At 61.4% G+C, this 115343-nt stretch carries 108 protein-coding genes, 1 tRNA gene, 1 other RNA gene and 2 pseudogenes (1 of these 112 running past the window's edge); 61 read left to right on the top strand and 51 right to left on the bottom strand.

Translation table 11 applies throughout. The annotated features are described in order from the left end of the window. Positions 1-880, top strand: partial view of an adenine deaminase C-terminal domain-containing protein gene (locus ABIT12_RS08375; RefSeq protein ID WP_348042356.1) — the final stretch only. 989 nt of this gene lie to the left of the window's left edge; only the last 880 of its 1869 coding nucleotides appear in the window; its start codon lies beyond the left edge, outside the window; it ends in the stop codon at positions 878-880. Positions 881-1080: 200 nt separating this feature from the next. On the opposite strand, the gene ABIT12_RS08370 is transcribed toward ABIT12_RS08375, so the two are convergent. The 8 genes from ABIT12_RS08370 to ABIT12_RS08335 form a co-directional block, all read right to left on the bottom strand. Continuing rightward, complete coding sequence (locus ABIT12_RS08370; RefSeq protein WP_407065604.1) at positions 1081-2934, bottom strand: DUF2264 domain-containing protein; 1854 nt, start codon at positions 2932-2934, stop codon at positions 1081-1083. Between the two features lie 6 nt (positions 2935-2940). Further along, positions 2941-4200 carry an extracellular solute-binding protein gene (locus tag ABIT12_RS08365; RefSeq protein WP_348042354.1) on the bottom strand — a complete coding sequence of 420 codons (1260 nt, stop codon included), beginning with the start codon at positions 4198-4200 and terminating at the stop codon, positions 2941-2943. Positions 4201-4227: 27 nt separating this feature from the next. After that, positions 4228-4956: a YesL family protein gene (locus ABIT12_RS08360; protein ID WP_348042353.1), complete on the bottom strand. Its 729-nt coding sequence runs from the start codon at positions 4954-4956 to the stop codon at positions 4228-4230. A gap of 25 nt (positions 4957-4981) precedes the next feature. Next, positions 4982-6088, bottom strand: coding sequence for a sn-glycerol-3-phosphate ABC transporter ATP-binding protein UgpC (locus ABIT12_RS08355; RefSeq protein ID WP_348042352.1), 1107 nt, complete (start codon positions 6086-6088; stop codon positions 4982-4984). A gap of 34 nt (positions 6089-6122) precedes the next feature. Further along, positions 6123-7295 carry a glycoside hydrolase family 88 protein gene (locus ABIT12_RS08350; RefSeq protein ID WP_348042351.1) on the bottom strand — a complete coding sequence of 391 codons (1173 nt, stop codon included), beginning with the start codon at positions 7293-7295 and terminating at the stop codon, positions 6123-6125. Between the two features lie 2 nt (positions 7296-7297). Continuing rightward, on the bottom strand, positions 7298-8059 hold the full coding sequence (locus tag ABIT12_RS08345) for a carbohydrate ABC transporter permease (RefSeq protein ID WP_348042395.1): 762 nt from the start codon (positions 8057-8059) through the stop codon (positions 7298-7300). Between the two features lie 107 nt (positions 8060-8166). Continuing rightward, positions 8167-9114 carry a sugar ABC transporter permease gene (locus tag ABIT12_RS08340; protein ID WP_348042350.1) on the bottom strand — a complete coding sequence of 316 codons (948 nt, stop codon included), beginning with the start codon at positions 9112-9114 and terminating at the stop codon, positions 8167-8169. A 7-nt stretch (positions 9115-9121) separates the two neighbouring features. Then, positions 9122-10948 (bottom strand): heparinase II/III family protein, encoded by a 1827-nt coding sequence (locus ABIT12_RS08335; protein ID WP_348063324.1) that lies wholly within the window; start codon positions 10946-10948, stop codon positions 9122-9124. 212 nt (positions 10949-11160) lie between these two features. On the opposite strand from ABIT12_RS08335, the gene ABIT12_RS08330 reads away from it, so the two are divergent. From ABIT12_RS08330 to ABIT12_RS18325, 4 genes and pseudogenes are all read left to right on the top strand, one after another. Then, on the top strand, positions 11161-12204 hold the full coding sequence (locus ABIT12_RS08330) for a LacI family DNA-binding transcriptional regulator (protein WP_348042348.1): 1044 nt from the start codon (positions 11161-11163) through the stop codon (positions 12202-12204). Between the two features lie 33 nt (positions 12205-12237). Then, the gene (locus ABIT12_RS08325; protein ID WP_348042347.1) at positions 12238-13032 is read left to right on the top strand and encodes a carbohydrate-binding protein; all 795 of its coding nucleotides are present in this window, start codon (positions 12238-12240) and stop codon (positions 13030-13032) included. A 334-nt stretch (positions 13033-13366) separates the two neighbouring features. Then, complete coding sequence (locus ABIT12_RS08320) at positions 13367-13720, top strand: hypothetical protein (RefSeq protein WP_348042345.1); 354 nt, start codon at positions 13367-13369, stop codon at positions 13718-13720. Further along, positions 13710-14723, top strand: a pseudogene (locus ABIT12_RS18325) (recombinase family protein); the annotation flags it as partial. The gene ABIT12_RS08320 and the pseudogene ABIT12_RS18325, both read left to right, overlap by 11 nt. Positions 14724-15219: 496 nt before the next feature. On the opposite strand, the gene ABIT12_RS08315 reads toward ABIT12_RS18325, so the two are convergent. From ABIT12_RS08315 to ABIT12_RS08305, 3 genes are all read right to left on the bottom strand, one after another. Continuing rightward, a tRNA-Arg gene (locus ABIT12_RS08315) sits at positions 15220-15296 on the bottom strand. A 143-nt stretch (positions 15297-15439) separates the two neighbouring features. Then, positions 15440-16867 carry a HAMP domain-containing sensor histidine kinase gene (locus ABIT12_RS08310; protein WP_348042344.1) on the bottom strand — a complete coding sequence of 476 codons (1428 nt, stop codon included), beginning with the start codon at positions 16865-16867 and terminating at the stop codon, positions 15440-15442. 55 nt (positions 16868-16922) lie between these two features. Next, complete coding sequence (locus ABIT12_RS08305; protein ID WP_348042343.1) at positions 16923-18356, bottom strand: NAD(P)/FAD-dependent oxidoreductase; 1434 nt, start codon at positions 18354-18356, stop codon at positions 16923-16925. A gap of 257 nt (positions 18357-18613) precedes the next feature. Between ABIT12_RS08305 and rpmH the strand changes: the two genes are divergently transcribed. The 4 genes from rpmH to yihA all read left to right on the top strand — a co-directional run bounded on the left by rpmH (position 18614) and on the right by yihA (position 21722). Continuing rightward, positions 18614-18748, top strand: a complete 135-nt coding sequence (rpmH, locus tag ABIT12_RS08300) for a 50S ribosomal protein L34 (protein WP_299731626.1) — start codon at positions 18614-18616, stop codon at positions 18746-18748. A gap of 23 nt (positions 18749-18771) precedes the next feature. Then, positions 18772-19173 carry a ribonuclease P protein component gene (gene rnpA, locus ABIT12_RS08295; protein ID WP_348042342.1) on the top strand — a complete coding sequence of 134 codons (402 nt, stop codon included), beginning with the start codon at positions 18772-18774 and terminating at the stop codon, positions 19171-19173. After that, positions 19170-21002: a membrane protein insertase YidC gene (gene yidC, locus ABIT12_RS08290; RefSeq protein ID WP_348042341.1), complete on the top strand. Its 1833-nt coding sequence runs from the start codon at positions 19170-19172 to the stop codon at positions 21000-21002. The genes rnpA and yidC overlap by 4 nt, the downstream gene beginning before the upstream one ends. A 72-nt stretch (positions 21003-21074) precedes the next feature. Continuing rightward, the gene (gene yihA, locus ABIT12_RS08285) at positions 21075-21722 is read left to right on the top strand and encodes a ribosome biogenesis GTP-binding protein YihA/YsxC (protein WP_348042340.1); all 648 of its coding nucleotides are present in this window, start codon (positions 21075-21077) and stop codon (positions 21720-21722) included. 93 nt (positions 21723-21815) lie between these two features. On the opposite strand, the gene ABIT12_RS08280 is transcribed toward yihA, so the two are convergent. The 5 genes from ABIT12_RS08280 to ABIT12_RS08260 are packed head-to-tail and all read right to left on the bottom strand — an operon-like array spanning position 21816 to position 27717. Continuing rightward, positions 21816-22970 (bottom strand): glycosyltransferase family 2 protein, encoded by a 1155-nt coding sequence (locus ABIT12_RS08280; protein WP_348042339.1) that lies wholly within the window; start codon positions 22968-22970, stop codon positions 21816-21818. 13 nt (positions 22971-22983) lie between these two features. Further along, on the bottom strand, positions 22984-24177 hold the full coding sequence (locus ABIT12_RS08275; protein ID WP_348063322.1) for an OpgC domain-containing protein: 1194 nt from the start codon (positions 24175-24177) through the stop codon (positions 22984-22986). 2 nt (positions 24178-24179) lie between these two features. Further along, positions 24180-25943, bottom strand: coding sequence for a glucans biosynthesis glucosyltransferase MdoH (mdoH, locus tag ABIT12_RS08270; protein WP_348042338.1), 1764 nt, complete (start codon positions 25941-25943; stop codon positions 24180-24182). Positions 25944-25978: 35 nt separating this feature from the next. Continuing rightward, a complete protein-coding gene (locus ABIT12_RS08265; protein ID WP_348042337.1) occupies positions 25979-26116 on the bottom strand; it encodes a hypothetical protein in 138 nt (45 codons plus the stop codon). Beyond that, on the bottom strand, positions 26113-27717 hold the full coding sequence (locus tag ABIT12_RS08260; protein WP_348042335.1) for a glucan biosynthesis protein: 1605 nt from the start codon (positions 27715-27717) through the stop codon (positions 26113-26115). The genes ABIT12_RS08265 and ABIT12_RS08260 overlap by 4 nt, the downstream gene beginning before the upstream one ends. 157 nt (positions 27718-27874) lie before the next feature. On the opposite strand from ABIT12_RS08260, the gene ABIT12_RS08255 reads away from it, so the two are divergent. The 3 genes from ABIT12_RS08255 to recQ all read left to right on the top strand — a co-directional run bounded on the left by ABIT12_RS08255 (position 27875) and on the right by recQ (position 31552). Then, on the top strand, positions 27875-29044 hold the full coding sequence (locus ABIT12_RS08255) for a hypothetical protein (RefSeq protein WP_348042334.1): 1170 nt from the start codon (positions 27875-27877) through the stop codon (positions 29042-29044). Continuing rightward, complete coding sequence (locus ABIT12_RS08250) at positions 29037-29633, top strand: hypothetical protein (RefSeq protein WP_348042333.1); 597 nt, start codon at positions 29037-29039, stop codon at positions 29631-29633. The genes ABIT12_RS08255 and ABIT12_RS08250 overlap by 8 nt, the downstream gene beginning before the upstream one ends. A gap of 86 nt (positions 29634-29719) precedes the next feature. Beyond that, positions 29720-31552, top strand: coding sequence for a DNA helicase RecQ (recQ, locus tag ABIT12_RS08245; RefSeq protein ID WP_348042332.1), 1833 nt, complete (start codon positions 29720-29722; stop codon positions 31550-31552). Between the two features lie 161 nt (positions 31553-31713). On the opposite strand, the gene ABIT12_RS08240 is transcribed toward recQ, so the two are convergent. From ABIT12_RS08240 to putA, 4 genes are all read right to left on the bottom strand, one after another. Continuing rightward, a complete protein-coding gene (locus tag ABIT12_RS08240; protein WP_348042331.1) occupies positions 31714-33612 on the bottom strand; it encodes an ABC transporter ATP-binding protein in 1899 nt (632 codons plus the stop codon). Continuing rightward, the gene (locus ABIT12_RS08235; RefSeq protein ID WP_348042330.1) at positions 33612-35471 is read right to left on the bottom strand and encodes an ABC transporter ATP-binding protein; all 1860 of its coding nucleotides are present in this window, start codon (positions 35469-35471) and stop codon (positions 33612-33614) included. Before ABIT12_RS08235 ends, ABIT12_RS08240 begins: the two co-directional genes overlap by 1 nt. A gap of 182 nt (positions 35472-35653) precedes the next feature. Then, on the bottom strand, positions 35654-36649 hold the full coding sequence (locus tag ABIT12_RS08230) for a heparan-alpha-glucosaminide N-acetyltransferase (protein WP_348042329.1): 996 nt from the start codon (positions 36647-36649) through the stop codon (positions 35654-35656). A gap of 56 nt (positions 36650-36705) precedes the next feature. After that, a complete protein-coding gene (gene putA / locus ABIT12_RS08225; RefSeq protein ID WP_348042328.1) occupies positions 36706-40257 on the bottom strand; it encodes a bifunctional proline dehydrogenase/L-glutamate gamma-semialdehyde dehydrogenase PutA in 3552 nt (1183 codons plus the stop codon). Between the two features lie 128 nt (positions 40258-40385). On the opposite strand from putA, the gene ABIT12_RS08220 reads away from it, so the two are divergent. The 8 genes from ABIT12_RS08220 (at position 40386) to ABIT12_RS08185 (ending at position 46328) form a co-directional block, all read left to right on the top strand. Further along, on the top strand, positions 40386-40841 hold the full coding sequence (locus ABIT12_RS08220; RefSeq protein ID WP_348042327.1) for an Lrp/AsnC ligand binding domain-containing protein: 456 nt from the start codon (positions 40386-40388) through the stop codon (positions 40839-40841). Between the two features lie 96 nt (positions 40842-40937). Further along, entirely contained in the window at positions 40938-42224 is a 1287-nt protein-coding gene (locus ABIT12_RS08215; RefSeq protein ID WP_348042326.1) for a hypothetical protein, read from the top strand. A 302-nt stretch (positions 42225-42526) separates the two neighbouring features. Beyond that, positions 42527-43264 carry a sulfite exporter TauE/SafE family protein gene (locus ABIT12_RS08210; RefSeq protein ID WP_348042325.1) on the top strand — a complete coding sequence of 246 codons (738 nt, stop codon included), beginning with the start codon at positions 42527-42529 and terminating at the stop codon, positions 43262-43264. Between the two features lie 38 nt (positions 43265-43302). After that, complete coding sequence (locus tag ABIT12_RS08205) at positions 43303-44214, top strand: LysR family transcriptional regulator (RefSeq protein WP_348042324.1); 912 nt, start codon at positions 43303-43305, stop codon at positions 44212-44214. Between the two features lie 67 nt (positions 44215-44281). Further along, the gene (locus ABIT12_RS08200) at positions 44282-44662 is read left to right on the top strand and encodes a hypothetical protein (RefSeq protein WP_348042323.1); all 381 of its coding nucleotides are present in this window, start codon (positions 44282-44284) and stop codon (positions 44660-44662) included. A 46-nt stretch (positions 44663-44708) separates the two neighbouring features. Then, entirely contained in the window at positions 44709-45185 is a 477-nt protein-coding gene (locus ABIT12_RS08195) for a copper chaperone PCu(A)C (RefSeq protein ID WP_348042322.1), read from the top strand. Positions 45186-45196: 11 nt separating this feature from the next. Continuing rightward, positions 45197-45793, top strand: coding sequence for an SCO family protein (locus ABIT12_RS08190; protein WP_348042321.1), 597 nt, complete (start codon positions 45197-45199; stop codon positions 45791-45793). Positions 45794-45929: 136 nt separating this feature from the next. After that, a complete protein-coding gene (locus ABIT12_RS08185; protein ID WP_348042320.1) occupies positions 45930-46328 on the top strand; it encodes a VOC family protein in 399 nt (132 codons plus the stop codon). 15 nt (positions 46329-46343) lie between these two features. Here ABIT12_RS08185 and ABIT12_RS08180 read toward each other — a convergent pair whose 3' ends face one another. Genes ABIT12_RS08180 through ABIT12_RS08170 form a run of 3 tightly spaced genes read right to left on the bottom strand, consistent with a single transcriptional unit; the run spans position 46344 to position 50072 of the window. After that, positions 46344-47879 (bottom strand): hypothetical protein, encoded by a 1536-nt coding sequence (locus ABIT12_RS08180; protein WP_348042319.1) that lies wholly within the window; start codon positions 47877-47879, stop codon positions 46344-46346. A 4-nt stretch (positions 47880-47883) separates the two neighbouring features. Further along, positions 47884-48822, bottom strand: a complete 939-nt coding sequence (locus tag ABIT12_RS08175; protein ID WP_348042318.1) for a DUF6384 family protein — start codon at positions 48820-48822, stop codon at positions 47884-47886. 29 nt (positions 48823-48851) lie between these two features. Then, positions 48852-50072, bottom strand: a complete 1221-nt coding sequence (locus ABIT12_RS08170) for a cell surface protein (protein ID WP_348042317.1) — start codon at positions 50070-50072, stop codon at positions 48852-48854. A 193-nt stretch (positions 50073-50265) separates the two neighbouring features. On the opposite strand from ABIT12_RS08170, the gene ABIT12_RS08165 reads away from it, so the two are divergent. The 13 genes and pseudogenes from ABIT12_RS08165 to upp all read left to right on the top strand — a co-directional run bounded on the left by ABIT12_RS08165 (position 50266) and on the right by upp (position 64858). Then, a complete protein-coding gene (locus tag ABIT12_RS08165) occupies positions 50266-50730 on the top strand; it encodes an SRPBCC domain-containing protein (protein ID WP_348042316.1) in 465 nt (154 codons plus the stop codon). A gap of 346 nt (positions 50731-51076) precedes the next feature. Beyond that, entirely contained in the window at positions 51077-52078 is a 1002-nt protein-coding gene (locus ABIT12_RS08160; protein ID WP_348042315.1) for a BMP family ABC transporter substrate-binding protein, read from the top strand. Between the two features lie 22 nt (positions 52079-52100). After that, positions 52101-53654: pseudogene (locus ABIT12_RS08155) on the top strand (ABC transporter ATP-binding protein); the annotation flags it as partial. Positions 53655-53761: 107 nt separating this feature from the next. Further along, positions 53762-54721: a GIY-YIG nuclease family protein gene (locus ABIT12_RS08150; RefSeq protein ID WP_348042314.1), complete on the top strand. Its 960-nt coding sequence runs from the start codon at positions 53762-53764 to the stop codon at positions 54719-54721. Further along, positions 54718-55815 carry an ABC transporter permease gene (locus ABIT12_RS08145; protein ID WP_348042313.1) on the top strand — a complete coding sequence of 366 codons (1098 nt, stop codon included), beginning with the start codon at positions 54718-54720 and terminating at the stop codon, positions 55813-55815. The genes ABIT12_RS08150 and ABIT12_RS08145 overlap by 4 nt, the downstream gene beginning before the upstream one ends. Then, positions 55815-56786: an ABC transporter permease gene (locus ABIT12_RS08140; RefSeq protein ID WP_348042312.1), complete on the top strand. Its 972-nt coding sequence runs from the start codon at positions 55815-55817 to the stop codon at positions 56784-56786. The genes ABIT12_RS08145 and ABIT12_RS08140 overlap by 1 nt, the downstream gene beginning before the upstream one ends. A gap of 10 nt (positions 56787-56796) precedes the next feature. Further along, the gene (locus ABIT12_RS08135) at positions 56797-57198 is read left to right on the top strand and encodes a cytidine deaminase (RefSeq protein WP_407065605.1); all 402 of its coding nucleotides are present in this window, start codon (positions 56797-56799) and stop codon (positions 57196-57198) included. After that, a complete protein-coding gene (locus tag ABIT12_RS08130) occupies positions 57195-57989 on the top strand; it encodes a purine-nucleoside phosphorylase (RefSeq protein ID WP_348042310.1) in 795 nt (264 codons plus the stop codon). The genes ABIT12_RS08135 and ABIT12_RS08130 overlap by 4 nt, the downstream gene beginning before the upstream one ends. Continuing rightward, on the top strand, positions 57986-58975 hold the full coding sequence (gene deoC / locus ABIT12_RS08125; RefSeq protein WP_348042309.1) for a deoxyribose-phosphate aldolase: 990 nt from the start codon (positions 57986-57988) through the stop codon (positions 58973-58975). Before ABIT12_RS08130 ends, deoC begins: the two co-directional genes overlap by 4 nt. 169 nt (positions 58976-59144) lie before the next feature. Further along, entirely contained in the window at positions 59145-61511 is a 2367-nt protein-coding gene (locus ABIT12_RS08120; RefSeq protein ID WP_348042307.1) for an aldehyde dehydrogenase family protein, read from the top strand. A 162-nt stretch (positions 61512-61673) separates the two neighbouring features. Then, positions 61674-62990, top strand: coding sequence for a thymidine phosphorylase (gene deoA / locus ABIT12_RS08115; RefSeq protein ID WP_348042306.1), 1317 nt, complete (start codon positions 61674-61676; stop codon positions 62988-62990). A 2-nt stretch (positions 62991-62992) separates the two neighbouring features. Next, the gene (locus ABIT12_RS08110; RefSeq protein WP_348042305.1) at positions 62993-64210 is read left to right on the top strand and encodes a phosphopentomutase; all 1218 of its coding nucleotides are present in this window, start codon (positions 62993-62995) and stop codon (positions 64208-64210) included. An 18-nt stretch (positions 64211-64228) separates the two neighbouring features. Next, positions 64229-64858: a uracil phosphoribosyltransferase gene (gene upp / locus ABIT12_RS08105; protein WP_348042304.1), complete on the top strand. Its 630-nt coding sequence runs from the start codon at positions 64229-64231 to the stop codon at positions 64856-64858. Positions 64859-65070: 212 nt separating this feature from the next. Here upp and ABIT12_RS08100 read toward each other — a convergent pair whose 3' ends face one another. From ABIT12_RS08100 to ABIT12_RS08075, 6 genes are all read right to left on the bottom strand, one after another. Continuing rightward, complete coding sequence (locus tag ABIT12_RS08100) at positions 65071-65856, bottom strand: hypothetical protein (protein WP_348042303.1); 786 nt, start codon at positions 65854-65856, stop codon at positions 65071-65073. 39 nt (positions 65857-65895) lie between these two features. Continuing rightward, on the bottom strand, positions 65896-66495 hold the full coding sequence (locus tag ABIT12_RS08095) for a hypothetical protein (RefSeq protein ID WP_348042301.1): 600 nt from the start codon (positions 66493-66495) through the stop codon (positions 65896-65898). Positions 66496-66529: 34 nt separating this feature from the next. Continuing rightward, a complete protein-coding gene (locus tag ABIT12_RS08090; RefSeq protein WP_348042300.1) occupies positions 66530-67147 on the bottom strand; it encodes an HAD family phosphatase in 618 nt (205 codons plus the stop codon). Between the two features lie 65 nt (positions 67148-67212). Then, entirely contained in the window at positions 67213-67797 is a 585-nt protein-coding gene (locus ABIT12_RS08085; RefSeq protein WP_348042299.1) for a TadE/TadG family type IV pilus assembly protein, read from the bottom strand. Then, positions 67797-68363, bottom strand: coding sequence for a TadE/TadG family type IV pilus assembly protein (locus ABIT12_RS08080; RefSeq protein ID WP_348042298.1), 567 nt, complete (start codon positions 68361-68363; stop codon positions 67797-67799). Before ABIT12_RS08080 ends, ABIT12_RS08085 begins: the two co-directional genes overlap by 1 nt. A gap of 116 nt (positions 68364-68479) precedes the next feature. Further along, a complete protein-coding gene (locus ABIT12_RS08075) occupies positions 68480-68926 on the bottom strand; it encodes a pilus assembly protein N-terminal domain-containing protein (RefSeq protein ID WP_348042297.1) in 447 nt (148 codons plus the stop codon). Between the two features lie 389 nt (positions 68927-69315). Here ABIT12_RS08075 and ABIT12_RS08070 point away from each other — a divergent pair, with 389 nt between their 5' ends. From ABIT12_RS08070 to ABIT12_RS08035, 8 genes are all read left to right on the top strand, one after another. Beyond that, a complete protein-coding gene (locus tag ABIT12_RS08070) occupies positions 69316-69495 on the top strand; it encodes a Flp family type IVb pilin (RefSeq protein ID WP_348042296.1) in 180 nt (59 codons plus the stop codon). Positions 69496-69626: 131 nt separating this feature from the next. Then, positions 69627-70127 (top strand): prepilin peptidase, encoded by a 501-nt coding sequence (locus ABIT12_RS08065; protein ID WP_348042295.1) that lies wholly within the window; start codon positions 69627-69629, stop codon positions 70125-70127. A 272-nt stretch (positions 70128-70399) separates the two neighbouring features. Continuing rightward, complete coding sequence (cpaB, locus tag ABIT12_RS08060; RefSeq protein ID WP_348042293.1) at positions 70400-71323, top strand: Flp pilus assembly protein CpaB; 924 nt, start codon at positions 70400-70402, stop codon at positions 71321-71323. A gap of 17 nt (positions 71324-71340) precedes the next feature. Then, positions 71341-72792, top strand: a complete 1452-nt coding sequence (locus ABIT12_RS08055; protein ID WP_348042291.1) for a type II and III secretion system protein family protein — start codon at positions 71341-71343, stop codon at positions 72790-72792. 76 nt (positions 72793-72868) lie between these two features. Further along, positions 72869-74137: an AAA family ATPase gene (locus tag ABIT12_RS08050; protein ID WP_348042290.1), complete on the top strand. Its 1269-nt coding sequence runs from the start codon at positions 72869-72871 to the stop codon at positions 74135-74137. Between the two features lie 47 nt (positions 74138-74184). Next, positions 74185-75675: a CpaF family protein gene (locus tag ABIT12_RS08045; protein WP_348042289.1), complete on the top strand. Its 1491-nt coding sequence runs from the start codon at positions 74185-74187 to the stop codon at positions 75673-75675. Between the two features lie 4 nt (positions 75676-75679). Next, positions 75680-76657: a type II secretion system F family protein gene (locus ABIT12_RS08040; protein ID WP_348042288.1), complete on the top strand. Its 978-nt coding sequence runs from the start codon at positions 75680-75682 to the stop codon at positions 76655-76657. Positions 76658-76667: 10 nt separating this feature from the next. Beyond that, positions 76668-77666, top strand: coding sequence for a type II secretion system F family protein (locus ABIT12_RS08035; RefSeq protein WP_348042287.1), 999 nt, complete (start codon positions 76668-76670; stop codon positions 77664-77666). Here the strand turns inward: ABIT12_RS08035 and ABIT12_RS08030 are convergent. The 3 genes from ABIT12_RS08030 to ABIT12_RS08020 form a co-directional block, all read right to left on the bottom strand. Further along, a complete protein-coding gene (locus tag ABIT12_RS08030) occupies positions 77663-78616 on the bottom strand; it encodes a hypothetical protein (RefSeq protein ID WP_348042286.1) in 954 nt (317 codons plus the stop codon). The genes ABIT12_RS08035 and ABIT12_RS08030 overlap by 4 nt on opposite strands. Continuing rightward, positions 78604-79899 (bottom strand): ankyrin repeat domain-containing protein, encoded by a 1296-nt coding sequence (locus tag ABIT12_RS08025; protein WP_348042285.1) that lies wholly within the window; start codon positions 79897-79899, stop codon positions 78604-78606. Before ABIT12_RS08025 ends, ABIT12_RS08030 begins: the two co-directional genes overlap by 13 nt. Positions 79900-80006: 107 nt before the next feature. Further along, complete coding sequence (locus ABIT12_RS08020) at positions 80007-80825, bottom strand: tetratricopeptide repeat protein (protein WP_348042284.1); 819 nt, start codon at positions 80823-80825, stop codon at positions 80007-80009. Positions 80826-80932: 107 nt separating this feature from the next. Between ABIT12_RS08020 and ABIT12_RS08015 the strand changes: the two genes are divergently transcribed. Further along, entirely contained in the window at positions 80933-82288 is a 1356-nt protein-coding gene (locus tag ABIT12_RS08015; RefSeq protein ID WP_348042283.1) for a leucyl aminopeptidase family protein, read from the top strand. A gap of 169 nt (positions 82289-82457) precedes the next feature. On the opposite strand, the gene ABIT12_RS08010 is transcribed toward ABIT12_RS08015, so the two are convergent. Both ABIT12_RS08010 and ABIT12_RS08005 read right to left on the bottom strand, forming a co-directional pair. Then, positions 82458-83396 (bottom strand): glyoxylate/hydroxypyruvate reductase A, encoded by a 939-nt coding sequence (locus tag ABIT12_RS08010; RefSeq protein ID WP_348042282.1) that lies wholly within the window; start codon positions 83394-83396, stop codon positions 82458-82460. Positions 83397-83470: 74 nt separating this feature from the next. Next, entirely contained in the window at positions 83471-84196 is a 726-nt protein-coding gene (locus ABIT12_RS08005; protein ID WP_348042281.1) for a cytochrome c family protein, read from the bottom strand. Positions 84197-84452: 256 nt separating this feature from the next. Between ABIT12_RS08005 and ABIT12_RS08000 the strand changes: the two genes are divergently transcribed. Genes ABIT12_RS08000 through ABIT12_RS07990 form a run of 3 tightly spaced genes read left to right on the top strand, consistent with a single transcriptional unit; the run spans position 84453 to position 86401 of the window. Continuing rightward, a complete protein-coding gene (locus tag ABIT12_RS08000) occupies positions 84453-85280 on the top strand; it encodes a prephenate dehydratase (protein WP_348042279.1) in 828 nt (275 codons plus the stop codon). A gap of 10 nt (positions 85281-85290) precedes the next feature. Beyond that, positions 85291-85965 carry a dienelactone hydrolase family protein gene (locus ABIT12_RS07995; protein WP_348042278.1) on the top strand — a complete coding sequence of 225 codons (675 nt, stop codon included), beginning with the start codon at positions 85291-85293 and terminating at the stop codon, positions 85963-85965. Beyond that, on the top strand, positions 85958-86401 hold the full coding sequence (locus ABIT12_RS07990; RefSeq protein WP_348042277.1) for a hypothetical protein: 444 nt from the start codon (positions 85958-85960) through the stop codon (positions 86399-86401). The genes ABIT12_RS07995 and ABIT12_RS07990 overlap by 8 nt, the downstream gene beginning before the upstream one ends. On the opposite strand, the gene ABIT12_RS07985 is transcribed toward ABIT12_RS07990, so the two are convergent. Then, positions 86398-86883, bottom strand: coding sequence for a DUF2165 family protein (locus ABIT12_RS07985; RefSeq protein ID WP_348042276.1), 486 nt, complete (start codon positions 86881-86883; stop codon positions 86398-86400). The genes ABIT12_RS07990 and ABIT12_RS07985 overlap by 4 nt on opposite strands. Positions 86884-87058: 175 nt before the next feature. Between ABIT12_RS07985 and ABIT12_RS07980 the strand changes: the two genes are divergently transcribed. The 6 genes from ABIT12_RS07980 to recR all read left to right on the top strand — a co-directional run bounded on the left by ABIT12_RS07980 (position 87059) and on the right by recR (position 90602). Then, the gene (locus ABIT12_RS07980) at positions 87059-87316 is read left to right on the top strand and encodes an AbrB/MazE/SpoVT family DNA-binding domain-containing protein (RefSeq protein ID WP_348042275.1); all 258 of its coding nucleotides are present in this window, start codon (positions 87059-87061) and stop codon (positions 87314-87316) included. Beyond that, entirely contained in the window at positions 87313-87630 is a 318-nt protein-coding gene (locus tag ABIT12_RS07975; protein ID WP_348042274.1) for a type II toxin-antitoxin system PemK/MazF family toxin, read from the top strand. Before ABIT12_RS07980 ends, ABIT12_RS07975 begins: the two co-directional genes overlap by 4 nt. 44 nt (positions 87631-87674) lie before the next feature. Then, positions 87675-87770, top strand: an RNA gene (gene ffs / locus ABIT12_RS07970) — signal recognition particle sRNA small type. Between the two features lie 17 nt (positions 87771-87787). Further along, positions 87788-89551 carry a DNA polymerase III subunit gamma/tau gene (locus tag ABIT12_RS07965; protein ID WP_348063321.1) on the top strand — a complete coding sequence of 588 codons (1764 nt, stop codon included), beginning with the start codon at positions 87788-87790 and terminating at the stop codon, positions 89549-89551. Further along, on the top strand, positions 89548-89871 hold the full coding sequence (locus ABIT12_RS07960; protein ID WP_348042272.1) for a YbaB/EbfC family nucleoid-associated protein: 324 nt from the start codon (positions 89548-89550) through the stop codon (positions 89869-89871). The genes ABIT12_RS07965 and ABIT12_RS07960 overlap by 4 nt, the downstream gene beginning before the upstream one ends. Positions 89872-90005: 134 nt before the next feature. Next, the gene (gene recR / locus ABIT12_RS07955) at positions 90006-90602 is read left to right on the top strand and encodes a recombination mediator RecR (protein ID WP_348042271.1); all 597 of its coding nucleotides are present in this window, start codon (positions 90006-90008) and stop codon (positions 90600-90602) included. On the opposite strand, the gene ABIT12_RS07950 is transcribed toward recR, so the two are convergent. The 3 genes from ABIT12_RS07950 to ABIT12_RS07940 form a co-directional block, all read right to left on the bottom strand. Then, on the bottom strand, positions 90599-91075 hold the full coding sequence (locus tag ABIT12_RS07950) for a hypothetical protein (RefSeq protein ID WP_348042270.1): 477 nt from the start codon (positions 91073-91075) through the stop codon (positions 90599-90601). The genes recR and ABIT12_RS07950 overlap by 4 nt on opposite strands. An 87-nt stretch (positions 91076-91162) precedes the next feature. After that, on the bottom strand, positions 91163-91504 hold the full coding sequence (locus ABIT12_RS07945; protein ID WP_348042269.1) for an ATPase inhibitor subunit zeta: 342 nt from the start codon (positions 91502-91504) through the stop codon (positions 91163-91165). Between the two features lie 245 nt (positions 91505-91749). Continuing rightward, positions 91750-93168 (bottom strand): DNA recombination protein RmuC, encoded by a 1419-nt coding sequence (locus tag ABIT12_RS07940; protein ID WP_348042268.1) that lies wholly within the window; start codon positions 93166-93168, stop codon positions 91750-91752. 114 nt (positions 93169-93282) lie between these two features. Here ABIT12_RS07940 and def point away from each other — a divergent pair, with 114 nt between their 5' ends. The 3 genes from def to truA all read left to right on the top strand — a co-directional run bounded on the left by def (position 93283) and on the right by truA (position 95846). Next, complete coding sequence (gene def / locus ABIT12_RS07935; protein WP_348042267.1) at positions 93283-93798, top strand: peptide deformylase; 516 nt, start codon at positions 93283-93285, stop codon at positions 93796-93798. A 196-nt stretch (positions 93799-93994) separates the two neighbouring features. Beyond that, positions 93995-94915 carry a methionyl-tRNA formyltransferase gene (fmt, locus tag ABIT12_RS07930; protein ID WP_348042266.1) on the top strand — a complete coding sequence of 307 codons (921 nt, stop codon included), beginning with the start codon at positions 93995-93997 and terminating at the stop codon, positions 94913-94915. Between the two features lie 193 nt (positions 94916-95108). After that, on the top strand, positions 95109-95846 hold the full coding sequence (truA, locus tag ABIT12_RS07925; protein ID WP_348042265.1) for a tRNA pseudouridine(38-40) synthase TruA: 738 nt from the start codon (positions 95109-95111) through the stop codon (positions 95844-95846). On the opposite strand, the gene ABIT12_RS07920 is transcribed toward truA, so the two are convergent. The 5 genes from ABIT12_RS07920 to dapD all read right to left on the bottom strand — a co-directional run bounded on the left by ABIT12_RS07920 (position 95843) and on the right by dapD (position 99453). Next, positions 95843-96412: a hypothetical protein gene (locus tag ABIT12_RS07920; RefSeq protein ID WP_348042264.1), complete on the bottom strand. Its 570-nt coding sequence runs from the start codon at positions 96410-96412 to the stop codon at positions 95843-95845. The genes truA and ABIT12_RS07920 overlap by 4 nt on opposite strands. Before the next feature lie 12 nt (positions 96413-96424). Beyond that, a complete protein-coding gene (locus ABIT12_RS07915) occupies positions 96425-96964 on the bottom strand; it encodes a hypothetical protein (RefSeq protein WP_348042263.1) in 540 nt (179 codons plus the stop codon). Then, positions 96961-98124, bottom strand: coding sequence for a succinyl-diaminopimelate desuccinylase (dapE, locus tag ABIT12_RS07910; protein ID WP_348042262.1), 1164 nt, complete (start codon positions 98122-98124; stop codon positions 96961-96963). The genes ABIT12_RS07915 and dapE overlap by 4 nt, the downstream gene beginning before the upstream one ends. Positions 98125-98147: 23 nt before the next feature. Next, the gene (locus ABIT12_RS07905) at positions 98148-98495 is read right to left on the bottom strand and encodes a DUF805 domain-containing protein (RefSeq protein ID WP_348042261.1); all 348 of its coding nucleotides are present in this window, start codon (positions 98493-98495) and stop codon (positions 98148-98150) included. A gap of 115 nt (positions 98496-98610) precedes the next feature. Next, the gene (gene dapD / locus ABIT12_RS07900) at positions 98611-99453 is read right to left on the bottom strand and encodes a 2,3,4,5-tetrahydropyridine-2,6-dicarboxylate N-succinyltransferase (RefSeq protein WP_348042260.1); all 843 of its coding nucleotides are present in this window, start codon (positions 99451-99453) and stop codon (positions 98611-98613) included. A 333-nt stretch (positions 99454-99786) separates the two neighbouring features. Here dapD and ABIT12_RS07895 point away from each other — a divergent pair, with 333 nt between their 5' ends. After that, positions 99787-100653 (top strand): LOG family protein, encoded by an 867-nt coding sequence (locus ABIT12_RS07895; RefSeq protein ID WP_348042259.1) that lies wholly within the window; start codon positions 99787-99789, stop codon positions 100651-100653. 381 nt (positions 100654-101034) lie between these two features. Further along, positions 101035-102483 (top strand): Si-specific NAD(P)(+) transhydrogenase, encoded by a 1449-nt coding sequence (gene sthA, locus ABIT12_RS07890; protein WP_348042258.1) that lies wholly within the window; start codon positions 101035-101037, stop codon positions 102481-102483. Positions 102484-102558: 75 nt separating this feature from the next. Here sthA and ABIT12_RS07885 read toward each other — a convergent pair whose 3' ends face one another. Together ABIT12_RS07885 and ABIT12_RS07880 are read right to left on the bottom strand one after the other, a co-directional pair. Then, positions 102559-102942, bottom strand: coding sequence for a hypothetical protein (locus tag ABIT12_RS07885; protein ID WP_348042257.1), 384 nt, complete (start codon positions 102940-102942; stop codon positions 102559-102561). Then, positions 102939-103382, bottom strand: coding sequence for an Lrp/AsnC family transcriptional regulator (locus ABIT12_RS07880; RefSeq protein ID WP_348042393.1), 444 nt, complete (start codon positions 103380-103382; stop codon positions 102939-102941). The genes ABIT12_RS07885 and ABIT12_RS07880 overlap by 4 nt, the downstream gene beginning before the upstream one ends. An 81-nt stretch (positions 103383-103463) precedes the next feature. Here ABIT12_RS07880 and ABIT12_RS07875 point away from each other — a divergent pair, with 81 nt between their 5' ends. Both ABIT12_RS07875 and ABIT12_RS07870 read left to right on the top strand, forming a co-directional pair. Then, complete coding sequence (locus tag ABIT12_RS07875) at positions 103464-104057, top strand: LysE family translocator (protein WP_348042256.1); 594 nt, start codon at positions 103464-103466, stop codon at positions 104055-104057. 95 nt (positions 104058-104152) lie between these two features. Then, positions 104153-105529, top strand: a complete 1377-nt coding sequence (locus ABIT12_RS07870; RefSeq protein ID WP_348042255.1) for an FAD-containing oxidoreductase — start codon at positions 104153-104155, stop codon at positions 105527-105529. A gap of 176 nt (positions 105530-105705) precedes the next feature. On the opposite strand, the gene ABIT12_RS07865 is transcribed toward ABIT12_RS07870, so the two are convergent. The 3 genes from ABIT12_RS07865 to ABIT12_RS07855 form a co-directional block, all read right to left on the bottom strand. After that, entirely contained in the window at positions 105706-106536 is an 831-nt protein-coding gene (locus tag ABIT12_RS07865; RefSeq protein ID WP_348042254.1) for a TIM barrel protein, read from the bottom strand. A gap of 248 nt (positions 106537-106784) precedes the next feature. Continuing rightward, on the bottom strand, positions 106785-107606 hold the full coding sequence (locus ABIT12_RS07860) for an amidohydrolase (protein WP_348042253.1): 822 nt from the start codon (positions 107604-107606) through the stop codon (positions 106785-106787). 2 nt (positions 107607-107608) lie between these two features. Then, positions 107609-108397: an IclR family transcriptional regulator gene (locus ABIT12_RS07855; protein WP_348042252.1), complete on the bottom strand. Its 789-nt coding sequence runs from the start codon at positions 108395-108397 to the stop codon at positions 107609-107611. A 279-nt stretch (positions 108398-108676) separates the two neighbouring features. Between ABIT12_RS07855 and ABIT12_RS07850 the strand changes: the two genes are divergently transcribed. Continuing rightward, positions 108677-109408, top strand: a complete 732-nt coding sequence (locus ABIT12_RS07850; RefSeq protein WP_348042251.1) for an SDR family oxidoreductase — start codon at positions 108677-108679, stop codon at positions 109406-109408. Here ABIT12_RS07850 and ABIT12_RS07845 read toward each other — a convergent pair whose 3' ends face one another. The 3 genes from ABIT12_RS07845 to ABIT12_RS07835 are packed head-to-tail and all read right to left on the bottom strand — an operon-like array spanning position 109409 to position 111819. Beyond that, a complete protein-coding gene (locus ABIT12_RS07845; protein ID WP_348042250.1) occupies positions 109409-109879 on the bottom strand; it encodes a hypothetical protein in 471 nt (156 codons plus the stop codon). It lies immediately after the preceding gene. Positions 109880-109902: 23 nt separating this feature from the next. Beyond that, the gene (locus tag ABIT12_RS07840) at positions 109903-111144 is read right to left on the bottom strand and encodes an aminopeptidase (RefSeq protein WP_348042249.1); all 1242 of its coding nucleotides are present in this window, start codon (positions 111142-111144) and stop codon (positions 109903-109905) included. Positions 111145-111186: 42 nt separating this feature from the next. Then, complete coding sequence (locus ABIT12_RS07835; protein ID WP_348042248.1) at positions 111187-111819, bottom strand: arylesterase; 633 nt, start codon at positions 111817-111819, stop codon at positions 111187-111189. Between the two features lie 204 nt (positions 111820-112023). Here ABIT12_RS07835 and ABIT12_RS07830 point away from each other — a divergent pair, with 204 nt between their 5' ends. Further along, positions 112024-112707, top strand: coding sequence for an ABC transporter ATP-binding protein (locus ABIT12_RS07830; RefSeq protein ID WP_348042247.1), 684 nt, complete (start codon positions 112024-112026; stop codon positions 112705-112707). Beyond that, entirely contained in the window at positions 112704-115247 is a 2544-nt protein-coding gene (locus ABIT12_RS07825; RefSeq protein WP_348042246.1) for an FtsX-like permease family protein, read from the top strand. Before ABIT12_RS07830 ends, ABIT12_RS07825 begins: the two co-directional genes overlap by 4 nt. The last annotated feature ends 96 nt before the right edge of the window (positions 115248-115343 follow it).

Here is a 115343-nt window from a genome sequence, read left to right as displayed (position 1 = left end):
GACCATCAATCCAGCCCGCCACATGCGGCTGACGCCATGGGTCGGCTCGATCGCGCCGGGACGCTTTGCCGATCTGGTCCTGCTCGATGACGTGCAAAAACTCGCCATCGCCGAAGTGTGGGCCGACGGCGTGCAAGTCTCCGCTGGCCCAAAATTCCTGCCGCCCATCCCTCGCATCGACTGGCCGGTCTGGGCGACACAAACCGTCAACATCGCCGAACTCATTGCCGCCGACGCCTTCGCCATCCCCGCCGCGCCCGGTCGCCAAACCATGCAAGCCGCTGTGCTGCGGCCGTTCCATTGGTCCGATGACTTCATCACCATGGACCTGCCGGTCCGCGATGGCCTTGTGCAGCGTGATGATACCCGTAACGTGACCAAGTTCGCTATCGTTGATCGCTTTTCCGGCGAGGGTAAAACCTCAAAGATGTTCTGGCTCGGTACCGGTCCGAAAACCCCCGACACGGCGCTTGCCTGCACCATGGGTCACGACAAGCACAATATCTGGGTCGTGGGCTCGTCTGACGCCGCCATGGCCCAGGCCGTCAATGCCTTGCGCCAGACTCAGGGCGGCTGGGCGCTGGTGCGCCAGGGCGAGCTGGTTTCCACAGTTGTCTACGAAGTCGGTGGACTGATGAGCTGTCGCCCCGCTGAAGCAGTGGATGCCGAAATGCAGGCGCTTTACGCCGAGGGCGCCAAGATCGACTGGATGTACGAACCCACCTTCTCGCCGCGCTGGTGGCCTGGCTTCCCCGAGCGGCTGGCCTTCGCCACCCTGACCTGCGCCCCGTGGCGCTGGGTGCTGGTCGCGCCTTCGCCACTGGCGCCAGAGGGCTTCGTCAATGTCTCAACTGGTAACACCCACCCGATCGTCTGGTAGCAGGCTGGGGCCAAGTTCGGTCGGAAGATCGGTGGCGACTTCACGGTTTTTTGGGATTATGGCAATGTCATCAGCGGCAGGTGCCGACCCCGTCTCGGTCGTTGAGGGGACCGCTGGCGTGGCCCAGGAGCGGACCCCTCCAGACTGGACTGCAGTGTCCTACCTACACCCGCGTCCTGCGGGTCGTGTTCAGGCAGGCATCAAGTGTCAAACACCTGCACGAGCCTTCCCTGGGTAGTGAACAACCGACGCAAGTCGTTGATGTCGGGGAGGCTGGGAACGGGAGGAAAATCGCTGTGCTGTTGGAGTGGCTCCGCCAAAATGGCTGCGGATAGTAGCGTCGTGCCGGCGGCGATCGTCCCGCGTAACTGAGGAAGCAGGGTTCGCGCAGCCATCACATTTGTATTGCTCATTGGACTGAGAACCATCGGGATGCGGGCGTCGAACCCAACGATAATGCTGACGTCGCGCGCGGTTCTCACCTTGGCGCGCGTTCCGTTAAGCTGCTCGCTAAAGGCCCGCAGGTCCGGCTTGGCGATAGCGAAGCCGCCCTCGGCGACCATGAGCGGATGCGGCGTCGTGATTTCATGGAGTCGAAGATGCCAGCGCCCCGCCGGGAGCACCCAGCTTTCAACCACGACGTCGTCCAGCGGGCGCCACTTTGAATACAGCACGTCGCCCGAAATCATCGCCGTCTCGCACCCCTCGCGCACACGGAAATGCAAGCCGTCGATGGAGACGCTGAGCATGTTGTCGGTGGCGGCGCTGGGAAAATGCCGTTCATTGGCTTCGATGGAAAAGCCATAGCGGGTCGAATAGGCGAACTTGGCGTACTTTTCTGGCGTCCCACGCCAGCGGGCGTAGTATTGACCCGAGGTCAGCGCCACCGAATGGCCGGGCAGGTGTTGCATCACCATTCCGGGTTCAGGCAAAGCGGTGGGGGATGGCAAGGTCTCCGGCACTTCCTCTAATGCGGTCCAGAACGGATGATCTTCTGGCAACGCCAGTGGCAGAAACGCTTTCATCGCCCAATAGGGTGAGCCAGCCGAATTGTAGCCTTCGCTCACCAGCAAATTGGGGGTGCAATAGCCAATCGATAATACGCCATCGCGCTCGAAGATCGGCTGCTTGGCCCACCAACGCAAATTGCGCAGGTAATATCCCTTGATCTGCCCCCATGGGAGCGCCTCCAGGCCGGCAAAGGCCAGCGCCCCCCAAAAACCGGCATGGGCAAAGCGGTAGGTGAGGCTGCGACCGAACGGCAGCGCCGAGCCGTCCTCTGCGTACCAATGGCGGATGGATTGGGCAAACTCTGCGGCGCGCGAACGGTACCGGTCGGCCCGCATTGGATCGTCAGCCAGCTGGGCATAGATCAGCCCGTAGTAGTGAAAGGCGAACGGAATGTAGTGATCGGCGCTGCGGATCGGCCCGTCGCGATACCAGCCGTTGTCCATGGCGAAGCCATCAATGTCATCCAGATAGGCGTTGCGCCCGGCATCGTCGACCGCAACGCCGCAATGGGTCAGCCCCAGATCGATCATAACCCGGAAGAACTTCCAGTTGCTGTCGACAAACTCATGGTCGCGCCCGGAGCGCAAATAGGCTGCAACGCGCAGTTTTGCGGCCGCGTCCAGCGGATCCCAGATCTGTGGCCGCGCCAGGCGGAGTGCCAGCCCGATGGCGGCAAGTTCAACCTGGCGTTGATCCTTATCGAAGATGTCGCCCCAATAGTGGGGATGGGATGGGTCGGTCCCGTTGCTCAGGCCCTCGCGATAGAGCCCCCAATGATCGAAGTCCCCACCGCCAGCAACGAGCGGCACAATGCCCCAGAGCGGCCTGGCAAAACCTTCAAGCTCGGCAGCGGCCTGATCGAAATGGGCTGACACGGGGCTCAAGGCCACGCGCGCGCCCGAGCTCGAAAAGTGCGGGAGGAGCGGCGCAAACAATTGACCAACCGCTCGCTGCACGTCTGAGCGGTCGATAAACGGATTGCTGGAAAAGCTGTTGGACAAGTTGGATGTTCCGGATCGTGGGGCCGGTGATGCCGGCCCCACAAAATGCTATTTGATGTCGGCGACGCCGGCATTCATTTCCTTGATGCCATCATCGATCGAGATATTTTCGGTCATGATCTCGTCGTGCACGCGGTTCAGCACCAGCTCATATTCCGGGGCTTTTAGGTCCACCGGCATTTCGAGGTAGGTGGCGGTGGTGATCAGGGCCTCAGCGCTGGCCGGGTCTGATGGGAATCCCGGAGTTGCGGTGATGGTCTTGATGACGTTTTCATCGCGCAGGGCCGGCAGCGTACCGGTTGCTGCAACGATCGCAGCGCCTTCCGGACCCGATACGAAGGCGATGAAGTCCTTGGCAGCATCGGCTTTCTTGGAGTTGACGTTGATGCCGAGCGAGGTCACCTGGGCCGCAGTCGCACCAGAGGCCACACCATCGGGGTGCGGATAGCGCACGATGCCCCAATTCTTGACGGTGGATTCACCGGTCGCCTGCTTGGCGATCTGACCGCCAATAAACCACGTGCCCATTGGCAGCATGGCGGTTTTGCCGGCAAACCACGGGCCGGAATAATGCGTCTGCGATGTCTTCAAGGATGCATAAGAGGGCGCTATGCCATCGGTTTGCAGCGCCAGGGCGCGTTCATACCAGGGCTTGAGGAAACTGTAGTCCTTGGCAATCAAGGTGTGTTCCCCGCTCTGGATCGCGGGGAGTTCCACCGCAGAACGCCACACGTGGAAGTGGGTGCCATAGACCTTGTCGGGGCCAAAGCCGGTGGTGACGGCACGGGCGGTTTCGTCAAATTGCGCCCAGGTCATGTCGTTGGTCGGATAGGCGATGCCGGCAGTGTCAAACGCGTCCTTGTTGTAGTAGACAATCCAGAAATCGGCACGGAACGGCAGGCCGAAAACGCCGCCGTTGACGTTGAGAGCTTCGATCAGGCCGCCATAGCCCTTGGTGTCCGTCGGTACCACGCCGAGGTCGGACAGATTGAGCAGGCGCCCAGTATTGACCATCTGGGCGTAGCCCGGGACGTCCTTGATCGAAATGATGTCGAGATCGTCACCACCGCCGGTCAGCTGGGTCATCACCATCTGATTGTAGTCAGCCGAGCCCAGATCGGTGTGTTCGATCTTTACATCGGGGTGGGCCGCTTCATAGGCGGTGATCAGGGGCTGGTAGAATGGTGTCTTGTCCCAGTCCCACAGGGCCCAGTTCAGGGTCACCTGCTCGGCCATGACCGGGCCCTGCATCAGGGTCAATCCAGCCGCCGCGATGGCTACCGATTTGAGAAATGTGCGCTTTTTCATTTTCTTCCTCCTTGTTAAAAACTTAGGCTAACTGCGAATTGGTCTTGCTGCCGCTCCGTCCTCCGGTTCGGTTGTGCAGAAAGCAAGGCTCAGGCGAACACCCTTGAGCGTGGCAAAACTGGTGACCAGCGCACCGAGAGAAAAATTGACCAGCACCGGCAACAGCACTGAAACGGGGTAAAACCAGATGTGCGCCAGCCACAGCAGCGCCACCACGGCCAGCGCTGCGAGCCCAGGCAAGGGCCGAGTCAGCACCCCGATTGCCGAGGCCCTCAGCACATCGCGTAAAGGCCGGTCGCGGCCCAGGCCCAAAGCTGCAAACAGATGCGCACCGAACAGCGGCAGCGCCACAGCCACCAGCAGGGCGATGGCCAGTGGCGGGGCAAAAGCCAGGCTAGCTTTGGCGGCCGTGGCATAGGTTGAGATGGCCTGTGCGCAGAGTAGTCCGCCGCCGCAGAGCAGCGCGCCCAGCACACTGGTGCGCACAAAGCCGGTGCGGAATGCCGCCCAGAAATCGCGCCATAGATAGACGGTGCGATCCTCGATCATCTCCACGCTGATCCGCACCATGGCGCCATAGGCAGCCGGCAGGGTGATCAGCGGCAAGCTAAAGGCGATGAACAGCAGGTTGAGCTTGATCAGTTCCCACCACTCGCGGCCCAGCACATGGGCCAGTAGCCGAAGCCCTGTCGGCTTGGGTGCATTCTTGTCGATGCCCTTGCCTTCCCCAAAATAGTAGTTGGTCAACCAGTTCATGACCGCAGGCTTTCCACGCTGTTGGTCATGCCAGCGCCATTTCGCTTTGTGGGTCGAACAGATGCGCAGTGGACAGGTCGGCGATCAGGGTCAGTTGGTCGCCGATCCGCGCTCCGCAGCGCGGCGACACCCGCGCCACGATCTGATGGCCACCGAGCATGGCATTGAGGTGAACTTCCGGGCCCATCGGCTCAACCAGCTCAACATCGACCTGCATCGACACCGTCAATGCCGGGTCAACATCGAGCGGCATCCGCTCATGGAAATTCTCGGGCCGCAGCCCCAACACGCAGGCCTTGTTCTCATAGCGCCCGGAGACGCTTTCAATCAGCCGTGCCGGCAGGGGCAGGTTCTCGCCGTTGAAGCTGGCGGTCAGGGTGGCGCCCTCAGGCGTGATGGTGACGGGCAGGAAATTCATCTGCGGCGCGCCGATGAACCCGGCGACGAACATGTTGACCGGGCGATCATACAAGACCTGTGGCGTATCGACCTGCTGGATATGTCCATCCTTCATCACCACAATGCGGTCGGCCATGGTCATCGCCTCCACCTGGTCGTGGGTGACGTAGATAAACGTCGCATCCAGCCGTCGATGTAGCTTGGTGATTTCGGCGCGCATAGCCGAGCGCAACTTGGCGTCGAGATTGGACAGCGGTTCGTCGAGCAGAAACACTTCGGGTGATCGCACCATCGCCCGGCCCAGTGCCACGCGCTGCCGCTGCCCGCCAGACAGAGCCTTGGGCTTGCGATTGAGCAGGTGGGTGATGTCGAGGATTTCGGCGGCGTCCTTGACCTTCTGCTCGATTTCCTCCTTGGGCGCCCGGCGCAATTCCAGCCCGAACGCCATGTTCTTGTAAACTGTCATATGCGGATAGAGCGCATAGTTCTGGAACACCATGGCGATATCGCGGTCCTTGGAAGGAACGTCGTTGACGATGGTGTTGCCGATTACCAGGTCGCCGCTCGTCACCTCTTCCAGCCCCGCGATCATGCGCAAGGTCGTCGACTTGCCGCAGCCCGAGGGCCCGACCAGAATGATGAATTCCTTGTCGGCGATTTCGAGGTCGATATCGTGCACGACGGTCAGTGCGCCAAAGGATTTGCGGATCTTTCGCAGTGAAATGCCGGCCATTAGAGTTCCAGTGTTGTTTGCGTGCCTGGATTGGTCACCAATAGGGCGCCCAATGGCGCGACAGCCGCGTCAGGCCTTCGAAGTAATAATAGTCCCCCCAGGCCACACATTCGTCGACGCCTTCGCCGCGGCAGGTGTTGAAGGGTGATTTCTTGGAATAGGTGGCGTGCAGCACCAGCCCATTGGAAACGGCCGGATCGCGAACCGCATAATTGCGCCACAGGCTTCCAAGCATCTGCGCTGCCAGCCGCCGCAGTTCTGCGGCCCGTGTTCCCCCGATCTGATCGGCCATTTCAAGGAGGCCTGATGCAACGATCGACGCTGAGGATGAATCGCGCGGCTCATCGCCATCGATAAAGGTCAGGTCCCAATAGGGGATCAGATCGTCAGGCAGGCGATTGAGATAATAGGCCAGCAGGTTCTCGAACGCTTCGAGATAGGCCGCGTCGGGTTCATAGCGGTAACAAGCTGCCATCCCCGCGATCGCCCAGGCCTGTCCCCGCGCCCAGGCGCTGTCGTCGCGGTAACCCTGCTTGGTGGCGCCGCGCACCGGCGCGCCCGTTTCCGGGTCCATGTAGAACGTGTGATAGGTGGAATGATCCGGGCGGATGGAATTGGCCAGCGTCGTCCGCGCATGGGCCAACGCCTTGATGCGATATTTGGCGTCGCCGCTTTCCGAACTGGCCCAATAGAGCAGCGGCAGGTTCAGCAGGCAGTCGATGATGTAGCGGTAATTGCCGGGCTCGCCCATCGGCCCCCAGGCCTGGATAAACTGGCCCCGCTCCTGAAATCGGTCTAGCAGTTGATCGGCGGCCAGCAGCGCAGCGCGGCGACCATCCGCATCGCCAACCAGTTTCCACGCAGCCACGCAACTGGGCGAATACAGGAACCCCATGTCGTGATGGTCGGTTTCGATGCGCTTCTCGATCCGGTGCAGAAAGCTCTGCACCTGGATCTGTGCAGCGTTGCGAAAGATCGCCTCGCCTGAAGCTTCATAGGCCAGCCAGATTTCCCCCGGCCAAAAGCCCGACGTCCACTGGTCGTTATCGACGGCCGGATAAAAGTTGTTCACGCTCGAGTGGTTTTGCGAAGCGTTGGTGAACTTGAGGAGGTTGCGGCGCACCTGGGCAATGGCGATGCCCATGGCATCGTCAACTTCCGAAGTGGAAATTGGCGCGATTTCGAATTGGATTAGCGTTTCAGGCATGCTCATCCCTTAAGCCCCGTGGAGGCGATGCCTTCGACAAAGAACCGCTGCAACGCCAGGAACACCACCAGCACCGGGATCAGGGACACCACCGAGGCAGCCATGATCAGCCCGTATTCCTGGGTGTACTGGGTCAGAAACATCCGGATACCGATCTGCAGCGTCTTGAGGTCGGTTTTGGTCAGGTAGATCAGTGGCCCGAGGAAATCGTTCCAGGTATTGACGAAGGTAAAGATCGTCAGCGTGGACAGTGCCGGCATCGACAGCGGCAACATGATCCGCCACCAGATGCCGTACTCGCTCATCCCGTCGATGCGCGCGGCCTCACACAATTCGTCGGGGATCGACATGTAAAACTGGCGCATCAGGAACACACCGAAGGCAGTAAATGCCTGCAGACAGATCAGCGCGAGATGGGTGTTGCTCAGCCCAAATTCCCGCATCAGCAGAAATTGCGGCACCATGTAGACCTGCCAAGGCATGGCGATGGTGGCGATATAGGCCAGGAACAGCACGTTCCGGTAGGGAAAGCGCAATTTGGCGAAGGCGTAGGCGGCAAAGCTGGACGTGAGCAATTGCAGCACGGTGACGATCACCGTCAGCTTGGTGGTGTTCCAGACAAACAGCGCCAGCGGGATCTTGGTCCAGATCTCGATATAGTTCTGCCAGCGCGGATCGGTGGGGATCCACTGGATCGGGAAGGCGAAAACATCCCGGTCCAATTTCAACGAAGCCGAGACCATCCAGACGAATGGCGCCAGCATGGTGAAGGTGACTACAGCCAGGATGGCGTAGGTTAGGATTATTCCCCACTTGATCCGTTTTTTGGGACGCTTGGGCGCGTCGGTATCTGCTGCGATCATTGTCGAGCTCATGCCGCGTCTCCATCGCTTTCACGGGTCAACCGGAATTGAACCACGGTGATGACCAGGACCAGCATGAACAGCACCAGCGCCACCATGCTGGAATAGCCAAGATCCCAGGAAATGAAGGCCTCGTTATAGATGTGATAGACCAGCACCAGCGTTGAGGTGCCCGGGCCGCCTTGGGTGATCATGAAAATCTGATCGAACACCTTGAACGACTGGATGGTCAGCATCACCGATACAAAGAAGGTGGTGGGGGCGAGTTGGGGAAGGGTGATCCGCCAGAATTTCTGCCAACCCGTGGCGCCATCCATATCGGCGGCCTCGTAGAGCTCGGTGCTGATGCCTTGCAGCCCAGCGAGGTAAATCACCATGAAATACCCCATGTTCTTCCACACCGAGAACATGATGACCGTGACCATGGCCCAATGCCGGTCGGCCGCCCAGCGCGGCAGGTTCTTCGGATCGACCCCCAAGGCATAAAGCGCCATGTTGACTGGCCCGAACTCGGGGTTGAAAATCATGTTCCAGACCACCGCCACGGCCACCAGCGAGGCGACATAGGGAAAGAAAGCGATGGTGCGGAAGAAATTGCGGCCAAAGATCTTCTGGTTGAGCAGAATGGCCAGACCCAGCGCGCAGACCAGCGTCAGCGGCACGGTGAACCCGGTAAAGATAATCGTGTTCCAGAACGCCACCTGAAACACCTTGTCCGTAAACAGCCGCCAGAAATTGTCGAGGCCGGCGAATTGAATGGGGTTGTTGCCATCCCAATGCATGAAGGCCAGCGCAAAGGCGAAAAAGATCGGCCCCAGCGTGAACACCGCAAAGCCGATGAAATTGGGCGCGATGAACGAATAGGCCGTCAGGATGTTGACCACCTTGCGCCGCCGCCGGGACACTGCCGCCTTGGCCACCTGGGGCGCCGTCACCGGTTCGGTTACGCTGGTCATGTCGCCCTCACTGAATTTTGAGGCGCAACTGGCGCCCCTCGATTGGCACCAGGACGCGATAGAGCCGCTCCGGCCAGGCCCGACGCAACCGCGGGTCGGTAATGGTGATTTCCTCGACGCGGATAGGTCCGGCTCCTGCCACCACCAGGTCTGCGAGATCGCCGATCACCATCCGGCCGCCCGAAATCCTTGGCACTTCACTCAACATCAGGGAAAGCTCGGCTTGGCGCTCCCCAACAAAATCGTCCCAAATCTCAACACCGCCCCCCTTGATCAGCCGGACAATCCGGCGGTAATGCGCCACGCCGGCAGCTTTGGGGTAAGCGCCCACGATGTTCATCGAAATGGACGAAACAGCCTCTCCAAGTTCCACGGCAACCTCGTCGGCAGCAAAGTCAGGGCCGGCCTGTTGCTGGATTCCCTCGAAAGTGGGCAGATTGTGAAACCCGGACTGCATGGTCCAGATCTCGTAGCGCCGGGCCGAAAACGTCTTGGCCGTGTAGGTTTCAACGCCCACGTCGATCAGCAGGGGACGGCCATTCTTGAACACCGTCACGCTGCCCACGTCGTTGTGATTATGCCCGTCGCCATTGTCGCCCGCCTTGGCCGCCACGACGAAATGCTCGTCCCGGGCAATGAACAGGCCGCAACTGGGATAATAGATGTCCCGCTTGGGCGCTTGCTTTGGCCTGAAGCTGGCCATCTCCACCGCTGTCGAAATGGCCAGCAGACGGTAAAAAAGATTGATTTCTTCTGGCAGGTCCGGTGCTGGATCTGTTGCCGCGTCCGCTGCTGCAAGCGCGCACAGCGGTTCGGACCCAACCGCTTTGCCGAACAGAAATTCCCGCACGCCGCACGGCTCTAGAACGACGGAGGCGTCGGCAAAATTGATGTAGTGGGAACCCTGGACGTGCGTTTCCAGGATGAACTCAGCCATGTTGCGGAGCTTTTGCGCCTGCCAAACGAACGAAAAGGCCTGCGGCGCGACGGCGTCCATCACCCGGAGCGCGCCGAACAGGCAGAGCGCGGCATGCCGATAGTAGGCCGCGCCCTCGTCGCACGCGCCGTCGTCGCCGTAATCCTTGAGGAACGCGTCCAGGCTATGGGCGGCCTTGGCCATGACGTCGCGCCGCGTCTGTTGATTGGTTGGCCGGGTAAATGTACTGAGCAGGACGTTTTGCGTGCACCAGGCCGTCCAGTTGTTCATCGGCTCGTCGCCATTGCCCATCCACCAGAAGTGACGGTTTAGGTACGGCCGGGTAATTCTGGTTTCGATTTCGTGGTCGATGCGCTGGACGATAGCGGCAGACACAGCATCCAGCGCGTTGCCCAAAACGGCCGCTACCACGGCCAACAGGGCGCCCGTTTCTGCCGCGAACAGATCGATCACCGGGCGTGTTGGATCAGGCAGTGGCTGATGCACGCCACCGCGCTCCTGCGTATTGTGCGCCGGCAATTGCCAGCCGCTTTCCTCGCAGATCAGGTAAATTCCGTCGATCACCGCATCCAGAAACCGGCCCTGCGCTTCAACCGCCTCGGCGATTACCAGGGCATTGAGTTTTCGGCGCCGGGCAAAGTAGGGAGTTTCGTAGCCTATTCTGTCGCCGGTGTGGGTAAAGCCGCGATAGGCCTTGGCCGATAAGGCTGGCCACTCGGTGGTCAACGCGGCTTCCCCAGCCGCGATGAGCCGTTGCTGTGATGCCTCGGCAATATGGTCCCAAAACGCCCGATCCGTGGAGGGTGGAGCCGGCCTGAACGTGGCCAGGTCATCACCGAGCGCCAAGAGGCCATCGGCAATCCGAAACTCGAATTCAGCGCTGTTCTTGGCTTTCACCACGCTTGCCACATTCGCTCCCCGCCGGACTGGCGCCAGCTTATGGCCGCAAATCAGCCAGCTCGGTCTCGCAAAGTCAAGTCACTTTGCAATTTCAAGCAAGTTTGCGTAGTTTGCATGAAATTTGCGAAATACGGCAACTTGTGAAACTCTTGCAAAAAATCTAACTCAGTAGAGCGCGACGCAATGACCTCACGGGCGGGAATGATTTGATGGCGGCTTACAATGGGCCCTCCGGCAGCGATGTCGAGACGGACACGCCTACCGGCCGGGTGACTTTGCGCGACATCGCTCAAGCGGTGGGCGTGTCGATCAGCACGGCATCACGCGCGTTGAGCGGTGCGCCGGGGATATCGCTCGACGTGCGCTCGAAAATCCAGCTTGCAGCGGAACGGCTCAGCTATGCCGGGGCACTGCCCGGCATTGCCCAGATCACGGTGCTGACCGATCTGCATCGGGCCGACAGTTCGGCGGGCGAATTCATGCATGCGGTTCAACGCGGGGTGGAGCAGCGCGCCCGTGACCTTGGCCTCAGCCTCTCCATGAAGCTGGTCGGTGCCTCCGGCATGGCGCGGCTGGAGCCGGACAAGGACACTTCAGGCTATCTGCTGTTTTCCATGCAGCATGAAGATATGGTTCAACTGTTGTCCGAGCGGGGCATCCCCGCCGTCATCGTCAATGGCCGCGAACCGCTGATGCGCCTCGATGCGGTTGCCCCGGCCAATCACACCGGCGGCTATCTTGGCGCCCATCATCTGCTCGCGCTTGGGCATACGCGCATTCTCAGCCTGTCCCATTCGCCGCGTCCAACCATACGCGACCGGATGGCCGGCAGTCGCGAGGCGATGCAGGAGGCCGGTGTTGATACCATCGAAGGCAACACAATCGAGCTGGAAGCAATGCGCACCAATCTGGCTTATCAGGCGGTCAAGCAGCGCATCGACACCAAGGGCGGACGCGATTTTACCGCCATCCTGTGCTGCAATGATGCCTGCGCCTTTGGCGCCATCGCCGCGCTGACGGAAGCCGGCCTCAGCGTTCCCGGCGACGTTTCGGTCGTCGGTTTTGACGACATTCCCACCGCTGCGCTGAACTCGGTGCCCCTCACGACGATCCACGTCGAAGCAGGGGATATTGGCGCCAGAAGCGTCAATCGCCTGATCGAGCGCATCCGCGCCCAGGACCATTTGGCCACCTATACCGAGACGGCGGTGCGACTGGTGGTGCGTGACTCGACCGGCCCAGTACGCCACTAGGATTTGCGAAAACAGCCGGGCCAGGAGACGACAATGCGGTTGGTTTTAAGGGTGCTCGATGCCAATCGGACCGTCCGGCTGGAAACCTCGGGCACCGACGAGATCGTCATGGTTTTTCGGCAATCCTATGCCGAAGGCGACAGCATCGAAGTTCAGGTGGAAGCGCCGGGTGTGCGTTTGGTCCTTGCGATCGATGACGCTTTGCCGCCGATTCTTGTCTTCTTGGCCGGCAAAAGCTTTGCCCTGCCCATTCCCTTTGGACCCGAACGGAAGGCCTATTCTCCCAAGCCGTTTTCTGGTGACATGCACCGGCTGGCGGTTCGTTGTGCGCGCCCACAGGAGATCGGCGCGTTCAGGAATTTGGCGCTGAACCCCTATGACCATTACTCCAACACCACCCTGTTTCCACAGGCTCAGGCTACCGCCCAAACCCGCGGCGAAGCGGTATTCGCGCCGCGTTCCGCAATCGATGGCGAAAAGGCGGCGGCGGGCCACGGACATTGGCCCTATACCAGTTGGGGCATCAACCGCGACCCGAGCGCGGCGCTAACCCTCACCTTTGGCCGTCCCGTTAAGATTGACCACGTAACTCTGTATTTGCGGGCCGACTTTCCGCACGATGCATGGTGGCGACAGGCTAGCCTGACCCTATCAAACGGCGCCTCGAAGGTGCTTAATCTCATCAAATCAGGGTGCGGACAGACGTTCGATTTGCGGGCGGACAATATCGAGTGGGTCCGGCTGCACGCTATGTTGAAGGCGGACGACACGTCTCCCTTCCCAGCCCTGACCCAACTGGAAGTCTGGGGTTACGACGAGTTGTTGTAGGCTTTCACCCCCGGTCAAGAGGTCGTACCACCTGTCCAGACTGAAGATGCTTCGGATAGGGCGTGGGCATGTGACAGTTTATTGCTTGAAATAGGACCCATGTGAATCGGGGTCGGAGGATTCCCCTATGGCCCGTCCACGGTTTTCAGAATTAACCCATCTTACCACTTCCTCACACAGCGGCCTGCCGATGTGCCACCATTCCTGCATGGTTAAGATTTCCATAAGGGTGGGCAGCCAGGAATAAAGTTGCGCTTGCCGTGCGTAAATGGGACTATGTTCCTGTTTTGTTCTATTAACAAACAGGAGGCAACGCGGAGAGGAAGAGATGAAAATGACCATTAAAGAACCCGAGGAAGACGCAGTAAACCCTCAGAATATTCTGGCTCTCACCCCTTCGCTAGCTGCCATGCGACGCGCTGCGGGCAGTTCGGGCACTGACTTCGACATCGAGCCCTATCTACCTGAACTGGAAGAGTTCGACCTGACCGATGACCAGGCGCGCGAACTACTGGGCACCTTGGTCTGGATACTGGGCTTTTTTGTCGAGCATGCCTTTTCTGCTGAAACCTGTGAGCAGATTTTTGGTTCGATTCTATTGGGAGATTCGACGGGTCAAGAGGCTGGTATGGTGCGGAATTCAATCTCTCAGATCGAAGCGACGGAAGGGGGCGACGATGATGAATGAAGTAAAATTGGCGGTGGTGTACGCACGGGTCTCTGACCGCAAACAGGTCACCGAAGGACACGGGCTCTTTTCGCAGGAAACTCGATGCCGTGAGTACGCTGCGCATCGGGGCTATCAGGTTGTTGAGGCGTTCCGAGACGACATCACCGGGGCATCGCTTGAGCGTCGCGGCATGGCGGCGATGCTAAAGTTCTTGCGTGAGCAGCCGACCCCTGGACTTAGGGTAATCATCGACGATATTTCGCGATTGGCCCGCGAGCGGGAGCCATATTACAAACTGCGCACAGCGATTGCGGCGGCGGGTGGCGTCCTTGAGTCCCCGTCCATCAAATTCGGTCAGGATGCAGATTCCCGATTCTTTGAGGGAATCATGGTCGAAGTGGCGAGTCATCATCGCCACAAGAACGCCGAGCAGACCAAGAACCGTATGAAGGGGCGCGTGTCCGGTGGGTACTGGGTCTTTCAGGCACCTGTCGGATATAAGTATGAGCGCGTGAGCGGCCGAGGCAAAATGCTGAAGCGTCACGAGCCTGCTGCTACCGTCGTAACGGCAGCTTTGGAAGGCTACGCGTCCGGGCATCTTAATACGCAGGCGGACGTCATGAAATTCCTTCAGGACAACCCGCTGTTTCCAAAGGACGGCACAGGCATCGTTAGGCACTCCCGTGTTGGAGCCATGCTGTCGAACTGCCTCTATGCTGGATACATCCAGGAGCCGCGCTGGGATATCTCGATGCGTCCGGCACAGCATGAGGGCCTAATCAGCTTTGAAACCTTCAGGCGCATTCAGGATCGCATGAACGGGGCGGTCTACTCGCCGCGCCAGACGAACCTGAATGACGACTTTCCATTGCGCGGCTACGTAGTTTGCGCTGACTGCAACTCACCGCTTACTGGGTACTGGGCGCGCACCAAATATAACAACCACCCGTATTACCAGTGCTTCAAAAAGGGCTGCGTCAGCTATGCCAAGTCCATTCGTCGTGCGGACATTGAAGGGGAGTTCGAACGCCTTTTGCAAAAGGTAACGCCTGATGACCGCCTCATGAGAATCGCGACATCAATGTTCCGGGGCCTCTGGGACAAGCGTATTGAAATGGCGCAGGCTCAACAGACATTGCTGTCCGGGCAATTGGCGCAGGTAGAGAAGCAGGTCGGCCAGTTGCTCGACCGTGTGCTGGACGCGACAGTGCCTAGCGTCATTGGGGCCTACGAAAACAAGATCAAAAAGTTGGAAGAGGAAAAGCTCTTAATCCGGGAGAAGTTGTCGTCGGCGGGTCAGCCGGTCGTCAGCTTTGACCGGGCACTTAGAACGTCGCTGGCGTTTCTGGGAAGCCCTTGGAATCTATGGACTTCGGGTCACCTGGATGCCCAGAAACTGGTCCTTAAACTGACCTTTGCAGAGCGGCTGCAATACAAGCGAAAAGTGGGATTTAGAACGACAAATCTGTCCTTACCTTTCAAGGTGTTAGACAGTCTTTTTGGTCGTGAAAAAGAGATGGTGCGCCCTAAGAGATTCGAACTCCTGACCCCCAGATTCGTAGTCTGGTGCTCTATCCAGCTGAGCTAAGGGCGCGCACGGCTGGGATGGTCCCAGCGAAGTTCACTTGAAGTGGCGAGTGTTTCGGCCAGCAACGTCGTGAAGCGGCGCAACCCATACATGGGCCTTGCAGCCATTGCAAGCAGGTGCGTCATCAGAAATGCACATTCGCACACGGCTCAGGAAATACGCATCGAAGCTGGCAGCGACAGCTCGAAGCGGGCGCCCAGTGGCCGGTCGACAAAGCGCAGTTTACCGCCATGGGCCTCGGTCAGCTCGCGAGCGATGGCAAGGCCCAGGCCGGTGCCCCCCGCGCGAGCCGAGCCATCAAAGGCTACGAAAAGATTGTCGCGGGCACGCGGCGGCAGGCCGGGGCCATTGTCGCTCACTGCCACGGTAACGCCCTCGGCAGTACTGGTTACGTTGACTGCGACCGCCGGGGCCGCAATCTTGCTCCCGGCGGCCTCCATGGCCTCGCGCGCGTTTTTGAGCAGGTTGAGGAACACCCGCCCGAACTGTCCGGCGTCGATATTGAGCATCAGATCGGCCGATGCATCATTGCTGAAGGCGATGCTGGGGTGGCCCGCCAACCCCGCATCAAACGCGGCGTCGTCGAGCAACGCTTTCAGGTTGACCGGCTCGGGCTGCGGCAGTGCCGCGCTTTCGCGGCCATAGTCGAGCACCGATTGCGCAAAGCCGATGGCCTTGTCCAATGTCGTTACCAGCCGTGGCGCTAGCCGCTGCACCTTCGGATCATCCAGTGTTGCCACCTGGTCCGACAACAATTGCGCCGAAGTCAGCGTATTGCGCAGGTCGTGGTTGATCTTGGCCACAGCGAGGCCGAGATCGGCCAGGTGCCGGCGTTGCCGCAGCATCGAGAACAGGTCGGTCTCCATCGCCGCCAGTTCGCGCTCGGCGATGCCGATTTCGTCGCGCCGCTGCGATGGGGCAATGATCAGTGTGGCGTTTTCTGGCGCCTGTCGGTAGCCGATCATGTTCTCGGTCAATCGCCGGATCGGGTTGATGAACAGCACGCTGAACAGTACATAGAGCACTACGGCGGTCAACGAGGCGATGATCAGCGAAATGATAAAGAAGTCGCGCGAATAGTCGAACAGGTCGCGCTTCAGCGGCCCTTCCGGCATCAGCAGTTCGACCATGCTCTGGTCGGCATCGCCTTGCCCAACGATCCGCAGCGTGCGGTCGCCCGCCCCCAGCAGCGTATTGCCCGCGCCCATAATCAGGGTCAGCATGTCGCGCTGCCGCATGTCGGCGGTGACGACGTTGGCGGGGGTCTTGGCGTCGGCCAGTTCGATCAACTGGCTTTGGCCCTCGCGACGATAGACGATGGCGTCGGCTCCGGCCGAATTGAGCAGCCGGTCGGTCAGGTTGCGCGGCAGCGCCATCACATCGGGTACCGCGTCGAGCACCCGCGCCGCCACCACGCCAACGCGCAGGCGATCATCGAGCCAGCTGGCGCGAAAATTGGCTATCGAGGGCAGGAACACCACCACTTCGACAAGCAGGATCACCCCGATGATCGTGGCGATCAGCTTGCTGGAAAGCCCGGAGAAAACACTGGGCATGGGGCGGGGTTCGGCGGTCATTTCAAGCCACTATAGGGGGTGATCGCCGGTTTGCGTACCCCCGCCAGACGTCGGATCAGCCAAACCGCCGCGTCAGTTCCAGCATTGGCTTGACCCACCAGGCCGGCGGCGCATCGCGGTAATATTCGGCGCCCAGCCGCTGGGCGACATCCGACAGCGTTGGGTAGGGGGCCGCAAACCGTTGCAGGTGCCGTGCCGAAAGGCCGTTGGCAATCGCCAGGGCAAACAGCCCGATCAGCTCGCCCGCCTCGGGGCCGACAATCCCCGCGCCGACAATGCGGCCATCCCCCCGGCAGATCAGCTTGGCCACGCCATAGGTCTGCCGCATCGTGCGCGCCCGGTCATTTTCGGCGAACGGCACGCGGATCACCTGATAGCGCGTCTTGAACTTTCGCCGCGCTTGCACCTCGGTCATTCCGGCTTCCGCCAGTTCCGGATCGGTATACGCCGCCCGCAGCGGCAGCGGCGCCTTGCCACCGGCAAAACTCAGCAGCGCCTGGTGCACCGCAACCTCAGCCTGATGCCGCGCTTCGAGCACCTGCTGGGTCCCGCCGGAAGCATCGCCAATGGCATAGACCCGCCGATTGCCGGTGCGGAAATGCGCATTGAGCGCCAGCCGCGTCGGATCGGCCTTGGTGCCACCGATTCTGGCCTTGATCAGGTCAAGCGCGCCCAGATTGGCGCGGCGCCCGGTCGCCACCAGAATGTGGGACACGTCGAGATTATCGCTGGACCCATCCGGGGCGGTCACGCGCACGCCAATTCCCTGGCTGCGGGCAATGATTTCGCTGACCACGGTTTGCGTCCGAATGTCGATGCCCTCGTCGCGCAACACCCGCAGCGCGATCTCGACCAGTTCCGGATCGCAGTCGGCCAGCACCGCGCCTGGCTCGATCACCGTCACCATCGATCCCAGCCGGCGAAACGCCTGCGCCAGCTCGATCCCCAGTGGACCGCCGCCGATCACCAGCAGATGCGTCAGCTTCTTGGCATTGGCAAAAATTGTGTCGCTGGTAAAATACGGCACCTCCGCCAGCCCGGGAATCGCCGGAATGCTCGGTTTGGATCCCGTGGCGATGATGAACCGTCGCGCCCGGATCAGCGTTTCGCCCGCCTGCACCGTCTTGCGGTCGATGAATCGGGCCTCTGCCACCAACACCTGAATGCCCCGCGCCACCAGTTGTTCAGCCGATTCTGCGATCGTCATGGCGTCAATGATCTGCTGCACCTGTCCCTGCACCGCGCGAAAGTTCGGCTTGGGTTCATCATTGCTCATGCCGAACTGGCTGGCGGTGCGCAGGTAATGGGCGCGGCGCGCCGAAGCGATCAGCGCCTTGGATGGAATACTGCCCAGATTGAGATCGCCGCCGATCCGGCCGCGCTCGATCAGCACCACGCTGGCACCCAGGGCGCGCGCCGCCCGCGCAGCAGCGAGTCCAGCAGCGCCTGCGCCGATGACACAAAGGTCGGGTTTGAGGTATTCTGCCATCTGTGCCCGCATTGAACAAAGGCCGTCAACGCCGGTTCTTATGGGGCCGGGCAGCGCTTATGACAACGCCCTGCATTGATTTTGCGGCACAATGTGCAAAGCACCGGTAAAGCGGTCATTCCAAGCGTTGACTTGCCCCGGTGTTTTTCATATACAGCCGCCAACCGCGACCTGCCGCAGACTTTAGGCAGCGTTTTGCCAATTTCTTGCGCAAGCAGAGCAAATAGAGGAACCGGGCGCAAGCGCGGTCTGATGTTATGAAACGTACATACCAGCCCAGCCAGCTCGTGCGTGCCCGCCGTCACGGTTTCCGTGCCCGCATGGCCACCAAGGACGGTCGCGCAATTCTGAACAAGCGTCGCCGGGACGGTCGCAAGAAGCTTTCGGCCTAAGGTTTCCTGGCCGGATGACGGCCATGGTTCAGTCGCAAGGGGCTTTGCGCCGCCTTAAGCAGCGATCCCAGTTTTTGAAGGCTGCCCGGGGCAATCGCGCCGGGCGTCCTGCATTTGGGCTGCAGGCGATTGCGGCTGATGAAGCCATTCCGGGCGTCGGCTTCACCGTCACCAAGAAAATCGGCAATTCTCCCGAACGCAATCGCATAAAACGGCGATTGCGCGCAGCCGTGACCATGTGTGCCAGTGACTTTGTGTCCGGGCATGACTATGTGCTTGTCGGACGCCGCGAGGCGCTGAGCGAACCCTTTGCCCGTCTGGTCAAGGATGTGTCGCACGCTATCGCTAAGGTCCACACCGCCAAACCCTCTTCAGCCAGACCCGGCGCCACCAGCGCCAGCGGCGACCGGAACAGCAGACCATGACAGAGAACCGCAACATTATCCTCGCCATCGTCCTCAGCGTGGCGGTGCTCTTTGGATGGCAGTTTTTCATTTCCGGCCCGCAAATGCAGCGTGCTCAGGAACAGGCAAGGATCGCAGCCGCTCAGCAGGCGGCGACAGCGGCTGCCCCCGCCGTCGTCGCGCCGACCGAGCCCGCCGCTGTCGCCGCCGCAGCCGCGACCAGCAATAAGACCTACCCCGATCGTGGCACCGCCATTGCCGCCACGCAGCGCGTTGTCATCGATACGCCAGACCTGCATGGCTCGATCAACCTGACTGGCGCGCGTCTCGATGATCTCGAACTCAAGCGCTATACTGAAACCGTCGATCCGAAATCCCCGATCATTACGCTGCTGACCCCGGCTGGCGTGCCCAATGCCTATTTCATTGAAGAAGGCTGGGCGCCCGCCAATGGTGCAACCATTGCTGTGCCGGGCAATGCTTCGGTCTGGACCGTCGATGGCGCCAATACCACGCTGAGCGCGGCGAGCCCGGTGACGCTGAAGTTCGACAATGGCGCTGGCCTGATCTTCCGTCGCACTTTCGCTGTCGATGAGCATTACCTGTTCACCGTCACCCAGAGCATCCAGAATACCAGCGCTGCTGCCGTCTCGCTGTTCCCCTACGCGCGTGCCGTGCGCCACGATACGCCCAAGGTGCAGAACTTCTTCGTCCAGCACGAAGGCCCCACCGGTGTGCTCGGCTCGAACAATCTGGTCGCCAAGAAATATACCGACGTCCAGAAGGACCAGCAGATCACCCTGGACAATACCAGCGGCTGGGTTGGCTTCAGCGACAAATACTGGGCCACCGCCGTGCTGGCCAAGCCCGGCGCGCCGCTCAATGCACGCTTCTCGTGGTCCAATCCATCCGGCGCCATGGATATCTACCAGTCGAGCTGGGTCGAAACTGCCGCCGTCACCGTTGCTCCGGGTGCTACCGCCACTCATGAGAGCTATGTCTTTGCCGGCGCCAAGGAAGAATCGGTCCTTCAGGCCTACAAGGACACCTACGGCTTTGACCGCCTCGATCTGATGATCGACTGGGGTTGGCTGCATTTCCTGACCTGGCCGATGTTCAAGGTTTTGACTTTCCTCAACGGCATCATCGGCAATTTCGGTGTCGCGGTGCTCTGCCTGACGGTTATCGTCAAGGCGATCTTCTTCCCGCTCGCCAATCGCTCTTACGCCTCGATGGCTGCCATGCGCCGCGTACAGCCGGAATTGAAAGCGCTGCAGGAGCGCTTCAAGGATGATCGCCCCGGCCAGCAAAAAGAGATGATGGAGCTCTACAAGCGCGAAAAGATCAATCCGCTCAGCGGCTGCTGGCCGCTGCTGATCCAGATCCCGGTGTTCTTCTCGCTCTATACGGTCATCTTTATCTCGCTGGCCATGCGCCACGCGCCGTTCTTTGGCTGGATTCAGGATCTGGCGGCGCCCGATCCCACTAATATCTTCACCCTGTTCGGCCTGATCCCCTGGGATCCGACGCTGCTGCCCTTCGTTGGAGGTTTCCTGCACCTGGGCATCTGGCCCGTCATCATGGGCTTCACCATGTGGGTGCAAATGAAGCTCAACCCGCCACCACCCGATCCGACCCAGGCGATGATCTTTTCGGTCATGCCGATCATTTTCACCTTCATGCTGGGCACCTTCCCGGCCGGTCTGGTGATCTATTGGGCGTGGAACAATACGCTTTCGGTCACCCAGCAGTATTTCATCATGAAGCGCCACGGCGCCGAGGTGAACCTGTTCGGCAATATCCTCGACAGCTTCCGGCGCAAGCCCAAGGCCGTCGAACCCAAGGCCTGATCGCCTTCCAAAGCCAAGTGTGGTACTGCCCGCCGGAATGCTTCGGCGGGCAGAGTTTTTTCAAGCGGACTGATGATGACAGAGATCGACTATCCACCCGACGCTATCGAACTGGGCCGGCTGCTGTTCGCGCGCCCGTTCCTGTTCGTCAAAGGCTGCGTCAAGATTGCCGACCTGCCCGAGCCCGATCGTGTCGAGATCGCCTTTGCCGGCCGTTCCAATGTCGGCAAGTCCTCGCTGATCAACGCGCTGTGCGGCACCACATCGCTGGCGCGTACGTCCAACACGCCCGGCCGCACCCAGGAACTCAACATCTTTGAGAGCCAGAGCGAACCGCTCCGCATCGTCGACATGCCTGGCTATGGCTTTGCCAAGGCCCCCGAAGACAAGGTCCGCGCCTGGACCAAGCTGATCCATCAATACCTCACTGGCCGCGCCATCCTGCGCCGCGTCTATGTGCTGGTCGACGGTCGCCATGGCCCCAAGGACAATGACCTGACGGTGATGAACGAGCTCGACAAGGCCGCCGTCAGTTATCAGATCGTGCTCACCAAGGCCGACAAGCTGCTACCCAAGGACCTCGACAAGATCATCGCCGCAACCAGGGCTGTGATCGCCAAGCGCACCGCCGCCCACCCGCACCTGATCATCACCTCCAGTCACAAGGGCGATGGCTTGAGCAACCTGCGCACCGAGATAGCAATGCTGCTGCAGAGCTGATCGCGTAAGTCCCTGTGAAAGAATGGCTGCCTACAGCCAAAACAAAGGGCCACTCCATGGAGTGGCCCTTCCAGTAACTCAACCCGGAACCGTTTACTTCCAGGTGAAAATCCGGGTCACTGCATAGTTGAACAACGAGCTCATCAGTGCCCCGGTGATGCCGGCCAGCAGCGTGGCGTCGCGCATTTCGTAGATCCACGAGGCCACTGACACATTGGCCAGTCCGCCGATAGAACACACAGCATAAAATCCAAGCAAGCCGAGCCACAGCTTGGCCCCGCGCAGTTTCTTGTCAGAATAGGTCAGCACGTTGTTGATGAAGAAGTTCCAGGTCATTGCCACCAGCGTGGCTACGATCTGTGCCACGAGGAAACTTTCGCCCATAGTGAACTTGAATAGATAAAGCGTGGCCAAGTGTACTGCAACGCCGCTGACGCCCACCATCGAGAACAGCAGGAAGCTGGTCGGCAGCACGCCGCGGGTCAGGCTTGAGAGCCAGAGGCCTAGGAACTGGACGACGATCAGCGGGTTCATCTTGCTTTCGCCGGCATGGCGTGAGCGGAAAGTGTATGGAACTTCAGCCACTTCGAAGGGTTTGCCGGTCCGGCCCGCCGTTACAATGATGTCGAGCAGGATCTTGAAACCATCTGCCGAGAGCTTGGGTGCGATGGTTTCGAACAGGTCGCGGCGCAGCATGAAGAAACCGCTCATCGGGTCGGAGATGGTGCGTCCTGTTACCAAAGCGGACATTTTCGTTGCCAATTGGCTACCCTTGAGACGCGCAGATGATAACCCGTCGCCGCTTGATCCGTTATCGGCAAACCGCGAACCGATGACAATATCGGCGCCCGCTTTTGCCTTGGCCAGCATTGCCGGCAGGATGGCTTCGTCGTGCTGATGGTCGGCATCCATCACCGCAACGAATGGCGCGTTGGTCGACAGGATGCCTTCGCTGCAAGCGGAGGAGAGGCCGCGGCGACCGATGCGCTTGATGCAGCGGATATTGGGATAGCGACGGCCCAGCTGGCGCATCAGGCCGGCACTGTCGTCCGGGCTGTTATCGTCCACCACGATCAGTTCCCAGGAAATCCCGGCCAGCGTCAGCGACAGATTTTCACAGAGCAGTTCGAGATTGTCGCGCTCGTTGAAGGTTGGCACCACCACCGCCAGTTCGGGCGGCAGGAACCGCGTCAGCGCGGGCGCGGCTTCAGCCGTTGGCAGGTTATGATCGACGTCGATGCTGTCCATGACGGCTCCGGGGTTAGGGGGTTACAACAGGTTTTGCGGATTTGAGTTTGCCGGTGCGATCCAGTGCCCAGGCCAAAGCCACCATCAGCCCGAGGCCAATGGCAAACATCAGCCCGTCAAACAGCGGATCGGCATGGCGCGGCGTCTTGATCGCCTGGCCCAGCATCGACAGCACGGTGCCGCTGGCAAAGATCGGCAGGCCCTGGCGGCCCATCAATTTCAGCGGCTCGGCATATTTGCTGTCGGCGAAGGTGCGCACAAAGCCCAGCGAGGCCATGAAATAAAACAGCACCAGCGCGTGCGACAGCCGTGGCAGCGTCAGGTAGGTCTTGTCGAACGCGGTAAAGTAGAACGGCACGCCGTGGCGCTGCAGCCAGCTCAATGCATCCCGCCCGACCGAGGCCAGCGCATCGACCTTGACCCAGGCCAGGATGAACGCCGTAAACGCTGCCGCAGCCCAGAACAGCACCCGGTTATAGGGCACAAAGGTGCGGCCCTGCTTCATGGCGCTGCCGCACAGCAGCCCGACCACGAACAGGATTTGCCAGGAGAACGGATCAAAGAACCAGCCGCCCCGCGTCGGGAAATTCGGCAGGTTGAGCCGGAACTGGCCGGCTGCCATCCACAACAGGATCGAGCCGATCAGCAGCAGCATTGGCCGCCGCAACCCGATGATCAGGAACAGCGGTGTCGCCAGCAGCAAGGTGATGTAAAGCGGCAGGATATTGAGATAGCCCAATTGGTGGGTGAGCAACGGCAGACCGATCAAGCCGCTCAGCGGCTTCTGGAACAGGATCGGGATATTGTTGCGCGCCAGAACTTGCGGCAGGTCGAACCACAATGCTGCCCCGGCAAAGATCGCCAGCGACAGCATGGTGATGGTGAGATGCACGAAATACAGCTGCCGTGCCCGCGCCCACACCTTGGCGGTGGCCAGCCAGATCGAGCCGCTGATGAAGCGCGACGAATAGGCCAGCCCCGCCGCCATGCCCGACATGAAAACGAAGGCTTCGGCTGCATCGGAAAAACCGAAATTGCGGTTGGTGAAGTTCTCGTAGACCGTGCCAGGCACGTGGTTGATGAAGATCATCACCAGCGCCAGGCCCCGGAACATGTCGAGCCGCTGGTCCCGGCCTGTCGGGGCCGGGCCGCGTGGTGATGGTGCGGTCAGCACACTCAACCAACTGCTGCTTGCGCGCTCCAGCATGGTCAGGCCTCAACCGCGATCGGGCTGCCGACGACGTCGACAACGTAATGGGGTTCGAGCGTCTCGGCGCGCCAGCGGGCCAGAATGCGCTCGCGCTCCAGCATCACCGGGGCAGGGGCCTGCTCGGTGGGCGTATCGAACAGGATCGTGCGGCGGCCGTGCCGCGCCGTGCGCGACCCAGCGCCGATCAGCAAAGGCGCCGCCACCATCGGCAACATCGCCGGCAGGATCCACAGCATGATCGACGGGGCAAATACCGCCGCCGCCAGCAAGGTGCCCAGCCCGAACAGCATGATCCACCAGCTATGGGCAAAGGCGTCGGCCAGCGTGATGTGGTTCTGCTCGCGCTTGGTCGCCGGCCAGCCGCCATCGAGTCCCAGCAGCACCTGCCCGACCGAGCGGCTTTGCAGCATCAGCATGATCGGGGCCGATAGCGTCGAAAACACGACCTCGGCTATCACCGAGGCAATCGCGCGCAACGTGCCGCCGAACTTGCGGTTCTCGCCATCGAACACACCGCGCCAGAAAATCAGGAATTTCGGCAGGATCAGCAGCACGGTCACCCCGATGACCAGGCTCCACACCGCATTCTCAGCCTGTTCGCTGGGCATGATCCAAGGCGTCCGGTTCGGCATGGCGGCGGCGCCGATACTGGCGGCCAGCAACAGCAGCCAAAGTGGCGATGCCATATAGGCCATGATGCCCTGCACGAACGCAAAACGGTTCCACCAGCGCAGGCCTGGCGCGCCGATCAGCCGGCGATGCTGCAGATTGCCCTGGCACCAGCGCCGGTCGCGCTTGGCATACTCGATCAGGTTCTCCGGACCTTCCTCGAACGAGCCGGTCAGCGTTGGATCGAGCAGGACCTTCCAGCCAGCCCGGGCCAACAGCGCGGCCTCGACATAGTCGTGGCTAAGGATATGGCCGCCGAAGGGCGGCTTGCCCGACAGGATCGGCAGCCCGCAATTGGCGGCAAACGCGGTAATCCGCACAATGGCATTATGGCCCCAGAACGGACCCTCGCTGCCCTGCATCAATGCCGAGCCGCGCGCAAAGGCGGGCGACAGATAGGCAGATGAAAACTGCATGCTGCGCCCGAAGAACGAACGTGCATTGATGATTTTGGGCAGGGTCTGCAACAGCCCCAGATGCGGATCGGCCTGCATCCGGCGGGCCATCTCCACCATGGTGGAGCCTTCCATCAGGCTATCGGCATCCAGGATCAGCGCATAGTCGTAAGCTGCGCCCGAGTGGATGATGAAGTCTTCGACATTGCCGGCCTTCTTGCCGATGTTCTGGCTGCGGCGGCGATAAAATATCCGGCCAATGGCGCGGGATTCGCGCAGCAGGTGCTCGAACCATACCGCCTCCTGCGCCGCGATCTCCAGATTGGTGGTGTCGGACAGAATGGCGAAATGGAACCAGTCGGAAAAGCCCAGGTCGGCGATGGAGCGGTTCATCGCCGCGACGCGCGAGAAGGTGGCTACCGGGTCTTCATTATAAATCGGTACCAGAATGGCCGTCATGCCCAGCGGTGTCGCGCTGGGGGCGGCGATCGTACGCCGTGACACGAACAGGCCCAGCAGGCCCGCAGCACTGCCCCAGCACAGCCAGAAGCTGCTGATCACGATCAGCACGGCGCGCAACAGATCAAGCCAGTTCAGGCCGCCCGGCGCCGAAAAATCGATGAACAGCCACCCCGCCACCATGCTGAGCATGAGAGCGACGCACAACGCGCTTGCCCGTATCAGAACCGGGCTGGTCATCGGTGTTACCTGCAAGAAACGGGGGACTCGAAAAACTAGAACCAAGCGAGGGCGGCAAACATCGAACGCAGCGTGCGAGCGAAGGTTCTTGGACGCTCCAGCTTTTGCTTCGGCATCGCCATCGGCGCCTCGGGCAGGGCGTTGGCAAAGGAGATATCGCTGTCGTATTTCACGCTGCAGTCCTCCACTGGTAGAGCCAGGTTTCCGTCAGCTGCCGCCCCAAACCGACCAGGTAGGCCTTGAGTTCCATGGGCGCGGGTCCCGGTACGGTTTCGACATCGAGCACCAGCCGCCACACATTGTTGACGTCGATCTTGGACACGGTCGAAACCTTCAGCTCGCCGCCGGTGACGGTGGCGACGATGTCTGGCGGCGTGGCCGGGTCCCAGCCATCCAGAACTGCGCCCTTGAAGTCGATGACGAATTTGCGCAGCGTCGTGGCATTTTCCACGCCCGACACGCCACCCTGGCCGGCGCGCGTTTCCGCTACATAGGCCAATGTCTTGCCGTCTGGGTTCAGGTCGCCCCAGCGCTGCAGATAGCGGAACTCCAGCGCGTCGCCGGCCTTGACGGGGGTCGCCGGCACCCAGAAGGCGCCGATATTGTCCTCAGCTTCCAGCTTGGAAGGGATTTCGATCAGCCGTACCGAGCCGGTGCCCCAATCGCCGATCGGCTCGATCCGTACCGACGGTCGCTTTTCGTAATGAGCGCCCGCATCCTGGTATTGTTCGAAATCGCGGTCTCGCTGATAGAGACCAAACGCCCGTGGATTGTTGTCCCAAAGGTATGAATTGCCCAGCGTGCTCGAATTGTTGAGCGCCCGCCAGAACACTTCCCCGCTCGCGTGTTCCTGCAACAGCCCATTGCTGTCGTGAACTTGCGGCCGGAAGTCGTCGAACGCGGCCCGGTTGCTTTCGGCAAACAGGAACATCGAGGTCAGCGGCGCAATGCCCACTTCCTTGATATCGGCGCGGAAAAACAGTCGCGCCGTTACATCCATCGTGGTTTCCTGCACGTCGTCATGGGCAGCGGTAATCTCGAAGCGATAGGCGCCAGCAACACTGGGGCCTTCCAGCACCGCATAAACCACCAGCGAAGCGCCCCCGGTCGGGCGCTCCAGGTAGAATTCGGAGAACACCGGAAATTCCTCGGGCCCTTCGACCCAGGAATTGATCACGAGGCCACGTGCGCTCAGCCCATAGGCATTGCCGCGGCCCAGCGCGCGGAAATAGCTGGCGCCCAGAAATGACACCAGTTCGTCGCTGAGCTGCCGGCTATTGAGCGGGTAGTTGAGACGGAACCCGGCAACCCCGGGAAACGGCTCGTCCTTCACAGCGGCGGCAACCGCATCGTCGTGATAGGCAAAGTCTTCGGCTGTGAACGTCATCGGCGACGCCGAACCGTCCTTGAGCTCAAACAGCTTGACTGGCTCCTTGAACAGCCAGCCCGGATGGAACGCCTGCACCTGGAAGCCCTTGCCCAGACCAGCCCAGAAACCCCGATCAGGCCGGAACTGGATGCGCCGGTAGGCGTCATAGTCGAGCGCCGCATAGGCCTCTGGCAACACGAAGGTCGGCGCCACATAAGGCGCCGCTGCCATGGTTTTCATGCGCGCGGTCAGGTCATCGAAACTGAAGGGAAAACTCGGTTCCGCATTGCCCTCCGCAAAAGCCTGGGAGGAGAGCGAGGTGCTACCCATCAGAATGGCAGTGACGCCAAGCAACTGCAGAAAGTTGCGTCGGTTGGGCAGGTTCGCGGATGAGGCTTTGATCAAGGAATATCTCAAGAGTTTAAGTTCGCTCCTACATTTCGCCAAACGGCCAATGCGGCAATCGTCTAAAAGCTGCAGCATGGGTGCCATGCGATTTGTGAATGGCGCCGGACCCGCGCCAATGCATTAGTGAAACAGCCTTCCGGAGCCTGCCATACCCATGACAACCGCCATCCCAGCCCCGATTTCTGCAACCCGCTCCATGCCGGTGGGGCTTGCCGTCGTGTCGATCCCGTTGCTGTTCGTGGTCCTGGGGCTGGCGATCCGCTACGCCGCTTTTTACACTGGCCATCCCGGCGCCACGGCGGCCGAGTTCGCTCAGGGTCTGTGCCGCTGGGATTGCGGCTGGTATGTTCGCATTGCCGAAACCGGCTACGATCCGTTCCCGGTTCCCACCATGATCAATGCCGGCAATTGGGCCTTCTTTCCGTTCTATCCAACGGTTATTGGCGTTTTGAGGCTAATTTTTGTCGGTGCGCCGACGATGGTCATCGCCACCGTTGCGTCCATCATCTTCACCTGGATCGCCGTGGTCGTCGCCTGGCCGCTGTTCGAGCGCAACTGGCGGGCCTACACGCTCTACGCCGCCTTCCTGCTCAGTGGTCCGTTCTCGATCTATTTTACAACCTTCTATACCGAGGTGATGTTCCTGCTGCTCATCACCTGCGTCTTTGCGGCGCTCAAGCGGCAGAACTATCTGCTAGCCGGATGCTTTGCCGCGCTGCTCTCCGCCACGCGTATCGTCGGCGTCTTCATCGTCTTTGCCATCGTGCTGCAGGCCTATCTCGATCACCGCGCCCAGGGCGGCACGTTCAAGTCGTTCCTCACCACTATCTGGACCCGCACCGATCTGCTGCTGGGCATTTTCATCGCCCCGCTCGGCCTGTTCATTTACATGGCATTTCTGCACTACAAGATCGGCGATGCCTTGGCCTTCCAGCACGATCAGCGCGCCTGGGGCCGGGTCACTGGCAGCCCGTTTGGCTATCTGTGGAAGGCGCTGACCAACTTTCCCGGCAGCGGTTTTATCCCCTCCGCCTCCCAGCAGCTGGCGGTCGGCTCGATTGCCGGCATCGCGCTCAGCATTTGGCTGGGCTTTCGCAAGCAGCTCCCTGCTGCGGTGTTCTGCGGCATCTGCCTCGTGCTGCCGCTATTTGCCGGCATGGCCTCGATGATGCGCTTCGTCGCCGGCCTGCCGCCGCTGTCGATTGAACTGATGAAACTGCTGTCGCGCAACAAGGTCAGCACCGTGCTGTTCCTCCTGTTGTTTCTGGTGCTGGATTTCGAGTTCACGCTCGGCTGGCTTGGTGGAGCGCTGGCCCTTGTTTAAACGTCTCCCCGCCTATGGCCTGATCGCTGTTTTCGCTGCCTTCGAAATCGCTGTGCTCTGGCTGGCACTGCACCCGGATGTGCCCGAAGATTACCGCGCCTATTACATCGACCAGTCGACCACCTGCCTCAACCAGCCGGTCACTGGCGAGTATAGGCTGGGTCAGGTCATCGATTTCACCGCATCCGAAGGCGACCTCTCCAAGCCCTTCAAGGCTTGCGGTTGGAAGGGCCCCTCCAAGGAAGGCACCGACGCGGTCGGCGAAACCTCGCGCCTGCGCTTCATCTTCCCCCAGACCGCGCCGAGCCTGACCCTGCAGTTCGAAGCGATCGCAGTCGATCATCCCGAAACCCCGACCCAGACCGTCAAGGTACTGGCCAACGGAGTGCCGGTCGGTGAGGTCACCATCGATCAGTCCGCGCCGCAGAATTTCAAGCTGGCCATCCCAGCCGAAGCGATAGCCGCCATGCCCGGGCGGATCGAACTGCGCTTTGATTATCCTGAGGCCTTTGCACCGCCGGGCATCGCCAATACCTACAAGCGTTCGATCAAATTGCTCTGGATTACTCTGCAACCCAATCCTGCCTGAGCGGATCGGGTTGCGCGACGCAGCCCGCTATGGTCCAAGACAGACCTGCGCGGCTGAGTGAATCGCCGCCGCGCCGGGATTGATTGATGGCTTATTCCGGCTCTGCCGCGCCGCTCCTGACGGCCAAAGACCCCGCCGATGTACTGCGCGACGTGTTCGGTCACGCCGCCTTTCGTGGCGAACAGGAACAGGTCATCCGCCATGTCACCAGCGGCGGCGACGCTGTGGTGCTGTTTCCCACCGGCGCCGGCAAATCCGCCTGCTACCAGATCCCCGCTATCTGCCGCCCCGGCGTCGGTATCGTCGTCTCGCCGCTGATCGCTTTGATGCGCGATCAGGTCGAGGCCCTGCGCCAGGCCGGCGTCAGCGCCGCCGCACTCAATTCCTCGCTGACCAGCGAAGAGTCCGCGGAAGTGCGCCGCCAACTCCGGCGCGGTGAACTCGATCTGCTCTACGTCGCTCCTGAACGCGTCGCCACGCCCGGCTTCCGGCAAATGCTCGAAGGGCTCGACATCGCCCTGTTCGCCATCGACGAAGCCCACTGTGTGAGCCAGTGGGGCCACGATTTCCGCCCCGAATATCGCGATCTGGCGCAACTGACAGAACTGTTCCCGGGCGTGCCGCGCATTGCCTTGACCGCCACCGCCGATCCGGTGACCCGCGCCGACATCATCGAGCGGCTGGGTCTGGCCGAAGCCGCGGTGTTCGCCACCAGTTTCGATCGCCCCAATATCGCCTACGCCATCATCGAGCGGGACAATGCGCGCCAGCAATTGCTGAGCTTTCTCGCTGGCCACAAGGACGATAGCGGCATCGTCTATTGCCTGAGCCGGGCCAAGGTCGAAGACACCGCCGATTGGCTCAACCGCCAGGGCATCCGCGCGCTGCCCTATCACGCCGGCATGCCGTCCGACGTCCGCTCCGCCAATCAGGACGCCTTCCTGCGCGAAGAAAACCTCTGCCTCGTTGCCACCGTCGCCTTCGGCATGGGCATCGACAAGCCCGACGTGCGCTATGTCGCCCATATGGACCTGCCCGCTTCCATCGAAGCCTACTACCAGGAAACCGGCCGCGCTGGCCGCGATGGCCAGCCCGCCGACGCCTGGATGAGCTATGGCATGGCCGACGTGGTGCAGCGCCGCCGCATGATCGACGAAGGCAACGCGCCCGATGAGATCAAGCGCGTTGAACACGGCAAGCTCAATGCCCTGCTCGGCGTCTGTGAAACCACCCAATGCCGCCGCAAGGCGATCCTGGCCCATTTTGGCGAAGCCTATCCCGGCGATTGCGGCAATTGCGATACCTGCCGCTCGCCGGTCGAAAGCTGGGACGGCACCGAGGCGGCAATCAAGGCCTTGGCCTGCGCCTACCGCACCGGCCAGCGCTTTGGCGCCGCGCACCTGATCGACGTGCTGATGGGCAAGGAGACCGAAAAGGTCGAACGCTTCGGCCACGACAAGCAGGCCGTGTTTGGCGCCGGCAAGGACATGGATGCCCGCGCCTGGCAATCGGTCTATCGCCAGTTGACCGCCATCGGCCTGATGCTGGTCGATCACGAAGCCCACGGCGCCCTTAAGCTTGCCGCCGGTGCGCAAGCGGTGTTCAAGCGCGAACAACCAGTGATCCTGCGCAAGGACCGTCCGCGCAAGGCCGCGGAAGTGCGCCGCTCACTCTCCAAATCCATCGAGCTGCCGCCCGAAATCGCTGGTGTCTTCGATGCCTTGCGCGCCGAACGCCTGCGCCTCGCCAAACAACAGGGTGTGCCGCCCTACGTCATCTTCCACGACACGACCCTGCGCTCCATGGCCCAGATGCGCCCGCGCCACCTCGCCGACCTGATGCTGGTCCCGGGCGTCGGCCAGGCCAAGCTGGAACGCTACGGCGAGGCTTTTCTCGCTGTGCTGGCCGCTCAGGCCTGACCCGGCGCCTTTGCCGCAAAATCACCTAAGTAGTACTGCTGCTGACGCGCATCAGCACCAGACACGCCGAAATTACGGATGCCGCCCAGCGCGGCGACATCTATGTCGGCGGCCTGATGGCTTGGAGCCGCCTGATCTCGGACTTCCGGGATTAGCCGATCTCAGGTTGAGGCCGCCTTTGGCCCGCCGGCATTGACCAGTTCATCGGGAATATCGTCGAACGAGGCATAGTTCATGTTGTACAGCCGGGCATAAAGCCCCTTTTGCGCCATCAACTGGTCGTGGTTGCCGTTCTCGATCATCTCGCCGTTTTGCAGCACGATGATGCGATCGGCCCCGCGAATGGTCGCCAGCCGGTGGGCGATGACAAGGCCAGTGCGGCCCTCAAGCAGTTTGACCAAGGCCTTCTGGATCAGCATTTCGGTGTAGCTGTCGATCGACGCCGTCGCCTCGTCGAGCACGAGGATTTTCGCATCGGCGACCAGGGCGCGCGCAAAGCTGATCAACTGGCGCTGGCCCAGCGATAGGTTGCCGCCACGCTGCTGCAATTGCGCGTCGTAGCCGCCATCAAGCCGCATGATGAACTCATGCGCTCCGACGGCCTTGGCCGCATCGACGATCTGCTCACGGGTGGCCTCAGCCTTGGCATAGCGGATGTTCTCCGCCACCGTGCCGGAAAACAGGAACGGCTCCTGCAGCACCATGGCGACCTGATTGCCCAGCGACTCCTGGGTGATGTCGCGCACGTCATGGCCACCGACGAGCACCGCGCCGCCACCCACTTCGTAAAACCGGTGCACCAGTGCCATGGCGCTGGTCTTGCCCGAGCCGGTCGGGCCGACCAAGGCGACGGTTTCGCCCGGCTTCACCTTGAAGCTGACGTTTTTCAACACTGGCTGGTTCTGGCGATAGGCGAACTCGACATTGCGGAATTCGACCGAGCCGTCCATGTCGCCGGTCAGTGTGATGGCGTTCGGCCGGTCTTTCACCGCCACCTCGACGTCAAGCACTTCCATGATACGCGCGCCCGACGACATGGCGCGCTGCATCACCGAATACTGCATGGTCAGCGACCGGATAGGATCGAAAAAGCGCTGGATATAGAACAGGAAGGCGACGATGACGCCGATATCCAGCTCCTTGCCCAGCACCATATTGCCGCCGACCACGATCACCACCGCCATGGCGAGGCCGGTGAGCGTATCAACGATCGGCACCATCACCTGGGCAAACTTCGAGCCGGTCAGCTGGCTGCGCAGGTTGATATGGGCCTTGTCGTCGAACAGGTCGAAATTGACCTTCTGGCGCTCCAGGTTCTGCACCGTGCGCACGCCGTTGATACCTTCGGCCAGTGCCCCATTGGTGGTGGAATTGGTGATGTGGGCATTCATGAAGGCGTTGCGCGCTGGCTCCAGCCAGAACAGCCGGACGATGAACAGCACCGGCATCACCGAAAGCGTCAGCAGCCCAAGCCGGAAATCCAGCGTCAGCAACACCCCCACAATACCGAACAGCAGCACGATATCGCCCACCGACAGCACCGAAGTTTCCAGAAACTCCTGCATCGAATTGACGTCGCCCTGCAACCGGCTCATCAACCGCCCGACTTCGGTCTTGTCCATGAAGCTCAGCGACACGCGCTGCAAATGGCTGAACATGGCGCGGCGCATGTCGAACAGCACGTGTTCGGCCGCCTTGCCGACCACGGTTTCCTGCACATAGCTGGCGCCAAAATTGATCAGGATCATCGCCCCGAACGCCACCAGCGCCCAAGCCAAATTGGCCTTTCCATCGACGCCCAGCCGCATGCCCTTGTCCACGGCAAAGCCGATGATCAGCGGGATCGCCAGCTGCGTCAGGGTGAACACCAGGACCGCCGCTACCGACATGCCCATCAGCTTCCGATAGGGCTTCACGAACGCCCAGATCCGCCGCACCACGCGCGGGTCATAGGCCTTGCCGAAAATCTCTTCTTCGTCGCGATGCGAGCCGACAACAGCGCGCGGCGGGCGCTGGCCGCGATCTTCGCTGTCGTCTTCGTTCTCAACCATGGTGGTCATCAGCTGGCCTTTCCCATCTGCATGGCGAGTTCGTCGCCGGGGCGGACCTGCAAATCATACAACTCTCGATAGCGGCCTTTGAGCGCCAGCAATTGCTCATGCGTGCCGCGTTCGATAATGCGGCCGTCTTCCATGAACAGGATGAGATCGGCATGCATCAGCGAGCTGAGCCGATGCGAGATCACCAGCGTCACCCGGTCCCTGGCAAACCGCTTCATTGCGGAACGGATACGGTGCTCGGTGCCGGCATCAATGGCGGCAGTGGAATCGTCGAAGACCATCACGGCGGGCTTGAGCACCAGCGAACGGGCGATCGACAGCCGCTGCCGTTGCCCCCCGGAGAGCGACACCCCGCGTTCGCCCACCACGGTATTGTATCCGGCGGGCAGGCCCATGATGTAATTGTGCAGTTGCGCGCTTTCGGCGGCGCGCTCGATGCGCGGCTCCTTGGCCCACGGATCGCCATAGGCGATGTTGTTTTCAATGGTGGTGGTGAACAGGAAATTGTCCTGCTGCACCAAGCCCACGGCGCGGCGCAGCGAGCGCAGCGTCACCTTGCTCACGTCCTGGCCATCGAGCGTAATCGAGCCGCTATCGGCATCGTAAAAGCGCGGGATCAGATGCACCAGCGTTGACTTGCCACTACCCGGCGCCCCGACAAAGCCGATGGTCTGGCCGGCATGGGCCTCAAAGCTGATGCCGTCGAGCGTCTTGTGCGGACCGGTGCCGGGATAGGTGAAGCTGACATTGTCGAACTTCAGCACGCCCTTGTTGATCACCAGATCCTTGGCTTCTTTCTCGTCCTCGATGCCAAGCTCAAGGTCGAGCAGGGCGAACAGGCGCGAGCCACAGGTGGAGGCGCGGGCGAACGAATTGACCATCAGGCCGAGCTGGCGTACCGGCATCTGCAGGATGGTCATGAAGGTCAAAAACGAGGTCAGCGTGCCGATGGTCATGGTCCCGTCGATGACGCGATTACCGCCGAACCACAGCACCAGACCCATGGCGAAGAAGAACGAAAAGGTCATCGAGCTGGTATTGCGCACGCGGATTTCAACGCGATCGTGGCTGAGCTCGAGCGCTTCGGCCGAGCGGGCGTCATACTTGCCCAGCTCATGGTCCTGCGCCGCAAAGGCGCGAACCACGCGGATGCCACCGAGATTTTCTTCCATCACCCGGCTCAGCGCTGAGAGTTTGTCCTGCAAGGTCAGCCAGGTGGCCCGCAGCTTGAGCTGCGCCACCGAGGATCGCCACGCTACGAACGGCACAAAGCTCAGGCTCAGCAAGCCCAGCACCACATCGGTGCTGATCAACAGATACGCGCCCACACCGATCAGCGCGCTCAGCAGCACCATGCGCACGAAGCCGGTGGCAAAGAACATCCGCACACCGTCGAGGTCGAGCAGGCCGACCGTGATCAGATCGCCGGTATGCACGCTGTCGTGGAAGGCAAAACTCAGCCGCTGGATCTTTTCGTAAAACGCCAGCCGCAATTCATAGCCGATCGTGTGCCCGACGCTCTCGCTGAAATAGTTCTGAGTCAGCGTGAACAGCCCGCGCAGCACCGAAACCAGCAGCAACAGCATGGCGCTCATCCACAATGCGTTCTGCGCAGCCTGTCCGCCGTCGACCAGACCCTGCGCCTGATCGACCGCGCGGCCAAGCAGCCGTGGAATGATCAGCTGAAACACTGAAGCGACCACGGTTGAAACCAGCGCAATGGCCACCTGCCAGGGGTGCCGCAGGCACATATGGGTGATACGCATAAGCGCACTGAAACCCTGTCCCCATTGCGCTGCCGCAAGCTGCCCAGGAGCTTTGACGCGCGCCCGTGCGCGCCCAACACTATCGGTGTTCACGAAACGATCCAGACGTAAAAATTGGCGCCCCGGCCGAAGAAAATCGGTCAGACTCGGCTCTGGGCAAATCAGGTTACGCTTACATACAAGACCCTTTTTCAGGGTCGTTCAAGCAAAACTAAGGCACCGTGCCGAGATAATGAGCATCCAACGCAATTCGTCGATGCAACGTTGCAGACAGGTCACGGTGCGGGCTTCAGCACCGGCTCCGGACCGACCGGGTAGATCAGCGCCGAACAGGCCTTGGTGACCACGTCAAGCTGCATCTGTTCGTTGGCATTGGGCGCCCCGCTATTGACCGCATTCCACAGATCGTTGTCGATCACTCCGGACAATCCGCATTGGCAATAGCGCATGCACAGCTTTTCCGAAGTGCCGCCGGCAATACAGGTGGATTGGCAATTGTTGAGGAACGCCACGTTCTGTTCGGCCAGCCCCGGATGCACCGCCAGTGATAGCGGATAGATCACCCCAAGCAGGATCGGCTGATGGATCAGGTAAAACAGCAGGCTCCAGCGACCAAGAAATGCCAATCCCCGCAGCGGCCAGCTGGTCGCCTTGAACGCCGCCAGTCGCGGCCCCAGCGATGAGTTCAGCACCAGCCGCGCCACTGCGATGCCGGCCAGCACCAGCCCGAACCACGGCAGCAATGGCACCAGGTCATTGGCTGGCGGCGGCACCGTCCATAGCCCCAGCACCGAGGGAATTCGCTCGTTGTAGAACGGGTTGGAATAGCCCCAACCCACCACCAAGATGACGAGCGCCAGCACCGCCACCAGCCATACCGGCATGCGCAAAAACGCCAGCGCCAGCAGGCTGAACAGCGCGATAGCGTGCAGGATACCGAAATATACAAAGGTCTGCGGAAACAGGATCAGCGTGGCAATGGTGACGATGATCGCCGCGCCTGTCACCATGGCAAAACGCTTCCAGAACGCATTCCAGCGGATCGCCCTGCCATGGCCCAGCACCAGCCCGACCCCGACCAGGAACAGGAACGTCCCCAGGATCGACCGGGCATAGATCACCCAGCCCAGATCGGCGCTGACATCGACCGGATAGAACCGGAAATACGCCAGGTCCCAGAAGCAGTGGTAGATCATCATCGCCATCAGCGCGATGCCGCGCACGATATCAACGACCGCATAGCGGGGGCGGTGCGAGGTGATTTGAGCCATGAGCGGGCTTCCGGGGAATCAGACCCGTTCAATTAGCCCGCAACCGGTATGCGGCGCTAGGCGGCCCCGTCCATGCTGGCCAGCAAGGATGCGTTACCGCCCGCCGCCGTAGTGTCGATGGTCAACGCCCGCTCATGCGCATAGGCACTAGGATCAAGGCCGGTGATCAGCGCAATGATCTTGCCGGTGCGGGCGGCGAGCGCCGGGCGAATGGCGGCGGCGTCACTCTCACAAGCCACGGCATCAAGCTCCAGCGTGCGCAGCGCCGCAGGGTCGAGCGACCCGTCGTAAGCGACCAGCGGCACGTCCCCACCCAGCAGCGGCCGCAGGGCCTCGCTGGCGTCGGGCACAACAGCAACCACACCGTTTCCTGCGGCCAGCGCCTGCACAACTTGCGCCAGCAGCGTCTCGCGATCTGGTCCAAGGCAGATGATTGTGCCCCTGGCCACCAGCCGCAGGCTATTGGCTTCGCCCGTCGGGCCAGGCAGGTCGATCGGCCCAAAGTCGAGCGCAGCGGCAGCGGCCATAGCCCGGTCGGCTTTGCCGCGCAGCAGGCCGCGTAGAGTGGCAATGCGGTCGGTGCGCTGGCTCCATTGTCTGGCGTCCGGGGTGCGGATCATCGCCGGGTCGACCGGTAGGCCAGTCACTGGCATGCCGGGCAATGGTTGCGGCTGGCCAAAGCGGCTCAGATAAAGCGGACCACCGGCCTTTGGCCCGGTTCCCGAAAGGCCCTCGCCACCAAACGGCTGTGAGCCGACCACCGCGCCGATCTGGTTGCGATTGACGTAGAAATTCCCGACCTGTAGCCGATCGACCATCTGCTGCACCCGCGCATCGATGCGGGTATGCAACGCAAACGTCAGCCCATAGCCCCGCGCATTGATGGCGTCGATGACACCGTCAATCTCGCTGGCCTTGAATGTCGCCACATGCAGCACCGGCCCGAAGATTTCCCGGTCGAGGTCATCAATCCCACCGACGTGGATAATTTGCGGCGCAACAAAATTGGCACCGCGCGGCGCCGAAAGACTGGCAATCGCCTGCCCCGCCTGGGCGGCAGTGTAGGCCGCGATCCCGTCCCGCGCTTCGGCGTCGATCACCGGGCCAATGTCGGTCGCCAGCTCCCACGGATTGCCCACTACCAGCATCTGCAGGGCGCCCTTCAGCATATGCAGCACCTTGTCGGCCACGTCCTCCTGCACATAAAGCAGCCGCAAGGCCGAACAGCGCTGCCCGGCGCTTTGAAATGCCGAGGCAATAATGTCGCGCACCGCCTGTTCAGGCAGCGCGGTGGAATCGACCAGCATCGCATTGAGCCCGCCGGTCTCGGCGATCAGCATGGCCTGCGGCGCTGTCTTGGCCAGTTGGGCCTCGATCAGCTTGGCAACAATAGTCGAACCGGTGAAGCAGACGCCGGCAATCCGCGGATCGGCGGTCAGCGCTGCACCAACGGTTTCACCGGGGCCGCAAAGCAATTGCAGCACATCCTGCGGCACGCCGGCCTGGTGCATCATGTCGACCGCCCGCCGGGCGATCAGATTGGTCTGCTCTGCCGGTTTGGCGACCACTGCATTGCCGGTGACCAGCGCCGCCGCGATCTGTCCGGTAAAGATCGCCAGCGGGAAATTCCACGGCGAAATGCAACCAATAACGCCACGCGCCGGGCGCTGCGGCCCTGACACGGCTTCAGCAGCATAATAGCGCAAAAAGTCTACGGCCTCGCGCACTTCCCCCACCGCATCAGCCAGCGTTTTGCCGGCCTCACGGGCGCAAAGCGCATAGAACTCGGCAGCATTGGCCTCGTAGCGATCGGCAATGTTTAGCAGCATCCCGGCCCGATCATGAGCACTGCGCGCCGCCCAACCCGGCTGTGCGGCAACGGCCCGGCGCATGGCGGCATCAACATCAGTGGCTTGGTGAAAGTTGATCCTGCCGACGACATCATCCGGATCAGCAGGATTGCGCACGATCATCTCGCCCTGTCCCCACTGATACGGCGCGGCGAACGGAGCGCGGCGCGCTTCAATGTCCGCCAGCGTCAGCGGATCGGTCAGGTCAAAGCCCGTAGAATTGGCCCGAACGCCGAACAGGTCTTTCGGCAGTGTCAGCCTCGCCTCGCGCGGTGACCGCAGCGCAAGGGCAATCGGGTCTTGCACAATGGCTTCCGGCGCAATCGCGCTATCGACGATCTGGTTGACGAACGACGAATTGGCGCCGTTTTCCAGCAGCCGGCGCACCAGATAGGCCAGCAGGTCCTCATGCGCCCCCACCGGCGCATAGATGCGGCAGCGCGTCTGCTCGGCTTCGTGGACGATTTCGTGCAGCGCTTCGCCCATGCCGTGCAGACGCTGGAACTCAAAGCTGCCGCGGTTCGGTGCCATCGCCAGAATCGCCGCCATGGTGTGGGCATTATGCGTGGCGAATTGTGGAAAAATCCGTTGCCCCACCGCCAGCAGTTTTCGCGCGCACGCCATATAGCTGACATCGGTTTCCGCCTTTGCCGCATAGACCGGAAACCCCGCCAGCCCCAGCGTCTGCGCCCGCTTGATTTCGGTGTCCCAATAGGCGCCCTTGACCAGCCGCACCGAAATGCGCCGGTCCAACCGCTCGGTCAGCGCGTCAAGCCACTCGATGACATCGGGTGCGCGCCCACCATAGGCCTGCACCACGACACCAAAACCATGCCACCCGGCCAGTTGCGGATCGGCCAAAACGCTCTCGATGATATCGAGGCTCAGATCAAGCCGGTCGGCCTCTTCGGCATCGATGTTGAGCGCAATGCGCCCGGCCTTGGCCGCGAGGCAAAGCTCCAGCAGCCGCTGGCGCAGTACCGGCAACATGCTCGGCTTTTGCGCGACTTCGTAGCGCGGATGCAGCGCCGAGAGCTTGACCGAGATGCCGTGGTTCTTCAGCACATCGTCATTGCTGGCGACCTTGCCCAGAGCCGCGATCGCATCGGCATAGGCGCGATGATAGCGCAACCCATCGGCATCGGTACGGGCGCCTTCGCCCAGCATGTCGAAGGAATACAGATAGCCCTGCGCGGTCTTGTCCGCACCATTGCGCAGCGCCTCGCCAATGCTTTGGCCCAGCACGAACTGCCCTCCCATCCGGCGCATTGCGGCTGAAACCGCACCGCGAATAGCCGGCTCGCCCAGTCGCCGCACCATCGAGCCCAGCGTACGGCCGATCTGGAGTTGCCCGTCGCTCAACACGCGCCCGGTCAACATCAGCGCCCAGGCGGAAGCATTCAGCAGCAGCGGCCCCGAGTGATCGGCATGCGACGCCCAGTCCTGCCCGACAATTTTGTCGGCGATCAGATCATCCATCGTCGTGGCGTCCGGCACGCGCAACAGCGCCTCCGCCAGACACATCAATGCAATACCCTCGTCGGTGGATAGCGAATATTCGGCTAGCAGCGTTTCCATCAGGCGCGGCTTGGCCGAAGCCCGCACGTCACGCACCAGTCGCGCCGCGTCCGCCGAGATCGCTGCGCGCTGACCTTCGCTCAGGTCCGCCAGGCTCAACAACCGCGGAATGGCCTCATCACGTTCGACCATGGCGTGGTCGCGCATGGCGGCACGAGCTTGGGCGAGACGATCGGACATGGCTGGCTCCATCGCGGGACAAAGCGATGATAGCGCAGTCCCGAGAGATGCAGCGGACCATAGATATCGCGCCAGCGAAGCATTCGATGCATAGTATGAAAGCAAGAATGTTCATTCGGGCTGCAAAAATGTCAGAAACAGATCATCTGGACCGCATCGACCGCAATATCCTCAAGGCGCTGGAGGCCGATGGACGGCTATCGATGGCCGCGTTGGGCGAGCAGGTTGGCCTCTCCAAGACCCCGGTGCAGGCCCGCGTGCGGCGGCTGGAGTCCCTCGGCCTGATCAAGGGTTACCGCGCCGTCATCGACCGCCTGCGGCTGGGCGAAGGCCATGTCGCCTTCGTGCAGGTCAAGATGTCCGATACTCGCTCGCAGGCACTGGCCGAATTCAACGCCGCCGCCCAGGCCATTCCCCAGATCGAGGAATGCCACATGATGGCGGCCAATTTCGATTATCTGCTCAAGGTCCGCTCCACCGACATCGCCGCCTATCGCCGCGTCCTGGGCGAAGCGATTTCCGCGCTGCCCCACGTCGCCCAGACCTCGACCTTCGTGGTCATGGAAGCGGTAAAGGAAACCTGACCGCACCCTGCCTTCTTTGAGGGGATGGGAGCCACAAACCCTCTGCCCGCCCACGGCCGGCTCTGCTAGAATTCCTGCAATGTTCGGGGAGCCTGCATGCGCCATCTCAATCTCGTTCTCGGCGCCACCGCGCTCCTGTTCACCACCCCCGCCTTCGCCGATGCGGTGACTTACAAGGGCACGCTGGGCACCATCCCAATCGTTGCCGAAATCACCGAGGCTGCGAACGGCCCGATCGTCGGGCGGTATTTCTATACCAGCAAGGGCGGCGATATTCCGCTGCAGGCCCAGCCCGGTGCCGGCAACAAGATCATCCTCGCCGAAGAGGCCACCTGCACCGAACAGCTCTGCGATGCCTCGCAGGATTATCCGCGCACCAAATTCCCCATAGGCGCCATATGGACGCTCGAACGCTCAGCCGATGGTGCAACGGTCTCGGGCCAGTGGCGCCTGCTCGGCAAGGAAAAACCCCTGGCTGTAACACTCACTCGCGTCGGCTCCCGGGTTCTGGCGGAAGGTGCGATCACGCCGTCCGACCTCAAGGATTTCAGCGATAGCCTGAGCTATGACCACGCCATTTCCCTGAGCATGGCCGACGCGCCCTATGAGTTCCTCAAGGTGCAAGGCCCGCTCAAGCCAGGTGCAAAAACCAGCATCAATGGCTCGACCTACCAGATGGTCTCCGATCCGCGCTCGGGCTTTGAATTTCCCCGCATCGTCAAACTGGCCGATGGCAGCGATCCCGCCGCCGCCAATGCGTGGCTGCAGGACCGGCACTGGCACGAAAGCCTCGAAGCCATGAGTTGCCTGTCCACCGCCTATTTGGGCATGGGCTGGATGTATGGCGAAGGCGGCGGCCTGGGAGAATATGATTACGTCAGCCATGACGTGACCTATCTCTCCAGCAAGATCATGAGCTGGACCGAAGGCGGCAGCGTCTACTGCTTCGGAGCCCATCCCGACAATTTCTACGACAGCTACAATCTCGATATCGCCGCCGGCAAAATTCTGGCGCTTGAAGCCATCTTCAAGGACTGGGTCGCCAAATCCTATGGCGCCGACGAGGGCGATGCCCCGATCGGTCCGGCCACCGCCCATGCTGACCCGGACCAATATTACTTCGGTCCCGGCAAGGACATGGTCGCGTATGTCATAGCGCATCGCGAAACCGACGCCGAGCGGGACGAGGAATGCGGTATCCTTGACCTCATCCCCACCAATCTGGCGATCCATTTCGTCGACGACAACCGCGTCAGCTTCGGCCTCGAAGGCCTCCCCTACGCCATCCAGGCCTGCGGCGACGAACAGCTCAACGTTCCGATCAAGGACCTCAAGCCGCTGCTGGCGCCCGGCGCTAAGGACTATTTTGCGTCGTTGAAATAGCACCCCCACCGGGCCACCCTCGCCCTTGAGGGACTTGGAGGTGGTGGCGCAGCCGCAAACCGCTCCGGTGGAGCGGTTTGAACCGAACAAGGACAGACTTTCTGCGTTCAGCATAAATCAGGGTGAGGGGTTGTCGCCGCAAACACAGTTTCGAGAAAGCCACCCCTCATCCTGCCTTCGGGCACCTTCTCCCTCAAGGGGAGAAGGACGAGGACGGTACGGCACCGGCACGCCCCCATGCCAGTTCAGCGCTACCCCGCAACCCAAATCGCGCTAGACCTCACCGCAACGGGAGCCAAACTATGAGCATCTGGATCGGTGTCGGCATGCTCGTCGCGGTGTTTTGCACCTCGATGCTGTCGGGCATTTTTGGCATGGCGGGCGGGCTGATCCTGCTCTGGCTACTGTTTCTGCTGTTGCCGGTCGGCACTGCCATCGCGGTCCACGGCGTTATCCAGATCGTCTCCAATGGCTCGCGCGCCTGGTTCTCGCGCCAGTATATCGATTGGAAAATCCTCGGCATCATCAGCATCGGCCTGTTCGTCTCCGCCGGTGCGCTGTCGCTGGTCAACTATCGGCCCGATCTGTTCGTGGCCTCCATCACCATCGGCCTGATGCCGATCCTGGTCTGGATTCCAACCGAGTACCTGGCGCTCGACGCCTCCAAACCCCACCATGCCTTCATTGCTGGCATTGTCTCGGGCACGTTCAATATCGGGGCAGGGGTTTCCGGCCCCACCGTCGATATCTTCTTCATCCGCACGATGATGGATCGCCGCAAGATTATCGCCACCAAAGCGGCGACGCAGGTGGTGTCCCACGGCATCAAGGTGCTGTTCTATTGGCAGGCCGCGCAAACCCTCAACACCGGCGATTGGACCGCGATCCTGATCGCCGCCCCCTTCGCCATTGTCGGCACCAGCGCTGGTAATTGGGTGCTGCAAAAGCTCTCTGATGCCAATTTCCGCAAATATACCCGCTTTGTGGTCACGGTTATCGGCCTGTTCTACCTCGGTCGCGCACTATTGGTTTTGCTCTGAGGCCTCTGGTTGGCTAAGCTGCCTGCAAGGGGCAGTGCATGCAGCAATTCGATAGCGTTACAGCCAGATTGATTCTGGTATTGGCGGAAACCGGCTCGATCGGCCGGGCAGCCGAGCGCGAAGGCATCGCCTCATCCGCCGTCAGCCGCCGCGTTAGCGATCTGGAAGGGCGGCTCGATGTCGTGTTGTTCGATCGCTCGGCCCAGGGCGTCAAGCTGACGCCGGCTGGGCAGATTTATGCCGAGCGCTGTCGTGGGGTGCTGCGCGAAATCGCCGATCTCGATACCGTCATGGCCGATTTTGCCACTGGTAATCGCGGCAGCCTGCGCCTTGCCTGCACCAGTTCGGCGCTCTCCGGTCGCCTGCCGGAATTGTTGGCGGTCTATACCCAAAAACAGCCCACTATCGCGCTGGAAATTCAGGAGCTGGGGGCCGCCAAGGGCCTCACCGCGCTCGAAGACGGACGCTGCGATATCGCCATCGTCTCCGACAATTACGATTTCTCTCGCTTCGAAACCAGGCCCTTCGAAGATGATCGCGTCTGGGTCATCGCCTCGCCCGATCACGCCGCTGCCGAAGCAATGGCTGGCAAGCGCGAGATCCCGTTTCACGGCGTGCTGGCCCACGAAACTGTCCGCATGCACCTCAACGGCGCACTCGACCGGCTCCTGCTCGACGCCGCGCACAAGGCAGGCCAATCGCTGAGCGAACGGGTTAGCGTCGAAAGTTTCCCGGCGCTGGTGCGCATGGTCGAGGCTGGCTTCGGCATCGGCTTTTTGCGCAGCACCAGCCTGCATCTGTTGGCCGGTACCGATCTGCTCTCGGTGCCGCTGTCCGAACCCTGGGCCCGCCGCCAGTTGCTGGTCGCCCGCCGCACCCATAGCCCGCAATCGGCGGCAATGAAGTCGTTCCTGGCACTTTGCGAAAAGACTTACCGGCCAACTGCCTGACCGCTTGCGACATCGCGGCGCTTGAGCCTGCGGTCCCGGCGCGCTACGACCGATGTGGGGACAGCTCATGGCATCATCGCGCACTATCGGCAGGGAGATCGGCACCGCTTTTGCGGCGCTTGCCATCTATCTGCTGACCATCCTGACCCCGCTGCATCAGGCCCGCGCCAGCCAGCTCGACTTTGCCAGGCTCGGCTATGCCACCATCGATGCCAATTGGGCGTTGTGCGGCGCGCCGGATGCCAGCGACACTTCCAAAACCGTCGCCACCAAATGCCCGGTCACCAGCACCGGCAAGCAGCACGTCGCGCCAGTCCTGCCGGTCGCCTTCGTGTTCAATCCGCAGCGCGCACAAGTCCAACTCGATGCACCATCGGCAAAATCACCGACGCCCGCCGGCGTGCTCCAGATCGCCGCGCCGCCGCGTGCGCCTCCCGCCCAGGCCTGATCGTCCGGCCTTCCGGCCACCATCAGTTTCAGTTCTGGAGATCATCATGATCCGCTCTATATTCGTCGCCGCCGTTGCGGCCCTTTTGCTCGTCGTCACCCCCGCCTTTGCCGATAATGGCAACATTCACCTCGGCGACCTCGACATTTCAATGCCCTTCGCCCGCGCCACGCTGCCCAATGCCCCGGTCGCCGGTGGCTTCATGACCATTACCAATCATGGCGCTGCCGCCGACACCTTGTTGTCGGTCACCTCCTCGGTCGCAGCCACAGCCCAGGTTCATGAGATGAAAATGGATGGCGATGTGATGAAGATGCGGGCGCTTCCGGATGGCCTGGAAATCCCCGCTGGTGGAGCGGTCACGTTGTCGCCGGGCGGCTATCACATCATGTTCATGGGCCTCAAGCAGCCCTTCGTTGAAGGCACCAAGGTCACCATCACCCTGACCTTTAAAGCCGCCGGAGCCGTCGATATCGACCTGCCGGTGCTCGGGGCGGCGGCTGCCGCCGCAATGGCGCATTGATCGGACCGGCAATGGCAAATCTTAAAACCGTTCGCATCTGGCTCTGGGTCGCCGTGGTGGCGCTGGCGCTCACCGCCGGCACCGCATTCCTGTTGCTCCGCAACGCCCCGGGCACTCAGGCCGGCTTCGGCGGCGGCCAATATGCCTTGCTGGATGGCAACAACCAGCCCGTTAATCAGACAGTGTTCAACGGCCATCCCTCGATGCTGTTCTTCGGCTTCACCCATTGTCCCGATGTTTGCCCAACCACCATGGCCGAAATGGCCTCCTGGTTCGAGCAGTTGGGCGATGCGGGCAAGCCACTGCGCGGCTATTTCGTCTCGGTCGATCCCGAACGCGATACGCCTGCCGTGCTGGGCGACTACGTCGGCGCCGTCTCGGATCGTATCACCGGCCTGACCGGCAAACCCGAGGAAGTCGCCAAGATCATCAAGGCCTGGCACATTTACGCCCAAAAGGTTCCCGGCGAAAATGGCGACTACAGCATGGACCACACCGCGACGGTGTTCCTGCTCAACTCAAAAGGCGAGTTCGAAGGCACCATCGCCTATCAGGAAGACTCCAGGACCGCGCTCGAAAAGCTGCGCAATCTGCTCGCCAAGACCTGATGCCTTCACCTCTCCCCTCGGGGAGAGGTCGACCCGCCGAGGTCAGCTGCGGGGCTGTCCATCATGATTTTTGTTGAGCGGCCGGTACCGTCCCGCGCGCTTGTGCGTTACACACGGCACAACAGCGGAGCGCCCCATGAAACCCCGGATCAATATCATCACCATCGGCGTCGATGACCTCGAACGTGCTTTCAGCTTTTATCGGGCGCTGTTTGATGTCAGCGACGAACAGATCGGGGCAGGGGAGGATCACGTTGCCTTCTTCCTCGATGCCGACCTGTCCTTCGTGCTGTTTCCGCGCGACCAGATCGCCGCCAATGCAGGCAAGCCCGAAGTCATCGCCGGCACGCCGCAATTCGTGCTCAGCCATTCGGCCGGCAGCGCCACCGAAATTGATGCCATCCTTGATCGCGTGCTGATCGCCGGCGGCACCATCACCGCCGCCGCCCAGCAATCGGAATGGGGCTATTCCGCCTATTTCGAGGATAGCGAAGGCAATCTGTGGGAAATTCTGGCCGCCACTGCAGCGAACTGAGGCGTGGCGGGGGGCCTAAAACCCGCCGCCGGTCTTGAACCCGGTATCGCTCCCGCGACCGCCCTGCGAGCCGGTGCGCGGGCGTGAAAAACCGCCCGAATTGCCGCCGCTGCTGCGACCCCAGCCGCCCGGCATGCCAGTGGGCAGACCTGGCGAATTGCCACCACCACCGCCAAAACTGTCCTTGGGCCAGTTGACGGTACTGCCGCCGCGTTCGGCCCATGGGCTGGTGCTGGACGGCACTCCGCCATTGCCCCAACTGGTGCCCTGGTTGAAATTCTGGCTGCGCCGCCACTGCTCCCAATAGCTGGCCGCCGTAATCCCGCCGCGCAGGAAATCATTGAGCAGATCGCCCACCAGCTTGTCTTCACCGAAGCTGGAGCGTGGATCGTCAAATCGCGATTTCTTGAATTCCCACTGGATGTCTTCCAGTTCGCGCCGCCGTGCCGCAAGGGTCTTTAGCCGTTCGCGCTGATCTTTGGTCTCGGTGTCCTCGTCGCGTGCCCTTGTGCGGGCGTCGTCGATCTGGGCCACCAGCGTGTCGTCCCGACCGGTGCTGGTCAGGCGCGCTTCGTTGAGCAGCGTGGTGATGTCTTCCCGCTGCAGGCTTTCGGCCAGCGTGGTCAGTGCCTGCTCGAACGCCGGGTCGGCCCCTTGCGCCAGAACGCTCAGGCTCTTGGCCGCCGCGTCGCGCTTGTCTTCGGCTTCGGTGATCTGCGCGTCGATGGCGTCGATCCTGCCCTGTACGGCAGTGAGCTTGTCGCGCACCGGTTTGCCGCCCGCCGCATCGACGGCTGCGGTCTGCATCGCCTCGGCCTTGGCCCGCGCCTCCGCAGCAATGGCCATCTGCCGCTCCGCGTGTTCGCGCAGCCGCAATGGAATTTCGTTGAGCATGGCAAAGTTCGGTCTTGCCTTGGCAAAATCCACCAGCCCCGCCACCAGTCCGTCCAGATAGCGGATCAGATTGTTGGAGCGGTAATTCTTGGTGCCATAGCCGCTTTCCCACAGATACATGAACAGCGGATCGTCCCGGTAGGGTCGCCCCTTCTGCTCCCGATCGGCTTCCGCCTGCTCGGTCTTTTGCATCGATTGGGCCGCAGTCTCGTTGAGTTGGCGCGCTTCCCCGGCCAGCGCGGCATAAGCGCTGTCGGTGGCCAGTGTCGCCTGTACCGAAGTGGCCAGGGCTTTCAGCGCTTCCTGATGCCCCGCCAGCGTCGTCAACGCTTCGGCGCGATCGCTGGTCAGTTTCCCCAGGCTCGCGTCGATCGCCGCCAGCTCCTTTTCAGCGCCGCCCATCTCGCTGGCATGGGCCTTGAGCATGTCGCGGGCCTTGGCTTCCGCACTCGAAATATGGTCCGCCAGTTCGGCCTGAATCGCAGGGTCGAGCCGCAGCTTGGCCAGTTGCCGCACCAGATCGGCTTCGGTCTCATGGATCTTGGTGATGCGTTCGCCAGAGCGGGCCAGCCGCTTGGCAATCTCGTCCTCTTCGCGACGGATGTCGCGCAGCGCCTCGTCGAGCGAGGCCATGGCTTCGGGTCCGCGCAGGCTCATGAGATCACCACCGCGTCACCGCCCCGCCTAGAACCGGCACGCCATAGTCGACATCGAGAAAACCATCGACCTTGCTGCCCACTTCGTCGCGGTCGATGATGCCATTGTCCTGCTTGTCCGCCGCCACCGAATTATACACTGCCTCGGGCACCCGCACGCCCCAGATATTGACCGTTTCGGTCTTGCCGGTCTCCTCGTTGAGGATTGGCAGAGACAGCGCCTGTCCATCCGGGTCCAGCGCTTCCACCACGATGTAATAGTTGGTGGCTTCAGTATTGATTTTGGGGAACGTCCAGAACCCCGACTGCACGCCCGGGCGGTTCACCACATGCAGCGTATAGCTCAGCCGCAACTGATCGCGCAGCGCCGTCAGCCGAGTCACGATGTCTTCGGCCTTCGCCCGGTTGCCTTCAGCCGCGTAAGCCTTGCCACGGCTCACCAGTTCCTTGGCCTCGACCTCGGCCTGCTGCACCTTGGTTTCGTCGAAAATGGTCTGATACAGCCCATCCATCGCCGCTGGCAGTTCCTGGCTCAGCTCAAGCTGGGCCGTTTCCTGCTGGTGGGCGCTATAGGGTTGATAGACCAGGAAATAGCCGCCCAAGATCACCGCCGCACCAAGCGCAATCACCCCGGCGACCCGGCCCCATTTGCCGCGGCTCACATAGGCCCGCGCCAGCAACGTATTAAATCCGCCCGGCGGTGGCGTGTAGACAAACCGGCTTTCCGCCAGCGCGGCTACGCCCTGCTTCAGCACCGCGTCGGAAACCTCGATGCCCTGCTGGTGATAGATCTCCCGCAGTTTGTCGATCAGCTGTTCTTCGCGCGCCACGCCATCCAGCTCGCGCGTCGCCAGATCCTGCCGATGGCGGAGCGTGTCGACCACGTCCATTGCCAGCATGACCTCGTCCAGCGGGGCAGCAGCGGTGGCTGTCGTATCACTCATTATGCGGGCTCACCCGGCTCCGTTATCGCTTAATTCTTGCTGTCGAGCAGCAGCGCATTGCCGTCCGCTGCCAGTTGCGCCAGCCGGCGCTTGCCGTCTTCCACCGCATCGCGGATTTCGGCGGAATTTTTGGTCGAGGCAACACGCATTTCGTTGATGATGGTGCGCGACTTCTCCTGGAAGTTGACCACGCTATCGACCAGTTTCTTGACCGCGTCGGCGCGCACTGTCGGGCCGTACCCGGCCCGCACCGCTTCTTCCTGCACCTTGTCGCCAATCTCGCTGAGGGTTTCCAAGCTCTTGCTCATCCCCTCTTTCATGGCATTGAGGGTTTCGGTGGCCTCATGCAGCCCGAACATGCCGGTAAACGAAGCGCTTAGCGCCGTCAGCACCGTTTCATTGGTTGAAAAGAACGAGATCGACTGCTGATACACCCGCTCCTTGGCATTGGTGGTCTGCATCAGCCGCGCCATCACCACTTCGGACGTGTTGTAGGAAATCGTCAGGTTATCCGACAGATCCTTGGCGATCTGGTAGCGGCCTTCTTCGTTCTGCATGTCGCGCAGCTTTTCGTCGCGATCCATCTCCAGCCGCGCCCGGTCGGCGGGGACGGTGCCGGCAAAGGCCGCCAGCGTATCGGCGGCCTTTTGCAGAATGTTCTTCTTCTCGGCCAGCCGCTGTTCCGCCGTCGCCAGAACTTCCAGCGCCATCACTTCGGACTGTTTCAGCGCGCCGCGGAAATCCCGATAGGCTTCCAGAATGGTGTGTTCGCGGTTGATCTGGTCCTTGGTGTCCGCAGACACGGCCAGATAGGTGTCGCGAATCTTGTCGAAACGCTGGGCAATATCGCCACGCGATACCTTCATCCACACATTCGATACCCGCTCGCGCAGGTCGATCTTGTTGTCGGAAAGCTGGTCGACCATGCCCTTGGCATCGTCGCGGATCGAATCAAAACCCTTGGTGATCTCTTCGTAGCGCTGGCCAATCTGCATGGCGGCGATCTGCTCGCGCACCACTTCGTTAAAGGCGCTGGCCTGGCTCAAGGTCCGGCCAATCAGGATGACGCGGGTTTCATCAAGCTGGGTGATCTGCGCCAAAAGCGCGGTAATCGGCTGCTCGCCCTGCTGTTCGGGCCAGATGCCAAGGTCGCGGATCGCGGTGACCGCCTTGTCCAGATACTGCAATGGCTTTTCGGTAACCACGGCTGGCGCGGCTATGGGCTGTGCAGTCGGAACATCGTTGGACATGGTCTCTCCTCGCGTCGACGCTTCGTGCCATAGATTGACGCTGGCGTCCGCTCTGACAATTGTAACCGGTTCGTCCGGCAACTATTTAGGCCATATTGGTGCGAAAAAGCCGCACGTAAAGGGCAGGGGTTGCGCCGATGAATGAGTTTTTCGCCGACCGTGTCATAGGGTCCACAATGGAAGCACAATACTGATGGATTTCGGCGGCAACTATCGTCTGCAAGCCCCGCGCGTTGCTGTCTGGGCCGCGCTCAACGACACCGCCATGCTCAAGGCCGCCATTCCCGGCTGCCACAAGATCGAATGGGTTGGCGACACCGCGCTCGACCTTGAGATCAAGGTCAATCTCGGCCTCGTCCACCCGGTCTTTAAAGGCGATCTGACCCTGTCCAATATCGTTCCCGCCGAACGCTATACCCTGTCCGGCAAGGGAAGGGGTGGCCTGCTGGGCCTGGCCGAAGGCTCGGCCGACATCGTTCTGGCCGATGATGGCGACGCTACCCACCTGCAATTTGCCGCCAATGGCGGCGCCTCCGGCCAGATCATGCGGCTGGGCAAGGCCATTATCGGTAATTCGGCGCAGAAAGTCATCGACGGCTTTTTCGAGCGTTTCGCGGCTGCAATGGGGGTGGAGCTTGAGCTGTTGGCGCCGGAGTAGGAAGATACCCCTCACCCGTCTCGGGCTGCGCCCGATCCACCCTCTCCCGCAAGGGGCGAGGGGTGCCCCACTCTTGTGGTGAACACCGTCCCTCCCTTCTCCCCTTGCGGGAGAAGGTGCCCAAAGGGCGGATGAGGGGTGCCTACTGGCTTTGATGCAGCAAGGCGCCCGATCAGGGCCCACATCCCAGCAAAACCCTCGATCCCATTTTTGACCATTCGGAAAAAAATGCTGTTTTCCCTCTTGCTTGAGGGCCGTTTGCACGATTGTATCCTTGTCAGCGCACGAAGATTGTCCGCTTGCGTTTTGATGCGAGCGCTTATGTGCGAGACAGGGAGACTTTCCAATGACATTGACCAAACTCACCAAGGCCATTGCCGGTGGCGTTGCGCTTAGCGCGATCATGGCTGGCGCGGCTTTTGCTGATCCCGCACTCGTCTATGACGGCGGCGGCAAGTTCGACAAATCCTTCAACGAAAGCGCCTATACCGGCGCCGAAATGTACAAGAAGGAAACCGGCGGTTCCTATTCGGATCTGGAAATCACCGGCGATGCGCAGCGTGAACAGGCCATCCGCCAGTTCGCCACCAAGGGCTTCTCGCCCATCCTGGTTCCAGGCTTCTCCTGGGCGACCGCGCTGACCACCGTTGCTCCCGAATTCCCCGACACCCACTTCGTGATCATCGACTCGGTCGTCGATCTGCCGAACGTGCGTTCGGTGGTGTTCAAGGAACAGGAAGGCTCGTACCTCGTTGGTATCCTGGCTGCCATGAAGTCGACTACTGGCACCATCGGTGTCGTCCCCGCCTTCAACTTCGAGCTGCTTGAACGCTTTGCGTGCGGCTACAAGGAAGGCGCCATGTCGGTCAATCCGCAGATCAAGGTTCTTGAAACCTATGTCGGCGCTGGCTTTGAAGCCTTCAATGACCCGGCAAAGGCCGCTGAAGTCACCAAGTCGCAGCTCGATCAGGGTGCCGACGTGGTGTTCCAGGTGGCCGGTGGCGCTGGCGCAGGCGTGCTGCAGGCAGCAGCAGATGCCGGCAAGTTCGGTATCGGCGTGGACAGCAACCAGAACTACCTGCACCCCGGCAACGTTTTGACCTCGATGATGAAGCGCGTCGATATTGCGACCTACAACGCCTTCATGGATGAAAAGAACGGCAAGTTCACCGCCGGCACCGTGGTGCTCGGTCTGGCCGAAGATGGCGTCGGCGCTGCCTTCGACGACAACAATGCCGCGCTGATCACTCCGGAAATGAAGGCTGCTGTCGATACAGCCACTGCCAAGATCAAGTCCGGCGAAATCAAGATCCACGATTACATGTCCGACAAGGCTTGCCCGGTCTGATTTCAGGCAAGGCAACGAGCTGATGGCAAATATTGCCCAAACCACAGAGCAGCGGCTGGCAACAGCCGCTGCTCTACCACTGGCCATCGAGCTGGTCGGGATCAACAAGCATTTCGGCCCGGTCCACGCCAACAAGGACATTCACCTCGCGGTCAAGCGCGGCACGGTGCATGGCATCGTGGGTGAAAACGGCGCCGGCAAGTCAACCTTGATGTCGATCCTTTATGGTTTCTACACGGCCGATAGCGGCGAAATCCGCGTTGGTGGTAAGCCCGTCCACATCACTGATAGCCGCCACGCTCTGGCGCTCGGTATCGGCATGGTCCACCAGCACTTCATGCTGGTCGATAATTTCTCGGTCATCGAAAATATCGTGCTCGGCGCCGAAGATTCGGCTTTGCTCGGCACCACGCTGGCCAAGGCCCGCAAGCAGCTCAAGCAATTGGCCACCGACTATGGTCTCGAAGTCGATCCCGATGCGCTGATCGAAGACCTTTCTGTGGGCCAGCAGCAGCGCGTCGAAATTCTCAAGGCGCTGTATCGTGGCGCCGATATTCTCATTCTGGACGAGCCGACCGGCGTGCTCACCCCCGCCGAGGCCGACCACCTGTTCCGCATCCTGCGCACCCTGCGCGATGAGGGCAAGACCGTCATCCTGATCACCCACAAGCTGCGCGAAATCATGGCCATCACCGATGAAGTGTCGGTCATGCGCCAAGGGGCCATGGTCAAGACGCTTGAAACCGCCAGGACTTCGCCCGGTGAACTTGCCGAACTGATGGTGGGCCGTCGCGTGCTGCTGCGTGTCGAAAAAGGCCCTGCCCACCCCGGCAAGGTGATGTTGGATGTGCAAAACCTTGTGGTCACCGACGATTTCAAGATTGCCCGCGTCAAGAATGTCAGTTTTCAGGTCCGGGCTGGCGAGATCGTGGGCATCGCCGGCGTGGCCGGCAACGGCCAGTCCGAATTGCTCGAAGCCATCTCCGGCATGCGCGACCAGACCCTTGGGCAGGTACTGATCGACGGTCAGTCCATCTCGGCCTTCGGTGACGATGGCGCCGCGCGCCTGCGCGAAGCCGGCCTTGCTCACGTCCCCGAGGATCGCCTCCGCATGGGTCTGGTGACCAATTTCACCGAATGGGAAAATTCTATCCTGGGCTATCAGGATGATTACGGCGCCGGCCTCGCGCTCGATGTCGGCAAGGCCCGGGCCGAGGCTGCCGAACGCATCAAGAAGTTCGACATCCGCCCCGCCAATACCGATCTCAAGAGCGCCAATTTTTCCGGCGGCAACCAGCAGAAAATTGTGCTGGCCCGCGAAATGGAACGCAATCCGGATGTGCTGATCGTCGGCCAGCCGACCCGCGGCGTCGATATCGGCGCCATCGAATTCATTCACAACCAGATCATCAAGATGCGTGACGCCGGCAAGGCGATCCTTTTGGTCTCGGTCGAACTCGACGAAATCCGCTCGCTCTCCGATCGCATCCTGGTGCTGTTCGACGGCCAGATCGTGGGCGAAGCCGATCCGGCCACCGCCGATGAAGGCGCGCTGGGTCTGCTGATGGCGGGCGTTCACGATGGCGGCGCCCCCGAACAGTCCGGCCGCCTGCCAGAACACGTCACCCCGGTGGAAAAGACCATCATGCAGATGTCGCCAAAGCTCGACAAGGACATCGAGTAATGGGTGCGCTCGGAAGGACTGTAAGACTTTTTTTGGTCGACGGCAGTGCGCAGTCGGGAGTGATCTCGGCAGAAATAATTAATTGGACGGGGCGAGTGTTGGTAGCCCCTCGCGCCAAACTTGCAGAGGTTTTGCAAAGAGAGGATGCGGACAAGACAGGTCTATATATATTGTTTGGCGACCAGACCGAAACGGGTGTTAGGCGCGACGTATACATTGGCGAGAGTGATAACGTCGGTCGTAGGGTGCAGCAGCATTCGAAGGGTGATCAAAAGGATTTTTTTGAAACCTTTTGCCTCATCACCAGCTCAGATTTGAATTTGACTAAAACGCACGTTCGGTATCTCGAAAGCCGTGTCACAGCGTTGGCTAAGAGCGCCGGGCGCTCCAATGTAATTAACGGCAATGAACCGCCGTCGGGGCGCGTCCCTGAGTCTGACGTTGCCGACATGGAGTTTTTTTTAGAGCAACTTCAGATTCTGCTTCCGGTTCTCGGCTTCGATGTTCTACGGCAGCCGTTACAACGTGTTGCAATGGCAAATCCGCGCGATATCTCAGGGGATACGATCGACAAAGCTGTCGATACCTCTGGGTTAGAGCTGATTTTCCCAAAAACCAAAGACGGATTGGAAGGCAGTGCCGTCCAGTTTCCAGACGAGATCGTCGTACGTCAGGGCACTCTTGCTCGGAAAAACCCAGAACACGCGGTCAATCAGTATGCCGCCTTGCGACAGCAATTGATGGACGATGGCGCGCTTTCGGAGCAGACGAGCAGCAATTTTCTGGTTTTCACGCGCGACGTCCCATTTTCCAGTCCATCGGCAGCATCCGCCGTCATTTTGGGTAGAAATGACAACGGCAGAACGACCTGGCATGTAAAATCAACAGGCCATACGCTTAAAGCCTATCAAGACAGGCAAGCCGAGTTGGCCACCCTAAATTTTGAAGAGGCCTCATGAGTACCCGCGTCCCGCTGCCGCGCTGGGTCGATATTGCGCTGCTGCCGCTGCTCAATGTGGTGCTGGCCTTCCTGATTGGCGGCATCGTGGTAATGCTGGTCGGTCAGAACCCGCTCGATGCCGTCGGTATCATGCTTTACGGCGCCTTCGGCTACGGTTCGGGCTTCGGCTATACCCTCTACTACACCACCGATTTTGTCTTCGCCGGCCTTGCCGTGTCGCTGGCCTATCATGCCGGCCTGTTCAATATCGGGCCGGAAGGGCAAGCCTATGTCGCTGGCCTCGGGGTAATCCTGGCGGCCCTGGCGCTCAATGGTCAGCCCTGGTTCATCACCTTCCCCGCCATGGTCATCGCCGGCGCGGTGTTCGGCGCGGCCTGGGCCTTCGTGCCTGCCGTGTTGCAGGCCAAACGCGGCAGCCACATCGTCATCACCACCATCCTGTTCAATTTCATCGCCACCTCGATGATGGGCTATATCATCAGCCGCATCCTCAAGCCCGACACCGTCGCCTCCGACGAAAGCGCCCCCATCGACGCCATCAGCCGCGTACCGCAACTGCGCCTGTTCTGGAGCCTGTTCAAGAATTCGCCGGTCAATATCAGCTTCTTCCTCGCCATGCTGGCGCTGCTGGCCGTCTATTGGCTGATCTGGCATACCAAGTTCGGCTTCGCCATGCGCGCCCTCGGCCATAACCCTACTGCGGCACGCTATGCCGGCATATCCAATGCCAAGATCATCATGATCACCATGGCGCTCTCCGGCGCTTTGGCGGGCATGGTTGCCGTCAACAATGTCGGCGGGGTGCAGGGCAGGCTGATCCTCAATTTCGTTTCTGGCGCTGGCTTTGTCGGTGTCGCCGTCGCCTTCATGGGCAAGGGTCATCCGCTTGGTGTGGCGCTCTCGGCGCTGCTGTTCGGCGCTCTCTATCAGGGCGGTCAGGAACTGGCTTTCTCCATGCCCGGCATTACCCGCGAAATGATCGTCACCATCCAGGCCCTGGTCATCCTGTTCACCGGCGCCATGGGCGACATGCTGCGCACGCCTTTGGAGCGCCTGTTCAGGCCGCGCGAACCCGCGGCGGGAGGCGGCTGATGGGGTACTATACCGACCTGATCCTGATCCTTGATTCCACCGTGCGGCTGGCGATCCCGCTGATCCTGGCGTGCCTCGCGGGGCTCTATTCCGAGCGCGCCGGCATTGTCGATATCGGGCTCGAAGGCAAACTGCTCGGTTCCGCCTTTGGTGCCGCCGCCATGTCCGCTGTTACCGGCTCGGCCTGGCTTGGCCTGCTGGCCGGGGTTGGCGTTGCCCTTGGCATGTCGGCCATCCACGGCCTTGCCTCGATCAACCTCAAGGGCAACCAGACCATTTCCGGTGTGGCGCTGAATTTCCTCGCCGCGGGCCTCACCACGTTCCTCGGACAAAGCTGGTTCCATCGTGGTGGCTACACCCCGCAACTGTCCGGAGACCAGCGCTTCAACCCGATCACGCTGCCCTTTGCCGATCAGCTCAAAGACGTGCCGATCCTTGGTGGGCTCTATTCCGAACTGATCTCGGGCCATAACATCCTGGCCTATGTGGCGTTCATGGCCGTGCCGGTCACCGCCTTCGTGCTGTTCCAGACCCGTTTCGGCCTGCGCCTGCGCGCCGTCGGCGAAAATCCAAAGGCCCTCGACACCGCCGGTATTTCGGTCACCAGGCTGCGCTACCAGGCGCTTATCATCACCGCCGTTCTGGTCGGCATCGGTGGCACCTATCTGTCGATTGCCCAGTCTGCGGGGTTCAACAACAACATGTCGGCAGGTCGCGGCTATATCGCGCTTGCGGCACTGATCTTTGCCAAATGGAAGCCTTGGCCGGCTCTGGCCACTTGTCTGCTGTTTGGTTTCCTTGATGCGTTGCAATTCCGCTTGCAGGGCGTAAAATTCCCGTTGATCGGCGAAGTGCCGGTGCAGGCCATCCAGGTCCTGCCCTATGTGCTGACCATCATTCTGCTTGCAGGATTTATCGGCCGCGCCGTGGCGCCCAAGGCCAGCGGCGTACCCTATACCAAGGAACGCTAAGATGCCGCGCATGCCCACCGATCAGGCCTTGTTCAAGGCGGCCGAAGCCGTTCGCGCCAAGGCCTATGCGCCCTATTCCAAGTTTGCGGTGGGCGCCGCAATCATGGCCGATGACGGCAAGATCTATGCTGGCTGTAATATCGAAAATGCCGCCTATCCGGTCGGCAATTGTGCCGAGGCAAGCGCCATCGCCGCCATGATTGCCGGCGGCGGCAAGCGCATCACCCGCATCTACGTCACCGGTCCCGGCACAACCCCGGTCACGCCCTGCGGCGCCTGCCGCCAACGCATTCGTGAATTTGCCGACCTCAACGTCACCGTGATTTCTCATGGCGTCGAAGGCGAACCTCTGATCTCCACCCTCGAACAATTGCTGCCCTATTCCTTCGGCCCGGAGTTCCTGCCCCGATGACCAAAGCCGCCAAAACTATCCGCAAGATCGCCGGCAGCGAACCCATCGCCGCCGCGCTCGTGCTCGGCTCCGGCCTGTCCTCGATCGGCGATCTGCTCGCCGACAAGGTCACCATTCCCTATTCCGAGCTCAAGGGCTTTCCCGGCGGCGGCGTCTCCGGCCATGGCCGCGATCTGCTGATCGGCACCATGGGTGGCAAGCGCCTCGCCATCCTCACCGGCCGGGAGCACTATTACGAACACGGCAATGCCGCCGCCATGCGCCCGGCTCTCGAAGCCATGGCCGATCTGGGCGCCGAAAAACTGCTGCTGACCAATTCCGCTGGCTCGCTGGACGAAAATATCCGCCCGGGCGATCTGATGCTGATCAGCGATCACATCAACTATGCCGGCATGAACCCACTGATCGGCGAACCCACCGACCGCCGTTTTGTCAACATGGTCAACTGCTATGACTCTGACCTGCGGGCCAAGGCGCAGGGCATCGGCGACCGGCTGGACCTCAACGTCAAGCAGGGCATCTATCTGTGGTATTCCGGCCCCAGCTTTGAAACCGTCGCCGAAATCCAGATGGCCATTCGTCTGGGCGCCACCGCCGTCGGCATGTCGACGGCACCCGAAGTCATTCTCGGGCGTTATCTGGGAATGAAGGTCTGGGCCTGCTCATCCATCACCAATATGGGCGCGGGTCTTTCGAACGAGCATATCAGTCACGAACACACCAAAACCATGGCCGTACAGGGCGCGGAAAAATTGAGAAAACTCATTCCCGCTCTGGTGGAGGAGCTATGAGCTTAAGAATAGTCGATCACACCCCGGCCCAGGCCGGACACCAGCGCAATCCGGGCTTCCCGCTCGATCTCGATTGGGTCGGGCGCGTCCGCATGAACCGCTCGGCGCTGGAGCGTCGCGCCTCGACTATCGGCGCGCGCCGCACGGTGAAAAAGGATTATCAGGTTGCCTGGCTGCTCAAGGCCATCACCCTGATCGATCTGACCACGCTCAATGCCGACGATACCGCCGGTCGCGTCGAGCGGCTCTGCGCCAAGGCGCGTCATCCAGTTCGCAGCGAAATTCTCGCCGGCCTCGACGTCAGCGATCTCAAGATCCTGCCCGGCGCGGTCTGCGTCTATCACAGCTTTGTCGCCACTGCCGTCAAGGCGCTCGAAGGCAGCGGCATTCCAGTCGCCGCCGTCTCCACTGCTTTTCCGCACGGCCTCGCGCCGATTGAAACCAAGCTCAAAGAAATCGAGATGTCGGTGGCCGATGGGGCCATGGAAATCGATATCGTCATAGAACGCGGCATGGTGCTGCGCGGCGATTGGCAGGCGCTTTACGATCAGGTCAAAGCCTTCCGCAAGGCCTGCGGCGCCGCCCATATGAAAACCATCCTGGGTACTGGGGAACTGGCCACCCTGACCAATATCGCCAAGGCCTCGCTGGTCTGCATGCTGGCCGGCGCCGATTTCATCAAGACCTCGACCGGCAAGGAAAAGGTCAATGCCAACCTGCCCACCTCGCTGGCCATGATCCGCATGATCCGCTGGTTCCACGAGGAGACTGGCGTGGAAATCGGCTACAAACCCGCCGGCGGTATCGCCACCGCGGGCGACGCGCTCAAATACATGGCGCTGATGAAGGAAGAACTCGGCAACACGTGGTTGCAGCCGCACCTGTTCCGGTTCGGGGCGAGTTCGTTGCTGACCGATATCGAACGCCAGTTGGAGCACAGCCTCACCGGGCATTACGCTGCCGACTACCGCCAGCCGATGGTTTAGCACACGCGGCGCCAACCCCCTCCCTGGCCCTCCCCACAAGGGGGAGGGTGACACCCAGGGTCTGGCGCCATGATGCGACAACCACTGAATTCACCCTCCCCCTTTGGGGAGGGAAGGGAGGGGGTCCTTCGCGATCCTCACAAATTCGGCACTCTAAAGAAGGCCAAGCATGAACAAGATCGCGCAAATCTTCGAATCCCTCGACTACGGCCCGGCCCCCGAAGGCCCGCAGCCCGCGCTCGACTGGCTCGACAGCCACGGCAAGACCTTTGGCCATTACATCGATGGGCAATGGACCAAGCCGGGCAAGACCTTCTCGTCCGACAATCCGGCCACCGGTGCCTCATTGGCGCAGATCACCGACGGCACCGCGGAGGACGTTGACGCGGCAGTAAAAGCCGCTCGTGCTGCCTTCCCGCTCTGGAGCGCGCTCTCCGGCTACGAGCGCGGCAAATATCTCTATGCCATCGCCCGGCTGATCCAGAAGCACGCCCGCCTGTTCGCGGTGCTCGAAAGCCTCGATAATGGCAAGCCGATCCGCGAAAGCCGCGATGTCGATATTCCGCTGGTCGCTCGCCATTTCTATCATCACGCCGGCTGGGCCCAGCACCTGAGCCGCGCCTTCCCCGATCATGTGCCTTATGGCGTCTGCGGCCAGATCATTCCGTGGAATTTCCCGCTGCTGATGCTGGCCTGGAAAATCGCCCCGGCGCTCGCCGCCGGTAATACCGTCATCCTCAAGCCCGCCGAATTCACTTCGCTCACGGCGCTGCTGTTCGCCGAAATCTGTGATCGCGCCGGCCTGCCCAAGGGTGTCGTCAATATCGTCACTGGCGAAGGCGGCACGGGTCAGGCGATTACTGGCCATCCCGGCATCGACAAGATCGCCTTCACCGGCTCTACTGAAGTGGGCAAGGCCATCCGCGCCGCCACTGCCGGCACCGGCAAGGGCCTGTCGCTCGAACTGGGCGGCAAAAGCCCTTATATCGTCTTTGAAGATGCCGATATCGATAGTGCCATCGAAGGCTTGGTCGATGCCATCTGGTTCAATCAAGGTCAGGTCTGTTGCGCCGGTTCGCGCCTCCTGGTGCAGGAAAGCATCGAAGAGCGCTTCATCACCAAGCTCAAGCTGCGCATGTCCACCCTGCGTGTCGGCGATCCGCTGGACAAGTCGGTCGATATCGGCGCGCTGGTAGCCCAGGTGCAGGTTACCCGCGTCAAGGACATGCTCAAGGCCGGCGCCAAGGAAGGCGCGGTGATTTACGAGCCGGACATGGACCTGCCCGCCAAGGGTTGTTTCCTCAAACCCGCTCTGGTGACCAATGTGTCGCCCGCCAACACCCTGGTCACCGAGGAAATCTTCGGGCCGGTGCTGGTCGCCATGAGCTTCCGCACCCCCGAAGAAGCAGTGCAACTGGCCAACAATACAAAATACGGTCTTGCGGCAACAATCTGGTCGGAAAATATCAATCTGGCGCTCGATATCGCCCCCAAGATCAAGGCCGGCGTGGTCTGGATCAACGGCACCAACCAGTTCGACGCCGCCGTCGGCTTCGGCGGCTACAAGGAAAGCGGCTACGGCCGCGAAGGCGGCAAGGAGGGTCTTGCAGCCTACCTCAAACCCGCCTGGGAAAAGGACCTTAAACCTGCCCCCGCCGCCAAGATTGCCCCGGCTAAAGCTGCCAATCCGCTCGATAACGGTCACGTCGATCAAACCGCTAAAATGTATATCGGCGGCAAGCAGGCCCGCCCCGATAGCGGCTACAGCCGCCCGGTCCATTCCGCCACGGGCGCGCTGATCGGCGAAGTCGGCGACGGCAACCGCAAGGACATCCGCAACGCTGTCGAAGCCGCCCGCGCGGCGCTTGGCTGGTCAACGACTGCCGCCCATTCGCGCGCGCAAATCCTTTATTTCCTTGCGGAAAACCTTGATTATCGGCGCGAGGAGTTCGCGGCCCGCATCAAGGCGCAGACCGGCGAAGACGGTGCCGCCGAGGTCGCCCTGTCGGTCGAGCGCCTGTTCGCCTTTGCTGGCTGGGCGGATAAATATGATGGCGCGGTCCATAATCCACCGCAGCGCACTGTCGCTATCGCCATGGTCGAGCCCATCGGCGTCATCGGCATCGTCGCCCCACCATCGCGCCCGCTGCTTGGCTCCATCGCGCTGATCGCTCCGGCGCTGGCCATGGGCAATCCGGTGGTGTTGGTGCCCTCGGATCGTTCGCCGCTCAGCGTCACTGATCTCTATCAGGTTATCGAGACCTCGGACGTACCGCATGGGGTTATCAATATCGTCACTGGCGATAGCATTACGTTAGCAAAAACCCTCGCAGAACATGACGGAGTCGATGGCCTGTGGTTCGCTGGCTCGGCTGAAGCGTCCGCCATGGTCGAAAGGGCCTCGATCAGCAATCTGAAACAGACCTGGACCTCGCGCGGGCTCTATTACGACCTCGCCGACCGGAGATTTGAGGGGGATTATTTCCTGAGCAAGGCGACGCAGGTGAAGAACGTCTGGGTGCCATACGGGGCTTGAGCTCCCGGCTCCACCCCCCCTCCTCCCCTATCAAGGGGGAAGTGTCTCTCCACTCTTGTGGCTCGATCCGGTTTTATTCACTGGACGGCACCTCCCCCTTGATAGGGGAGGAGGGTGGGGTGGAGCAGCAAGCGCTAGAACCAACAAGAAGAGCCGCGATCAATGGTCTTCCTCCCGCAAGAAATCATCGCCAGAAAGCGCGACGGCCACGCACTCACCGGCGATGAGATCGCAGCTTTCATCGGCGGCTTTGCCAATGGAACGGTCTCCCATGCGCAGGCAGCCGCCTTTGCCATGGCGGTCTACTTCAACGACATGGACAGCGCCGAGCGCGTCGCCCTCACCCTTGCCATGCGCGATAGTGGCACGGTGCTCGATTGGTCCGATCTCGATGGTCCCACTGCAGACAAACACTCCACTGGCGGGGTTGGTGATAATGTCAGCCTGATGCTGGCGCCGATCCTGGCCGCTATCGGCATTTATGTGCCGATGATCTCCGGCCGGGGCCTGGGCCATACCGGCGGCACCCTCGACAAGTTCGATGCCATTCCCGGCTATCAGACCAGCCCCGACAATGCCCTGTTTCGTCACGTGGTCAAATCCGTGGGCTGCGCCATCATCGGCCAGACTGCTGATCTGGCGCCTGCCGACAAGCTGCTCTACGCCATCCGCGATGTGACGGCGACGGTCGAGTCCATCCCGCTGATTGTCGCCTCGATCCTCTCTAAAAAGCTCGCCGCCGGTCTCGGTGCGTTGATGCTCGATGTCAAAACCGGTTCCGGCGCCTTCATGCCGACGCTGGCAAAATCCCGCGATCTGGCCAACAGCCTGGTCGATGTCGCCAACGGGGCCGGGCTCAACACCGGCGCCCTGATCACCGATATGAACGAACCCCTGGCCAGCGCCGCCGGCAATGGTCTGGAAGTGCGCAACGCCGTTGATTTCCTCACTGGCAGACATCAGGACGCGCGGCTCAAGGAAGTAACGCTCGCCTTCTGCACCAGCCTTGCCGAAATGAGCGGCGTCGCCAATGCGCGCCAACAGGTGCAAACCGCGCTCGCTAGCGGCAAAGCCGCCGCGCACTTCGGCAAAATGGTCGCCGCGCTCGGTGGTCCCGCCGATTTCGTCGAGCATACGGACCGTTACCTTGTCCCTGCCGCCATCGTCCGCGATGTTTTCGCCACCGGGCAGGGCACCATTGCCGGGATCGATACGCGCGGCGTCGGCATGGCCGTCGTCGCTCTTGGCGGCGGACGCGCTACGCCATCCGACCCAATCGACTACACCGTTGGCTTCGATCGTCTCGCCGGTCTTGGTGCCAAGGTCGACGGCAAAACCCCTATTGCGCGCATTCACGCACGAGATGCGGCCAGCGGCGCTGATGCCGAGGCGCGGCTACGTGCGGCCTATCGCCTTGGCGATAGCGCGCCGACGCACCATCTGATCGTCGAGGCCATCGCGCCGACGAGAAAGGCCTGACCATGCCCCGCGCCATTTTATGCATTCTTGATAGCGTCGGCATCGGCGGCGCGCCCGATGCGGCCGACTACGGCGATACCGGCTCCAACACAGTCGGCCATATCGCCGAACACGCGGCGAATGGCAAAGCCGATCGCGCCGGTCTGCGCGCCGGGCCGCTGCACCTGCCCAACATGGACGCGATGGGCCTCGGCGCTGCCATCGGCCTGTCTACCGGCACCGTCCCTCCGAACATGGCACACAAGCCCAAAGGCGGTCGCTTCGGCGTCGGCCGCGAAGTTTCCAAGGGCAAGGACACTCCCTCGGGCCATTGGGAAATCGCCGGCGTGCCGGTTCCCTTCGACTGGGGATATTTCCCGCAGACCGAACCGACATTTCCGCCTGACCTGATCGCCGAACTGGTCCAGCAGGCCGGCCTGCCGGGCATCCTTGGCAACAAGCATGCTTCTGGTACCGATATCATCGCCGAACTGGGCGAGGAGTCGATCCGCAGCGGCAAGCCGATCTGCTACACTTCGATCGACAGCGTGTTTCAGATCGCCGCACACGAGAGCCATTTCGGGCTGGAGCGGCTCTACGAGGTTTGTCAGATCGCCTTCGCCCTGACCAAGCCGCTGACCATTGGCCGCGTCATCGCCCGGCCCTTTACCGGGGAAACCGCCGCCACCTTCAAGCGCACCGGCAATCGCCGCGATTTTGCCATCGCGCCGCCCGAGCCGACTTTGCTCGATCGCGCCAAGGCCAATGGCCGGCAGGTCTTTGCCATCGGCAAGATTTCCGACATCTACGCTACCATGGGCGTCACCCATAAGCTCAAGGCCAATGGCAATATGGCGCTGTTCGACAAGACGCTCGATGCGTTGACCATGGCGCAGGACGGGTCTTTCATCATGACCAACTTCGTCGATTTCGATAGCGAGTTCGGTCATCGCCGCGACGTGCCCGGCTACGCCCACGCCCTCGAACAGTTCGACGCGCGCCTGCCCGAGCTGATCGCGGCGATGCAGCCGGATGATCTTTTGGTGCTGACGTCCGACCATGGCAACGATCCGACCTGGCCCGGCACCGATCACACCCGTGAACAGACCCCCATTCTGCTGTTTTCCCCAAGCCTGACGCCGGGTGAGATTGGCATTCGCTCAACCTTCGCCGATATTGGGGAAAGCATCGCCCATTGGCTGGGCCTCCCTCCCGGTCACCATGGCAAAAGCTTCCTGTAACGCGCCAAGGGTGGTCAAATGAGCAACGTCACCGTCATCGATCACCCGCTGATCCAGCACAAGCTGACCATCATGCGGAACAAGGAAACCTCCATCGCCGGTTTCCGCCGCCTGCTGCGCGAAATCGCCCACCTGATGTGCTACGAGGTGACGCGGGATCTCGAACTCGAAATGATCCCGATCGATACCCCAATGACCGAAATGATGGCCCCGGCCATCAAGGGCAAGAAGCTGGTGTTCGCCTCGATCCTGCGCGCCGGCAATGGCCTGCTCGATGGCATGCTCGATCTGGTTCCCGCCGCCCGCGTCGCCCATATCGGCATTTATCGTGATCATGAAACCCTTGAACCAGTGGAATATTACTTCAAGGCGCCGTCAAATCTGGAGGATCGCCTAATCATTGTCGTCGATCCGATGCTGGCAACCGGCAATTCGGCCACCGCAGCGATTGAAAAGCTAAAGGAGCGCGGCGCCAACAACATCCGTTTCCTGTGCCTTTTGGCGGCACCCGAAGGCATCAGGAATTTTGCCGCAGCTCACCCGGACGTGCCGGTGTTCACCGCCTCGATCGATAGCCATCTCAACGAAAAAGGCTACATCATCCCGGGCCTCGGGGATGCGGGCGACCGCATGTACGGCACCAAGTAGGTCTTCACCTCCACCGTCCCACCCTCGCCCCTTGCGGGAGAGGGACAGATTTTCTGCGTCCAGCAGAAAATCAGGGTGAGGGGTTGTTTCCGCCAACAAAGGGTGAAGAAAAGAAACCCCTCATCCGCCCTTTGGGCACCTTCTCCCGCAAGGGGAGAAGGGAGAGCAGTGGTCGCCGAGCAGGCGCCCTCCCACCCAAGCAATTGGTCCCTCTACTGCCGACGGAGCGCCTGCGCGACGCCAGCCTTGATTCTCGCCGCGTCCGGGGCGGACATTGGGGCGGGGATGTAGGAAACGGCACTGCCGTCGCTGTCTGACAGGTAGGCGTAGATCATCAGCGCAGCCAGATAGCTGCCGTAGATCGTGGGGTGGTTTCCATCCAGATATAGCGAAAAACCGGGTTGTTCCGCCCGCACGAGATCCCATGCCCGCGAGACGTAGGTCAGGTCCGCACCGGTCTGCGTCGCCATGGTGCGATAGTCGTTTTCGATCAGGGCGACGTGCCGCGCACGACCATCGGCGCCGTCAGGATAGGCCGGCGTGTCATAGGCCCAATTGACCATGAAGGCGGTATGCTCTGCCTGGATATGGGCGGCGAACTGTTTGGCAAACTGGAAAAAACTGGCGCGTTCGGTTTCGCCGCTTTGTGCTCGGCTTTCTGGTTGCAAAACCACGGTCTGCCAGGTTTTGGCCAGCGCCTGCTGCACCGTCGTGTCGCTCCACTGCTGTTCAAGGCTCGCCCCGTCTGTCGCCAGAACCTTGATTTCCAGCTTGTCCGGCGATCGTGCCGAGTCAGCCATGGCCAGGATCATGTAAGGCATGTCGTTTAGATAAGTCCGGCTATTGCCGATCAGCAGAATGTCTCGCGCCGGCCGGTCGTCGAAGCGATCAAACGCCAGCAGCATCAACTGGCCCGCATGCTGGGCCACCGCAATCGTGATAAAAAAGCCGGAGATGGCGACGAGCGCAACGACGATGGAAAACCTGATGATCGACACGGGCGGGTTCCAGATTTCAACATGCCAAAGCTGGTCAATCTATTGCGGTGCGACCTTGGGCAGCTCCAGCTTGGCCAGCTCGCCAATTGACACCTGCCGTGCATCGACCTGATTGGCCAGGAACGGCTCGATGTCATTGCCATAGGCGCGCTGGCTGATGGCAAACACCGCAATGCCGTCGCCCAGCGGCGTGTAGCGATAGGCGTCCCATTCCACCACCGCTTCGGGGCCGCTGGTATCGCTGAGGATGCAATCGAGGATCACTTCGCCGGTCTGCTTGTTCTGGATGCTGTTGTAATTGACCATCGGATCGCTGCTTTTGCGTCCCTCCAGGGCGCTGATATGGGCGCTGACCGCATTTTCCACGGTCTGTCCGGTGGTGGTCACATCCAGCATGAACATCGACAGGTAGCGCTCGGAGGTCTGACCATCGGGCAGGTATTCCTGCTTGTAGTAGCTGGCGCTCGGGTGCGAGGTCCAGGACAGGGCATAACTGCCGCCGGCAAACTGGATCGGTCCGGGCACGCCGAGTGCTTCGGTGGTCTTGTCCTGCGCCACAACGGCTGCGGCCGGCAACATGACCAGCGTCAGCCCCAACGCCAGCATAGCCAGTTTTGCACGATTGAAAAATTTCAGCATTAGCCGGCCCCCGATTGGCAATGGCGCCAGTCTATCAGCTCTTGAGTGGCAGCCCCAGCGCGATCAGTTCCTTGCGGGTTTGTTCAGGCGAGGTGTGATGGATCGCATGCATGCCGAACTTGCGGGCCGAAACCACATTGGGTTCGCTGTCGTCGATGAACACGCAGCTGTCTGGCGCCAGGCCGTAGCGGTCGCAGAACAGCTTGTAGATGCGCGCATCCGGCTTCACCAGGCCCTCAAGCCCCGACACCACCACGCCATCGAATTTTTCGAGGAACGGCCATTCGCTCAGGCAACTCACCCATTTTTCCCAGGAGAAATTGGTGATGGCAAAGGTCGGCAGTTCCTGCTCGATCAGCTCGTTGTGGATATCGATCGTGCCCTGGAAAAAGCCGTTGAAAGTCTCCTTCCAGCGCAGGTCAAAGGCCTGGATTTCGCGCCAGTAGCGCGGAAACCGGGTGATCAGCTTGGCCACGCCTTCGGCATAGATTTCGCCGGCGTCGAATTCCAGGTTCCAGGCCGGGGTGCAGATTTCGTCCATGAACCACTGCGCTTCCTCTTCGGTGTCGAAGAGCTTGCGGAACAGGTACATCGGGTTCCAGTCGACGAATACGCCGCCGAGGTCGAAAACGGGGATCAGGGGTTCGGACATTGGGCCACCGGGGGTCAGGAGAGACTCCGGCTATGCCATGCCGCTTTTGCCCGCGCAAGCCGCGATCAGGGTGGGTCGAGCTTGATCTCGGCGCCGAAGCGCGGCACGTGGAAATTCTCGCGGTAGAGCGGAATATTGGCCTTGTAGACGAAGTTCGAAACCGGCGAAAAACTGTAATAGGTCTCCGACACGATCACGTAGCTGCTGCGCGATATATTGGTGATTTCAACCGGCAGCGGATAGGGCTGCCCCACCGTTCGCGCCTTGCCGGTGCTGCTCATGGTATTTGTGGCATATTGCCGGCTCCACACCACCTTGGTGGTGCCGTCGGCCATGACCTGCACTGATGTCACCACCTGCACGAGCGGGGCGGTTGAGAACGGCAGCATGATGCCTTCGGCGGCCTTGAAGTAGTTCTGCAGGGTCGCCGAGACGATCTTGCCGTCCGAGCGCGCCACCAGATCGCCGAGCGAGCCGGTGATCGTCTGCACCCGCCGATCCATCGAGATCAGCGAACTGGCCTCGACGCCGCCGATATAAACCAGCAGCATAATCGGCAGCACCAGCGCAAATTCAATGGCCGCCACGGCCTCGCGGGCGGCCGCGAACCGGCTCAGCAGTCGGCGCAGGCGCTCCATCCACGCGGCCATCAGAATGGCTCGTTCCGGAACACGCGGACCGCTGCCAGCAGGCGGGTGTGGTCGGAAAGATCGGCCAGATCGAACCCGCCGATCGACAGCATGATCGGCCATTTGTAATAGACCTGCACCAGCACCGTGCTGGAGCCCAGGCCCGGCGAATACTGCTCGGGTTGCGTCCAGGTGCAGGCATTGGTGCAGCTCGAAACCACCGGGGGCGTCACATTGACCGCCGAAAAGTCGCTGATCGTGGTGACGCTGGTATAAAGACCGCTGCAATCGCCAAACAGGCCATAGAGTTTGTCGCACACCAGCTGTTCGAACCTGGTCACGTCAAAGCCCGCGGCCTGCGCCTGCCCAGTGCGGATCTGCCTTGTCGCGTCGCCCACGGCGCTGTCGAGCACCTGTATCGACAGGAACACCAGCGAAGTTTCCAGAATGGCGCCGATGATGGCGAAGAATGGCAGCGCCAGCAGCGCAAATTCCACCGCAATGGCGGCGCTCTGGTCGCGCAGAAACCGGCTTCCGGCAAGGCCGGCGAGCAGTTTTCGGCTCAGCTTTGTGGCAAAATGGACCATAAATCGCGCCTGATTATCCGCGCGACTCTATGCAGCGATGCCTAATCGATGGTTAGGAAACGCCGTGCCTCTCCCGGCTTTGCCCTGAGCAGTTAATCAGCTGTTAAAGACCGGCCTCAGTTGGACGAGGAATCCACCATGCGTGAATTGCTGACGCTTTCGGCGAGGTAACCAGATTCGTCGCCCAGCATGATGGCGGGCTGACAGACCGGCGTGCACGACATGCTGGTGCGCTTGTTGCCCTGATAGATGGTCATGGTTCCCGCCTGCAGCTGCACCACTTCGAGCATCGTATCGGCAATCGGGTTGCCGGCGCGGTCCAGCACGATCAGGTTGGTCTGGCCATAGCTCTTGCCGGTCAGGATCAGGGTCTGCGGGTCCTGGATGGTCACGTCGGCTACGGCGGGGTTGCCCACCACCACGGTCGAGGCCGGGGCACTGATGCGCAGGATGCGCGCCATGTTCACATTCACCGTGATCGGGCCCTCACCAGCGGCCTGGGCCAGGCTTGTCGGCCCGGCGAGCAAAAGCACGGCCAGGGCAAAAGACGAAAAACGCGACATGGACTGGTCCCGGGTAATGAAAGCCTTGGGGCCATTTTCACGCGGAATGGTGAAGAATTGGCAAACGGCGTTTTTGGAAACGTTTGCAGTTGAGCACACAGCAATTTGCCGTCCTTTATCGTGCCTGCCAAAGACTTTAGGCATTTCTGCCAATTGCTCAATTATTAAAGCTAAAATCCGCACTATACCGGGGTCGTACGATAAATGATAAAATACAATTAAATTCATTAAGTGTTTGAAAGTTATGCAAAAATCCCATGTGAACTCGGTCGGTAGGAGGCCGCCAATTAACGCAATTTCAAGGACTGCCCGCTAACTTGGGGTCCATGTTCGATGTGTGACGTATCGAACGATGGCGTCACTTAATGACGTGAGCAAGGAGCATGGGAATGAAGATTTTTGCACGCTTTGCGCAGGATGAGTCCGGCGCAACAGCGATTGAATACGGCCTTATCGCCGCTCTGATCTCGGTTGGCATCATTGCTGCCGCGACCACCCTGGGCGGCAACCTCGGTACTCTGTTTAACCGTATCGCCACCGTACTTTCGAGCAATACCCCGGCTGCCTGATCGGCGGATCGCGGTAAAGTCCAGAAGGGAGGAGCACCGCTGCTCCTCCCTTTACGTTTTTCCAAAATTAACCGCCTGCTGCTAGCCTTGCTGTCCTGTAGCACCTGAATGGTGTGCCATGGAGGCTCGCAATGTCCACCGCCGCGCTGTTGTTCTTCCCGCTTGCAATGGCATTGGCCGGCTTCTACGACCTCTTCACCATGACCATTTCCAACAAGCTGGTGCTGGCGCTGGCCGCTGGCTTCTTCATTGTTGCGCTGGCCATCAATCTGCCCATTCAACAACTGGCCATGCATGTGCTGGCTGCCTTTATCGTGCTCGCGGGGGCTTTTATTCTCTTTGCGCTGCGCTTTATCGGTGGCGGCGACGCCAAGTTGGCTGCGGCTACCACGCTCTGGCTCGGCTTTGGCCTCACCGTACCCTATCTGGTCTATGCATCCCTGTTCGGCGGTGCCCTGACGCTGGCGATCCTGGCACTGCGGCATTTGCCGATGATGCCGATCCTAGCGCGCTTTGACTGGCTCGAACGCCTGCACGACCGCAAGACCGGCATTCCCTATGGCATTGCGCTGGCCGTGGCCGGCGTGGTGACCTATTCAAATTCAGCGATCTTTCTCAAGCTCGCCAGCTGACGCTCCCTCCAATCGCTGACGCAGTCACCGCCCCGACCTTTCCGGGGCGCTTTGCTTTGGGGTAAATGCGCATGGGTGTTTCGCAATCCGCAATGGATTGACCGCTTGTTAACCGCAGTTGCAAAGCCCCGGTTAACCAAACTTTGACCCTTTCCCCTCATAGTCCCAACCGTGGAATTGGGCGCAGTGCGCCTGGAGTGCGCCCTTGGCAGCGCCCCGATAGACGGGCCGGATCCCCTGCATAAAGGCCCGGTGTGCAAGCGGAGTGAGTGATGAAACCGGCGCGGATCATACTTTTGGCAGTGGCCCTGCTTGCAGGCGGCCTGGCGGCATTTCTGGTTATGCGCGGTGGCGGACAGCCCGCGCCGCAGATCATCACCACCGAAGTCACCACGCAGGAGGCCAAGGTGCAGATCCTGGTCGCCAAGGCGGCAATCGGCACGGGCGAGCGTCTGACACCCGAAACCGTTGAATGGCAGGATTGGCCGGAAGGCGCGGTTCGCCCCGAATATGTTAACATCGCCACGATGCCCGATGCCCCGACCAAATTGACCGGTTCGGTTGTGCGTTTTGAATTTTTTCCGGGCGAGCCGATCCGCCAGGCCAAGCTGGTCAGCACCGATCAGGGCTACCTGTCGGCGGTGCTGAGCAAAGGCATGCGCGGCGTCTCGGTGCCTGTTGATGCGGCCTCCAGCGCCGGCGGCTTTGTCGTCCCCAATGACCGTGTCGATGTGCTGCTCACCCAGGCCACGCCCACCGGTCAAAGCTCGCAGGTCGTTCTCACCAATGTGCGCGTGCTGGCCATCGGCAAGCGCCTGGGCGAACTGGGTGCGTCCGGCGGCGCCACCGCGCCAGCGCCCGAAGGCGGGCCGCAGGCCCAGGTGTTCGACAGTTCCACCATCGCCACGCTCGAACTCGATCCGTCGCAGACCGAAACACTGGTCAACGCCAAGGCGCTCGGCACGCTGTCGCTGGCGCTGCGCTCCATCGCCGATTTCACCGACACGACCGATGCGGCACCGAGTGCCAATCAGGCCGTCCGGCTGATCCGCTACGGCAAGGAGCTTAGCGTAACCTCCAGCGCTACCCCGTTGACGGTCCAACAGGGCATGACTTCGGCCCCGATTGGCGGCGCACTGCCCACCGTATCGACCCAGGTTGGGCCGGCCGCGATGCCCCTGGTTGTCGCGCAGTGACGCGCGAGGAGAATACCATGTTCCATGTGACCCACCTGCCGCGTCGGTTTGCAGCGCTGCTGCTCGGGGCCTGCCTCGCCTGCACCCCGCTTGCGGTAAACGCGGTTTTTGCCGATCAGTCCAAGTTGACCGTGTCGGGCAACCAATATGGTCTGACCCAGACAGTCACCATCGAGATCAACAAGTCGCTGATCATCGATCTGCCCGCCGATGTCAGCGACGTGATCGTCTCCCAGCCCACGGTGGCGGGTGCCATCATGCGCTCCACGCGCCGCGCCATTATCCAGGGCGTCGCGGCCGGCAACACCAACATCATCTTCCTCGACGCCAAAGGCGGCACCATCTCGGTGCTCGATACCTCGATCCAGCAGGCCAAATCCAATGTCGGCAATGCCCTGCAGGAGACCATCAATCGCGTGCTGCCTAGCGCCAGGATCGGCGTTGAATCGGTATTGCTGTCGGATGCGGACGGCAACACCACCAACCGCATCGTGCTCTCGGGCTCGGCCCAATCCACCGATGACGTGCAAAAGGCCATCACCATTGCCGCTCAGTTTGCCGGCGGCCCCGAAAACGTCGCCAGCGTGGTGTCGATCAGCGGTCCGCAGCAGGTCATGCTCAAGGTTACTGTGGCGGAAGTCAGCCGCGAAACCGTCAAGCAGTTCGGCCTCAATCTTACTGGCAGCTTCAATGCCGGCAATGGCCTGACCACCAGCGTGGTCAGCAGCCAGCCACTGGGTGGCGCCTCCAACGTGGCCACCAATAGCGCGATCACCGCCGGCCTGAATGTGGGCAATCTCTCGCTCAAGGCGGTCTTGCAGGCGCTCGAACGCCGCGGCGCCCTGCGCACCCTGGCCGAACCGACCCTGACCGCCATGTCTGGTCAAAGCGCCGAGTTCCTGGCCGGCGGCAAGGTGCCGGTGCCCACCAGCGTTGATGCCGATGGCCGGGTGACGTTCACCGAAAAGGAATTCGGGGTGAAGCTGGCCTTCACGCCGACCGTCCGTTCCAATGGCTCGGTCGAGCTGCTGGTCGATACCTCGGTATCCGAGCCTAATCCGCAAAGTACCGTCAGCATTGGTTCGGTGACCTTTACCGGCAGCAATGATCGACAGGCCAAGACCACGGTCGAGCTGCAGTCCGGCATGACCCTGGCCATTGGCGGATTGATGCAGGATCAGGTCCGCCAGCAGATCAACCAGATGCCGGGCCTCGCCAATATCCCGATCCTGGGTGCGCTGTTCCGCTCGCGCGATTTCGTCCATGCCGAAACCGAACTGGTGATCCTGGTCACCCCCTATCTGGTCGAGCCCACCCAGTCGGTGGCGCTTCCCACCGATGACGTTGCGCCGGCCAGCGATGCCGAAGCCATCTTCATGGGCCGGCTGGAAACCCAGTATGGCGTCGGCACCAGCAATGGCGGCATGCGTGGCAGCTTCAAGGGCTCGGTCGGCTTCGTGCTCGATTGACCGGAGCCGGGCGGCTCGCCGCCCGGATCAAACGTGAATTCGCGCCGGTACGCCGGCACAATGGAGAGTTGGTTCGATGAGTTTTCTGACCCCGGACACCAGAAAGGCCGAAGAGCCTGCGGCCGAAATTGCCGCCGGAGCCCGCCTGATTCCGCGCATCACCATCCAGGCTTTTTGCGAGCATTCCCAGACCGCCCAATTGGTGGAAAGCGCGATCCATGATCGCCGCATGTCCAAGGTTGCGCTGACCACCCACAATGGTGGGCTCGACGGGGCCGTCGAAACCTATAAATCCAACCCCACGCCCAATCTGATCATGGTGGAAACCACGCTGCCGCCCGAGGAAATCCCGGGCGCGCTGGCCAAGCTGGCCGAGGTTTGCGACGCTTCGACCAAGCTGATCGTTCTGGGTCACGTCAACGATGTGGTGCTTTATCGCGAGCTGATCCGGTTCGGCGTGTCCGAATATATCGTGCTGCCCACCAGCGCGCAGTCGATCGTCTCCGCCATCACCGAAATCTTTGCCTCCGCTGGCGCCGCCCCCATCGGGCGCACTGTCGGCTTCATTTCGGCCAAGGGCGGCGCTGGCTCATCCACCGTTGCCCATAACGTGGCCTGGGCCGTCGCCCAGTCGCTGCGTCAGGATACGCTGATCCTGGATATGGACCTGGCCTTTGGCACCGTCGGGCTCAATTTCAATCAGGATCCGCCCCATGGCATCGCCGATGCCGTCATGGCCAATCAGAAGATCGACCAGGTGATGCTGGACCGCCTGTTGTCCAAGGCCGCCAACCACATCAATCTGCTCACCGCTCCGGTGACGCTGGAGCGCACCTTCGATTTTGAAGAACGCCAGTTCGAACAGTTGATCGAACTCAGCCAGAACAGCATGCCGGTCGTGGTGCTCGATATTCCCCATGCCTGGAATGCCTGGGTCCGCCAGACGCTGGCCACCATCGATGAGGTGGTGATCGTGGCCGAACCGGACCTAGCCAATCTGCGCAATGCCAAGAACCTGGCCGATACCATCAAGGCGCTGCGCCCCAATGAATCGGCGCCGCTGCTGGTGGTCAACAAGCTGGGCCTGCCGCGCCGCCCCGAGATCGGGGCAGGGGAATTCGCCAATTCGATTGAATGCCTGTTGCTGGGGCAGATCCCGTTCGATGCGGCCCTGTTCGGCACCGCCGCCAATAACGGGCAGATGATCGCCGAGGTTTCCGCCAACAACAAGATCAATGAGGTTTTCAAGGCCATCGGCCTGCACGTCACCGGCCGCCAGGCCAATGCCGGCAATTCCAAGTCCAGCGGATTGAAGATGCCGTCATTCCTCAAGAAGCGTGCCTGAGAACCACTCGCCCGGTAGCCCAGCGAGACTGAAACGGTAGGAAGTTCATGTTCGGCAAGCGTACAACATTTGGTGGCAACACCCCCGGCGTCGGCGAAGCGGTCCGTCCGCAGTCCAGTCCTTCCCGGACCGAAAAAGCCGAACCCGCTCGCCGTGCCAGCGACAGCGATTCCTCTGCCGCCCGTCTGCGCCAGTCCGACGAAGTTGTCGATGTGCGCTCGCCTGCCGATGCGCAGCGCGACAAGGAATATTTCCAGACCAAGTCGGCGATTTTCAACGCGCTGATCGATTCCATCGATCTCAGCCAGCTCGCCACCATGGACCTGGACGCAGCGCGCGAGGAAATCCGCGATATCGTCGCCGAAATCATCGCGCTCAAATCCATCATCATGTCGATCTCCGAGCAGGAAGACCTGCTCGAAGACATCTGCAACGACGTGCTCGGCTATGGCCCGCTTGAACCGCTGCTGGCGCGCGACGACATCTCCGACATCATGGTGAATGGCAGCCAGAAGTGCTATATCGAAGTCGCCGGCCGGGTGAAGCTCACCAATGTGCGCTTCCGCGACGACGCGCACCTGATGAATGTCTGCCAGCGCATCGTGTCCCAGGTCGGCCGCCGCGTCGATGAAAGCTCCCCCATCTGCGACGCCCGCCTTCCTGACGGCTCCCGCGTCAACGTCATTGCCCCGCCATTGGCCATCGATGGTGCCGCGCTCACCATTCGTAAGTTCAAGAAGGACAAGCTGACGCTGCAGCAGCTGGTCAAATACGGCTCGATTTCGCCCGAAGGCGCCGAAGTGCTGCGCATTCTTGGCCGCGTCCGCGCCAATGTGCTGATCTCTGGCGGTACCGGTTCGGGCAAGACTACTCTGCTCAACTGCCTCACCGCCTTTATCGAAAAAGACGAACGCGTCATCACCTGCGAAGACTCCGCCGAACTCCAGCTTCAGCAACCCCACGTGGTGCGTCTCGAAACCCGCCCGCCCAATCTCGAGGGCGAAGGCGAGATCACCATGCGCGATCTGATCAAGAACTGCCTGCGTATGCGTCCCGAACGCATCATCGTTGGCGAAGTCCGCGGCCCGGAATCGTTCGATCTGCTCCAGGCCATGAACACCGGCCACGATGGCTCCATGGGCACGCTGCACGCCAACAGCCCGCGCGAAGCTCTGTCGCGTCTGGAATCGATGATCACCATGGGCGGCTATTCACTGCCCAGCCGCACCATCCGTGAAATGATCACCTCGTCGATCGACGTGGTGGTACAGGCCGCCCGCCTGCGCGATGGTTCGCGCCGCATCACCCACATCACCGAAGTGCTGGGCATGGAAGGCGACGTCATCGTCACTCAGGACGTGTTCCTCTACGATATCCTGGGCGAAGACCAGAGCGGCATGCTGATGGGCCGCCATCGCTCCACCGGCATCACCAAGCCGCAATTTTCCGAACGCGCCAAGTATTTCAACGAAGAAGCCAACCTGGTCGAGGCGCTCGAAAAGTCCAACGTCGAGCAGCGCGAACTCCTGGATTCCTGATCCCATGCAGACCATTCTTTTCGCCCTTCTCGCCATGATCTGCGTCGGTGCTGCCGGTATTGCCCTGGTGCCGTCGGTGCTGGGCAATGATCGCGCGGACAAGCGGCGCAAGGCGCTGCAGGGCGACATGCGCGTCAATCGCCAGGAAACTGCGGCGCTCAAGGATCGCAATCAGCGCCGCAAATCGGTGCAGAGCGCCATCAAGGCGCAAAGCGATGCGCTGGAGCGCAAGCAGCGCCGCGTCCCGCTCAAGGCCCGGCTGTTTCAGGCCGGCATGACCATCAAGCCCGCCGCCTTTGTTCGCAACAGCATCATTCTGGGGGCGGTCGCCTTCGTCATCCTGGTGATCGTGCAGGTGCAGTTCCTGTTCGCCATCCCGATCGCCGTAGCCATCGCCTATCTGGCACCGGCCTGGTGGGTGAAGCGCAAGAAAAAGAAGTATCAGGAAAAGTATCTGGACGAATTGCCCAACGCTGTCGAAGCCATCGTGCGTGGCGTCAAGACTGGCCTGCCGCTCAACGACAGCATCCGCGTCGTCGCCAAGGATGCCAAGGACCCGGTAAAGTCCGAGTTCGCCCGAATTCTGGATCAGCAGGCGTTCGGCATGACCATGACCGAGTCGGTGGGCGTGCTGCTCGATCGTGTGCCGCTATCCGAGGTCAACTTCTTTGTCGTCGTTATCACCGTGCAGCAACAGGCGGGCGGCAATCTCAGCGAAGCGCTGGGGAACCTGGCCCGGGTGCTGCGCAACCGCAAGAAGATGAAGCAGAAGGTCAAGGCCATGTCGGCCGAAGCCAACGCTTCCGCCTATATCATCGGCTCGCTGCCCTTCGTCGTCGGCGGCCTCGTCACGCTAGTGTCGCCGCACTATTTGTTGCCGTTCATCCTCAATCCGGTGGGGCACATCTGGGCCGGCATTGCGGTGTTTATGCTGGCAATGGGTGTGTTCGTGCTGAACCGCATGATCCAGTTCGACTTTTAAGGAGGCTGGCATGGATATCGTCGCACTCTTGAGCAGTCGCGAATTTCTGATTTCGGTGCTGGCTGCCGTCTCTGCCGGCGCCGTGGTGTTCACCTTCGGCTCGTCCTTTATTGTCAAGTCGGAGATGAAGTCGCGGATCAAGCGCGTTGCCCTGGAGCGCGAAAAAATGCGCGCCGAGGAAATGGCGCGACTGCGCGGCAATACCACCCTGGACTCGCGCGGCAGCATCCGCCGCAACGAAGAAACCAAGAACTATATGAAGAACGTCGTGCAGCGCTTCTCGCTGGAGAAGGCGTTTCTCGATGAAGGCACCGTCGACAAACTGGCCATGGCCGGGTTTCGCGGGCAGGGGCATCTGACCACGTTCCTGTTCATGCGCTTTGCCACCCCGGTCGGCATTTTCGTATTGGTTTCCCTGTACCTGATTTTCGTCATGTACCCCGATAAACCGCTGTTCCTTAATCTGCTCTATGCCATCGCCGCAGCCATCATTGCCTCGTTCCTGCCCAATGTCCTGCTCAAGAACGCCACCGTCAAACGCCAGGCGTCGATCCGCAAGGCCTGGCCAGATTGCCTCGATCTGATGCTGCTTTGCGTTGAAGCGGGCATGTCGATGGAACACGCCTTCAAGCGCGTCGCCAAGGAAATCGGCCAGCAAAGTGTTGCCCTGGCCGAGGAGTTGACCCTGACCACGGCCGAACTGTCGTTTCTCGATGAACGTAGCCGCGCCTATGAAAACCTCGGCCGCCGCACCGGGCTCGACAATGTCAAATCGGTGATGACGGCGCTGATCCAGGCTGATCGTTACGGCACGTCGGTGGGTCAGGCGCTGCGCGTCATGGCCGAAGAAGGCCGCGAACAGCGCATGATGGAGGCTGAAAAGAAGGCCGCTTCGCTGCCCCCGAAAATGACCGTACCGCTGATCCTGTTCTTCCTGCCGGTGCTGTTCATTGTCATCATGGCCCCTGCCATCATCACCGCCTTCTCCCAGACGGTGAAGTCGTTCTAGTGCATGATAGTGCCTGGATTATTGCAGCCACCGAAAGCATAATCGTTAAGTCGGCAGACGCCTCCGCTGCAGTGACAGCCATAGGCGTTGTAGTCATTGGCGCAGTAATAGGCCCCGTCGGGAACCCCATGGCTGCACATGGTCTGCCGATGGCTTTGCCCGCCACCTGAACTCGGCGCATGCTGGGTGGGCGCCGGCGCCGGAACGCTCTTGATCAGCGCCGCCACCGGCACGCCTTTGATCTGTGGCGCGGTAGATTGATAGTCCATATCGAACCGCGCCAGCGCATCTTCCGCATCATTGATCGCCATGGCGCCGGTTCCGGCGACGCCGGACACTGCTGAATTGAACAATGCCTTGGCCAGGGCGCCCGGGCCCGTCAGCGCATAGACGTTTTTGGCCAGGTTCTGCCCAAAATCCAGCACCTTGGCCGCACTTGGATCGTCGCTGGCTTTGAGGAAGCTATCCAGCAGCTTGGCCTTGGAAATCAGATCACGCGCCACTTTGGGCAGCATATTGTCCGGCTTGAACGCCTGGTCGAAACTGTCGCCAATCAACTGGTCCCGATAGTCGGGCGGCATGTTGGCCTGCAAGTTCTCCTGGGCGGCACGCACCATGGCCCGGCACTGGGCCAACAGGCCCGCCTGATCATTATGGGCGCAGGCGCTAAGCTCGACTTCGGCTGCACAGGCCGCCGGCCAATCCAAAGCCACACATTGTACCCGCACCCGATTATAGCGAATTTCGCTGGGCGTCAGATTGCGCTCGCAGGTCGACGCCTTGGTCCGCAAATCCCGCAGGTAAGCGCTGTACTGTTGGGAAAATGCGTCGCATTGGGCGTAATCCGTCGGCGATACCGGTAGCAGCGGCGCCTGCTGCGCGTAGCTTGCCGACCACGCCATCGCGGTCAGCGCCAAAACTGCCGCCAAAACCCTGATCAGTTTACGCAAAACGAAGCCTGTACTTTGCAGGTGCTGCGGGAGCTTTGTTTCGAGCATTGTTCCAGCCCATCGGCTTCTGCCGCCGCTTTGGTGCTGAATATTTTCGACCACGCTTCATCGCTGTCCGACATGGCCAGTGCCATGCATGACCCCAGGGGAACCGAGAACTCCACCGCGCACTTTTTCGCGCCCTCGGTCGATTTGCAAGTGCCGATCAACTCGTCTTCGGCGGCCTTTCGGTTCTGGGCAGTGATATTGCGCCAGATGCGCCATTCGCCCCCGTCCTTGGTGTAATCAACGACCACCCCCCATACCCGCACCGCCTGGATGGTCGAGAGCCGGGCCAGCAGCGGATAGCTGATATTTGGATTGGGCAGGCTGAAGCCATGGGCAAACACCGCCAGCTGACTGATGGTGATCGATCCGGCGGTGCCATCGGCCGTACCAACATCGTATCCAAGCAGATTGAGCTTTTTCTGCACCGCGACCATTTCGTCATGAGCCCTGGCCGCAATCGTTTTGGCCAGTTCCGCATGGTCGGCATCGCTTGCCACCATAGCTGGTGCCAGGCCCTTCGGGGTGGCGATCAGTGTCGAAGCACCGTGCTCGATCAGCAGTTGCGCGATCTCGTCCGAGCCGGTCAGCGCCGCGAAGTGCAGCGCCGTATAGCCTTCATTGGTCACGGCCCGGACCTCGGCGCCTTTGTCGAGCAGCAGTTGAACAATATCGCCCCGGGCAATCAGCGCCGCATGCATCAGTGCCGTCCAGCCATTGGCGTCGTGGTCTGCTGAATAGGTAGGATTGACGCTGAGCCCCATGCGGACGCCCTCGATGTCGCCCGCATCCACAACACCAAGAAAATCTGCGAACGTCGCATGGGTTGCCGCTGCCTCTACGGGCGGAAACTTTTCCGGCGCAAACTGCGCCACTTCCGCCTTGATCTTGCTCACGTCTGCCGGGTCAAGACCCACGAACGGATCGCTGGTGGGCGTCTGCCCGAAGCGCACCCCGAGTGCAAAATAATATGCGGCAAGGATCGGCGATTTCGGCAGGATGTCGCCCGCAGCATAGGCCTTGGCAATTTCCAGCATGGCCTTGCCATCGCCAAGCTGCGCCGCACTCAGCCACAGCGTGATCGCCACTTCCTTCTGCCCGGCATCCGCCGCCCGCAGCCCGTCATAATAGTCCACCGGACGGGCGGGGTTCTTCAAGGCAAAGTCGACCGCATCGATCGGGACAGTCTGCGCCCATGTGGTGATTGGAAAAAAAGTCGTCAGCAGCGTCAACGCCACGGCAATAAAACGGAAAATTTCGTCAGCCCCCCATTAGGGCCAGCACGTCTTATTAAACCGGTGATGTCAATCAGTGCGACAGTGCGGGGAACAGAAGTGATGCAGGATTACTGCGCCTTGGCGACAGTATCCCAGCGGTTCTGTTGGGTCAGGAGCGATTTTACATAGGCCATGTTGGCCTCGACCTGATCGGGCGGCAGCTCGGCTGCATAGATCGCCCGGCATTCGTCAAACCGCCCCTGCAGCCCCAGGATCAGGGCCAGGTTCTGCCGGATCTGGCTGGTGGCGCCATACATGCCCACCGCCTTGCGCAAATGCTGCTCGGCCGAACCCAGATCATTGGTCATGGCAAAGGACAGCCCGAAATTGGCCTCGATCGAAGCCTCGCCGGGCGCGATCACCGATGCCTGAGCATAGAGCTGGCGCGCTTCCGGATTACGGCCCATTTGATCCAGGATTGCTCCCTTGACCGAGAGCGCATTCCAGTCCGGCGCATCCGGACGGATAGCATTGTCGATCACCGACAGCGCCTGTTCAAACCGCCCGCCCGCTGTCAGCGCCTTGGCATAGGCCACGCTGATATCGACGTCGTTCTTGTAATAGCCCATGCCCTGTTCGAGCACCGCGATGGCCTGGTCGCTCTGGCCCTGGGCCCGCAGCGCTGCGGCGAAATAAATGATCAGGCCCTTGTCGCGGGGATTGGCTTTGTAACGCGCCTGCAGCGTCGCCAGATTGGCTTCCGCCGCGCTGCGTGACATTCCGGAGAAATCGGGTGAGGGCATGCTGGTATTGTTCATGGCGCAGCCCGACAGGATGAACGCCGAAACGCCTGCCAGCAACAAAGCGCGAATGGGCCGGGAAAACTGCGAAACCAGCAGCACGATCGGATGACCTCTCTGGCGCCAAACCGCGCCGAACCTGGTCAATTCAATAAATCATTAACCCTAACAGCGCGTTAAAGTGACACTTTAAGCCGATTGCGGCGGTCTCCATGCCGGCGTACACATTGCTGGCGCAACCCGAGTAATCGTCAATGCCCAAGTCCCGCACCGTCCCTCTGATTTTTGTCGAAGAGGGTACTGTTGCCTCCAGTGGATTGACCGAAGCCCAGTTGCGCTGGGCCAGCCACAATCGCTTTACCGGCCAGCACGGGCGGCTTCTGCCCGTCCCCGGAGCCGATGGCGCGCTGACCGCCTATCTGTTCGGCATTGGCGATGCTGCCGACCGCCCCATCATGATGGCCGGGCTGGCCGCCGCCAACCTGCCCCAGGGGAGTTACCGTCTCGAAGGCGCCTATGGCGATCCGACCATGGCCGCGATTGCCTTCCGTCTCGGGGCCTATCGCTTCGATCGCTACAAGAAGGGCAAGGGTGGGGCGCCGGTTCTGGCCGGGCCGGGTCGGGCCGATACTGCCGAAGTGGCCCGCCTGACCGATGCGGCCTATCTCGCTCGTGACCTGATCAATACCCCCGCCAACGACCTCGGCCCCGACGCCTTCGAGCGCGAAATCCGCGCCTTCGCCACCCGCCACAAGATGAAGCTCAAGGCCATTGTCGGCGACGATCTGCTCAAGGCCAATTTTCCGCTGATCCACGCGGTCGGCCGCGCCAGCGCCCAGCCGCCGCGCCTGCTCGATCTGAGCTGGGGCAACGTGCGCCATCCCAAGGTCACGCTGGTTGGCAAGGGCGTCACCTTCGATACCGGGGGCCTCGACATCAAGCCTTCGGCGGGCATGCTGCTGATGAAAAAGGATATGGGCGGCGCCGCCAATGTGCTGGGTCTGGCTCATGCCATCATCGATGCGGGCCTGAAGCTGCGCCTGCGCGTGCTGATCCCGGTGGTGGAAAACTCTATCGCCGGCGCTGCCTTCCGCCCCGGCGATATCCTGCCGTCGCGCCGTGGCCTCACCGTTGAAATCGGCAATACCGATGCCGAAGGCCGGCTGATCCTGGCCGATGCTCTGGCGCTCGCCGATGAGGAAAGCCCCGAGCTGCTGCTCGACATGGCGACCCTGACCGGTGCCGCCCGCGTTGCCCTCGGTCCCGAATTGCCGCCGCTTTATTCTACCGACGATAAACTGGCGCGCGACCTGATGGCAGCCGGCCTGCTCGCCGATGACCCGCTCTGGCAGATGCCGCTATGGGCCCCCTATGACGCAATGATGAACTCCAAGATCGCCGATGTGAACAATGCCGGCGCCGGCGGCTTTGCCGGCTCGATCACCGCCGCCATGTTCCTCAAGCGTTTCGTGCTCCAGGCCACTGCCTGGGTCCACCTGGATATTTACGGCTGGGCTCCCGAGGCCCGTGCCGGCCGACAGTTCGGCGGCACCGACCAGGGCATCCGGGCAGTTTATGGGGTGCTTAAACAGCGCTATCCGGCAGCGTGAGTATTCGAAGGTCCCCTTCTCTCCTTGAGGGAGAAGGTGGCGCGCAGCGCCGGATGAGTGGTTTCTCACCCGCATTGTTGCCTGCGGAAACAACCCCTCACCCTGATTTCCTGCTGAACGCAGAAAATCTGTCCCTCTCCCTCAAGGGGAGAGGGCGAAGCTCGATGGCTCAATACCCCCGCGCCCGATCCACCACATTGATCAGCGGCTTGCCCGCCTCATGGTTCTTGATGATGCTGGAGAAATACACCACCCCGGTGCGTTCGCTGGAAATCGCCGCGATATGTGGGGTGACATAGCAATTCTCGATGGCCCAGAGCGGGCTGTCCTGGGGCAGCGGCTCCACCTGAAACACATCAAGGCTTGCCGCCCCCAGCGTGCCATCACCCAGCGCCCGGGCAATATCGGCTTCGCTCTGATGCCCGCCCCGCGCCGCATTGACAATCACCGGGCCGCCATCGAGCACGCCGCGCCGCAGCTTGCCGAACGTCTGATAGTTCAAGATACCTGCCGTATCCGGCGTCAGCGGCAACAGGTTGACCAGAATATCGGTCCCGCTGAGAAACGGCTCGAACCCAGCATCGCCCGAAAATCCTTCGATCCCGTCCATCTGCTTGGGTGTCCGGCTCCAGCTTCGCAGCGTAAAGCCCAACGGCAGCAGGCGCTTGGCCGCATCCTGGCCCAAAACGCCCATGCCCATGATGCCTACCGTCGTCTGCCCCGCCGCCGGCGGATATAGCTGGCTCCAGCGTTTCGCCTTCTGATCAGCCCGAAACCGCGTATAGAGCCGGTGATGCATGGTGACATGGGCCACCACATAATCGCTCATCCGCTGGCTGAGGTCGTCGTCGACAAAGCGCACGATCGGCGCGTCGGGCAGGTTGGGGTGGCGCAGCAGCGCATCGACCCCGGCGCCCAGCGACAGCACCGCCTTCAGATTGCTCAGCCCATCGAACGCCTCGGGCTTGGGTTTCCACACGAAGATATAACGGATATCGGCCGGATCGTAGGCATCGCCGCGCCGGACTACGGGGTAGGGCGCCAACGCCTCGGCCAGCCGCGTGCCCCAACTGGCTTCATCGACGTCAGACAGGTGCAAAAGCAGCATGGTGTTTCCCCTCAGGCTAAACAAAAAGCCGCACCCAGGGGCGCGGCTTTGAAAACGTCCGGATCAGGCCGGCATTACTTCGTCGTGGTCACCGGTGTGGCTGCAGGTGCAGCGGCGTCGGTGGCGGCAGGTGCGGTAGTCGCTGCGCCAGCGGCAGGCGCTGCTACCGGGGTGGCAGCTGGCGTGGTGGCCGCAGCGGCCGGAGTAGCAGCCGGCGTGGTGGCAGCAGCAGGCGCCGCGGCAGCAGCTGCATCAGGCGCCGGGAACGGCACTGGGGCATCGGACAGGGTCTGTAGATAGGCCAGAATATCGGCGCGCTCTGCTGGGTCCTTGACGCCGGGGAAATTCATCTTGGTGCCCGGGGTATAAGTCTTTGGCGAGGTCAGGAACGCATTGAGGCGCTCATAGGTCCAGTTTTCGCCCTTGGTCTTGTGCTCTGTCATTCCTTCCGAATACTGGAAGCCTTCGTGGCTGGCCGGCATGCGATCGACAACGCCATAGAGCAGCGGGCCGGTCTTGTTGCCCTCGCCCTTGCCGAAGTTATGGCAGGACTGGCATTTTTTTACGTCGGCCTGGCCCTTGGTGGCATCGGCGCTGGCCAGCAGCACTGCCAGCGGCACTTCGGCCTTGGCCGGTGCGGCGCCGGCATCGGCCACTGCTACCGGTTCGGGCAGGGCATAGCCCGGACCACGATCCTCAAGCGGCTTGTAAACGGACTCGGCGACAATGCCGACACCCATGACGAACAACAGGGTGCCGAGAACGGCGCCAATGATCTTGTTTAGCTCGAACGAATCCATTTGGTCTCTCTGCCAGTCAACCCCAGCGCCCATCTAGAGGGAACCCGACAAACTTTCGATTCTCAATGAGAAAATCGCCTCAACAGCGGGTGCCGAACGCGCGCGGAAGATAGTATCAAGGCTCTGCCCGTGCAACAGCCCATTGCGCACTGCGACAATTCCCCGCCGCGCCCGGATTTGTTTGGAGCCGCCCGGCTGAATTGACTCCGTTTCCAGAGCGGTTCAAAAGCCTGCCACACGTTTTCGGAAAAGCCAGATGTCCCAGAAAATCGCCTTCCAGGGTGAGCCCGGCGCCTTCAGCCACGCCGCCGCCAGCCGCATGTTCCCCCAAGGCGAGCCGCTGGGCTGCGTCACCTTCGAGGAAACCATTGCTGCGGTGCAAACCGGCAAGGCCGCCTTTGGCGTCGTTCCGGTGGAAAATTCGCTCTATGGCCGTATCACCGATATCCATCACCTGCTGCCCGAAAGCGGCCTGTTCATCACCGGCGAGACCTATCTGCGCGTCGAAATGACCCTCCTGGGTGTCCCCGGTGCCACGCTGGAAGACATCAAGGCGGTGCAGTCGCTTTCGGTGGCGCTGGGCCAGTGCCGCAAATTCATCGCCAGGCACAAGTTCCGCACCATCAACGCCGTCGACACTGCCGGCTCCGCCCGCGAAGTCTCGCAGAAAGCCGACAAATCGGTCGCCGCCATCGCCTCGCGCTTTGCCGGTGAGCTTTACGGCCTCAATGTTCTGGCTGAAAACATCGAAGACGCCTCGCACAACACCACCCGCTTTCTGGTGCTCTCGCCCCAGCAGGACGAAGCTCCACAGGGCGGCAGGGTCAAGACCACGTTCGTCTTCCGCGTCCGCAACGTCCCCGCCGCGCTCTACAAGGCGATGGGCGGCTTTGCCACCAACGGCGTCAACATGACCAAGCTGGAAAGCTACATGGTCGGTGGTGCCTTCACCGCCACCCAGTTTTATGCCGATATCGAAGGCCATCCCTCCGATCCCGGCGTCCAGCACGCTTTCGACGAACTGAAATTTTTTACGGACTATTTCAAGGTGCTCGGTGTTTATCCGGCATCGGATAATAAATAAGGACGCATCCATGGGCGACCGCATCAAACTCACGTCCAGTGACGGCTTCACTTTCAACGCCTATCGCACTACGCCTGCTGGCAAGCCCAAAGGCGCGGTGGTGGTGATCCAGGAGGTCTGGGGCCTCAATAACTTCGTCCGCGCCGAAGTCGATCGCTACGCCACCGAAGGCTATGTTGCCATCGCCCCGGCGCTGTTTGATCGTGTTGAACTGGGTTACGAAAGCCAGGATTACGGCCCCACCGGCTTCGCTCATATTGGTGAGCTGATGCAAAATTTCAGCCACGACACCGCTCGCCTCGATGTAGAAGCGGCTGTCAAAGCCGTTGCTGATGTCGGTAAGGTTGGCATAACCGGCTATTGCTTTGGCGGCGCCACCGCCTGGCGCGCCGCCCATTTTGGCCTCGGCCTCGCGGCGGCGTCCGGCTATTACGGTGGCGGCGTGCCCAGCTATATCGGCCTCGCTCCCACCATGCCGCTCGAAATGCACTATGGTGACAACGACAAGGGCATTCCGCTCGAACAGATCAACGAGTTGCGTGCGGCCCACCCGGATCTGCCGATCTACGTCTATCCGGCCGGCCACGGTTTCTGCAATTTCGAGCGTCCCGAAAACTACAATGCCGAAGCGGCCAAACTGGCCAATCAGCGCACGCTAGCCTTCTTTGCCAAGCACCTTGCCTGATCCGCTCTCTTTGGAGCAGCACTTCGCGCTGATCGAGGCCGAACACCATCACAGCCTCGCAGCGCCCCTCTCGGCGCGTCGGGCGCTGCTGGTGGCGATACTGCTCGATCACTATCCCGATCGCGTCTTTGCCGCGCATCGCCACCAGCCCGATCAGGTGTTCGGCGTCGAGGACATGTTGGCTTATCGTGCCGAACTGGGGCGCCGCTCGCCCGCCATGGCCGCTATTTTCGCCCTCGGCTCGGGCAACGCCACCCTCCGCATCGAAGCGGTCAAAGTGCCGATCGCTGACTATTCCAGCCTCGGCGTCGAAGACTTCATGGTCAGTCTCTACAATGGCAATAGCGTGCAGCGGGTCATGCTTTACACGCCCGGTCACGAACCGCGCCTCGCCCATGACGTCCTCAGCGAAGCCATCGCCTTCTGGCGGGCCTAAAGCACCAGCAGGCACAGCACCACACCGCCCCAGATCGTCAGTTTCAGATGGGTGTGCTGGGCGCCCTCATAACCCGCCCAGTAATGCACCCACTGCCCGCCCACCAGAAACGCCGACCAGATCAGGGTGAACCCCAGAACGCCGAGCGTCGCCACCACTCGCGCCGTCTCCAGCGAACCCAATCCAAACGCTGCCGCCAGCAGCATCAGCGTGCCGATTACCATCAAAACCGCAACCAGGCATTCCGCCGTGACGATGCCGGCAAAGATAGCCTTGTGCAGCCCCGCATGGGTAATCCGGTTGCGCCCCAGCACCGCAAACAGCTCCGGAAATTCTTCCCGCATCTGCGCCATCGCCAGCACCCCGGCCACCATGTCGCCATTGGCCTTGGGTGCCCGCACATTCTCCAGCGCTCCCAGCACCAGCCACAGCGTCGGCATTGCCACCATCGCCACCTGCACCCAGATTGTCATCTGTTCCATCACGCCATCCCGTTTGCATCCAAACCGATTGTGCATGATTTTTCCGTGAGGATAAGCCAGCGCCCCGCGTAGCTCGCATGCGTTGGTTTTCGCCGCCGCTAGCCGCACAAGAGCCCGTGACAACAATGTTGTAACATCGCTGCCGAGATGCTAGATTTTTGAATCTGGAGGCGCGATGCAAAGCACCCTTAAAAAGTTCGGCAATTCATCAGGAGTGATCATTCCCAAGCCGCTGCTGAGTGAACTCGGCGTGCAGGCGGGTGACCAGCTCAATATCAGTGTTATCGACGGCCGACTGGTGATCGAACAGGTCGCCAAGAAGCACCCGCGTGAGGGTTGGGCCGAGGCGGCCAAATTGATCGCCGAAGCAGGCGACGACGAATTTGTCTGGGAAGACTTCGTCGAAGATGCAGACGATGAGTGGGTCTGGTGAAGCGCGGCGAAATATGGCTCGTCTCGCTGGATCCCACGGTTGGCAGCGAAATCCGCAAGACTAGACCATCACTCATCATCTCACCTTTTGATATGAATGAGAGATTGCGTACTGTTGTCATCGTCCCTTTGACATCCAAGTCTCGCCCCGCTCCATTTCGGATCCCGGTCACTTTTGAAAGCCAGCCCGGCCTGATCCTGCTCGATCAGATTCGGACGGTAGCGAAGGAGCGGTTGCGACGGCAGTTGGGGGAGGTCGATCCAATCGTTCTGACGCAGACCTTGGAGACTTTAGCTGCAATGTTCGCACCCTAACTGCCCCCTTGCCATCGCCACAATCCTTGGCCATATACAGCGCCGGGAGGTTGGCGCGGACGTGTTCCTCGCCAACCGGGTCAGGTCCGGAAGGAAGCAGCCCCAACGAGACCTTCACGGGTCGTTGCCAGCCTCCTACTTCTGCCTATGATGCCAGATGGCTCGCGCAGATTCTCCTTACACGGTGACCAAGGGCAGTATGGCTTCGCCTGATACAGCTTCGTCCCCCTATCTGGTACTGGCGCGCAAATATCGCCCGGTGAGCTTTTCGACGCTTATCGGTCAGGATGCCATGGTCCAGACCCTGGGCAATGCCTTCAAGCAGAACCGCATCCACCATGCCTTCATGCTCACCGGCGTGCGCGGCGTCGGCAAGACCACCACGGCGCGCATTCTGGCCCGCGCCTTCAATTATCAGGATGCCACCGGCAAGCACCCGACGCTTGATCTCGACGTCGAAGGCGAGCACTGCCGCGCCATTATCGAAGGGCGCCATGTCGATGTCATTGAAATGGACGCCGCCTCCAATACCGGCATCGACAGCATCCGCGAAATCATCGACTCGGTGAAATACGGCCCGGTCTCGGCGCCCTATAAAGTCTACATCATCGACGAAGTACACATGCTGTCGACGCAAGCTTTCAATGGGCTGCTCAAGACGCTCGAAGAGCCACCGCCCTATGTGAAGTTCATCTTCGCCACCACCGAAATCCGCAAGGTGCCGGTGACTATCCTGTCGCGCTGCCAGCGTTTCGATCTGCGCCGTATCATCCCCGAAGTGATGACCGCCTATCTCGAAAACATCCTGGCGCAGGAGGCGATCGGCTTTGAACCCGAGGCCCTCGCCATGATTGTGCGCGCCGGCGAAGGCTCTGCCCGCGACAATCTTTCGCTGCTCGATCAGGCCATCGCCCATGGCAATGGCCATGTCTCGGCTTTGACCGTCAAAGCCATGCTGGGCCTCGGCGATCGCGCCAAGACCATTGATCTGTTCGAAGAGCTGATGTCGGGCAATATCGGCCAGGCGCTGACCACCATGCGCGAGATGTACGATGCCGGCGCCGATCCGCAGACTTTGGTCTCCGATCTGGCCGATTTCACCCATCTGGTCACCCGCATCAAGGTGGTGCCCGCCGCCGCCGATGATGTGTCGCTGACCCCCGATGAGCGTAAGCGTGGCGCGGACCTCGCCGGTAAGCTGCCGATGCGGGCGCTGACCCGCTGCTGGCAGATACTGTTCAAGGGCTATGATGAAGTCTCCAGGGCCGGCAACGGCTTGCAGGCTGCCGAAATGGTGCTGGTCCGGCTAGCCTACGCCGCCGATCTGCCCAGCCCCGATGAACTGCTGGCCAAACTGTCCAACCAGCCGCTCCAATCCGCGCCGATGCCGCCGCCCCAGCTCAATCGGCCATCGGGCGGTGGCCCGCAGGCCCTGCGCGTCGAGCAGCCGCGCGAGGCGCCCAGCTTTGCCGCGCCCCAACCGTCTGTGCCGCAGGCCTCCGCCAATCCGCAAAATTATGCGCAACTGATCGCGCTCGCTGCCGAAAAGCGCGACATTCTGGTCAAGCTGGCGCTCGAAGCCAACATGCGGCCGATTTCGTTTTCCGCCGGCCGCATCGAAGTGGCGCTCACCGATGGCACCGATCCGGGCATTATCGCCACCCTCTCTGCGCGCCTGCAGCAATGGACCGGCGAGCGCTGGTTGATCACCGTATCGAGCAAGGCCCCCGCCGGCCCCACTGTGCGTCAGTTCCGCGAGCAGCACGAAGAAGCGCAAAAGGCCGAGGCCCACGAAGACCCGCTGGTGCAGGCGATCCTTGAAATGTTTCCCGGATCAACCGTTCGTGTGGTGCCCAAGCTTGAGCAGGTGCCCGTCGAAGCCTATCTCGATGCGATCAAGGATGAAGAGGACGACGAATGAAAGACATCATGGGCATGATGAAGGCCGCCGGCGAAATGAAGGGCAAGATGGAGGCCATGCAGGCCGACCTCGCCAATCTCGTCGTGCTCGGCCAGTCCGCCGGCGGCATGGTCACCGTCACCCTTTCCGGCAAGGGCGACATGCGTGGCCTCAAGATCGATCCGTCGCTGCTCAAGCCCGAAGATGCCGAAATGCTCGAGGACCTGCTGATCGCCGCCCACAACGACGCCAAGGCCAAGGTCGAATACGAAACCCAGGCCAAGATGAGCGAAGTGACGGCGGGATTGCCGCTGCCCCCCGGCATGAAGTTTCCGTTTTAGGCAATTGAGCTGGTCAAGCTCTCGATGTCACCCCGGCGAAGGCCAGGGCCCATCCCGAGATATCAAGATGGATCCCGGCCTTCGCCGGGATGACACCGTGAGTAAAAACGCGGATCGAGCAACAAGGTAGCTAAGTGGCCTCCGGCGGACCCGAAATCGAACAACTGATCCAGCTGCTGGCCCGCCTGCCGGGCCTCGGCCCGCGTTCGGCTCGCCGCGCCGTACTGCAACTGATCAAGAAAAAAGAATCGCTGATGATCCCGCTGTCTGCAGCTTTGGATCGCGCAGTGATCGCCGTCAAAACCTGCGAAGTGTGCGGCAATGTCGATACGCGCAGCCCTTGCGGGATTTGCTCTGATCCGCGTCGCATCGAAAGCGGCATGCTGATCGTGGTTGAGGACGTCGCCGATCTGTGGGCGCTTGAGCGCGCCAGCGTCGGCGCCGTGCGCTATCATGTGCTGGGTGGCGTGCTGTCCCCGCTTGATGGTGTCGGCCCTGACGACATCACCATCGATGCGCTGATCGAACGCGCGCCCACCTTCAAGGAAGTGGTTCTGGCGGTCAACGCCACCGTCGAAGGCCAGACCACCGCCCACTACATCACGGACCGACTGGTAGGCTCTGGCACCAAGGTCACTCGCCTGGCCCATGGTGTGCCAGTGGGCGGTGAACTCGATTACCTCGACGAAGGCACGCTCAGCCAGGCGCTCAAGGCCCGCACCGAAATCTAGTGGGTGCCGCGTTCCGGCTTGAAATCGTCGCCGTCGTCCCATTCGGTTTCGTCGAGCACTTCGAGGTCGTCCTCGACATCTTCTTCGTCCAGCAATTCAAAGGCATCGTCGTCCGGTGACAGCGTCTCGCGATGCTCCAGCGGATCACGATCCAGTGGTGCAGCGAGCCCGGCAAAATCGTCGGTGTCATTGGCATTGTCTTCATCGGTCGATAGCGCACCGATGGCCTTGTCGATTTCCGCCAGCAATGCCGCCGGGTCCTCTCCGCCAAAGTTGCCGCTTTCACGGGCGGCCAGCTCGGCGCGATAGTCCCGCAGCAGCTCCAGCCGTTCTGCAGCCGGGCGATCATCGCCATATAACAGCTCGTCGATTTCGTTCTGGCTGAACGGCTGGGCAATGCCAGCCTGATCCGCCCCATCGTCAAAATTGCTGTCCTGCGACACCACGGCGTCGTGATTGTGGATAGGGCTCATCAAAGCCTCCCTGAGTAAACCTGCTCAGGGAACAACGCCTCAACTGGCGCCCGGTTCGTTCTGCGATCGCGAAAGCTGCAATCCGTCTTAGTGGTCGAGCGACAGGCTACCCACCGCAACCAGGTTCAGCGCCGGGCATTCACCGGCTCCGGCAATGCCGTAACGGGCGCGCAATTCGTCGATCCGCACGCCGATATTGCTCAGCTGCGTGACCAGAAAATCAAACCCACCGCGGCCGTCGCGCGACACGATCCCGGCTTCCACGGCGCGTTCGGCGTAAAGCGCGGCGCCAACAGCGCCCAGCCCGAGCCGTTCACCAACCCATTTGCCAACCATGCGGTCGGTCTTGGCGCGGTTATAGAATTGGCGTTCTTCCAGAAAGAAATACTGGCGCTGCATCGTCTCGGCCGTCTCAAAAACCTGCGTCATCTGCTTTACCCCGTGGCCGCCATGGCCCTGATGCAAGCAGCATGGGCCGGGCAGTTGAAGGGCCTCTCAAGCAATTGGCTAAAATTGTACGGATCGCGTCACGCCGGCCTTACTCAAAGGTGAATTGCATCTGCGAATTCTACCGCAGCTTTGCAGCGATCAGAAAACTCGTTGCAAAATCAATCCTATGAGTACCATGCACAACCCGCTAACTATTGTGGATAACTTCCGCACCCCTTCGGCGACTAGGCCAGGTCCCCCGGCTCATCCTTGCCGACAATCCGCAGGTTTGGCGTTTCGTCAGTGCCGCCGTCCCAGCCCGAAGGCAGAGTGCGGTTGGTCTTGGCGCCCAGTTCGCGCAGCATCTCCACGCGACGCACCACATTGCCCTTGCCGGTGGAAAGTTGCCCCTTCGCTTCGTCAAAGCTCAGCCGAGCCCGGTCGAGATGCGTGTCCAACTTGTCCATGCTCGACAAAAACCCGGCAACCTTCTCGTAGAGCGCCCCGGCGCGTTCGGCGATCTCGTCGGCATTGCGATGGCGCTTTTCGATGTCCCACACATTGCGCACGGTCCGCAGCACGGTCATCAGCGTCGTCGGCGTAGTCAGCATCACGCCCAGGCCCATGCCATATTCCACCAGTTTCGGATCGGCCTGGATCGCAGTGGCCAGCGCTGATTCAATCGGCACGAACATCATCACATAGTCGAGGCTGCTGCGCGCGTGCTTCTGATAGCTCTTCTCGCCCAGCGTGCGGATATGGCCGCGCACCGAGATCAGATGCGCCGCCAGGTGCTGCTCGCGCGTCTCGTCATCGCTGTTGGTATAGGCCTCGAACGCGGTCAGCGACACCTTGGAGTCGATCACCAGCCGGTCGTCATTGGGCATCAGCACTTCCACATCGGTGCGTACCCGCCCACCGGCATCGTCACTGTGGCTCTGCTGGGTGATATACTGCTCGCCCTCGCGCAGCCCCGAACGCTCCAGAATCGTGGCCAGGATCATCTCGCCCCAAGCGCCCTGCGTCTGCGCATTGCCTTTGAGCGCGCGGGTCAGGTTATGTGCCTCGGTGGTGATCTGCAGATTGCTCTCGGCCAGCGCCCGGATCTGCTCGCTCATCGCGGCGCGGTCTTTCAGCAGGCCGGAATGAAACTCGCCGATCTTGTCCTGCAATGGCTTGAGCAGCACATCCACCTGCTCGCGATTCTGCTTGGAAAACGTCTCGCCATGGCTTTTGAGCACATCGCCGGCGATGGCCTTGAACTCGTCAGTCATCTGCTGCCGGGCCTCGGCAAATCGCGCCAGATTGGCCTCGGATTGCTGCCGCTGCTCAATCATCCGCGCCCGCACCGCCGAGAGTTCGGCATAAAGCTCGGCGCTCTTGCTCTTTTCGGCATCCAGCATTTCACTGGCGCGCAACCGCTCGCGCTGTGCCTGCGCATCAAGGTCGCGGATGCGGCTGTCCCGGTCACCGATCTGGTTTTCAAAATTGGCGCGCAACTGTTCCGTCGCCTGCTGCGCCGCCGCATCGGCCCGACGCGCACTGCCGCGAACCGCCCCGATCATCAAGCCAACCAGCAAAAGCCCGATCAGCCCGACGCCGGTCGCAGCGGCGATCATCACGGTAACCGGGAAATCCCCGGCCAAGAAAAGCACATTATCCATGGCGCGCAGTCTAACCGATTCGCGCGTTCCGCAAATGTTCCATGCGCGGGCGCTGTTGACCCGGCCAAGGAAAATACCATATCGAAGGGCTAACTCTTAAAGGACGTGTCTGCCATGGCCATTCGCCCCATTCTTGTCATCCCCGATGCGCGCCTGCGCGCCGTCGCCGACCATATCGAAGTGGTCGATGACGACATCAAGAAGCTGGCCAAGGACATGCTCGACACCATGTATGACGCGCCGGGCATTGGCCTTGCCGCGCCGCAGATCGGCGTGCTTAAGCGCATCGTGGTGATGGATCTGGCCGCCGAAGGCGAAACGCCCGAGCCGCTGGTGCTGATCAATCCCGAAATCACCAAGTTCGGCGATGAAATGCAGGTCACCGAAGAAGGCTGCCTGTCGATTCCCGAGCTGTATTACGAAGTCGAGCGCCCTAACGCGGTGACGGTCACCTATACCGATCTCGATGGTAACGAGGTCACCAAGGATGCCGAAGGCAAGCTCGCCGTCTGCATCCAGCACGAACTCGATCACCTCGATGGTGTGCTCTATATCGATTACCTCAGCCGCCTGAAGCGCGACCGCGTCATCAAGAAATTCGACAAAGCCGCCAAGCGCGCTGCTGGCTAACTCCCGGCCCAACAGTCGCCACCTTCTCCCCTTCGGGAGAAGGTGTCCGAAGGGCGGATGAGGGTCTCTTGCCTGCTTTCTGTATGCGGAGAAAAACCCCTCACCCTGAAATTCTGCTGAACGCAGAATTTCGGTCCCTCTCCCGCAAGGGGCGAGGGTCGACGACTGGCAAAGCGATGGCCCGAAAGGTAGAACAATGCGCGTCATCTTCATGGGCACCCCGGACTTTTCCATCCCCACGCTCACCGAAATCGTCTCCTCCGGCCACGAGGTTGTCGCCGTCTATACCCGCGCGCCAAAACCCGCCGGGCGCGGCCAGGTCGAACGCAAATCCCCGATCCATGAAGCCGCCGAAAACTTCGGCATTCCGGTGTTCACGCCCAGATCGCTCAAGGGCGAAGCCGAGCAGATCGTCTTTGCCAGGCACGCTGCCGATGTTGCCGTGGTCGTCGCCTATGGCCTGCTGCTGCCCAAGCCGATCCTTGAGGCACCGCGCCTGGGTTGCCTTAACCTGCATGGCTCGCTGCTGCCCCGCTGGCGCGGCGCCGCCCCGATGCAGCGCGCCATCATGGCAGGCGATGCACGCACCGGCGTCATGGTCATGCAGATGGACGAAGGCCTCGATACCGGCGCCATCGGGCTGGGCGAAGAAATGCCGATCGGCCCCGACATGACCGCCGGCGAGTTGCACGACGTGATGATGCGCACCGGCGCCGACCTGATGGGCCGTGCCCTCGCCGCCCTCGATCGCGGCAGCCTCACCTTCACCCCGCAGCCCGAAACCGGCGCGCTCTACGCCAAAAAGCTGGAAAAAGCCGAAACCCGGATCGACTGGTCCAAGCCGGCCGCCGAAGTCCACAACCACATTCGCGGCCTGTCGCCATTTCCCGGCGCCTGGTTCGAAATCGCCCTCGCCGGCAAACCCGTGCGCATCAAGGCGCTCCGTTCCGCCCTCGCCACCGGCTCAGCCGCCCCCGGCGCGCTTCTGCCCGGCCTCACCATCGCCTGCGCCACTGGCGCGGTGCGCCTGATCACGGTCCAGCGCGAAGGCAAATCCGCCATGGACGCCGCCACCTTCCTGCGCGGGGCAGGGGTTTTGCCGGATAAAGTGCTGTGAGCCGCGCCACTGTCTCAGTCGTCACCCCTCGCCCCTTGAGGGAGAGGGACCGTAATTTCTTCGTTCAGAAGAAATTACCGGGTGAGGGGTTGTTCCCGCAGACACCGCAGCAAGTAAACCCCCCTCATCCGCCCTTCAGGCACCTTCTCCCTCAAGGGGAGAAGGAAGAGTTGAGCGTGAGAGGCGGCATCTAATGCCCCGTTATAAACTCACCATCGAATATGACGGAACCCCGTTCCACGGCTGGCAACGCCAGACTGATCGCGCTTCGGTACAGGAAGCCCTCGAAACCGCCATTCTCGGCTTCTCCGGCGAAACCGTCACCACCCAGGCCGCCGGCCGCACCGATACCGGCGTGCATGCACTGGGGCAGGTCGCTCATTTCGATCTTGCCAGAGACTGGGACCCGTTTCGCGTCCGCGAGGCGCTGAACTTTCATCTGCGTCCGCAACCGGTCGGCATTCTGCTGGCCGAAGTGGTGCCCGAAACCTTCGAGGCCCGCTTTTCGGCGCTTGCCCGCCATTACGAATACCGCATCCTCAATCGCCGGGCTCCGGCCATCCTTGAACGCCACCACGTCTGGCACCTGCCGATGCCGCTCGATGCCGATGCCATGCACCATGCCGCCCAACTCATCCTGGGCACCCACGATTTCACCACCTTCCGCGCCGCCGAGTGCCAGGCCAAATCGCCGGTCAAGACGCTCGATCATTTCGCGGTCCGCCGCGAACTCGACCATATCGTGGTCACCGCCAAGGCGCGCAGCTTCCTGCACCATCAGGTGCGCTCGATGGTGGGTTCGCTCAAAATGGTGGGGGAGGGCAAATGGCAGCCCGCCGATTTCCGCGCCGCCCTCGATTCACTGGATCGCCGCCGCTGCGGCGCTCTGGCTCCACCCGACGGGCTTTATCTGACCCACGTGGTCTATTAGAGCGTCGGGATCAGCCCGGCATTGGGCATCAGCATCGACAGCACCAGCAGGCACACCACCGAGCCGACCACCTGCGCGATGATGAATGTAGCCACCTGCAACGGCGACAGCGTCACGATCAACCGGCCGATATTGACCTCGATGATGATCACGATCAGCCCGATCACGATCAGCGATACGTCGCTCCCACCACCGAGCAGCAGCAGGCCCAGCGACAGCAGCGAGGTAAAGAACGTCGCCCAGTTGTCGGCCACCAGAAACGGAATGAACCCATCGGTGCGCTTCATCTGCCGCAGCACCAGGAAGGCGATGCCCTGCTGGATCACATACAGTACAAATCCCAGGATGAGCGCCCGCGATGCCATGCCCGGCGGCGTCTGCATGCCCAGGAGCTGCGGCCCGAAGGCCACGGCCACATTGGCCACCAGAAAGGCGATGAAACTGCCGGCCAGTCCACGGTGGCTGAAATCGAAATTGCCCGGCGCCGACCGGTTGCCGGTCATCAGCGCCACAATGCCGCGCGCGGCGCTGCTCAGTTCTTCAAGAAGCGTTCTATTCTGCGGCAAGGGTAAATCCCGTCAGATGGGCGAGTTGGCTGGGTTGCCCACGATGTAGAGCGTCAGCGGCATCCCTACAAGCAGCACGATCATCAAAACCGCAAACGCCAGCGCCGCCGGCCACCGCCATGGCCCCGCCATCCGCCCCAGCCGGAACATCAGAAAGGCCAGACCCAACAGCACCAGCGTAACCAGTGGCGCGGCAAACGCCACCATGATCGCGCGCACCAGTACATAGGGCACCAGCGCGTAGATCCCCGGCACGATCAGCTCCCGCACCGGCCCGGCGCTGCGGGTGACGATTTTCACCGCAAAACTGGCCACCACAATGGCCAGCACCGCCATCATTTCCACCACCAGGGCTGCGCCGATCCCGAACCCGGAAATGCTTTCGCCCGTGGTCTCGAACAAAGTGACGATCAGCGCCACCAGCGCAAACACCACCAGCGCCATGATCAGTCCGGCGCCGGTAAACGAAAATCGGTCGCGCCATCCCGCTCGGCCGGCCACGATATCGATCCAGCCCAGCACGGCACCGCGCAGCAAGCCGAAGATTTTCATGGCGTCACCGCAAAATAGCGCCGCATGAACGCGGCATAAAGTGCGCTCAATCCGGTCACATCGCTCAGCAGTACATGCTCGTCGCTCTTGTGCAGCGTCGTGCCGACCAGCCCGCATTCCACCACCGGGCAATACTGCGCGATAAACCGCGCATCCGAGGTGCCGCCGCCGGTCGACAACAGCGGCCGCTGCCCGGTTATCTCGGTTAAAACCTGGTCCAGCAGATCGATGGCCTCGCCCCGCGGCGACAGGAACGATCGCGACGGCCTTGCCGCCAGTTCGAACCCAATCGTGCAGCCGCCAGCATCCACCTTGGCGATCTGCGCCTCGACCCAGTCCCTCAGCGTTTCGGGGCTCCACCGGTCATTATACCGGATATTGAACCGCGCCTCGCCCTTGGCGGGGATCACGTTGCCCGTCGGATTACCCACGTCAATGCTGGTAAATTCCAGATTGCTCGGCGGAAACAGTTCGGTGCGCGTGTCGATGGGTTCGCCGCTCAACGCCGCCACCACTCGCGCCAGCACTGGCAGCGGATTATTGGCCTTTTCGGGATAGGCTACATGGCCCTGCACGCCGGTCACGGTGATCCGCCCGGAAAACGAGCCGCGCCGCCCTACCTTGATGCTGTCGCCCAGCCGCGCCGCCGAACTCGGTTCGCCCACAATGGCAAAATCGAATTCATGACCATTGGTGCGCGCCCACGCCATCAGTTTTTCGGTGCCGTTGATCGCGTCGGCCTCTTCGTCATTGGTAATCGCCAGCGCCACCGTTCCCGCACCGGCGGGGATGGCCATGACTGCTGCGACAAACGCGGCGATCCCGCTCTTCATGTCCGCCGCGCCGCGCCCATAAATCTTGCCATCGGCAATCCGTGGCAAGAACGGGTCCGAGGTCCAGTCGGCCAGATCGCCCGGCGGCACCACGTCAGTATGCCCGGCAAACAACAGCCGCTTGCCACCGGTGCCGCGCGTCGCAAACAGATTATCGACGGGATAGGAGCCGTCACCCTCAAACCGCAGCCGCGTTACCGCAAAGCCCAGCGGTGTCAGCGCGGCCTCCAGCACGCCCAGCGCGCCCGCCTCCACCGGAGTCACCGAGGCGCAGGCAATCAGTTGCGACAGCAGTTGGACGGGATCGCCCGCAAATCTGGCAGTCATATCCCGTCCAATTCTACGCTGGATCAGGCGCCAAGCGGATTGGGGCCATATTGATTGCTGCCCGGGGTGCCGGGCTGCGTGCCGATTTCGTAGATCGCATAGATGATGCCCAGCAGCGGCACCAGCAGGATCAGCGTCCACCAGCCGGACTTGGAACGGTCGTGCCAGCGCTTGGCATACAGCGCCACCGATGGGTAGATCAGTACCAGCGAGACGATGACCGACAGCGCCTGCACGTGGATGATGCTGGCAAGGATCGATGCCACAATGTTGACGGCGATCAGCACCAGTACGCCCGCCCAGAACGGCGCGCGGTTGATGCGTCCGTCAAAGCTCGTAAACAGATATTTCCAGTCTTGCTTGAAATCCATCAGCCCCTCCAAGGTCCCAGCGCCCTCATGCGCGTACGCAAATACTAATGCGCTATTGTGCCGCAGACCAGTGCAGACGCAGCAATTAACGCCTGGGAACTCCAGAGCTTGTGGATTAATCGCGCAGCAACTCATTGATCCCGGTCTTGGAGCGGGTCTGGGCGTCGACAGTCTTGACGATCACCGCGCAATACAGCGACGGCCCCCAGTTCTGCCCCGGCAGCGGCTTGCCCGGGATTGAACCCGATACCACCACCGAATAGGGCGGCACCTTGCCCACATGCACTTCGCCGGTCTGCCGGTCGATGATCTTGGTGGAGGCGCCGATGAACACGCCCATCGAAATCACCGCGCCTTCGCCCACGATCACGCCTTCGACCACTTCCGAGCGCGCCCCGATAAAGCAATTGTCCTCGATGATCACCGGACCGGCCTGCAGCGGCTCCAGCACGCCCCCAATGCCGACGCCGCCCGAAATATGCACGTTCTTGCCGATCTGCGCGCACGAGCCGACGGTAACCCAGGTGTCCACCATGGTGCCTTCGTCAACAAACGCGCCAAGATTCACAAAGCTGGGCATCAGGATCACGCCCTTGCCGATATGGGCCGATTTGCGCACCACCGCGCCCGGCACCGAGCGGAAGCCGCCGGCACGATACTCGGCCTCGCCCCAGCCATCAAACTTGGACGGAACCTTGTCCCACCAGCTCGCTTCGCCCGGCGCGCCGGCAATCAGCTGGTTGTCATTGAGCCGGAAGCTCAGGAGCACCGCCTTTTTCAGCCACTGATTAACCTGCCAGGTTCCGTCAATCTTTTCGGCCACGCGCGCCTTGCCGCTATCGAGCAGGTTCAGCGCCTCGCTCACCGCGTCGCGTACCGCGCCCCTGGTCGAAAAATTGACCTCCGCGCGCGCCTCAAAGGCTGCATCGATGGTCTGGGCAAGATCGGCATGGGCCATGGGAATACTTTCAGGAGAATTTGCTGCCCGGGACATTACCCACGCAAGGGGAGGTGTCAATTGCGAGGGCCTGGTTTGTGGTTGGGGGTTTTAAGGCGTGCGGTGCTTTTGGCCCACCCCCTCCCTTCCCTCCCCGCAAGGGGAGGGTGAACCCGGTGGAATTGGCAAAATGGTGCCCCACGCTCGATGTCACCCTCCCCCTTGCGGGGAGGGAAGGGAGGGGGACGAGAGCCGCAATTTCAGCCTGGTCTCCAACGCGACCTCCACCCCGCCTCAAACACCGAACATTAACCATGCGGTGACACCATTCCCCCGCAAGATTCGGAGCATTTCATGGCCAAACGTCGTCCCACGCCGTTGCGCACCTCGGCGCAGGACGTCGATGCGGCCAAACGCGCCCCGCAAACCCCGCAGACGGAGGCTTCCGCGTTTCGTCTGGCCTTTGCCGATGGCGAATTCCTCACCTCCGAAGACACCCGCGGCATCCGCTTTCAGCTCGAATACATGAAGGCCGAGATGCGGCTGCGCGAGCGAGGCATCAATTCCACCGTCGTGCTGTTCGGCGGCGCCCGTATTCCTGAACCGGGCAAGGCCGCGTGGGCCGCTCGCAACGATGTGCAAAAGCAGAACCTGGAAAAAGCCTCGGCCTATTACGACGAGGCCAGGCTGTTCGCCCAATATGCCTCGCAGACCTCTCTGGCGCTGGGCGGCCACGACTATGTGGTGGTCACTGGCGGTGGCCCCGGCGTCATGGAAGCCGGCAATCGAGGCGCTGCCGATATCGGCGCGCAATCGATCGGTCTCAATGTCGTGCTGCCGCACGAGCAGGCGCCCAACCATTTCGTCACCCCCGACCTCAGCTTCAACTTCCACTATTTTGCCACCCGCAAAATCCACTTCCTGCTGCGCGCCAAAGCGGTGGCGGTATTCCCGGGCGGTTTCGGCACGCTGGATGAGTTCTTTGAAACCCTGACCCTGATCCAGACCGGCCGCATGCAACGCATTCCGCTGCTGCTGTTCGGCGCGGAATTCTGGGGCAAGGTCATCAATTTCGAAGCTTTGGCCGAAGCCGGCACCATCGGCCCCGATGATCCGAAACTGTTCAACATCGTCGACAGCGCCGAAGCCGGCTGGGACATCATCCGCCAGTTCTACGGCCTGCCCGATACCGGCAAACCACCCGGCTGGGTGGCGGAATGAATCAAGGCATCCAACCTTCGGTAACCAATGGTTCGGCACTGCCTCACCTCTCCCTTGAGGGGAGAGGTCGCCGCGTAGCGGCGGGTGCGGGGTGCGATCTCGCCTCCTCACCGGACGGCACCTCCCCCTTGACGGGGGAGGTTGGGAGGGGGGGTGCGGAGCCCGGATATGGTGGCTCTCCCACCCCCATCCTTGATCCCTCCCCGCAAGGGGGTGGGTGTCGACTGCGATATCGGACAGGTAACCTCCGCATGCCATTGCTCGACCGCAAGGCAAACTCACGCAGCCCAGCCTTTCACCATCGCCTACTGCACGCTCTGCAATGCCAGTGTCACACTCACGCAATAGGCCCTCACTCGGCCGGAAATTTGGGGCAGTTCGTTGAACACATATGATCTCGTCGTGATCGGCAGCGGCCCAGCGGGTCGTCGTGCCGCCGTACAGGCCGCAAAACTGGGCAAGTCCGTACTGGTGGTGGAAAACCGGCTCCGCCTTGGCGGCGTCTCGGTCCATACCGGCACCATCCCCTCAAAAACCCTGCGCGAAACCGTGCTCAACCTCTCCGGCTGGCGCGAACGCGGCTTTTATGGCCTCAGCTATCGCGTCAAGAAGGACATCGAGGGCAAAGACCTTGGCGCCCGCCTGCGCATGACGCTGAACCATGAAATCGAAGTGCTCGAACACCAGTTCGCCCGCAACGGCGTCAAGACGCTGGGCGGCATTGCCCGCTTCATCGACGTCAATCATATCGTGGTCACCAATCCCGATGGCGAGGAAACCACCATCGGCTTCGAATCCGCCGTCATCGCCGTTGGCACCACCCCATTCCGCCCGGCCAATATTCCGTTCAACGATCATTCGGTGCTCGATAGCGACAGCCTGGTCTCCGAACCGCGCGTGCCGCGGAGCCTCACCGTGGTCGGGGCAGGGGTGATCGGCATAGAATACGCCACCATCTTCTCCGCGCTCGACGTGCCCGTCACCATCATCGAGCCACGCGATACCATCCTTGATTTCATCGATCGCGAAATCATCGAGGAATTCACTCACGAAATGCGCCAGCGTGGCATGACCATCCGCTATGGCTCCAAGGTCGAGCGGGTGGAACTCGACCAGCAGGGCTGGGCCATCGCCATCATGAGCGACGGCCGCACCGTGCGCTCGGACATGCTGCTCTATGCGGCGGGCCGCTCCGGCGCCACCGCCAATCTGGGGCTGGAAACCTGCGGCATCGTCCCGGTCGATCGCGGCCGCCTCAAGGTCGATCCGGTCACCTTCCAGACCAATGTGCGCAATATCTACGCCGCCGGCGACGTCATCGGTTTCCCGTCATTGGCCTCGACCTCGATGGAACAGGGCCGTATCGCCGCGCTGCACGCCTGCGGTGCTGCGATGCCGCCCGCGCCGCAGTTCTTCCCCTATGGCATTTATGCCGTGCCGGAAATTTCCACGGTCGGCCTGACCGAACAGGAAGTCAAAGCCAAGGGCATTCCGTATGAAAACGGCATTGCCCGCTTCCGCGAAACCTCGCGCGGCCACATCATGGGCCTCAATTCAGGCATGATGAAAATGATCTTCGCGCTCGACACCAGGAAACTCCTGGGCGTCCATATCGTGGGCGAAGGGGCAACCGAGCTGATCCATATCGGCCAGGCCGTGGTCAATCTGGGCGGCACCGTCGACTATTTCGTCGAAAACGCCTTCAACTACCCAACCCTGGCCGAAGCCTACAAGATCGCCGCGCTCGACGCCTGGAACCGCATGCCCCGCCACAAGCCGGAAATTGTGGTCGAGCCGGCTGCCGTGCCCAAAGGCAAAGCCGCCAAGTAACGAACGCCCGCTAATTTCTTCCCTCTCCCCTTGTGGGAGAGGGTGCCGAAGGGCGGGTGAGGGGTGTTTACCCCCTCACTGGCACAGCCGCACAAAAAGTTCGCGCTCAAGCTGCAATTGCCCGGCCCCCGGTGATATCGCCACTCCAGGGTTAAAACTTGGGCCGCCTGCAGTATTGTCGATAACCCCCGGCGTCACCTGGCTGCCGGGGCAAAATACCGTGAAGCTGTCGACCCAGTGCGCGGCATCGCCGTCCCACTTCACCTCGATCAGAATGCCCTTGGCGGCATCTTCGGCCACTTCGATCTTGCTGACCTTGCCAATGGCGTCGCCGCCCTCGTGTACAATGCCGTAGTCCCGCGTCGATCCCACGTCCTCGCCGATGTCCATTGCCATCGCCGGCCCTGCCAGCAGCGCCAGAGCAGCGACCAGTCCAATTCGCCTCATCATCTCGTTCACGCCCGTAAATCCTTGGTTGAATCCAGCACCACATAGGTGGTCAGCGCATGCACCGCCGGCAAAGTGCCCAGCACATCGGTATGGAAGCTCTTGTAAGCGCCAATATCGGCCACTTCCACCCGTAGAATATATTCAATGGTTCCGGTGACATTATGGCATTCGCGCACCTGCACCGCCTGCGCCACCGCCCGCTCGAACGCCCGCTGCGCCGCCTTGGAATGATCCGATAATCCCACTGCGATATAGGCGATGAAACCTACGCCCAGCGCCACCCGGTCAGTCACCACGCGATAGCCCGCGATCACCCCGGAGCGTTCCATGTCCTGCACCCGCCGCAGGCAGGCCGATGGCGATAATCCAACCTTTGCCGCCAGCGCCAGATTGGTGATCCGTCCATCGCGTTCCAGCTCGGACAATATTTCGTGGTCCTTGGCGTTCATTTCAGTCAAACATTGCTCGCTTGAGGTCAAAGTGCTGCAGATTGATGGCACATTGCGCCTGCCTTGCGCAATCATTGCGTCATGACCTACGAAATCTTCACCGCACTCGCCGTTTTCGCCCTGGTGTCCTCGATCACCCCGGGTCCGAACAACCTCATGCTGATGGCCTCCGGCGTCAATTTCGGCGCCCGCCGCACGATACCCCACGCGCTTGGCGTCAGTATCGGTTTCACGCTGATGGTGGGTCTGGTTGGTCTGGGCCTGATGAGCGTGTTCGACGCTATCCCGCACAGCCACGATGCGCTCAAAGTCATCAGCGTGGTCTATCTGCTCTATCTCGCCTTCAAGATCGGCACCTCGGCAACGATTGGGGAAAAGCCCACCGATTCCAAGCCGATGACCTTCTGGCAGGCGGTGCTGTTCCAGTGGGTCAATCCCAAGGGCTGGACCATGGCGCTGACCGCCGTGACCGTCTATGCCGCTGGCGGCTCGCTGACCACGGTGTTGCTGGTCACGCTGGTCTTTGGCCTGGTCAATGCCCCCTCGATCAGCGTCTGGGTATTCGCCGGCGATCGCCTCAAGCGCTTCCTCTCCACTCCCAGCCGCCTGCGCGTCTTCAACATCACCATGGCGTTGCTGCTGGTCGCCTCGCTCTACCCGGTGCTGATGCACTAGGTAACGATTTTCTCCCCACGCCCGAACTAGTCCCGCGAACCAATTGGCAATGTCACACCGGCATGCCTTAATCGTGCAAAGTTCAGGGGTGCAACATGAGCCAGCAATTCGACGCCATCGTCATCGGGGCGGGCCAGTCGGGTCCGTTCCTCGCTGCCCGTCTAGCCGATGCCGGCTGGAAAACCGCGCTGATCGAAAAGACCCATCTCGGCGGCACCTGCGTCAATGATGGCTGCACCCCCACCAAAACCCTCGTCGCCAGCGCCCGCGCCGCCCATATGGCCCGCCGCGCCGCCGATTTCGGCGTCGGCACCGGCCCCGTTGCCGTCGATATGAAGGCGGTCAAGGCCCGGAAGGACAAGGTGGTCGGCGCCTCGGTCACCAGCCTCACCGACTGGCTGGGCAACCTGCCGAACCTCACCATTTTCTGGGGCATCGGCAGCTTCGTTTCCGCCACCAAGGTCAAGGTCAATGATGAGATCCTGACCGCACCAAAAATCTTCATCAATACCGGCGCGCGGCCCTCGGCGCCCGATTGGCCGGGCTTGGCCAACGTGCCCTATCTCAACAACACCTCGATGATGGATATCGACGTGCTGCCCGAGCATCTGATCATTGCAGGGGCCAGCTATATCGGGCTCGAATTTGCCCAGATCTATCGTCGCTTCGGCTCAAGGGTCACCGTCATCGACCGCGGCTCGGCTCCCGCTTCGCGTGAAGATGCCGATATCTCTGCCGCCATTCGCGATATCCTTGAGGCCGAAGGCGTCGAATTCCTGTTCGACACGTCTGACGTCATCGTCGGCAAATCCGGGGCCGAAATCCAGATCTCGCTGCAGGCCGGTGGCAAACCCACCAGTGTCATGGGCAGCCACCTGCTGATCGCTCTGGGTCGCAATCCCAATACCGAAGACCTCAACCTTGCCGCCGCCGGCATCACCCCCAACAAGCGCGGCTTCATCGAGGTCGATGAGCACCTGCGCACCGGCATCCCCGGCATCTGGGCCATGGGTGATGTCAACGGTCGGGGCGCTTTCACCCACACCTCGTACAACGAGTTTGAAATCGTCGCCGATAACCTGCTCGATGGCGGCAATCGCGATATCGCCGCCCGTATCCCGGTCTATGGCCTGTTCATCGACCCGCCGCTCGGCCGCATCGGCATCAGCGAAAAAGAAGCCCGCGCCTCCGGCAAGAACGTACTGATGGCCACCATGCCGATGACCAAGGTCGGCCGCGCCCGCGAACGCGGCGAAACCCAGGGCTTCATGAAAGTGCTGGTCGATGCCGATACCAAACTGGTCCTCGGCGCCGCGTTCCTCGGCATCGAAGCCGACGAAACCATCCACTCGCTGCTGCAGCTGATGGCCGGCGAACTGCCCTACACCGTCATGCAGCAGGCCGTGCATATTCACCCGACGGTGAGTGAACTTGTGCCTACCTTGCTGGGGGGCCTGAAGCCGCTGGAGTAGTGGGTTGATCCACTGGCGTCACCTTCTCCCCTTGAGGGAGAAGGTGCCCCGAAGGGGCGGATGAGGGGTCTCTTGCCTGCTTCGTCTATGCGGCGACAACCCCCCACCCTGATTTTCTGCTGGACGCAGAAAATCTTTCCCTCTCCCTCAAGGGCGAGGGAAGTATCCCGCCAATCTCAGCCAATCCGCGCCTCGATAAACGCCTTCTCCGCCGCAATCCCGTCCCACTCATGGGGCGCATTGGCATCAAAAATCAGCGTATACGGCCCCTTGTATCCAGCCGCTTCCGCCGCCTCGATACACGCGGCATAATCGGCCTCATCCAACGTACCGTCAACAAAGCTGGCCTTGGCGTGGCAGGTTTCGGCCCGGCCAAAGATCGCCCGCAGATCGGCATACTTGGTCGGTCCGCCCCAATTGCCGAAATCGCCATTCAGCCCGACGCGGCCATCGAGCTTGTCGAGGATGAAGTTCACATGCCCCGGCTCGGCCAGCAGATCGAACCAGTTCTCGGTGGTCAGCCGCACCGCTGATCCGGCATTGCCATCGGCCAGCTCGGTCAGCTTCTTCACCGACAGGTCCAGCGCATCGCGCGTCGGCTTCTGCTTGCCGGCAATCACCCGCGCGCGCTCGGCGCCCAGTTCGTTGGCCGTCTCGATCCAACTGGCAATCCAGCGGGTGTCGCGGTCGCTGGTCAGTGGATCGCTGATATCCCCGGCATCGATCAGCAGCGTCTGCAGCGTTACATCGACCGCCGCCAGCGCCGACTTCAGCTCGCCCAGATAAACCTTGTCGCGGGTCGGGATGTGAAACGACACGATTTCGAGCCGGTTGATCCCGTGATTGGCAATCGCCGAGGGAATGTCGAGCAGCGATTCGTTGACCGGCCCATAGGCCTCGGTCACCGGACCAACTTCGAGCGTGTCCAGATTATGCGGATAGGTGGTGCCCATCATCCGGTGCAGCGACCAGGTGGAAACCGCAATGCGGTCGGCAGCGTTCGTCATGGCTCGTCCCTATTCTGTTTGGCCGCGACACTGCATCCTTGCCGCGCGCAACTCAAGGCAAACGCACGAACATCTCCAAAGTGCCGCAGCCGCTCTTTCTACTCTCGCCCCTTGCGGGAGAGGGTGGATCGGCCATAGGCCGAGACGGGTGAGGGGCTGTGTCCGCATACGCTGATTAGGCAGAAATCCCGGCCCCTCATCCGGCGCTACGCCACCTTTTCCCGCTGGGGAGAAGGGGTGAAGGAAGGTCAAACCCGGTAAATCCGCTCCGCATTCTTGTGCAGCAGCTTGGCCTTTTCGCCGTCGCTGGCGCCCTTGATGATCTCGTGCGTTGCCGCCACCCAGCGGGTAACGCTGGAGGTCTTGGTCGATACCGGATGGTCCGAACCCCACACCACGCGGTCCCAGCCAAAGCTTTCGATCACATGCTCCACGAACGGGCGCAGGTCATCCACCACCCAGTCGGGCTTGGCATAAGCGACGACGCCGGAAATCTTGGCATTCACATTGGGCAGTTTTGCCAGGTCCTTGACATAAGCCCGCCACGGATCAAGCTCCATCGCCGCCACATTGGGCACGCCGCAATGATCGACGATGAAATGCACGTCCGGCGCCTTTTGCGCCAGCGCCACGCCCAGCGGCAGTTGGTCGGCGCGCAGGCACAGATCAAAGCTCAGGTCATAATCGGGTAGGTGACGGATATTTTCCACGAACAGGTCCGAAGTGCTGAGGTCATCAGGCACTTGATGCAGGATGCGGCGCACGCCTTTGACATGGGCGTGGTCGCTCAACTGCTCGATCTGGTCGACAAAGTTCATGTTCTCCGGGCGGCAGGCCGCAATGGCGCCAATGATCCGGGGCAGGCCGAGCACAAACTCGGTCTCTGCCATCATGTCCTTTTCCAGTACATCCACTTCCATATGCAGCGCCGACTCGATGCCCAGTGGCAACGCCTCGGCAAAATAGCTCTCCACCGACCACGTGCCCTTGAGAAGCGGTTCGTCATCGATCCAGGCATAGGTAAACCGGTCCGGATAGACCAGATGCAGATGAGTATCGAGAATGCGCACGCTCAGCCCCCCTGGCCCCGTTCTTCGGGTGCCGACCGTCTCGAAATATCCCGGCTGGCCTGCAGCAGCAAGGCCAGTACCGCATCTGGCGCGGGAGAATTGGGCCGATCGATCAGGATGGCATAGGGACAGGTCAGCGCCGCAATGACGCTGCCCAGTGGCCCGAAGATCGGTGCCGACAGATTATTGATGCCGTGCGCCTGCATTGAGGGAATGGTCTCGTAGCCGCGCGCTCGCACCATTTCCAGATGCGCCTCGGTCTGCCTGTCGAGCACCTGCGCCTGTCCGCTCACCTGCTCTTCCAGCATCAGGGCGCGATCCTCGGCGTCGGCAAACGCCAGAAACACATTGCCCGAGCCGCTATTGACTAGTTTGACGTGGCTGCCGACGCGGATCGATACGTTCCAGTTATGCGGGCCATCCACCTGCGCCACCACCACCAGTTCATTGCGGTCGCGCACCACCAGATGGCAGGGCTGCTCGGCCCGCAGCGCCATCTGTCGCATCACCGGCACTGCCTGGCTCACCAGTCGGCGCATCGGCGGCCGCGCATGGCCCAGTTCGAACAGCTTCAGAGTCACCTCATAGCGCTCCGCTGCGGTGCGCCGCACATAGTCGCGCCGCACCAGCCGGTCGAGCATGCGGTAGATTTCGTTGGGCGAACGATCAAGCGCCTTGGCAATCTCGGCCTGGCTCAGCGGCTCGTCGGCCTCGGCCAGCAACTCCAGAATATCCAGCCCCTTGTCCAGGGCCGGGGCGCGATATCGATCGCTGTCATCGGCTTCGGTCATCGCTGGTGCAACTCCGCAATTGACATTGTCATTTATCAGCACAGCGCTGATCCCATCGGTAAGGCGAGTATCGCTCACTTCCGCCATGCAATGATACGTTTCAATCTCGGCAACTGTCCCGCCGGCGAATGAAATGCTTACCAGTGATGACAACTTGTAACAAAAATGGGCCGCGGCGCCCATTGAACCATTTATCTTCTGGGCGACCCCATCACTAACATGTTAGTGCTGTGCGAACTGGCGCTGCCAGATCAGTCGCAATCAACCGCAGGTTCCGCCATGTCCGATCTCAACGGCAAAATCGTTCTCATCACGGCCGCTGCCCAGGGCATCGGGCTGGCCTCGGTCCATGCTTTTCTCAAGGCCGGCGCCGAGGTGATCGCCACCGATATCAATGCTGCAAAACTGGCCGAACTCACCGGCACGCCCAATGTCACCACGCGGGTGCTCGATGTGCTCTCGGCCGATGCGGTCAACGCCGCCATCGCCGAAATCGGTCGTATCGATGTGCTGTTCAATTGCGCCGGCGTGGTCCATGGCGGCACCATTCTTGAAAGCACCGATGCCGAACTGGATTTCGCGCTGAACCTCAATCTGCTGGCCCAGGTCCGCACCATCAAGGCCGTGCTGCCCGGCATGCTCGAACGCGGCGATGGCGCCATCGTCAACATGTCCACCGTCGCCAGTTCGGTAAAGGGCGTCGTCAACCGCTTCGTCTATTCAGCCAGCAAGGCCGCTGTCATCGGCCTGACCAAATCCGTCGCTGCCGACTATGTCACCAAGGGCATCCGCTGCAACGCCATCGCCCCCGGCACGGTCGATAGCCCGTCCTTGCATGAACGCTGGCACGCCACCGGCGATTTTGACGCGGCCAAGGCCGCCTTCATCGCCCGCCAGCCGATCGGGCGCATCGCCCGTCCGGAGGAAGTGGCCGATCTGGCGGTCTATCTGGCGGGCGCCACCTACACCACCGGCCAGGTTCACGTCATCGATGGCGGCTGGACCGGCTGATCAGGCCGACAGTTTCAGCGGCTCATAGACCCCGTCGCGGCATAATTCCGCTTCGCTGGTTTCGCGCACCGATGCCAGATTGCCTTCGTTGAAAAACACCAGCAGTTCAAAGTCCTTAGTGGGGTCCACGACGACGACCGGCTTGGTGTGGCCCTTCAATTCCACGCTGCCCACCATGAACGGCGCGATCACGACTGGCGCGGTTGCAGCTTCCGGCTTGGGCGTGCCCACCACACAGACGAACCAGCGCTGGGCGCTGAAGGCATTGGCGCCAAAAACCGGGCGCGGGGCCGAGACAGTTAGCCCCGCGGTTTGTACCGGCCGGCCCTTGATCGCCTTGGCCGCCACGTCGCGGTAATTGGCTGGAAACGCTTGGTTTTCCTGCGATATTTGCAAGGTGTTGAGCGACGTATTGGACGTGCAACCGGCCAAGACCGCGACGCTCATCACTACCAAAGCCAGTCTGAACATCGCGGTCCCCATCATTTTCCGGCCTAGGCCCATTCGCCCTTGCGGAACACCGGCTCGGTCGAGCCATCGGCATTGACGCCGTCGATATCGACATGGTTCGAACCGATCATCCAGTCGATATGGATATTGCTCGAATTGCCGCCCTGCGCCGAAATCTGCTCCTGGCTCAAGGACTTACCGCCGACAAAGCAATCGGCATAGCACTGGCCCATGGCGATGTGGCAGGAGGCGTTTTCGTCGTAGAGCGTGTTGTAGAACAGGATGCCCGAAGCCGAGATCGGCGAGGAGTGCGGGACGAGGGCGACTTCGCCCAGGCGACGGGCGCCTTCGTCGGTATCGAGCACCTTGTTGAACACGTCCTGGCCCTTCGAGGCCTTCAACTCCACCAGCCTTCCGCCTTCGAAACGCGCCTGCATATCGGTTATCAAAGTGCCGTTATGTGATAACGGTTTGGTACCCGCGACGTACCCATCGACCCGCAATTTGTGCGGAGTGGTGAAAACTTCCTCGGTCGGGATGTTTGGGTTGCAGGTAATGCCGTTCTTGGCCTGCGACGCGCCACCCTTCCACTGGTGACCATCGGCCAGACCGATGGTCAGGTCGGTGCCCGGCCCGGTATATTTCAATGCGGCAAAGTTTTTGCCGTTGAGCCAGCTCCAGCGCGTCTTGAGGTTGCCATTGTGCTCCTTCCACGCCGCGATCGGATCATCCCGATCCACGCGGCTCGCCGCAAAGATCGCCTCGGCCAGCTTGCCGATGGCGATTTCTTCCGGATCATTGGGAAATACCAGCTTGGCCCAGGCCGGGGTCGGATAGGACACGATGTTCCAGTTGATATCGAACCCGGTGATCAAAGCCATGGCCGGCTTGTAGGCCGCCGAATTGGCGCGGTTGGCGCGCGAGACCTTGTCGGTATCCTGCCCGGCCAGCATCATCGGGTTGTCGCCCGAAATCGCCAGCCGCGCGGTATTGTTGGAAAACGCCTCGGCCATGCCCTTGTAGAGCCAGCCGGCGGCCTTATCGAAGCTGGCCGCATTGGCGTGCTTGTAGCGGGCCAGCGTTGCTTCTTCGTCCGAATAGATCGTCGTCACCAGCCCGGCGCCGGCTTTATAGGCATGCTCGGTGATCCGGCGCACCAGCGGCGCTGCGCTCATCGGCGACGTGATCAGCAGATCCTGCCCCTCGGCCAGTTGCAGCCCAACCTTGATGGCCACCTGGCCCAGCTTGTCGAGCTTGACGGGATCGATCGGATTATTCGTGGTCATATATAGATTTCCAATTGGGATTGGTCGGACAGGGCGGCCACGCTAACCCGATTTCTTCAAAAACTCGATCACCGCCGGGGTAATTTTTTTGACAATCACCTTCACCCCCTCGGCGTTGGGGTGGATACCGTCGGCCTGATTGAGCTTGGGATCGAACGCCACCCCATCGAGATAAAACGGATAGAGCGCCGTGCCATATTGCTTGGCGAGGTCGCCATACATGCCGTCGAACTCGGTGACATAATCCGGGCCCAGCCCGCGATTGGCCTTCATCCCCAGCAGCATGACCGGTGCGCCGACGGCCTTGAACTTGTCCAGCAGCGCCGCAAGGTTGGCCCTGGCCTCGCCTACGGGCAGCCCCTGCAACATGTCATTGCCACCCAGGCCCAGCAGCACCGCATCAGGCACGTCGCCCAGCGCCCAATCCACCCGAGCCAGCCCCATTGCCGTGGTGTCGCCGGAAACACTGGCATTCTGGATTTTTACCTCCACGCCAGCCTTATCCAGCGCCGCCTTGAGCTGCGCCTGAAACCCGTCCTCGGTCGGCAGCCCATATCCTGCCAGTAGCGAGTCGCCATAGACCAGCAGCGTCTTGGCCATCGCCATCGGCGTGCCCACCAGCATCAGCAATGCGGCAATCGGCGCCAGCCAACGCTTTTGTTTTCGTGCCATCATATCAATGTCCCTTGCCGATGCCTAAGAGACTGTTTGGAAACTCTACTCTGGCGGACGTCTGACGCGATTTTCTGCGCTTCCGGTGCTCACGTACTAAACGTACGTTGCGCTCCGGTTCTCAAAAACCACGCCAGCCGACACCCCAGAGCGAATTTCAAAACAGTCTCTAATTGTATCGGGCACTCTAGCCGGAACCATAGAACCATGACAGCAGCGCCCGTCGTCCAGACCACCGCCATGAACCTGCGGTTGACCTCGGGCAAAACCGAACTCCACATTCTCAATGACATCACCTTCGCTATCGATCCGGGCGAGGTTGTGGCGGTGGTCGGTCCGTCCGGTTCCGGCAAAACCTCGCTGCTGATGGTCTTGGGCGGCCTCGAACGCGCCAGTTCCGGCAGCGTCAGCGTCGCCGGCAAGGATATTTCCGGCCTCAACGAAGACGCCCTCGCCATTTTCCGCCGCGAGGCGCTGGGCATCCTGTTCCAGAATTTCCACCTCATCCCGTCGATGACCGCGCTGGAAAACGTGGCGCTGGCACTCGAAATTTCCGAACGCGATCTCTCGCGCAAGCAGATCAACGCCACGGCCGAACAGGCGTTGATCGATGTCGGCCTCAAGGACCGGCTGCATCACCTGCCCAATGCACTCTCCGGCGGCGAACAGCAGCGCGTCGGGCTGGCACGGTCGCTCGCCACCAATCCCAAACTGCTGTTGGCCGATGAGCCCACCGGCAACCTTGACCAGGACACCGGCGCGAAGATGATCGAGTTGATGTTTGCCGCCGCCCGCGACAAGGGCACTGCCGTCCTGCTGATCACCCATGATCCGGCTTTGGCCGCCCGCGCCGATCGCATCCTGCACATGAACCAGGGCGTGCTGGCGTGAACCGCCTCGCCGCCTGGCTGCGCATCGCGCTGATCGACCTGCGCGGCGGCCTTGGCCGCTTCGGCGTGCTGCTGGCCTGTCTGGCGCTCGGCGTCGCCACCATTGCCGCCGTGGGCTCGGTCAGCGCCGTGCTGCAAGCGGGCATCGATCGTGACGCCCGCACTTTCCTTGGCGGTGATCTCGAAGCGCGCCTCGATTACCGCATCGCCAGCCCCGACGAGCGAAAACTGTTCGACAGCCTCGGCACTACCACCGCCGTCACTGAACTCAGCGCTCGCGCCACCACGCCGGACGCTGCCGCATTTCTGTCGCTGCGCGCCGTCGACAGCCTTTATCCACTGCTCGGTAAAGTCGAAACCACCCCCGCCACGCCATTGCCCGAACTGCTCGCCAAACTCGATGGCGTCTATGGCGCCGTGGTCGATCCGCTGCTGCTCGATCGCCTCGGCATCCAGCTCGGCCAGACGTTCACCATCGGCAGCCAGACCTTTCAAGCTCGGGCGGCGCTCAAGGCACTTCCCGATCAGGCCGCGCAAGGCTTCCAGCTTGGCGTGCCGGTGCTGATCTCGGCCGATGCCCTGCACAACACCGGCCTGCTGCTCCCCGGCATTCTGGCGCGCTATCGCTATCAACTGCTGCTGACCCCGCCCAACGATTACGCCTCGGCCAGTGCCGCCATCACCAAGGCGTTTCCTGGTTCCGGCTTCGAGCTGCGCTCGCCGCGCGACGCGGCCGAGGACATGTCGAAATTCTTCAACCTGTTCGGCCGCTTTCTCGTCTTGGTCGGGCTGTCATCGCTGCTGGTCGGCGGCGTCGGCGTCTCCAACGCGGTTTCGGCCTATATCACCGAGCGCAGCCGCTCGATCGCCACCATGCGCAGCCTTGGCGCCACCGCGGGCCGCATCAATGTGCATTTCCTGTTCCAGATCATGGTGCTGAGCAGCGTCGGCATCGCCATCGGCCTGGCGCTTGGCGCGCTATCGACACTGGCGGCGCTGCCCTTCCTCAGCACCATGCTCAAGATCGAACTGCCTCCACAGGTCCATTTCCCCTCTTTGGCCATTGCCGCCGGCTTCGGCCTGCTCATCGCATTCACCTTCAGCTTCCTGCCGCTGCTGCGCGCCGAAAAGCTGCGCCCCGCCTCGCTGTTCCGCTCTGCCGGTTCGGGTCTCGCCGAAGGCCGCATCGGCCGGCGCGATCTGATCCGCTGGCGCGTTGCCGTACCATTGGTCATCGCCATCGGCGCCATTGTCGGCCTGGCGCTGCTCACCACGCGCAGCCCCGTGCTCGTATTGTCCTATGCCGGCGGCGCCGTCGTCGCCTTCATCGTGCTGCGCCTTGCCGCGTGGTTGCTCCAGCTCGGCCTGCGCCTGCTGCCCCAACCGCCCAATGCGATCATCCGCAATGGCCTCAAGGCGATCTATCGCCCGGGCGCCGCCACCGCCACGGTGGTGCTGTCGCTGGGCCTCGGCCTGTCGCTGCTGCTGCTGATCGCCACCGTCGATGCCAATCTGCGCGCCCAGCTCAACGGCGCCATCGCCCAGGAAGCCCCGTCTTTCGCCTTCATCAACATGGCCAGGCCGGATCTCGACGCACTCCAAACCCTGTCCCAAACCGACAAGCGCATCCAGGATTTCACCGCCACCCCGATCCTGCGCGGCGTCGTCACCAGGCTGGCTGGCAAGGACCCGGCCAGCATCGATCCGGTGCCGATGGAGGCCCAGGGCATGTTCAAGGGCGATACGCCGCTCACTTGGTCGCGCGAAATCCCCAAGGGCTCGAAAGTCTCCGAGGGTACCTGGTGGCCCGCCGACTACAAGGGCGATCCGCAGGTCTCGGTCAACGCCCGTCTCAAGCAACCGCTCGGCCTCAAGCTGGGCGATACCATGGAAATGACCATCCTCGGCCGGCCGCTGACCGCAACCATCACCAATTTCCGGGATCTGGATCAGGATGCCAAAACCTTCTCGTTCAATCTGGTGTTCTCGCCCGGGCTGATCGAAAGCGCCCCCGCCAGCTACACCGCCACCCTCAAGGCGGCTCCCGGCGAAGAAGCAGCGGTCCAGTCGCTGCTGGTCAAGGGTTTCCCGACGCTCCCGTTCATCCCGATCGGCGATGCGCTGGCCCGCGCCGCGGTCCTGCTCGCCAGCCTTGCCAATGCCATCGCCGTGGTCGGCGGCCTGGCCATCATCAGTGGCGCCTTCGTCCTCGCCGGCGCCCTCAGTGCTGGCCGCGCCCAGCGCCAGTCCGATGCGGTGGTGATGAAAGTGCTGGGTGCCACAAGGCGCGACGTCATCCTTGCCTATCTGGTCGAATACGGCCTGCTCGGCGTGCTTTCCACCATCCTTGCCGCCGCGCTGGGCACCACCGGCGCCTGGCTCGTGGTCACCCGCCTGCTCGAACTCCCGTTCAGCTTCGAACCGGCATTGATCCTGACGGTCATGACCGGAGCTACGGCGCTGACCATCGCTACGGGGTTGATAACGACGTGGTCCGCACTGTCGGTAAAGCCGGCGCAGCATTTGCGGATGGCGGAGTAGGGCTCGGTCAAACCCAAGCCTTCCCCCACACCCCGGCCCACCCTCTCCCCTTGCGGGAGAGGGACAGATTTTCTGCGTTCAGCAGAAAATCAGGGT

Origin of the sequence: Devosia sp., from assembly GCF_039927955.1 — a bacterium.
Taxonomy (GTDB): domain Bacteria; phylum Pseudomonadota; class Alphaproteobacteria; order Rhizobiales; family Devosiaceae; genus Devosia.
Note: the sequence above shows the minus strand (reverse complement) of the source record. Positions and strands in the feature narration are given on the sequence as shown.

Coding starts and splice junctions, on each gene's coding strand:
- ABIT12_RS08365 (WP_348042354.1), bottom strand. CDS start 4,200: ATGAAAAAGCGCACATTTCTCAAATCGGTAGCCATCGCGGCGGCTGGA.
- ABIT12_RS08360 (WP_348042353.1), bottom strand. CDS start 4,956: ATGAACTGGTTGACCAACTACTATTTTGGGGAAGGCAAGGGCATCGAC.
- ABIT12_RS08355 (WP_348042352.1), bottom strand. CDS start 6,088: ATGGCCGGCATTTCACTGCGAAAGATCCGCAAATCCTTTGGCGCACTG.
- ABIT12_RS08350 (WP_348042351.1), bottom strand. CDS start 7,295: ATGCCTGAAACGCTAATCCAATTCGAAATCGCGCCAATTTCCACTTCG.
- ABIT12_RS08345 (WP_348042395.1), bottom strand. CDS start 8,059: ATGCTGGCGCCATTCGTCTGGATGGTCTCGGCTTCGTTGAAATTGGAC.
- ABIT12_RS08340 (WP_348042350.1), bottom strand. CDS start 9,114: ATGACCAGCGTAACCGAACCGGTGACGGCGCCCCAGGTGGCCAAGGCG.
- ABIT12_RS08330 (WP_348042348.1), top strand. CDS start 11,161: ATGGCGGCTTACAATGGGCCCTCCGGCAGCGATGTCGAGACGGACACG.
- ABIT12_RS08325 (WP_348042347.1), top strand. CDS start 12,238: ATGCGGTTGGTTTTAAGGGTGCTCGATGCCAATCGGACCGTCCGGCTG.
- ABIT12_RS08320 (WP_348042345.1), top strand. CDS start 13,367: ATGACCATTAAAGAACCCGAGGAAGACGCAGTAAACCCTCAGAATATT.
- ABIT12_RS08310 (WP_348042344.1), bottom strand. CDS start 16,867: ATGACCGCCGAACCCCGCCCCATGCCCAGTGTTTTCTCCGGGCTTTCC.
- ABIT12_RS08305 (WP_348042343.1), bottom strand. CDS start 18,356: ATGGCAGAATACCTCAAACCCGACCTTTGTGTCATCGGCGCAGGCGCT.
- rpmH (WP_299731626.1), top strand. CDS start 18,614: ATGAAACGTACATACCAGCCCAGCCAGCTCGTGCGTGCCCGCCGTCAC.
- rnpA (WP_348042342.1), top strand. CDS start 18,772: ATGGTTCAGTCGCAAGGGGCTTTGCGCCGCCTTAAGCAGCGATCCCAG.
- yidC (WP_348042341.1), top strand. CDS start 19,170: ATGACAGAGAACCGCAACATTATCCTCGCCATCGTCCTCAGCGTGGCG.
- yihA (WP_348042340.1), top strand. CDS start 21,075: ATGATGACAGAGATCGACTATCCACCCGACGCTATCGAACTGGGCCGG.
- ABIT12_RS08280 (WP_348042339.1), bottom strand. CDS start 22,970: ATGGACAGCATCGACGTCGATCATAACCTGCCAACGGCTGAAGCCGCG.
- ABIT12_RS08275 (WP_348063322.1), bottom strand. CDS start 24,177: ATGCTGGAGCGCGCAAGCAGCAGTTGGTTGAGTGTGCTGACCGCACCA.
- mdoH (WP_348042338.1), bottom strand. CDS start 25,943: ATGACCAGCCCGGTTCTGATACGGGCAAGCGCGTTGTGCGTCGCTCTC.
- ABIT12_RS08255 (WP_348042334.1), top strand. CDS start 27,875: ATGACAACCGCCATCCCAGCCCCGATTTCTGCAACCCGCTCCATGCCG.
- recQ (WP_348042332.1), top strand. CDS start 29,720: ATGGCTTATTCCGGCTCTGCCGCGCCGCTCCTGACGGCCAAAGACCCC.
- ABIT12_RS08240 (WP_348042331.1), bottom strand. CDS start 33,612: ATGACCACCATGGTTGAGAACGAAGACGACAGCGAAGATCGCGGCCAG.
- ABIT12_RS08230 (WP_348042329.1), bottom strand. CDS start 36,649: ATGGCTCAAATCACCTCGCACCGCCCCCGCTATGCGGTCGTTGATATC.
- putA (WP_348042328.1), bottom strand. CDS start 40,257: ATGTCCGATCGTCTCGCCCAAGCTCGTGCCGCCATGCGCGACCACGCC.
- ABIT12_RS08220 (WP_348042327.1), top strand. CDS start 40,386: ATGTCAGAAACAGATCATCTGGACCGCATCGACCGCAATATCCTCAAG.
- ABIT12_RS08215 (WP_348042326.1), top strand. CDS start 40,938: ATGCGCCATCTCAATCTCGTTCTCGGCGCCACCGCGCTCCTGTTCACC.
- ABIT12_RS08210 (WP_348042325.1), top strand. CDS start 42,527: ATGAGCATCTGGATCGGTGTCGGCATGCTCGTCGCGGTGTTTTGCACC.
- ABIT12_RS08205 (WP_348042324.1), top strand. CDS start 43,303: ATGCAGCAATTCGATAGCGTTACAGCCAGATTGATTCTGGTATTGGCG.
- ABIT12_RS08200 (WP_348042323.1), top strand. CDS start 44,282: ATGGCATCATCGCGCACTATCGGCAGGGAGATCGGCACCGCTTTTGCG.
- ABIT12_RS08195 (WP_348042322.1), top strand. CDS start 44,709: ATGATCCGCTCTATATTCGTCGCCGCCGTTGCGGCCCTTTTGCTCGTC.
- ABIT12_RS08190 (WP_348042321.1), top strand. CDS start 45,197: ATGGCAAATCTTAAAACCGTTCGCATCTGGCTCTGGGTCGCCGTGGTG.
- ABIT12_RS08185 (WP_348042320.1), top strand. CDS start 45,930: ATGAAACCCCGGATCAATATCATCACCATCGGCGTCGATGACCTCGAA.
- ABIT12_RS08180 (WP_348042319.1), bottom strand. CDS start 47,879: ATGAGCCTGCGCGGACCCGAAGCCATGGCCTCGCTCGACGAGGCGCTG.
- ABIT12_RS08175 (WP_348042318.1), bottom strand. CDS start 48,822: ATGAGTGATACGACAGCCACCGCTGCTGCCCCGCTGGACGAGGTCATG.
- ABIT12_RS08170 (WP_348042317.1), bottom strand. CDS start 50,072: ATGTCCAACGATGTTCCGACTGCACAGCCCATAGCCGCGCCAGCCGTG.
- ABIT12_RS08165 (WP_348042316.1), top strand. CDS start 50,266: ATGGATTTCGGCGGCAACTATCGTCTGCAAGCCCCGCGCGTTGCTGTC.
- ABIT12_RS08160 (WP_348042315.1), top strand. CDS start 51,077: ATGACATTGACCAAACTCACCAAGGCCATTGCCGGTGGCGTTGCGCTT.
- ABIT12_RS08150 (WP_348042314.1), top strand. CDS start 53,762: ATGGGTGCGCTCGGAAGGACTGTAAGACTTTTTTTGGTCGACGGCAGT.
- ABIT12_RS08145 (WP_348042313.1), top strand. CDS start 54,718: ATGAGTACCCGCGTCCCGCTGCCGCGCTGGGTCGATATTGCGCTGCTG.
- ABIT12_RS08140 (WP_348042312.1), top strand. CDS start 55,815: ATGGGGTACTATACCGACCTGATCCTGATCCTTGATTCCACCGTGCGG.
- ABIT12_RS08135 (WP_407065605.1), top strand. CDS start 56,797: ATGCCCACCGATCAGGCCTTGTTCAAGGCGGCCGAAGCCGTTCGCGCC.
- ABIT12_RS08130 (WP_348042310.1), top strand. CDS start 57,195: ATGACCAAAGCCGCCAAAACTATCCGCAAGATCGCCGGCAGCGAACCC.
- deoC (WP_348042309.1), top strand. CDS start 57,986: ATGAGCTTAAGAATAGTCGATCACACCCCGGCCCAGGCCGGACACCAG.
- ABIT12_RS08120 (WP_348042307.1), top strand. CDS start 59,145: ATGAACAAGATCGCGCAAATCTTCGAATCCCTCGACTACGGCCCGGCC.
- deoA (WP_348042306.1), top strand. CDS start 61,674: ATGGTCTTCCTCCCGCAAGAAATCATCGCCAGAAAGCGCGACGGCCAC.
- ABIT12_RS08110 (WP_348042305.1), top strand. CDS start 62,993: ATGCCCCGCGCCATTTTATGCATTCTTGATAGCGTCGGCATCGGCGGC.
- upp (WP_348042304.1), top strand. CDS start 64,229: ATGAGCAACGTCACCGTCATCGATCACCCGCTGATCCAGCACAAGCTG.
- ABIT12_RS08095 (WP_348042301.1), bottom strand. CDS start 66,495: ATGCTGAAATTTTTCAATCGTGCAAAACTGGCTATGCTGGCGTTGGGG.
- ABIT12_RS08090 (WP_348042300.1), bottom strand. CDS start 67,147: ATGTCCGAACCCCTGATCCCCGTTTTCGACCTCGGCGGCGTATTCGTC.
- ABIT12_RS08085 (WP_348042299.1), bottom strand. CDS start 67,797: ATGGCCGCGTGGATGGAGCGCCTGCGCCGACTGCTGAGCCGGTTCGCG.
- ABIT12_RS08080 (WP_348042298.1), bottom strand. CDS start 68,363: ATGGTCCATTTTGCCACAAAGCTGAGCCGAAAACTGCTCGCCGGCCTT.
- ABIT12_RS08075 (WP_348042297.1), bottom strand. CDS start 68,926: ATGTCGCGTTTTTCGTCTTTTGCCCTGGCCGTGCTTTTGCTCGCCGGG.
- ABIT12_RS08070 (WP_348042296.1), top strand. CDS start 69,316: ATGAAGATTTTTGCACGCTTTGCGCAGGATGAGTCCGGCGCAACAGCG.
- ABIT12_RS08065 (WP_348042295.1), top strand. CDS start 69,627: ATGTCCACCGCCGCGCTGTTGTTCTTCCCGCTTGCAATGGCATTGGCC.
- cpaB (WP_348042293.1), top strand. CDS start 70,400: ATGAAACCGGCGCGGATCATACTTTTGGCAGTGGCCCTGCTTGCAGGC.
- ABIT12_RS08055 (WP_348042291.1), top strand. CDS start 71,341: ATGTTCCATGTGACCCACCTGCCGCGTCGGTTTGCAGCGCTGCTGCTC.
- ABIT12_RS08050 (WP_348042290.1), top strand. CDS start 72,869: ATGAGTTTTCTGACCCCGGACACCAGAAAGGCCGAAGAGCCTGCGGCC.
- ABIT12_RS08045 (WP_348042289.1), top strand. CDS start 74,185: ATGTTCGGCAAGCGTACAACATTTGGTGGCAACACCCCCGGCGTCGGC.
- ABIT12_RS08040 (WP_348042288.1), top strand. CDS start 75,680: ATGCAGACCATTCTTTTCGCCCTTCTCGCCATGATCTGCGTCGGTGCT.
- ABIT12_RS08035 (WP_348042287.1), top strand. CDS start 76,668: ATGGATATCGTCGCACTCTTGAGCAGTCGCGAATTTCTGATTTCGGTG.
- ABIT12_RS08015 (WP_348042283.1), top strand. CDS start 80,933: ATGCCCAAGTCCCGCACCGTCCCTCTGATTTTTGTCGAAGAGGGTACT.
- ABIT12_RS08010 (WP_348042282.1), bottom strand. CDS start 83,396: ATGCTGCTTTTGCACCTGTCTGACGTCGATGAAGCCAGTTGGGGCACG.
- ABIT12_RS08005 (WP_348042281.1), bottom strand. CDS start 84,196: ATGGATTCGTTCGAGCTAAACAAGATCATTGGCGCCGTTCTCGGCACC.
- ABIT12_RS08000 (WP_348042279.1), top strand. CDS start 84,453: ATGTCCCAGAAAATCGCCTTCCAGGGTGAGCCCGGCGCCTTCAGCCAC.
- ABIT12_RS07995 (WP_348042278.1), top strand. CDS start 85,291: ATGGGCGACCGCATCAAACTCACGTCCAGTGACGGCTTCACTTTCAAC.
- ABIT12_RS07985 (WP_348042276.1), bottom strand. CDS start 86,883: ATGGAACAGATGACAATCTGGGTGCAGGTGGCGATGGTGGCAATGCCG.
- ABIT12_RS07980 (WP_348042275.1), top strand. CDS start 87,059: ATGCAAAGCACCCTTAAAAAGTTCGGCAATTCATCAGGAGTGATCATT.
- ABIT12_RS07965 (WP_348063321.1), top strand. CDS start 87,788: ATGGCTCGCGCAGATTCTCCTTACACGGTGACCAAGGGCAGTATGGCT.
- ABIT12_RS07960 (WP_348042272.1), top strand. CDS start 89,548: ATGAAAGACATCATGGGCATGATGAAGGCCGCCGGCGAAATGAAGGGC.
- ABIT12_RS07950 (WP_348042270.1), bottom strand. CDS start 91,075: ATGAGCCCTATCCACAATCACGACGCCGTGGTGTCGCAGGACAGCAAT.
- ABIT12_RS07945 (WP_348042269.1), bottom strand. CDS start 91,504: ATGACGCAGGTTTTTGAGACGGCCGAGACGATGCAGCGCCAGTATTTC.
- ABIT12_RS07940 (WP_348042268.1), bottom strand. CDS start 93,168: ATGGATAATGTGCTTTTCTTGGCCGGGGATTTCCCGGTTACCGTGATG.
- def (WP_348042267.1), top strand. CDS start 93,283: ATGGCCATTCGCCCCATTCTTGTCATCCCCGATGCGCGCCTGCGCGCC.
- fmt (WP_348042266.1), top strand. CDS start 93,995: ATGCGCGTCATCTTCATGGGCACCCCGGACTTTTCCATCCCCACGCTC.
- truA (WP_348042265.1), top strand. CDS start 95,109: ATGCCCCGTTATAAACTCACCATCGAATATGACGGAACCCCGTTCCAC.
- ABIT12_RS07915 (WP_348042263.1), bottom strand. CDS start 96,964: ATGAAAATCTTCGGCTTGCTGCGCGGTGCCGTGCTGGGCTGGATCGAT.
- dapE (WP_348042262.1), bottom strand. CDS start 98,124: ATGACTGCCAGATTTGCGGGCGATCCCGTCCAACTGCTGTCGCAACTG.
- ABIT12_RS07905 (WP_348042261.1), bottom strand. CDS start 98,495: ATGGATTTCAAGCAAGACTGGAAATATCTGTTTACGAGCTTTGACGGA.
- dapD (WP_348042260.1), bottom strand. CDS start 99,453: ATGGCCCATGCCGATCTTGCCCAGACCATCGATGCAGCCTTTGAGGCG.
- ABIT12_RS07895 (WP_348042259.1), top strand. CDS start 99,787: ATGGCCAAACGTCGTCCCACGCCGTTGCGCACCTCGGCGCAGGACGTC.
- ABIT12_RS07880 (WP_348042393.1), bottom strand. CDS start 103,382: ATGAACGCCAAGGACCACGAAATATTGTCCGAGCTGGAACGCGATGGA.
- ABIT12_RS07875 (WP_348042256.1), top strand. CDS start 103,464: ATGACCTACGAAATCTTCACCGCACTCGCCGTTTTCGCCCTGGTGTCC.
- ABIT12_RS07870 (WP_348042255.1), top strand. CDS start 104,153: ATGAGCCAGCAATTCGACGCCATCGTCATCGGGGCGGGCCAGTCGGGT.
- ABIT12_RS07865 (WP_348042254.1), bottom strand. CDS start 106,536: ATGACGAACGCTGCCGACCGCATTGCGGTTTCCACCTGGTCGCTGCAC.
- ABIT12_RS07855 (WP_348042252.1), bottom strand. CDS start 108,397: ATGACCGAAGCCGATGACAGCGATCGATATCGCGCCCCGGCCCTGGAC.
- ABIT12_RS07850 (WP_348042251.1), top strand. CDS start 108,677: ATGTCCGATCTCAACGGCAAAATCGTTCTCATCACGGCCGCTGCCCAG.
- ABIT12_RS07845 (WP_348042250.1), bottom strand. CDS start 109,879: ATGTTCAGACTGGCTTTGGTAGTGATGAGCGTCGCGGTCTTGGCCGGT.
- ABIT12_RS07840 (WP_348042249.1), bottom strand. CDS start 111,144: ATGACCACGAATAATCCGATCGATCCCGTCAAGCTCGACAAGCTGGGC.
- ABIT12_RS07835 (WP_348042248.1), bottom strand. CDS start 111,819: ATGATGGCACGAAAACAAAAGCGTTGGCTGGCGCCGATTGCCGCATTG.
- ABIT12_RS07830 (WP_348042247.1), top strand. CDS start 112,024: ATGACAGCAGCGCCCGTCGTCCAGACCACCGCCATGAACCTGCGGTTG.